The sequence below is a fragment of the Methanoculleus chikugoensis genome, from assembly GCF_019669965.1.
Lineage (GTDB): Archaea > Halobacteriota > Methanomicrobia > Methanomicrobiales > Methanoculleaceae > Methanoculleus > Methanoculleus chikugoensis.
This window is the reverse complement of record NZ_AP019781.1, coordinates 1734844-1849052: the sequence shown is the minus strand read 5'-3', so window position 1 is coordinate 1849052 and position 114209 is coordinate 1734844. Positions and strand designations below refer to the sequence as shown.

Annotated in this window: 111 protein-coding genes and 3 tRNA genes (2 of these 114 only partly in view); 44 read left to right on the top strand and 70 right to left on the bottom strand. The window is 59.1% G+C overall.

What is annotated here, in order from left to right:
• On the bottom strand, positions 1-793 hold the 5' portion of the coding sequence (locus tag MchiMG62_RS09285; protein ID WP_221056713.1) for a GDP-mannose 4,6-dehydratase. 179 nt of this gene lie to the left of the window's left edge; only the first 793 of its 972 coding nucleotides appear in the window; its start codon is at positions 791-793; its stop codon lies off the left edge, out of view.
• A gap of 293 nt (positions 794-1086) precedes the next feature.
• Here MchiMG62_RS09285 and MchiMG62_RS09280 point away from each other — a divergent pair, with 293 nt between their 5' ends.
• From MchiMG62_RS09280 to MchiMG62_RS09250, 7 genes are all read left to right on the top strand, one after another.
• A complete protein-coding gene (locus MchiMG62_RS09280) occupies positions 1087-1311 on the top strand; it encodes a hypothetical protein (protein WP_221056712.1) in 225 nt (74 codons plus the stop codon).
• Positions 1312-1376: 65 nt separating this feature from the next.
• The gene (locus tag MchiMG62_RS09275) at positions 1377-2042 is read left to right on the top strand and encodes a class I SAM-dependent methyltransferase (protein WP_221056711.1); all 666 of its coding nucleotides are present in this window, start codon (positions 1377-1379) and stop codon (positions 2040-2042) included.
• Positions 2043-2048: 6 nt separating this feature from the next.
• On the top strand, positions 2049-2897 hold the full coding sequence (locus tag MchiMG62_RS09270) for a hypothetical protein (protein ID WP_221056710.1): 849 nt from the start codon (positions 2049-2051) through the stop codon (positions 2895-2897).
• Positions 2898-3428: 531 nt separating this feature from the next.
• Complete coding sequence (locus MchiMG62_RS09265) at positions 3429-4556, top strand: IS256 family transposase (RefSeq protein ID WP_221056709.1); 1128 nt, start codon at positions 3429-3431, stop codon at positions 4554-4556.
• 159 nt (positions 4557-4715) lie between these two features.
• Entirely contained in the window at positions 4716-5651 is a 936-nt protein-coding gene (locus tag MchiMG62_RS09260; RefSeq protein ID WP_221056708.1) for a glycosyltransferase, read from the top strand.
• Between the two features lie 418 nt (positions 5652-6069).
• The gene (locus tag MchiMG62_RS09255; protein ID WP_221056707.1) at positions 6070-7302 is read left to right on the top strand and encodes a glycosyltransferase family 4 protein; all 1233 of its coding nucleotides are present in this window, start codon (positions 6070-6072) and stop codon (positions 7300-7302) included.
• A gap of 275 nt (positions 7303-7577) precedes the next feature.
• Positions 7578-8387, top strand: a complete 810-nt coding sequence (locus tag MchiMG62_RS09250; RefSeq protein ID WP_221056706.1) for a glycosyltransferase family 2 protein — start codon at positions 7578-7580, stop codon at positions 8385-8387.
• 390 nt (positions 8388-8777) lie between these two features.
• Here the strand turns inward: MchiMG62_RS09250 and MchiMG62_RS09245 are convergent, their stop codons facing one another.
• From MchiMG62_RS09245 to MchiMG62_RS09235, 3 genes are all read right to left on the bottom strand, one after another.
• Positions 8778-8945, bottom strand: a complete 168-nt coding sequence (locus MchiMG62_RS09245; RefSeq protein ID WP_221056705.1) for a hypothetical protein — start codon at positions 8943-8945, stop codon at positions 8778-8780.
• Between the two features lie 29 nt (positions 8946-8974).
• The gene (locus MchiMG62_RS09240; protein WP_221056704.1) at positions 8975-9121 is read right to left on the bottom strand and encodes a hypothetical protein; all 147 of its coding nucleotides are present in this window, start codon (positions 9119-9121) and stop codon (positions 8975-8977) included.
• An 86-nt stretch (positions 9122-9207) separates the two neighbouring features.
• On the bottom strand, positions 9208-10338 hold the full coding sequence (locus MchiMG62_RS09235; RefSeq protein WP_244987663.1) for a glycosyltransferase family 4 protein: 1131 nt from the start codon (positions 10336-10338) through the stop codon (positions 9208-9210).
• 298 nt (positions 10339-10636) lie between these two features.
• Here MchiMG62_RS09235 and MchiMG62_RS09230 point away from each other — a divergent pair, with 298 nt between their 5' ends.
• On the top strand, positions 10637-11719 hold the full coding sequence (locus MchiMG62_RS09230) for a glycosyltransferase family 4 protein (RefSeq protein ID WP_221056702.1): 1083 nt from the start codon (positions 10637-10639) through the stop codon (positions 11717-11719).
• A gap of 4 nt (positions 11720-11723) precedes the next feature.
• On the opposite strand, the gene MchiMG62_RS09225 is transcribed toward MchiMG62_RS09230, so the two are convergent.
• Genes MchiMG62_RS09225 through MchiMG62_RS09205 form a run of 5 tightly spaced genes read right to left on the bottom strand, consistent with a single transcriptional unit; the run spans position 11724 to position 17478 of the window.
• Positions 11724-13007 (bottom strand): glycosyltransferase, encoded by a 1284-nt coding sequence (locus MchiMG62_RS09225; RefSeq protein ID WP_221056701.1) that lies wholly within the window; start codon positions 13005-13007, stop codon positions 11724-11726.
• Between the two features lie 37 nt (positions 13008-13044).
• On the bottom strand, positions 13045-14013 hold the full coding sequence (locus MchiMG62_RS09220; protein WP_221056700.1) for a glycosyltransferase family 2 protein: 969 nt from the start codon (positions 14011-14013) through the stop codon (positions 13045-13047).
• A 44-nt stretch (positions 14014-14057) separates the two neighbouring features.
• Positions 14058-15143 carry a non-hydrolyzing UDP-N-acetylglucosamine 2-epimerase gene (wecB, locus tag MchiMG62_RS09215; protein ID WP_221056699.1) on the bottom strand — a complete coding sequence of 362 codons (1086 nt, stop codon included), beginning with the start codon at positions 15141-15143 and terminating at the stop codon, positions 14058-14060.
• 5 nt (positions 15144-15148) lie between these two features.
• Positions 15149-16579: a nucleotide sugar dehydrogenase gene (locus tag MchiMG62_RS09210; protein ID WP_221056698.1), complete on the bottom strand. Its 1431-nt coding sequence runs from the start codon at positions 16577-16579 to the stop codon at positions 15149-15151.
• On the bottom strand, positions 16576-17478 hold the full coding sequence (locus MchiMG62_RS09205; RefSeq protein WP_244987841.1) for a Gfo/Idh/MocA family protein: 903 nt from the start codon (positions 17476-17478) through the stop codon (positions 16576-16578). The genes MchiMG62_RS09210 and MchiMG62_RS09205 overlap by 4 nt, the downstream gene beginning before the upstream one ends.
• Positions 17479-17651: 173 nt before the next feature.
• Here MchiMG62_RS09205 and MchiMG62_RS09200 point away from each other — a divergent pair, with 173 nt between their 5' ends.
• Positions 17652-19130, top strand: a complete 1479-nt coding sequence (locus MchiMG62_RS09200; RefSeq protein ID WP_221056697.1) for a flippase — start codon at positions 17652-17654, stop codon at positions 19128-19130.
• An 86-nt stretch (positions 19131-19216) separates the two neighbouring features.
• Positions 19217-19654 carry a GNAT family N-acetyltransferase gene (locus MchiMG62_RS09195; RefSeq protein ID WP_221056696.1) on the top strand — a complete coding sequence of 146 codons (438 nt, stop codon included), beginning with the start codon at positions 19217-19219 and terminating at the stop codon, positions 19652-19654.
• 363 nt (positions 19655-20017) lie between these two features.
• On the opposite strand, the gene MchiMG62_RS09190 is transcribed toward MchiMG62_RS09195, so the two are convergent.
• Positions 20018-20470: a DUF5814 domain-containing protein gene (locus MchiMG62_RS09190; RefSeq protein ID WP_221056695.1), complete on the bottom strand. Its 453-nt coding sequence runs from the start codon at positions 20468-20470 to the stop codon at positions 20018-20020.
• A complete protein-coding gene (locus MchiMG62_RS09185; protein ID WP_244987662.1) occupies positions 20467-21093 on the bottom strand; it encodes a DUF2150 family protein in 627 nt (208 codons plus the stop codon). Before MchiMG62_RS09185 ends, MchiMG62_RS09190 begins: the two co-directional genes overlap by 4 nt.
• 114 nt (positions 21094-21207) lie before the next feature.
• Here MchiMG62_RS09185 and larE point away from each other — a divergent pair, with 114 nt between their 5' ends.
• On the top strand, positions 21208-21981 hold the full coding sequence (gene larE, locus MchiMG62_RS09180; RefSeq protein WP_221056693.1) for an ATP-dependent sacrificial sulfur transferase LarE: 774 nt from the start codon (positions 21208-21210) through the stop codon (positions 21979-21981).
• Positions 21969-23147 (top strand): tRNA uracil 4-sulfurtransferase ThiI, encoded by a 1179-nt coding sequence (thiI, locus tag MchiMG62_RS09175; RefSeq protein ID WP_221056692.1) that lies wholly within the window; start codon positions 21969-21971, stop codon positions 23145-23147. The genes larE and thiI overlap by 13 nt, the downstream gene beginning before the upstream one ends.
• 377 nt (positions 23148-23524) lie before the next feature.
• Here thiI and pscS read toward each other — a convergent pair whose 3' ends face one another.
• Both pscS and MchiMG62_RS09165 read right to left on the bottom strand, forming a co-directional pair.
• Positions 23525-24703, bottom strand: a complete 1179-nt coding sequence (pscS, locus tag MchiMG62_RS09170; RefSeq protein ID WP_221056691.1) for an O-phospho-L-seryl-tRNA:Cys-tRNA synthase — start codon at positions 24701-24703, stop codon at positions 23525-23527.
• Positions 24700-24882: a hypothetical protein gene (locus tag MchiMG62_RS09165; protein WP_054847779.1), complete on the bottom strand. Its 183-nt coding sequence runs from the start codon at positions 24880-24882 to the stop codon at positions 24700-24702. Before MchiMG62_RS09165 ends, pscS begins: the two co-directional genes overlap by 4 nt.
• A 130-nt stretch (positions 24883-25012) precedes the next feature.
• On the opposite strand from MchiMG62_RS09165, the gene MchiMG62_RS09160 reads away from it, so the two are divergent.
• From MchiMG62_RS09160 to MchiMG62_RS09145, 4 genes are read left to right on the top strand one after another with little or no spacing between them, the layout of a single operon-like run.
• On the top strand, positions 25013-26173 hold the full coding sequence (locus MchiMG62_RS09160) for a metallophosphoesterase family protein (protein ID WP_221056690.1): 1161 nt from the start codon (positions 25013-25015) through the stop codon (positions 26171-26173).
• Positions 26160-29333, top strand: coding sequence for an AAA family ATPase (locus MchiMG62_RS09155; protein ID WP_221056689.1), 3174 nt, complete (start codon positions 26160-26162; stop codon positions 29331-29333). Before MchiMG62_RS09160 ends, MchiMG62_RS09155 begins: the two co-directional genes overlap by 14 nt.
• Positions 29330-30370: a DNA double-strand break repair nuclease NurA gene (locus MchiMG62_RS09150; protein ID WP_221056688.1), complete on the top strand. Its 1041-nt coding sequence runs from the start codon at positions 29330-29332 to the stop codon at positions 30368-30370. The genes MchiMG62_RS09155 and MchiMG62_RS09150 overlap by 4 nt, the downstream gene beginning before the upstream one ends.
• Complete coding sequence (locus MchiMG62_RS09145) at positions 30348-31946, top strand: ATP-binding protein (RefSeq protein WP_221056687.1); 1599 nt, start codon at positions 30348-30350, stop codon at positions 31944-31946. Before MchiMG62_RS09150 ends, MchiMG62_RS09145 begins: the two co-directional genes overlap by 23 nt.
• Positions 31947-32035: 89 nt before the next feature.
• On the opposite strand, the gene MchiMG62_RS09140 is transcribed toward MchiMG62_RS09145, so the two are convergent.
• Complete coding sequence (locus MchiMG62_RS09140) at positions 32036-32539, bottom strand: OB-fold nucleic acid binding domain-containing protein (RefSeq protein WP_221056686.1); 504 nt, start codon at positions 32537-32539, stop codon at positions 32036-32038.
• A gap of 12 nt (positions 32540-32551) precedes the next feature.
• A complete protein-coding gene (locus tag MchiMG62_RS09135; RefSeq protein ID WP_221056685.1) occupies positions 32552-33424 on the bottom strand; it encodes a formate/nitrite transporter family protein in 873 nt (290 codons plus the stop codon).
• A 930-nt stretch (positions 33425-34354) separates the two neighbouring features.
• On the opposite strand from MchiMG62_RS09135, the gene MchiMG62_RS09130 reads away from it, so the two are divergent.
• The gene (locus tag MchiMG62_RS09130; RefSeq protein ID WP_221056684.1) at positions 34355-36241 is read left to right on the top strand and encodes a chloride channel protein; all 1887 of its coding nucleotides are present in this window, start codon (positions 34355-34357) and stop codon (positions 36239-36241) included.
• Positions 36242-36255: 14 nt separating this feature from the next.
• Here the strand turns inward: MchiMG62_RS09130 and MchiMG62_RS09125 are convergent, their stop codons facing one another.
• Both MchiMG62_RS09125 and fdhF read right to left on the bottom strand, forming a co-directional pair.
• On the bottom strand, positions 36256-37521 hold the full coding sequence (locus MchiMG62_RS09125) for a Coenzyme F420 hydrogenase/dehydrogenase, beta subunit C-terminal domain (protein ID WP_221056683.1): 1266 nt from the start codon (positions 37519-37521) through the stop codon (positions 36256-36258).
• Between the two features lie 2 nt (positions 37522-37523).
• On the bottom strand, positions 37524-39587 hold the full coding sequence (gene fdhF, locus MchiMG62_RS09120; protein ID WP_221058738.1) for a formate dehydrogenase subunit alpha: 2064 nt from the start codon (positions 39585-39587) through the stop codon (positions 37524-37526).
• Positions 39588-39630: 43 nt separating this feature from the next.
• Between fdhF and MchiMG62_RS09115 the strand changes: the two genes are divergently transcribed.
• Complete coding sequence (locus MchiMG62_RS09115; RefSeq protein WP_221056682.1) at positions 39631-39900, top strand: hypothetical protein; 270 nt, start codon at positions 39631-39633, stop codon at positions 39898-39900.
• Between the two features lie 74 nt (positions 39901-39974).
• On the opposite strand, the gene MchiMG62_RS09110 is transcribed toward MchiMG62_RS09115, so the two are convergent.
• Genes MchiMG62_RS09110 through MchiMG62_RS09095 form a run of 4 tightly spaced genes read right to left on the bottom strand, consistent with a single transcriptional unit; the run spans position 39975 to position 45110 of the window.
• The gene (locus MchiMG62_RS09110) at positions 39975-40844 is read right to left on the bottom strand and encodes a DNA-methyltransferase (protein ID WP_244987661.1); all 870 of its coding nucleotides are present in this window, start codon (positions 40842-40844) and stop codon (positions 39975-39977) included.
• Between the two features lie 46 nt (positions 40845-40890).
• The gene (locus tag MchiMG62_RS09105; RefSeq protein ID WP_221056681.1) at positions 40891-41334 is read right to left on the bottom strand and encodes a hypothetical protein; all 444 of its coding nucleotides are present in this window, start codon (positions 41332-41334) and stop codon (positions 40891-40893) included.
• Positions 41335-41349: 15 nt separating this feature from the next.
• On the bottom strand, positions 41350-42162 hold the full coding sequence (locus MchiMG62_RS09100; protein WP_221056680.1) for a phosphoribosylformylglycinamidine synthase subunit PurQ: 813 nt from the start codon (positions 42160-42162) through the stop codon (positions 41350-41352).
• Between the two features lie 2 nt (positions 42163-42164).
• On the bottom strand, positions 42165-45110 hold the full coding sequence (locus MchiMG62_RS09095) for a phosphoribosylformylglycinamidine synthase subunit PurL (RefSeq protein ID WP_221056679.1): 2946 nt from the start codon (positions 45108-45110) through the stop codon (positions 42165-42167).
• 780 nt (positions 45111-45890) lie between these two features.
• Here MchiMG62_RS09095 and MchiMG62_RS09090 point away from each other — a divergent pair.
• Positions 45891-46832 carry a hypothetical protein gene (locus MchiMG62_RS09090; protein WP_221056678.1) on the top strand — a complete coding sequence of 314 codons (942 nt, stop codon included), beginning with the start codon at positions 45891-45893 and terminating at the stop codon, positions 46830-46832.
• Positions 46833-47414: 582 nt separating this feature from the next.
• Here the strand turns inward: MchiMG62_RS09090 and MchiMG62_RS09085 are convergent.
• Positions 47415-47487: transfer RNA gene (locus MchiMG62_RS09085), tRNA-Thr, on the bottom strand.
• A gap of 51 nt (positions 47488-47538) precedes the next feature.
• Positions 47539-47787 (bottom strand): DUF504 domain-containing protein, encoded by a 249-nt coding sequence (locus MchiMG62_RS09080; protein ID WP_221056677.1) that lies wholly within the window; start codon positions 47785-47787, stop codon positions 47539-47541.
• A gap of 582 nt (positions 47788-48369) precedes the next feature.
• On the opposite strand from MchiMG62_RS09080, the gene mmp10 reads away from it, so the two are divergent.
• Entirely contained in the window at positions 48370-49596 is a 1227-nt protein-coding gene (mmp10, locus tag MchiMG62_RS09075; RefSeq protein WP_221056676.1) for a methyl coenzyme M reductase-arginine methyltransferase Mmp10, read from the top strand.
• Here the strand turns inward: mmp10 and MchiMG62_RS09070 are convergent.
• Together MchiMG62_RS09070 and MchiMG62_RS09065 are read right to left on the bottom strand one after the other, a co-directional pair.
• On the bottom strand, positions 49584-50153 hold the full coding sequence (locus MchiMG62_RS09070; protein WP_221056675.1) for a type 1 glutamine amidotransferase: 570 nt from the start codon (positions 50151-50153) through the stop codon (positions 49584-49586). The genes mmp10 and MchiMG62_RS09070 overlap by 13 nt on opposite strands.
• A complete protein-coding gene (locus tag MchiMG62_RS09065; RefSeq protein ID WP_221056674.1) occupies positions 50150-50830 on the bottom strand; it encodes a diphthine--ammonia ligase in 681 nt (226 codons plus the stop codon). The genes MchiMG62_RS09070 and MchiMG62_RS09065 overlap by 4 nt, the downstream gene beginning before the upstream one ends.
• A 205-nt stretch (positions 50831-51035) precedes the next feature.
• Here MchiMG62_RS09065 and MchiMG62_RS09060 point away from each other — a divergent pair, with 205 nt between their 5' ends.
• Positions 51036-51227: a hypothetical protein gene (locus tag MchiMG62_RS09060; protein ID WP_074370013.1), complete on the top strand. Its 192-nt coding sequence runs from the start codon at positions 51036-51038 to the stop codon at positions 51225-51227.
• 154 nt (positions 51228-51381) lie between these two features.
• On the opposite strand, the gene MchiMG62_RS09055 is transcribed toward MchiMG62_RS09060, so the two are convergent.
• The 3 genes from MchiMG62_RS09055 to MchiMG62_RS09045 all read right to left on the bottom strand — a co-directional run bounded on the left by MchiMG62_RS09055 (position 51382) and on the right by MchiMG62_RS09045 (position 54062).
• Positions 51382-51466, bottom strand: a tRNA-Leu gene (locus MchiMG62_RS09055).
• 179 nt (positions 51467-51645) lie between these two features.
• On the bottom strand, positions 51646-53073 hold the full coding sequence (locus MchiMG62_RS09050; RefSeq protein ID WP_221056673.1) for an MATE family efflux transporter: 1428 nt from the start codon (positions 53071-53073) through the stop codon (positions 51646-51648).
• 542 nt (positions 53074-53615) lie between these two features.
• Positions 53616-54062, bottom strand: coding sequence for a hypothetical protein (locus tag MchiMG62_RS09045; protein WP_221056672.1), 447 nt, complete (start codon positions 54060-54062; stop codon positions 53616-53618).
• A 120-nt stretch (positions 54063-54182) separates the two neighbouring features.
• On the opposite strand from MchiMG62_RS09045, the gene MchiMG62_RS09040 reads away from it, so the two are divergent.
• The 4 genes from MchiMG62_RS09040 (at position 54183) to MchiMG62_RS09025 (ending at position 56554) form a co-directional block, all read left to right on the top strand.
• The gene (locus tag MchiMG62_RS09040) at positions 54183-54554 is read left to right on the top strand and encodes a tetratricopeptide repeat protein (RefSeq protein ID WP_221056671.1); all 372 of its coding nucleotides are present in this window, start codon (positions 54183-54185) and stop codon (positions 54552-54554) included.
• Between the two features lie 253 nt (positions 54555-54807).
• The gene (locus tag MchiMG62_RS09035; RefSeq protein ID WP_244987660.1) at positions 54808-55416 is read left to right on the top strand and encodes a 4Fe-4S dicluster domain-containing protein; all 609 of its coding nucleotides are present in this window, start codon (positions 54808-54810) and stop codon (positions 55414-55416) included.
• Between the two features lie 231 nt (positions 55417-55647).
• On the top strand, positions 55648-56118 hold the full coding sequence (locus MchiMG62_RS09030) for a nucleotidyltransferase domain-containing protein (RefSeq protein WP_244987659.1): 471 nt from the start codon (positions 55648-55650) through the stop codon (positions 56116-56118).
• Positions 56105-56554 carry a HEPN domain-containing protein gene (locus tag MchiMG62_RS09025; RefSeq protein WP_221056669.1) on the top strand — a complete coding sequence of 150 codons (450 nt, stop codon included), beginning with the start codon at positions 56105-56107 and terminating at the stop codon, positions 56552-56554. The genes MchiMG62_RS09030 and MchiMG62_RS09025 overlap by 14 nt, the downstream gene beginning before the upstream one ends.
• A 101-nt stretch (positions 56555-56655) precedes the next feature.
• On the opposite strand, the gene MchiMG62_RS09020 is transcribed toward MchiMG62_RS09025, so the two are convergent.
• From MchiMG62_RS09020 to MchiMG62_RS08885, 29 genes are all read right to left on the bottom strand, one after another.
• Entirely contained in the window at positions 56656-56928 is a 273-nt protein-coding gene (locus MchiMG62_RS09020) for a hypothetical protein (protein ID WP_054847320.1), read from the bottom strand.
• A 124-nt stretch (positions 56929-57052) separates the two neighbouring features.
• On the bottom strand, positions 57053-57862 hold the full coding sequence (locus MchiMG62_RS09015; protein ID WP_244987658.1) for a nucleotidyltransferase domain-containing protein: 810 nt from the start codon (positions 57860-57862) through the stop codon (positions 57053-57055).
• A 148-nt stretch (positions 57863-58010) separates the two neighbouring features.
• Positions 58011-58133 carry a hypothetical protein gene (locus MchiMG62_RS13325; RefSeq protein WP_280636150.1) on the bottom strand — a complete coding sequence of 41 codons (123 nt, stop codon included), beginning with the start codon at positions 58131-58133 and terminating at the stop codon, positions 58011-58013.
• Positions 58130-58486: an ADP-ribosyltransferase family protein gene (locus MchiMG62_RS09010; RefSeq protein WP_221056668.1), complete on the bottom strand. Its 357-nt coding sequence runs from the start codon at positions 58484-58486 to the stop codon at positions 58130-58132. Before MchiMG62_RS09010 ends, MchiMG62_RS13325 begins: the two co-directional genes overlap by 4 nt.
• A gap of 209 nt (positions 58487-58695) precedes the next feature.
• Positions 58696-59739: a hypothetical protein gene (locus tag MchiMG62_RS09005; protein ID WP_221056667.1), complete on the bottom strand. Its 1044-nt coding sequence runs from the start codon at positions 59737-59739 to the stop codon at positions 58696-58698.
• 234 nt (positions 59740-59973) lie between these two features.
• A complete protein-coding gene (locus MchiMG62_RS09000) occupies positions 59974-62982 on the bottom strand; it encodes a type I restriction endonuclease subunit R (RefSeq protein WP_221056666.1) in 3009 nt (1002 codons plus the stop codon).
• A 2-nt stretch (positions 62983-62984) separates the two neighbouring features.
• Positions 62985-64010, bottom strand: coding sequence for a hypothetical protein (locus MchiMG62_RS08995; protein WP_221056665.1), 1026 nt, complete (start codon positions 64008-64010; stop codon positions 62985-62987).
• 211 nt (positions 64011-64221) lie between these two features.
• On the bottom strand, positions 64222-64821 hold the full coding sequence (locus tag MchiMG62_RS08990; protein ID WP_221056664.1) for a DUF4276 family protein: 600 nt from the start codon (positions 64819-64821) through the stop codon (positions 64222-64224).
• Positions 64818-66038 (bottom strand): AAA family ATPase, encoded by a 1221-nt coding sequence (locus MchiMG62_RS08985; protein WP_244987657.1) that lies wholly within the window; start codon positions 66036-66038, stop codon positions 64818-64820. The genes MchiMG62_RS08990 and MchiMG62_RS08985 overlap by 4 nt, the downstream gene beginning before the upstream one ends.
• An 11-nt stretch (positions 66039-66049) precedes the next feature.
• The gene (locus tag MchiMG62_RS08980) at positions 66050-67387 is read right to left on the bottom strand and encodes a restriction endonuclease subunit S (RefSeq protein ID WP_221056663.1); all 1338 of its coding nucleotides are present in this window, start codon (positions 67385-67387) and stop codon (positions 66050-66052) included.
• Positions 67384-67926, bottom strand: coding sequence for a TIGR02391 family protein (locus MchiMG62_RS08975; protein WP_244987840.1), 543 nt, complete (start codon positions 67924-67926; stop codon positions 67384-67386). Before MchiMG62_RS08975 ends, MchiMG62_RS08980 begins: the two co-directional genes overlap by 4 nt.
• Before the next feature lie 260 nt (positions 67927-68186).
• A complete protein-coding gene (locus MchiMG62_RS08970; RefSeq protein ID WP_221056661.1) occupies positions 68187-68324 on the bottom strand; it encodes a hypothetical protein in 138 nt (45 codons plus the stop codon).
• The gene (locus tag MchiMG62_RS08965) at positions 68321-70432 is read right to left on the bottom strand and encodes an ATP-binding protein (protein ID WP_221056660.1); all 2112 of its coding nucleotides are present in this window, start codon (positions 70430-70432) and stop codon (positions 68321-68323) included. The genes MchiMG62_RS08970 and MchiMG62_RS08965 overlap by 4 nt, the downstream gene beginning before the upstream one ends.
• Complete coding sequence (locus MchiMG62_RS08960) at positions 70429-71835, bottom strand: SIR2 family protein (RefSeq protein ID WP_221056659.1); 1407 nt, start codon at positions 71833-71835, stop codon at positions 70429-70431. Before MchiMG62_RS08960 ends, MchiMG62_RS08965 begins: the two co-directional genes overlap by 4 nt.
• On the bottom strand, positions 71832-73817 hold the full coding sequence (locus MchiMG62_RS08955; protein WP_221056658.1) for a type I restriction-modification system subunit M: 1986 nt from the start codon (positions 73815-73817) through the stop codon (positions 71832-71834). The genes MchiMG62_RS08960 and MchiMG62_RS08955 overlap by 4 nt, the downstream gene beginning before the upstream one ends.
• A gap of 507 nt (positions 73818-74324) precedes the next feature.
• Positions 74325-74434: transfer RNA gene (locus MchiMG62_RS08950), tRNA-Met, on the bottom strand.
• 73 nt (positions 74435-74507) lie between these two features.
• Entirely contained in the window at positions 74508-75983 is a 1476-nt protein-coding gene (locus tag MchiMG62_RS08945) for an acetyl-CoA carboxylase biotin carboxylase subunit (RefSeq protein WP_221056657.1), read from the bottom strand.
• Between the two features lie 13 nt (positions 75984-75996).
• Positions 75997-77745 (bottom strand): sodium-extruding oxaloacetate decarboxylase subunit alpha, encoded by a 1749-nt coding sequence (gene oadA / locus MchiMG62_RS08940; RefSeq protein ID WP_221056656.1) that lies wholly within the window; start codon positions 77743-77745, stop codon positions 75997-75999.
• Positions 77746-77798: 53 nt separating this feature from the next.
• Complete coding sequence (locus MchiMG62_RS08935) at positions 77799-78452, bottom strand: energy-coupling factor transporter transmembrane component T family protein (protein WP_221056655.1); 654 nt, start codon at positions 78450-78452, stop codon at positions 77799-77801.
• Positions 78434-79138, bottom strand: a complete 705-nt coding sequence (locus tag MchiMG62_RS08930; RefSeq protein ID WP_244987656.1) for an ATP-binding cassette domain-containing protein — start codon at positions 79136-79138, stop codon at positions 78434-78436. The genes MchiMG62_RS08935 and MchiMG62_RS08930 overlap by 19 nt, the downstream gene beginning before the upstream one ends.
• Positions 79129-79800 (bottom strand): ATP-binding cassette domain-containing protein, encoded by a 672-nt coding sequence (locus tag MchiMG62_RS08925; RefSeq protein WP_221056654.1) that lies wholly within the window; start codon positions 79798-79800, stop codon positions 79129-79131. The genes MchiMG62_RS08930 and MchiMG62_RS08925 overlap by 10 nt, the downstream gene beginning before the upstream one ends.
• Positions 79797-80297 (bottom strand): biotin transporter BioY, encoded by a 501-nt coding sequence (locus MchiMG62_RS08920; protein ID WP_221056653.1) that lies wholly within the window; start codon positions 80295-80297, stop codon positions 79797-79799. The genes MchiMG62_RS08925 and MchiMG62_RS08920 overlap by 4 nt, the downstream gene beginning before the upstream one ends.
• Before the next feature lie 507 nt (positions 80298-80804).
• Positions 80805-81785 carry a biotin--[acetyl-CoA-carboxylase] ligase gene (locus MchiMG62_RS08915; RefSeq protein WP_221056652.1) on the bottom strand — a complete coding sequence of 327 codons (981 nt, stop codon included), beginning with the start codon at positions 81783-81785 and terminating at the stop codon, positions 80805-80807.
• Between the two features lie 5 nt (positions 81786-81790).
• The gene (locus MchiMG62_RS08910; protein WP_244987655.1) at positions 81791-82225 is read right to left on the bottom strand and encodes a DUF2111 domain-containing protein; all 435 of its coding nucleotides are present in this window, start codon (positions 82223-82225) and stop codon (positions 81791-81793) included.
• Positions 82226-82244: 19 nt separating this feature from the next.
• Positions 82245-82823 carry a BPL-N domain-containing protein gene (locus MchiMG62_RS08905; RefSeq protein ID WP_244987654.1) on the bottom strand — a complete coding sequence of 193 codons (579 nt, stop codon included), beginning with the start codon at positions 82821-82823 and terminating at the stop codon, positions 82245-82247.
• Positions 82820-84256, bottom strand: a complete 1437-nt coding sequence (locus MchiMG62_RS08900) for an RtcB family protein (protein WP_280636149.1) — start codon at positions 84254-84256, stop codon at positions 82820-82822. Before MchiMG62_RS08900 ends, MchiMG62_RS08905 begins: the two co-directional genes overlap by 4 nt.
• A 9-nt stretch (positions 84257-84265) precedes the next feature.
• The gene (locus MchiMG62_RS08895; protein ID WP_221056651.1) at positions 84266-84673 is read right to left on the bottom strand and encodes an archease; all 408 of its coding nucleotides are present in this window, start codon (positions 84671-84673) and stop codon (positions 84266-84268) included.
• A gap of 3 nt (positions 84674-84676) precedes the next feature.
• Complete coding sequence (locus MchiMG62_RS08890) at positions 84677-84946, bottom strand: hypothetical protein (protein WP_221056650.1); 270 nt, start codon at positions 84944-84946, stop codon at positions 84677-84679.
• 54 nt (positions 84947-85000) lie between these two features.
• Positions 85001-85315, bottom strand: coding sequence for a DUF2551 domain-containing protein (locus MchiMG62_RS08885; RefSeq protein WP_074369995.1), 315 nt, complete (start codon positions 85313-85315; stop codon positions 85001-85003).
• A 470-nt stretch (positions 85316-85785) separates the two neighbouring features.
• Between MchiMG62_RS08885 and MchiMG62_RS08880 the strand changes: the two genes are divergently transcribed.
• From MchiMG62_RS08880 to MchiMG62_RS08860, 5 genes are all read left to right on the top strand, one after another.
• Positions 85786-86640, top strand: coding sequence for a protein translocase subunit SecF (locus tag MchiMG62_RS08880; protein ID WP_221056649.1), 855 nt, complete (start codon positions 85786-85788; stop codon positions 86638-86640).
• A complete protein-coding gene (locus MchiMG62_RS08875; protein ID WP_221056648.1) occupies positions 86637-88094 on the top strand; it encodes a preprotein translocase subunit SecD in 1458 nt (485 codons plus the stop codon). The genes MchiMG62_RS08880 and MchiMG62_RS08875 overlap by 4 nt, the downstream gene beginning before the upstream one ends.
• Positions 88095-88156: 62 nt before the next feature.
• Positions 88157-88444 (top strand): thioredoxin family protein, encoded by a 288-nt coding sequence (locus tag MchiMG62_RS08870; protein ID WP_221056647.1) that lies wholly within the window; start codon positions 88157-88159, stop codon positions 88442-88444.
• Entirely contained in the window at positions 88441-89091 is a 651-nt protein-coding gene (gene npdG / locus MchiMG62_RS08865) for an NADPH-dependent F420 reductase (RefSeq protein ID WP_221056646.1), read from the top strand. The genes MchiMG62_RS08870 and npdG overlap by 4 nt, the downstream gene beginning before the upstream one ends.
• Before the next feature lie 595 nt (positions 89092-89686).
• Complete coding sequence (locus MchiMG62_RS08860; RefSeq protein WP_221056645.1) at positions 89687-90229, top strand: aldolase; 543 nt, start codon at positions 89687-89689, stop codon at positions 90227-90229.
• On the opposite strand, the gene aglJ is transcribed toward MchiMG62_RS08860, so the two are convergent.
• Positions 90200-91126, bottom strand: coding sequence for an S-layer glycoprotein N-glycosyltransferase AglJ (gene aglJ, locus MchiMG62_RS08855; RefSeq protein WP_221056644.1), 927 nt, complete (start codon positions 91124-91126; stop codon positions 90200-90202). The two genes, MchiMG62_RS08860 and aglJ, sit on opposite strands and share 30 nt — an antisense overlap.
• A gap of 40 nt (positions 91127-91166) precedes the next feature.
• Here aglJ and MchiMG62_RS08850 point away from each other — a divergent pair, with 40 nt between their 5' ends.
• On the top strand, positions 91167-91760 hold the full coding sequence (locus MchiMG62_RS08850; protein ID WP_221056643.1) for an endonuclease dU: 594 nt from the start codon (positions 91167-91169) through the stop codon (positions 91758-91760).
• On the opposite strand, the gene MchiMG62_RS08845 is transcribed toward MchiMG62_RS08850, so the two are convergent.
• The 3 genes from MchiMG62_RS08845 to MchiMG62_RS08835 are packed head-to-tail and all read right to left on the bottom strand — an operon-like array spanning position 91719 to position 93724.
• Entirely contained in the window at positions 91719-92180 is a 462-nt protein-coding gene (locus tag MchiMG62_RS08845) for a universal stress protein (protein ID WP_221056642.1), read from the bottom strand. The genes MchiMG62_RS08850 and MchiMG62_RS08845 overlap by 42 nt on opposite strands.
• A 55-nt stretch (positions 92181-92235) precedes the next feature.
• Positions 92236-92820 (bottom strand): type IV pilin domain-containing protein, encoded by a 585-nt coding sequence (locus tag MchiMG62_RS08840; RefSeq protein WP_244987653.1) that lies wholly within the window; start codon positions 92818-92820, stop codon positions 92236-92238.
• On the bottom strand, positions 92813-93724 hold the full coding sequence (locus MchiMG62_RS08835; protein ID WP_221056640.1) for a transglutaminase-like domain-containing protein: 912 nt from the start codon (positions 93722-93724) through the stop codon (positions 92813-92815). The genes MchiMG62_RS08840 and MchiMG62_RS08835 overlap by 8 nt, the downstream gene beginning before the upstream one ends.
• Before the next feature lie 273 nt (positions 93725-93997).
• Here MchiMG62_RS08835 and MchiMG62_RS08830 point away from each other — a divergent pair, with 273 nt between their 5' ends.
• Together MchiMG62_RS08830 and MchiMG62_RS08825 are read left to right on the top strand one after the other, a co-directional pair.
• Positions 93998-94936, top strand: coding sequence for a radical SAM protein (locus MchiMG62_RS08830; RefSeq protein ID WP_221056639.1), 939 nt, complete (start codon positions 93998-94000; stop codon positions 94934-94936).
• Between the two features lie 77 nt (positions 94937-95013).
• Positions 95014-95724, top strand: coding sequence for a PP2C family protein-serine/threonine phosphatase (locus MchiMG62_RS08825; protein WP_244987652.1), 711 nt, complete (start codon positions 95014-95016; stop codon positions 95722-95724).
• 227 nt (positions 95725-95951) lie between these two features.
• Here MchiMG62_RS08825 and MchiMG62_RS08820 read toward each other — a convergent pair whose 3' ends face one another.
• The 8 genes from MchiMG62_RS08820 to thiC all read right to left on the bottom strand — a co-directional run bounded on the left by MchiMG62_RS08820 (position 95952) and on the right by thiC (position 104137).
• Positions 95952-96293, bottom strand: a complete 342-nt coding sequence (locus MchiMG62_RS08820) for a helix-turn-helix transcriptional regulator (RefSeq protein WP_074369966.1) — start codon at positions 96291-96293, stop codon at positions 95952-95954.
• Between the two features lie 5 nt (positions 96294-96298).
• Positions 96299-96535, bottom strand: a complete 237-nt coding sequence (locus MchiMG62_RS08815) for an LSM domain-containing protein (protein ID WP_221056637.1) — start codon at positions 96533-96535, stop codon at positions 96299-96301.
• A 214-nt stretch (positions 96536-96749) separates the two neighbouring features.
• Positions 96750-97847 carry a fructose-1,6-bisphosphate aldolase/phosphatase gene (fbp, locus tag MchiMG62_RS08810; protein WP_221056636.1) on the bottom strand — a complete coding sequence of 366 codons (1098 nt, stop codon included), beginning with the start codon at positions 97845-97847 and terminating at the stop codon, positions 96750-96752.
• A 446-nt stretch (positions 97848-98293) separates the two neighbouring features.
• Positions 98294-98746: an Hsp20/alpha crystallin family protein gene (locus MchiMG62_RS08805; RefSeq protein ID WP_221056635.1), complete on the bottom strand. Its 453-nt coding sequence runs from the start codon at positions 98744-98746 to the stop codon at positions 98294-98296.
• An 81-nt stretch (positions 98747-98827) separates the two neighbouring features.
• Positions 98828-101251 (bottom strand): CDC48 family AAA ATPase, encoded by a 2424-nt coding sequence (locus MchiMG62_RS08800; protein ID WP_221056634.1) that lies wholly within the window; start codon positions 101249-101251, stop codon positions 98828-98830.
• Between the two features lie 63 nt (positions 101252-101314).
• Positions 101315-101890, bottom strand: a complete 576-nt coding sequence (locus MchiMG62_RS08795) for a 5-formyltetrahydrofolate cyclo-ligase (protein ID WP_221056633.1) — start codon at positions 101888-101890, stop codon at positions 101315-101317.
• Between the two features lie 62 nt (positions 101891-101952).
• Positions 101953-102369 (bottom strand): carboxymuconolactone decarboxylase family protein, encoded by a 417-nt coding sequence (locus tag MchiMG62_RS08790; protein ID WP_221056632.1) that lies wholly within the window; start codon positions 102367-102369, stop codon positions 101953-101955.
• A gap of 493 nt (positions 102370-102862) precedes the next feature.
• Complete coding sequence (gene thiC, locus MchiMG62_RS08785) at positions 102863-104137, bottom strand: phosphomethylpyrimidine synthase ThiC (protein ID WP_221056631.1); 1275 nt, start codon at positions 104135-104137, stop codon at positions 102863-102865.
• Positions 104138-104312: 175 nt separating this feature from the next.
• Between thiC and MchiMG62_RS08780 the strand changes: the two genes are divergently transcribed.
• The 10 genes from MchiMG62_RS08780 (at position 104313) to MchiMG62_RS08735 (ending at position 113310) form a co-directional block, all read left to right on the top strand.
• Positions 104313-105011 carry an anaerobic ribonucleoside-triphosphate reductase activating protein gene (locus tag MchiMG62_RS08780; protein ID WP_221056630.1) on the top strand — a complete coding sequence of 233 codons (699 nt, stop codon included), beginning with the start codon at positions 104313-104315 and terminating at the stop codon, positions 105009-105011.
• Positions 105012-105157: 146 nt separating this feature from the next.
• Positions 105158-105709: a dephospho-CoA kinase gene (locus MchiMG62_RS08775; protein WP_221056629.1), complete on the top strand. Its 552-nt coding sequence runs from the start codon at positions 105158-105160 to the stop codon at positions 105707-105709.
• Positions 105706-106479, top strand: coding sequence for a sugar phosphate isomerase/epimerase family protein (locus MchiMG62_RS08770; RefSeq protein ID WP_221056628.1), 774 nt, complete (start codon positions 105706-105708; stop codon positions 106477-106479). Before MchiMG62_RS08775 ends, MchiMG62_RS08770 begins: the two co-directional genes overlap by 4 nt.
• Entirely contained in the window at positions 106467-107420 is a 954-nt protein-coding gene (rnz, locus tag MchiMG62_RS08765; protein ID WP_221056627.1) for a ribonuclease Z, read from the top strand. The genes MchiMG62_RS08770 and rnz overlap by 13 nt, the downstream gene beginning before the upstream one ends.
• A 16-nt stretch (positions 107421-107436) precedes the next feature.
• Positions 107437-108639 carry a magnesium transporter gene (locus MchiMG62_RS08760; RefSeq protein WP_244987651.1) on the top strand — a complete coding sequence of 401 codons (1203 nt, stop codon included), beginning with the start codon at positions 107437-107439 and terminating at the stop codon, positions 108637-108639.
• Positions 108640-108670: 31 nt separating this feature from the next.
• Positions 108671-109873 carry a potassium channel family protein gene (locus MchiMG62_RS08755; RefSeq protein WP_221056626.1) on the top strand — a complete coding sequence of 401 codons (1203 nt, stop codon included), beginning with the start codon at positions 108671-108673 and terminating at the stop codon, positions 109871-109873.
• 14 nt (positions 109874-109887) lie between these two features.
• Positions 109888-111723 carry a DHH family phosphoesterase gene (locus tag MchiMG62_RS08750; RefSeq protein WP_221056625.1) on the top strand — a complete coding sequence of 612 codons (1836 nt, stop codon included), beginning with the start codon at positions 109888-109890 and terminating at the stop codon, positions 111721-111723.
• A 251-nt stretch (positions 111724-111974) separates the two neighbouring features.
• On the top strand, positions 111975-112571 hold the full coding sequence (locus tag MchiMG62_RS08745; protein WP_221056624.1) for a hypothetical protein: 597 nt from the start codon (positions 111975-111977) through the stop codon (positions 112569-112571).
• A 272-nt stretch (positions 112572-112843) separates the two neighbouring features.
• Positions 112844-113095, top strand: a complete 252-nt coding sequence (locus MchiMG62_RS08740; RefSeq protein WP_054847725.1) for a DUF7123 family protein — start codon at positions 112844-112846, stop codon at positions 113093-113095.
• A 29-nt stretch (positions 113096-113124) separates the two neighbouring features.
• A complete protein-coding gene (locus MchiMG62_RS08735; RefSeq protein WP_054847726.1) occupies positions 113125-113310 on the top strand; it encodes a hypothetical protein in 186 nt (61 codons plus the stop codon).
• 41 nt (positions 113311-113351) lie between these two features.
• Here MchiMG62_RS08735 and MchiMG62_RS08730 read toward each other — a convergent pair whose 3' ends face one another.
• A complete protein-coding gene (locus MchiMG62_RS08730) occupies positions 113352-113951 on the bottom strand; it encodes a hypothetical protein (RefSeq protein ID WP_221056623.1) in 600 nt (199 codons plus the stop codon).
• A 183-nt stretch (positions 113952-114134) separates the two neighbouring features.
• On the opposite strand from MchiMG62_RS08730, the gene MchiMG62_RS08725 reads away from it, so the two are divergent.
• On the top strand, positions 114135-114209 hold the start of the coding sequence (locus MchiMG62_RS08725) for a hypothetical protein (RefSeq protein WP_054847729.1). Its footprint extends 183 nt past the window's final position; only the first 75 of its 258 coding nucleotides appear in the window; its start codon is at positions 114135-114137; the stop codon falls past the right edge of the window.

Here is a 114209-nt window from a genome sequence, read left to right as displayed (position 1 = left end):
TGGACAGGCAATCTACAATATCCTGAATTGAATGCCCTCTACCACTGCATACATTGTAAACTTCGCCAGGTACCCCTTTTTCTAATATTGCATTGTATGCCAAAACTACGTCATCTATATCCACGAAATCACGGATAATTGATCCCGCCCCAATTTTTATTATCGGTTTTTTATGATTAACTGCAATATCAGCGAATTGCCTGGCAATAGAACTTACTACAAATTGATCCCTTTGTCCCGGTCCAATATGGTTGAAAGAGCGTGTACAACAAATATTGAGGTGGTAGCCTTTTACGTAGATTCGGGATAAGTATTCTTCAGAGACTTTTGCGATCGCATATGGATTTGCAGGGCTAACCTGCCGTTCTTCGGTAAGTGGGAGATCACTCATGTTAACGATGCCGTATTCTTCGGAAGAACCAATGGATAGTATCTTAGAGTCTAACTCCTGAGTTCTCACTGCTTCAATAATATTGAGAAATGCATTGGTATTGTTGAGAAACGAACCGGGAGGATCTCGCCAACTTTGAGCGACAGAGCTGAACGATGCCAGGTGGAGAATGAGATCCGGCTGTATTTCTTTAATTATTGTATTGATTTTTGCGGAGTCAAGCAAATCGCATGGATGAAACGTAATTGAGCGTAAATCAAACGCCTGATCCAGAACAGTATCCCACGCGGGTTTTGAACGACTCACACCGTGGATATCATAGCCTGTTTTCTTGCTCAACAAGTATCGAGTAAAATGCCCGCCGACAAAACCACTTATCCCGGTAATGAGTATTGATACCATAGCCCATCAATGATTTGACGAGCGATATTTTAATATGTTCGTTTTTGCACCTCTTTTTGAGTTGCATTGTCTCATATTTCTATGGCTTGCCTGAGACCTATATTCGTATCTAATCGTTCTTTGTCTACGCCAAATATCTTCTCCCAGTTCGTATCCGCCTGCGACGAAGCCGCCCCGTCGGAACGGGTTGGCGGCGTCGAGATCCAGTTCGTCCCATGTCAACTGGAACCTGGTCGAAGACCAGTCTGCCGAAGGGCCTGATCCAGGCGGATACACCCTATCTCCGGGAAGTAATGGTGATCTTAAGCCACGTCTTCGTTGGGTACCTCTACTTCTCCTACCGGATCCAGAACCAGAGCAGGCAGGCGAGGATGACTGCACACCTCCTACCCCCGGGGCTGCTCCTGAAAATCTCAAAGGTCATAGGCAGTGAGTTTTTGGGAGGAGAGGCGGATCCGCCGAGGTGCCGAAGCAGGTCTACAAGATCGCCGAGAAAATCAACCTCGATAACCTCCTAACACGTGAGAAGTTTGGGATCAAATAAATAAAGGAAGAAAAAAACAATGGAGATGGAAATACTAAAATGAAAAGGATATATAGGTTTATTAGAGATCAATTTCTCGCCGGTCATAGCGACAAACTGAATCTTCTCGGCGACCGTGACATCGAATGGTCGTGGGTCGCATCGCAGATGCCCAAGGGATCAGGAGAAGCATTGGATTTTGGGCCCGGGGGGAGTTCATTAGGGCTTGTCGCCGCAGAGGCCGGGTTCAACGTGACGGCAGTCGACCAGCAGCCAATTGCATGGCTGTATCATCACCCCCACCTCCACTTTACGCAAGGAGACATTCTCAAACTCCAGCTGCCCGAAAGTCATTTTGATCTGATTATCAACTGCTCCGTCATCGAACATGTTGGCCTTGCGGGTCGTTATGGAGTAACAGAGGATCTACTTGACGGTGATTTAGATGCAATGGAGCGACTGAAAATGTTACTTAAGCCGGAGGGAATCATGCTTCTAACAATTCCCGTGGGTAAAGATGCTGTATTTCCCCCTCTCCATAGAGTGTACGGAGAAGCCCGCTTACCTCTCTTGTTAAGTGGATACATCATTGAGAAAGAACAGTATTGGACTAAAGATATGGAGAATAAGTGGATCCCTGTTACAAAAAAAGAAGCCCTTAACAGATTCCCTCAAGAAAGACTCTATGGGTTAGGCTGTTTTATCCTCAAACGAAAAGGAGATTAAGAACCTATGTTGACGATCTTCACGATCCCCAAACCATTTAAAGATCATATCTCCGTTATTCAAAAGAACGCGATCAAGAGTTGGACTCTACTCGAACCGTCCTGTGAAATTATCCTTTTTGGAGATGAAGAGGGGGTTGAAGAAATTGCACAAGAACTTGGCGTGCGTCATATTCAGAACATTGCAAAAAACGAATATGGCACACCACTATTAAGCGACGTTTTTACAAAAGCACATCGTGAGGCTCGCAACGGGATCCTCTGCTATGTTAATGCAGATATTATTCTCTTGCAAGACTTTATAGGAGCAATCAGAACAATTCAGACATTACCAGAAGCATATTTGATGGTTGGTCAACGGTGGGATGTAGATATCGATGTACCGTGGGATTTTTCAGTAGATAATTGGCAAAAGAACATGCATGATTACCTAAAAGTTCACGCGAAAATTCACCCCCCAGCAGGAAGCGACTATTTTGTCTTTCCGGGAGATACTTTTGAGTCTATTCCACCATTTGCTGTTGGAAGAGCTGGATGGGATAACTGGATGATTTACAACGCCCGAACAAACAGGATTCCTGTGATTGATGCAACAGCGGTTACCACAGTGATACATCAGAATCATGATTATAGCCATGTAAAACATAATCTAGGAGACACTTACGAAAATCCTGAATCCGCTCGAAATAGGGAGATTATTGGAGATAGAAAACGAACATACACACTAAAAGAGGCAAATTTACTATTGACCCCAGAAGGGTTGGCAAAAAACGTTCATTCCAATGAATATAATCCAGTTCGGCGTCTGCAGATGTTCTTAAAAAATATTATAGTCGGTAGAAGGGGAGAGACATAAAATCTGCTTGATAGTAAAACGGAATAAATGATCTGAAGGTCATTCTAATGCGATGTTCCCTAAGGTAGATTAGAAGTTGTCCTAAAAGCATTCGCGGATCCAACATTCACATGATTTGGAGCACTCTTCCACGGTTTAACAAATAGCTGAGTTATATCTTGCGTCGAATCGCCGGTATGGCTTCCCCGGGAACCGTACCTGATGGTGCTCAAATTCTGGTCCTGCTGGAATGGCAGATGTACGAGAAACGTGATGATCTTTGAATGGGTGTCCCCGTCCAGGTAATGGTGTTTTGAGACTATCTATGTAGTTGATTCGAAGGACAAGATAAAATATTGGGGAACTGTTTCAAACTTATTGAGCCTGAAAGTTAAGACAAATAACAACCTACAAAGATTGTTAAAATGAACGGCAGATGTAGTGCAGCTTATTTTGCCAGTCACTAAATGAAAAAGGTAGCGTAACGAAAGTTCTGTAAAATTGAATTGGCCCTGGATCCAACCTAGATTTGGACAAAGGAGAAACAGGGCCATGGATCCCTTAGCGTTAATCGAAGATTATCTTTCCGATCAGGAGAACGGCATGAAGACGCTCATCACCTGGTTCCTCAACCAGGTGATGCTCGCAGAGGCCCTCCAGCAGGCAGGAGCCGCCCAGTACGAACGCACCGATGCGCGGAAAGCGCATCGAAACGGTTACAAGGACCGATCCCTCAAGACCCGATACGGGGAGACGATCCTCCGGAAACCGCAGTTCCGGGAGTTCCCGTTCGAGACACAGGTCTTCGGGCGCTATGCCCGGGTGGAGAAAGCTCTGGTGAACGCAATTGTCGAATCCTACCTCCAGGGAGTTTCGACGAGAAAGATCCAGGAGATCGTCAGTCATCTGGGGATCGACCAGCTCTCCCCGGCTTCGGTCTCCCGGATGGCCAAGAACCTCGACGACCAGGTGCAGGCATTCTTCCTGCGGCCGATCGAACAGGCTATCCCATACCTCTTCGTGGATGCCTCCTACTACAAAATCCGGGACGGAGCACGATACGTCACCAAAGCGGTCCTGGTGGTCGCCGGCGTCCGGGATGACGGCTACCGGGAGATCCTGGGCGCAAGAATCACGGATTGTGAGAACGAAGAATTCTGGTCAGGAATGTTCGAGGAGCTCAACGAACGGGGACTCACCGGGGTTCAACTGGTCGTCTCGGATGGGCATACCGGCATCCAGAAGGCGGCTGAAGCCGCCTTCCTCGGTGCATCCTGGCAGATGTGTCAGGTTCATTGTACCCGAGCTGTCTTGAGGAATATTCCTCGGAAACACCAGAAAGAGGTTGTAGAAGGCCTGAAGGAGGCCTATGGAAGTGAACAAAGGCTTCAAGATCTCGCTGATGACCTGAATGCCAGGGGGTACCGGAAAGCAGCCAACACCATCGAACGATTCCTCCCCGGGCTTATGAGTTACACGGCATTCCCAAAACCGCACGGGAAACGGCTCAGAACGACGAACATGGTGGAGCGGGTCAATAGGGAACTGAAACGGAGAACCAAGGTTGTAGGCGTGTTCCCGAACGAGGAATCCCTTCTCCGGCTGGTCGGATCTATCCTGATGGACATCAACGAGGAGTGGGTCACCGGCAGAAGGTATTTGACGATGGAGAAGGAATGATCAGACAAGGAGACAGGGCTCAGGCAAATTACAGAAGATCTGAGACGTTACCATTATCTTCAATAGCCTTTCGATTCATATTGTTCATCGAAAAATATCTAAATGTATGTCCAGAAGTCATGATTCTATTATGCTTTCATGCCGCGAGGGATGGGTAGAATGACTGAAACTGAATTAGCTCCCATAACTCTCTTCGTCTACAACCGACCGTTGCACACCCGGCAGACTGTAGAGGCGCTACAAAAGAACGAGTTGGCGAGCGAAAGTGAGATCTTCATCTACAGCGACGCTCCCAAAACTGAGCGCGCGGTAGAAGATGTTGCCAGAGTCCGCGAGTATATCAAAACAATAGACGGATTCAAAAAAGTCACGATCATCGAGCGGAGTGAAAACTGGGGGTTGGCCGATTCGATCATCGATGGCGTGACAAAGATTGTGAACGACTACGGCAGGGTGATCGTGCTGGAAGATGACCTCGTAACAAGTCCTTACTTCCTGCGGTTCATGAACGAGGGGCTGGAATTCTATCACTGTAACCCTGAAATTATGTCGATAAGTGGCTACACTCTACCGCCAGTCTGTATGAGTTTTCCCGAAAACTTTCCCGATGACATCTATCTGAATTACCGGAATTCATCATGGGGTTGGGCTACCTGGGCTGACCGGTGGAACCTTGTCGATTGGGAGATCAAGGACTATCGTCAATTCATTAATGATTCTGAACGGCAAAAGCAGTTCAACCGCGGAGGAGATGATCTTACAAATATGCTTAAATTACAGATGGAAGGAAAAATTAATTCCTGGGCTATCCGATTTAGTTATGCGCATTTCAAACATAGAATGTATTCTATCTGCCCCCGCTACTCATATGTCAACAATATCGGTCTCGATGGCACGGGAACGCACTGCGACAAGACGCGCATTTTTGAGAACGATCTCTCAAGAGCGAAGCGTACTTGCACCTTCATAAAAGATATCCAGCTCAATAAAGATGTTATGCTGGAGTTCTGGAGATTCCATCGTAAAAAATCTCTTATCGTGCGGGGAATCAATAAGGTGTCAAGAGATCTCTTTAATAGAAATGTTATACGGTGAAAATTTTCCAAAGTCACTGCATTCGACATATGGGGTGGGGCTGCCCAGGCAGCGTATCGATTGCAACGGACTCTACCCGACTTCAGTGTAGGCACCCAGATGTTGATACAGTCAAAGTTAGTGATAATGACTGCAGGGTGCCTAGATCCTTGCCGGTCGCTGCGCCCATTCCTTAGACTGCAAGCGCTGGAAGACCGGGTGCGGGAACTACCCGCCCCACTCTCGCGATCTATCCTGCGATCAGGAAGGATGCGACGGTCTACAACTGGCAGCGCAAGGCAGGGACCTTCTTCCACCCTGGTACTCGCACTGAGGCACGAGAGATACTCTGCCTTTCTGTACGATGTAAGGATCCCCTTTGCAACAAATAACATCAAGATAGATACCTAGAATACCTTTACTGGGGCAGATATAAATCATGAAACTCCTTTATGATCACCAGATCTTCACATTGCAAAAGTACGGCGGTATATCACGTTACTTTTGTGAACTAATGGGTCAGTTTTCTTTGGACCCCGACACTGAATTCACCCTTGCACTACGTAAGTCGCGTAATGAGAACCTTCGTGATCTCTACTCATCGAGCAAAGAACGATTAAACAATGATATCTGTTTATATGACGCACAGGGATCTCCAGCAATTCAAAAGATCATACATCACGGTTTACCAATCATCCGAAAAATTGCATGTATTGGGTTTCCGATCATTCGGAAGGTTGCGCCGATAGATATATTAAACGGTCTACGTAGTAATCAAAGAGAATCTGTTCGTTTATTGAAGAAACAAGAATTTGATATTTTTCATCCAACATACTATGATCCATATTTCACAAAGTATCTCATGGAAAAACCCTATGTATTAACGGTTCACGACATGATTCATGAACTTTATCCAGACTTCTTCTCACCCTACGACAGAACAGAAGAAGGGAAAAAACGGCTTATCGAAGGTGCGAACTGCATCATCGCCGTGTCTGAAAATACAAAAAAAGATATTATAAAAATCTTTGATGTTGACCCGGATCTGATTCATGTTGTCTATCATGGGAATCCGTTTGAGAGCAAAATTAATTCCCCCGTTGGTTCTACTTTAAACGACTCATATTTAATGAAGCCATATCTACTCTACGTTGGGAACCGAGAAGGCTATAAAAATTACATCTTTTTCATCAAAGCTATGGCTGAACTGTTGAAGAATGATGAGGATCTTCACATTTACTGTGCAGGAGGGGGACCATTCAACTTAAATGAAATGAAAATGTTGCGCGAGTTAGATATCTCTTCGAAAGTGCATTTTGTTAAAACAAACGACTACATCATGAGACAGTTGTATGAAAACGCGCAGGCATTCGTATTTCCTTCTCTTTACGAAGGTTTTGGACTGCCCATTCTGGAAGCATTTTCCTGTGGTTGTCCTGCAATACTGAGCAATTCTAGTTCTCTCCCGGAAATCGGAGTAGATGCCGCCTGTTATTTCGATCCGAACGATCCAGAGTCACTTACTCGGAGAGTAGAAGAAATTCTTTCTGACAATGAATACAGGGAGCAATGTATCATGAAAGGATTCGAACGTTTGAAATTCTTTTCCTGGGAAAAGACAGCCCAGGAAACAAAGGCCGTATATGACAATTTAGCATATCATTTGATATAGTATTTTCAACACAGTTCAAATGTCCTCTCCATTTTCCCAGCATATTTCGCCAATTTCTACGGTGGTTCGGGCTGAGGAGGATGGCAAGTTTTCTAAACGGTTGATTGACCCGTTCGTCGACACGAACAGTCGTTGACACCAGGAGCAATTTAGCGATCAGCCTCCTCTAGGCTGGATTGCCCGTTGACAAAAAAGTTTCAACGAAATCCGATTACAGAAAAATCCATGTTTCTACCAAAATTAATTTAACTCGCAGTGGAAAAACTATATCAGCCATGAGTAATCCCTATCCAAAAATTACCGTTGTTACTCCATCATATAACCAGGGGCAGTACCTGGAGCAGACGATCAAATCTGTTCTCACACAAGATTATCCGAACCTTGAATATATTATATTGGATGGAGGCTCTACCGATCAGAGCGTTTCCATCATTGAGCGATACGATCGTTCCCTCACATACTGGGTCAGTGAACCGGATGGTGGTCAGGCGGAAGCGATAGCGAAGGGGTTTGATGTAGCCACGGGAGATATCATCGCCTGGTTGAACTCCGACGACGTCTATCTTCCGGGGACCCTGCAGAGAGTAAGCGAAGCATATAACGCAAACCCTTCTGCCGAATGGTGGATTGGGAATACGTTCATGATAAATCCACAAAATCGTGTCATTGTTCGGTGGTATGCAAGACCCACAAATCTGCAAAAACTCCTCTACTCTGGCATGACGGCAGCTCAACCCTCGACCTTCTGGAAGCGGGACAAATATTTTGAGTATGGGAAGCTGGATACACAGATGCAGTTCTGTTTTGACTATGACCTCAATATCCGCTTTGCACAAAGGACAGTTCCAATCTATGTCGATGCTTTCCTCTCAGCATTCCGTTTCCACCCGGAGTCAAAGACAAGTACTCTTACGGATGTCCGCCGCAGGGAGAATCAATTACTGTGGGACAGGTACAACGGAAGTAAACGCTACCGGTGGTATGACTTCCTGAGGGCCGCTTACTATAAATCGCTGGCCTATGCCTGGTACTCTTCCCGCCTCTTGCTTGACAGGGATGGTAAGAAAACCACATATGTCGCTTAATGTTACCCTTGAAATGCTCTGTAGAAAAAATCGATCCCAGGCCATGATCGGCCCGGGGTGATCGTTCTCCTGAGATTGTAGAGGATAAGTTTGATCCCAAACTCCTCACATATTAGGGAATATATCGAGATTGCGTTTCTCCGCAATTTTTAGACCTACTTCGGCACCTTGACGGGCTGTTCCTCCCCCAGGGCTCACTGCATAGACTTTTGAGCGTTTCAGGAGCAGGCCCGGGGGCGAGAGGTGCGCTGTCATCTCCGCCTGCTTGATCCGGTTCAGGATCCCGCAATAAGAGTAGAGGCAGAGGAGCCCGACGAAGATGTGGCCGAAGACCGTCTCTCTTCCGGAGATAGGGTGTATCCGCCTGGCTCTGGCTCTTGAACGCAGACGTTAGAGCCTTCGATCAGGTTCTGGAATATATAGATCGTAAATCTCGTAGGGCTCCACCGTCAGCGAAGAGACGATCCGGATCCGGTCAGCGTACCCCTTGCCGCTTATTCGGCGTTTACTGACCAATATCGGCCTCTTTCTGCAGCGGTAGAAGATCTCCTCCGCCACCAGTTCGACATCCTCATAAAGGTAGAGCGTTACCCATCCTCCTCGTGTTTACTGGTGTGGATCATCCGTCTGTGGTAGACGAAGTGGTCGGTGAGATGGATCCGGTTCTCGTACCGGGTGCTGTTGTGGCGCTGCGAGAGGATAAATGGGGTCCTGGCCTCCTGGGAGGATCTCATTCGCCCCTGAGACGAATCCCCGGGTGAGGGTTGGGGCTGGAGACGGACGTCCGGGGGCAGGGCGGGATTCCCCCTCAGTGCCGGTTTCAGACCCCGCCACCCCCCAACTGTCCCTCAATTGCGCGGTACACCCCAAGCAGCCTCTTCTCCATCTCCCCCCAGTTGTATCGCTCAAGAACCGCCTTCCGCCCGTTCTCCCCCATCCTCCGCGCCGCGTCCGGGTGTTCCAGAAGATAGGTGATCGCCTCCGCGATCGCATCGGGGTCGGTCGGGTCGACCAGCACCCCGCACTCTGTCTCCGCCACCACCTTCCGGATCTCCGGAAAGTCGCTTGCAACGACAGGAAGGCCGCAGAGCATATAGTCAAAGAGCTTGTTCGGGAGGCCGATGTAGGCGTTGTAGTAGTCGGGCTGGAAGACGAGGAGCCCGATGCTCCCCATGCGCAGGGTGTCGTACATCTCCCGGTAGGGGAGGTAGCCTGTCAGCGTGATCTCCGGCCGCGGGTCCGCCCCCGCCGCAATCGCCCCGATATCCTCCCGGACGTTCCCGACGAGCGTCAGGGAGATGTCGGGGTATATCGCCGCCACCTTCGACATCGCCTGGATGCATTCCCTGATGCCGTGAAACATCTGCATGTTCCCGGCCATGTAGACCACGTTACGGTTGCCCCCTGCCGGCAATGCCGGTGGCGGCGCCGACTCGGCGACCGAGTAGTTGGAGATGATCACAGGACGCGTCCCGTTCTTGCCGAACCGCTCCGCGACACTCTCGCTGACGGCAATCCTCGCGTCGGCAAACCGCGAGAGCAGAACCTCTCCCCGGGAAAGCAGGGGTTCAAGAACCCTCGTGAGGACTGACACGTTCGGGACACCGAGATCGAACGGGATCTCGCTCGGCCAGTGCTCGTGGATGTCGTAGACGACCTTTCGGCCTTTCACGGCCTTCAACAGGAGCGCTGCGAGGAGAGCGTCCGGTTCATGGCAGTGAATGACGTCGCACTCCTCTCCCAGACCTGCCCGAAGCACTCTCCAGAGTGTCAGGGGATGAAGGAGGTTTGAAGCGGGTTTCCGGACGGCGACGATCTTCACACCGCTGTTCTCCTCGATACCCCCGTATTCCGAAGGAGCGATGATTATAATATCATGCTCCTTTGTAAGGCTCTTCGCCTCCTTCTCGAATATCCGCCCGTCGTAGGGGAGGTGAGTCGTGGTAAGCATGCAGATACGCATAGGCAAGAGTCCAGGCCTCTCTGCCCGGAACCTTCCCCTCCGGTCCGGCACGAACGCGAGTGGCTGAACAGCTCCCTGTCTATGGGCAGAGTATATATAATCGCTCTCCGATGGGCACAGCAGGAGGCAAGAGGAGGCACCAGGGTATCACCGCCATCACCTTCGCCGAACGACCGACAGGCAACCGGCGACCCGCCGGACAGCACTCGCGGCAGTCTACCCGGCGTCCTCCCCCGGGGTGCGCAAAAGTTGATATAACGACGCAGCACCCATCAACCCGGGTTGCATGAAGGTCGCGCTCATCACCAACTACTGGAAGGAGAGCCAGGGCGGAGGCATCAGGGTCTACCTGCAGAACCTGGTCAACGAACTTGCTGCAAGCGGCGCCGATATCCGGGTCATATTCAGGGAAGGGCATGATCCCGACGAGGTCGGGATCCCGGCGAGCCAGCGGCTCTTTGCGGTGCGGTCGCTCTTTGCCCTGCGTGACTACGGGCCGGACGTCGTCACCGTTCACGGCGGCTGGCACTGCCTCTTCCCTGCAATCGCCTACAAACTCCTCCACGGCTGCATCGTTGTGCAGACATTCCACACCGAGCCGGAGGAGGCGCTGACGGACCGGTTCAGGCTCTTCTACCAGACCCTCCTCAACCGGTGCGACCACGTAACGTTCGTATCGAACCGGCTCAGGGAGAGGACCTTCGAGGTCTGGAACCTGAAGTTCCCGAGGACCGAGATAACCTACGCAGGGGCCCCTGAGATTGCCATGGTGACCCCGGAGAGGGTCGCTGCGTTCCGCGAGCGGTTTGGCATCGAAGACCGCCGGCCGGTGCTCCTTGCCCTCGGCCTGACCGCGCTGAAGTACAAGGCCGAAGGCCTGAAACATCTCATCCGGGCCGTCAATCTCCTCAAAGAGAAGTATCCGGAGATCGTCCTTGTCGCGACCCGGAAGGGCGTCTTCTCCCCGGAGGTAGAGGAGTTCGCACGGGCCGAAGGGGCGTCCGGGCACGTTGTCTTCACGGGAGATATCGAGGACACCGCTGTGCCGCTCTCCTTCTGCGATATCTACACGCACATCACCTTCGGGGACGGGTTGCCGATAGCGCTCCTTGAGGCGATGGCCATGGGCAAACCCATCATTGCAACCCCTGTGGCGGGGATACCGGAGGCGATCAGAGATGGGGAGAATGGTATCCTCGTGCCGCCGGAGCCGGTTGAGATCGCTAAAATGATCGACTACCTGATCGAGAACCCGGATATAGCCCGGCGCCTCGGAGAAAATGCGAAGAGGACCGTTGACGAACGGTTTACGTGGCAGAAGAGCGCAGCGAAGTTTTTGACGCTCTTCTCGGACGGTTGGCGGGTGTGACGAATCACCGCAGGAGGGCCTGCAGGTCGCCAGCGAAGGCACCGAAGTTCCGGTCCGCGTCATAGCAGCGTTCCCAGTTCTCCCTGCACGCCGACCGTATCGCCCGGGTGCCGCCAGGGTCGGCAGCGATCCTGACGACGGCTTTTGCTATATCCCGTGGCGCCGGGTGCTCCGGGAGCAGGATGCCCGTAGCGTCGGAGACGATCTCCGGGATCCCGCCCACCGCCGTTGCGATCACCGGGATACCGCAGCTCTCCGCCTCCATGATCGAGACCGGGATGCCCTCGGACTCGCTGACATTTATGAAGACGTCGATGGGGCTCTGCCGGTAATGCTCCAGGACGGCGGCGTTGTCGAGGTACCCGGTGAACCGGTGGCTGACGTTCCCTGGCAGCGTCGCATCGGCGTAGGTCGCCAACTCTGCCTGCAACGGCCCTCCGCCGATGTGCACCCACTCAAACTCCCGGTCTGGCTGCATCCGGCCTGCCTCCGCAAGGCCCCTGAGCAGGAGATCGATGCGTTTTATCGGAATGATGTGGGAACAGGAGACGACCCGAAAGACCCCGTCGAGGGAGGGGGGCGTGAGGAACCCGGGATCTCCCGTACCAAGTCGGGCCACCCGGAAGCCGGATGCACACGAGGGGTGCCGGGCTGAAAGATACCTCTTCCCGTGCTCCGAGACGGGGTAGATCCGGTCAGGGGAGCAGGTTCTGGTCTCCTCAAACGGCATGTAGGGCGGGGTGTAGCGCTCGGCGTAGAGGTCATACCCGTGCGCCCGCGAGACGCACCGGATCTCCGGGAAGTCCCTCTTCGCCAGCGCGGCGCCAAGCGCGGTGCCGTCGAACCAGTAGGTGTAGAGGAGCGTGCGGGCGGGATCGAGCAGCCCCTCTTCGACCCTCCGTGCGACCCAGTCCCGGACGTCGAGCGCGATGCCGAGGTAGCCGAGCGCCTTGCGCATCCCGGCCGGGTGGATCATGCACCGGTAGTTTTGCCGGAACTCTGCGTAGAACTCCGGTGATGCAAGCGATGAGAGGATGAGGTGCAGGTAGTAGGCTGCCGTGCTCTCTTTCTGCGCATCGTGCATGATGGAAGTCTCGGCCGATATGTTCTCCGGGAGCGGCCGGTCGAGCCTCTCGCCGGGCGGGGGAGAGAGGCGCGGGACGAGCGTGACGGTGTCAAACACCGAGGAGAGGTGCGGGAGCTCCCGGTCGAGGAACGACTCCACGACCCTGCTGAAGGGGTAGGATGTAGTGAAGACAACCAGGTGGTCGCCGTTCTCGGGAGCCATCGTCACCGGTAAGGGGGCCGGAGCAGATAAGAGTTTTTCAGTGCTGACGGGGCCTGCTGTCCGACGGTTCGGTGACCGTCGGTAAGAGGGCTGCTTTCAGGCCCCGGTAGCGCCGGTACCAGGGAGCGGGTATGAACGCCATCAGGGAGTACGAGAATTTTCGTTGGCGGAACCTCCGGGTCGGGCACCAGGCCAGGTTGGCCCGCGCGAGGTCGGGGCGCCCGGCCTGGATGTTCCGCGCTGCAGTCTGCAGTTGTTTTGCGGCAACATACTCCAGCACGTCGTCAAGCATCTCCGGAGGAATCAGCCCGCGTTTGGCCGCTTGCCGTGCCGAGGCGACGAACGGGTTCTCGGGGACTGGCTGGACCCTTGTGCAGGCCCTGCAGGCAATTTCGGTATGGTAAACCGCACCGATCCGATGGGTGAATGCGATCGGGTAGCAGAACGCAATCCTGCCCCAGAGGTCCACATCCTCGCCCCACCAGAACCCTTCGATAAATCCACCCATCTCCTCCAAGACCTCTCTGGGTATCGCCACTGAGGAGGCGCTGACCGGCGGCTCACCGAGGGTTGCCGACTGAAAGTAGTTCGGGAGCAGCCCGCTCCAGGGGGCCGGAGGCACGGCCGCAATCGAGGCGACCCGCATACCGCCGTCCGGGTTGTAGACCGCGTAGGCCGTCGCATAAGCCCCGGCCCGGGGGTAACGCCTGCAGAGGTCGAGAACCGCCCCTAGAAAAGTTGGATGCCATTCGTCATCTGCATCTAGAAACGCTACGAGATCCGCGTTCGCCTCCCGGATCCCCCGGTTCCGTGCAGCCGAGGCGCCCCGGTTTTCCTGCACGATCAAGCGTATCCGGGCGTCTGCAAAGCGCTCGACGATCGTCGCACCCCCGTCGGTCGACCCGTCGTCTACGACGATGACCTCGAACTCCTGTTCGGTCTGGGCAAGCACCGATCGAACCGCTCGCTCGATATATGGGGCCTTGTTATAGAGGGGGATGACCACCGAGAAAACTGGTTTACCACCGCCTACCAGATGCCCACACCTCCCTACACACCGGGGCGGTTGGTGGTACCTCTGGAACGAATAATCTTTGCAATCCCGGCGGCAGCCTGCCCATTCCCAAAGAGCGGGAACTGGTCTCCTGCCGGAGCAAACTCGCGGATCATCGAGACAATCCTCTCCCTCTCCGCCCCCACGAGCACGTTCCACCCGGCCTCGACCGTCTCGACCCACTCGGTGTTCTCCCGGAGGGTGATGCAGGGCACGCCGAGCATATACGCCTCTTTCTGGATGCCGCCGGAGTCGGTGAGGATCTTCTTCGCATGCGCCATCAGGCGGAGCATATCGAGGTAGCCGAGCGGCTCGAAGACCCGGACGTTCTCCGGCATCGTTGCGAGAAGGCCGTATTTACTGAGGCACTTCCGTGTCCGGGGGTGAACCGGGAAGACGGCCGACATTCCGGCCTCCCCGAGGGCGCCAAGGACAGCAGCCATGTTCTCCGGGCTATCGGTGTTCGACGGCCGGTGGACGGTGACGACGAGGTACTCTCCCGGACTGACCCCGACCTCATCGAGGATCCGGGAGCGCTCCTCCGCAACTGCGCGGTTGTGGTTCATCGCATCCATCATCACATCCCCGACGAGGAAGACACCCTCCGTGATCCCCTCGGCCGCAAGGTTCCTAACAGCCGTCTCCGTCGGGCAGAAGAGGAGGTCAGATGCGTGGTCCGTAAGCACCCGGTTCACCTCCTCGGGCATACGCCGGTCGAAGCTCCGGAGCCCCGCCTCAACGTGTGCGACCGGAATATGGAGTTTTACCGCCGCAAGCGCGCCAGCAAAGGTCGAGTTCGTGTCGCCGTAGACCAGAACGACATCGGGCTTCTCCCTTTCGAGAACGGCCTCGATCGCACCGAGCATCGCCCCGGTCTGGCGGCCATGGGTCCCGGAGCCGATACCGAGGTTGTAGTCGGGCTTCGGTATCGCGAGTTCCTCGAAGAAGACCTCCGACATGCCGTGGTCATAGTGCTGCCCGGTGTGGACGAGGATCTCCTCGTTCTCCTTCCTGAGTTCCCGGGAAACGGGAGCGCACTTGATGAACTGCGGCCGGGCGCCGACGATCGATACGACCTTCATGGTAACTACCGGATCGGATGGCTGTTCTTATCGCCGCGGCCGATGCCCTTGTAGATGAACCCCGCCCGGATGAACGCATCAGGATCGACGACGTTCCTGCCGTCGACGATCACCGGGTGCTCCTCTCCCGACAACTCCTTCACCCGCGCCGGATCGAGGGAGGCATAATGATGGTGGCCGGTGAAGATGGTGACGACGTCCGCTCCCGCAAGGGTCTCATCGAGATCGTGCGAGACCTCAACCCCCCGATACGTATCCACATACGGGTCGTGAACCCGGACTTCCGCTCCCGCCTCCTTCATCGCCGTGAGGTAGGGCTCTGCCGGTGTATTCCGGGTGTCATCGGAGTTCTGGATGAATGCCCATCCGAGGAGCGCGACCTTCGCGCCCTCCGGGGATTTCCCGGCCTGCCTGAGCCCCTCAAGAGTCAGGTGAACCATGTGTTCGGGCATGAACTCATTGATCTTCCGTGCGACGCCGAAGACCGACTCCGCCCCGTGCGGGTACCAGAGATCACCGCCGAGAACCTGTGCGCCCCGCTCGAGGTGCCATGAGTCCTTCGTGAGACAGTGGCCCCCGACCCCGGCGCCGGGCCAGAGGATCGCCCGGGTGATCCCCTCGCCCTTGAGGGAGTCGATCCCCGCACGGACGTCGTAGACATTGACGCCCATCGCCTCGCAGTGCAGCGCCAACTGGTTTGCAGCGGCGATCTGGAGGTCGCGGAAGGCGTTCTCGGCGGTCTTCGTCACCTCGGCCGCGGTTGCGGTCATCGGGATAATCTTCCCCGTCGTGAGGACGGGGCGGTAGAGTTCGACCGCCCGCGCCGTCGAGACCTCGTCGATCCCGCCGACGATCCGGTCGTGCTCGCGGATATTCCGGAGCAGCCGCCCGACCATCACTCGCTCGGGGGCATGGGCGAGGGCGAAGTCTTCACCGGCGACGAGCCCCGACTCTTCTTCGAGGATCTCGCGGGCCATCCCGGCGGTCGTCCCGGGGGTGACGGTCGACTCGAGGACCACAAGCGTGCCCTCCGAAAGGTGCCTCCCCACCTGCCGGAGCCCCTCAGTCAGGGCCGAGAAGTCGGGGATCAGGTCTTTTGGATCTGCAAAGGGGGTCTGGATCGCGAGCGTTACCGCATCGCACCCCGCGACCTCCGAGAAGTCCGAGGTACACTGGAACTTCCCCGCATCGACAACCTTTGCAAGAAGGTTTTCAAGCCCCGGCTCCTCGCCCTTGAGGGGTGATTCACCACGGTTCAGCATATCGATCTTGTAGCCAGATGAAGCGGAGGCCCGCTGGAACCCCAGGACGGACTCAAACTCCGGGGCATCTGCAAAGAGCACCGCGGCGGGGATGCCGACGTATCCCATCCCGACGACACCGATCTTCTTGATTGAACCCCCGGCGCTGATGAGCGATTGTAACCGGTTGCTCATGCCAACACCATCAAAGGTGAGAAACACCGCGTGACGTCTTCGCATATCTTCATATTCAACAGTGCCTGTGCGGGGCTGACCGGGAATTCGCGTCCCCGGGCCACGCAGTCGAGGAACGTCGAGAGTTCGATCTTCAGCGGCTCCTGCTTGTTCACGAGCACCTTCTCGATGATATTCTCCTGGACGTAGCGCTCGTCCTCGACCGCATACTGCCCGGGTTTTCTGTGTATGTAGATCTCCTGGGCCATAAAGTCCCCTTCGATGGTGAACTCCTCCTCCTCGATGTAGATCATCCGGATCTTCTTTGAAGACTTCCGGCTCGCCGAGAGGTATACCGGGGTTCCTCCGAAAGAGAAGAGGGCGCTGCAAACGTCCTCGTTCCCACTGCCGGTGAGTTGATAGGGGCCGTCCGGAAGGAGAACGTTTCGCACAATATCTACATCGTGGATCATCAAGTCCTCGACGACCGAGGAGCCGCTCACCCTGGACGATGCCGGGTTGTGCCGCTTCATCTCAATGTAGAGGGGACGTCGGACGATCTTCTTGATCTCAGGAACGATCGGGTTGAACCGTTCGATGTGCCCGACGCCGACGATGAGGCCGTCGGAGATCATCGCGATGAGCCGTCGCGTCTCCTCTGCCGTCGCACAGATAGGCTTTTCGATCAGCACCGGCACCCCGGCATCAAGCACCGTTTCCGCAACGGAGAAGTGGTAGGGCGTCGGGACACATACGCTCACCGCGTCGACGCTTCTGAGCAGATCCTCGACGGTCGGGGAGGCCGTTGCCCCGAAGGCTCCGGCAAGGTCGCTGGCCGCCTTCCCGTTGAGGTCGTACAGGTAGAGCGAGTCCACTGCTTTCAATTCCGAGTACACACGGGCATGGTTCCTGCCCATCATCCCAACACCGATTACTCCCACATCCAGGATCTCACCTCCCGCAAATCGTATGAGCGACCTCCTGTGTGCGCGGATCGTAATATATGTTGGCACAATTCCACCCGCCGGATCACGGTTATTTCTCCCGCACCAGTTCAAAATCAATAAGGCCTTTCCCGGCGAAACCAATGCTCGTGTTCCGTCCCTCCGGATACCTTGCCCGCGTCATGCGCATCGATGCCGTCCAGCGCCAGAGCGTCATCAGCCTCGCCTCGACGCTGGCCCTCACTGCAATCGGGTTCCTCTCCACGATGTACTTCGCCCACACGGTAGGTCCCGCGATACTGGGTGCGTACTACCTCTTTGTTGCCTACTTCAGCGTCTTCAACCTGATAGGCGATGGGGGGTTCGGCGGCGCCGCCGTGAAGCGGATCAGCGAGGGCGAGGACCAGAACGCGTACTTCACCGCATTTGCCCTCCTCCGGGTGGCGCTGGTGGTCGTCTCGGTGAGTTTTCTCCTCATCGCGCAGCCGTACCTCGTCAAACTTACCTCATCAGGGACGCTACCCTGGCTGATCCTCGCGCTGGTCGTCAGCGCCTTCACGAACATCGTCTTAAACGGTGTCTACGGGAGAGGAAAGGTCGGCATCAACCAGATCGGCAGCCTGGTCGATAACCTGACCCGGATAGGCATCCAGGTTGTCGCGATCATCCTTGGCTACGGCCTTGCCGGCCTCACCGGGGGGTTCGTTGCCGGGCTCCTTGCGGCAGGGATCGTTAACTTCCGGTTCCTCGACCTCAAGCTGGCACCGTTTTGCCGCTCTCACATCCAGAGCCTCTTCGCGTTCTCGTTCTGGACGTTCCTCAGTTCAGGCGGTTACCTCGTCTTTTCCTACGCCGATACCATCATGATCGGCTACTTCATGACCGATGCCGACATCGGCATCTACCGCGTGGCGCTCCAGCTCACGTCGATCGCGACGTTCACCACCGTAGCACTCCATACCACCCTCTACCCGAAGATCAGTTACTGGGGGAAGCAGAATGACCTCGCTTCAGTAGAGCGTGCGCTTGCCCGTGCCTTCACCTACTCGCTCCTCCTCGCGGTCCCGGTCGTTGCCGGGGGCTGGCTTCTCGGCGAACGCCTCCTCTACTTCTTCTACGGGGCGTCGTTCTCCACCGGCGCGGGGGCGCTTGCGATACTCCTGTTCGTCCAAGTGGCGAGCATCTTCATGTACCTCCAGACGATGTGCTTGAACGCCCTCGACCGGCCGAAGGACTCGTTCCGGGTGACGGCAGTCGCGGTCACGGCTAATGTCGTGCTGAACATCCTCCTCATCCCGACATACGGCATCGTCGGAGCGGCGCTTGCGACACTCGCCACCATGGTGCTGAACGCGGCGCTCTCCCGTCGCGCCCTTTCCCGGAGCATCCGCGTGCGGATTGAACCCGGAGCCGTGGGGCACATCGTCCTCGCCGCGCTTGTTATGGTGACCGTCGTCGTGATCTACTCGTTCGTCATCCCGCTCACGAACGTCTTCGTCGTCCTCGGGGCGGTCGCGCTCGGCGGGCTGGTCTACCTCCTGGTTCTTCTCAAGACCGATCGGGGCATCCGCGACGAACTGAAGGAGCTGATCATGGGCCTCGGCATCCCCTGGCCGGGTGTGCTCTGACGGCTCGTTCAGACGGCCGGGGTATCTCCTGCCCGTTCGATTAAATACCCGGGTGCGGCAATCTGTAGTCATACGCGAGGAAGACGATGGCAAAAGAAGTCCGTGAACTGGAGCATGAAGAATTCCCGCTTGCAGAGAAGGTCTGGACGCACTACCGCGGTCAGAAGGCCGACCCGGCGCGGGAGAGGATATTCGGCATCTTTATCGACGGAACCCTTGCGGCGACAGCACGCTGTACCCGCCATCCGGGCGGCCTTGAGATGGACTGCGTCTTCACGCTCGATGAGCACCGCGGGCATGGATACGCCAGGGAAGTCGTGCAGATGCTCCTCGAAGAATGCGGCTCCGAGACGATCTACATCCACTCGACCCTCCCCCTGATCGAGTTCTACGGGAGCCTCGGTTTTGAACCCATTCCGGAGGCAAGACTGCCGGAGAGTATCAGAGAGCGGTTCATCTTCTGCTTTGGGGAGATGGCGGGGTGCAACGTCGCCCCCATGATGCGGAGCCCGAGGACAAGATAGATCCCAGGCGCTCTGGATATTTTCATCCCGTTTTTACGACGAAACGCACAGAAGGCCCCCGACTTCAGTCGGGGGAGCAATGACGTCGCCCCTCACCATGAGATGCGGGATATTCCAGGTTCACGGAGATGGCGCTGGCTGGGGGCCGGACTCCGGCGGCGGAAAGGGTTTCGCCCCTCGACATGTAAGTCTTTCCCCGGCGGCGCAGTCGTCGGACTCCCGATGAACGGTCTGGACCTCTCCTACCGGGAGAACGTTACCCTGCGGCTGAACTACTTCATCGGGTATATGCTTCCTGACAGGTACTTCGAGATTGACCGGGGAAAGAAGAGATCTTGACCGGCACCGCGAACAGGACCGGGTCTAATGCTCGATCTTCTTGATATGCTCGATGGCGTTCTCCGCCAGTCTCTCCCGCCCCTGCAGCTCGGCGACGTCCCGGATCGCCTCAAGCATGTGGACGGAGTCTTCGAGGAAACTCAGGATGTCGGCAGGGTAGAGGTCGATCCCGTATTCGTCGAGGAGGTGGGCGCTGATCTGGCGGTGATCGAGCCCCAGCTCCCGGAATTCGATGATGGTCAAGGTGAACTTCCTCTCCGGGCATCCGCAGAAGGGTGCGTTCTTGCACTTGCAGTCCATGAAGTCGCGAAAAAAGGCCAGGAGCTGCTCGTGCGTCCGGCGGTCGAGGTTCTCGAAATCGATTGCCTTCCCGAGCGACTCAAGAAACGCGCCCGAGAAGACATGGTCCGGGAGCCGGAACCCTGCTGCCCGCTCAAGTTTCCGTGCTGCCCGGAACCGGGCTTTATCCGCAATCACGACGCCTCGCCGGGCTCCTCGTCGAATTTCGCAAGCGACTTCATGGCGTTGCTCATGGTCTCGACCTCGATGAGCCACTCGTCGAAGAGGGACGGGTTCTCCACGTTGTCCTTGATGTATTTCGCGCAGCAGGTGGCGCCGTCGACCACGGCGGCCCCGATATTCGCTGCAACCTCGAGCGCCTCCTCGAGGTTCTCCTCGTCGATACTCTTGCCCTTCTTCACGAGGGTCTTGATGTCCTTGTCGAACTCGCCCTCGAGGTACTTCCGGCAGGCGGTGAAGAGCACCAGCAGGGAGAGCTGGAACGATCCGATGATATCTTCGAGTTCGCCCTCGGGGAGCCCGGTCATGACGATCAGTTCGACGTCGTCGAGTTTCTCCGTGGCCTCCTCCTTCGTGAACCGGCCGTTCTGGTAGAGACGGACGATCTTCAAGACCGAGAGGGTGATATCCTCGGTGAAGCTGAAGAGCATCTGCTCGCCTTCCGAGACCTCCTCGCCTTCGGCTGGCTCGAAATTTGCTTCCTCCAGCGTCTTGATCCAGTTGTCCCAGCGCTCCTGATTGTAAAAAATATAGAAGAGTTTCATGGGTTCTGCCTGTTTGGCACTCGCTTTCTTCGCCATATCATTACACATTCGGAGTGCCTCTGTTAAAAATCATTTGCTCTTCGTGCAGATACCGGGAATTGGCGCGATTCGCGAACATTCATCTAGAACGAGCGAGCATATGAAGAGCAGATGACGAGAGTTCGCGGGCTTGATACACTCCTGAAATCCTATGAACCCGTTGCGGTCGCGCTCTCCGGTGGAACGGACAGTTCGGTTCTGCTGGGCCTCGCCCGGCATCACGGGGTTCAGGCGATCGCGATCAGCGTCGATACCGGCCTTACCCCGCCGGGAGAGCTCGCGGCGGCGCGCAGACTCTCGGAGCGCCTGGAGGTTCCGTACATTGTGACACCGCTCGATATGCTTGAGATCCCCGCTGTCCGGGAGAACCGGCCGGAACGGTGCTACGTCTGCAAGCGGGCGATGATGGAGGCGGTCTTGGCGGAGGCACGCCGCCAGGGTTGCCGGACGGTGGTCGACGGAACCCACGCCGACGATCGGCCCGCGGAGAGGCCCGGGATGCGGGCGCTCTCCGAACTCGGGATCAGGAGCCCGTTTGCCGAGTGCGGCATGGGGAAGGCGGAGATCGAGGCCCTTGCGCGCGAACTCGGGGTTCCCGTCCGCCCGCCGTCCGCGTGCCTCGCAACCCGCATCCCCACCGGCGAGCCGGTCACCCGGGAGTGCCTCGCGCTCGTCGCGGCGGCAGAGTCTCTCCTCGCGCGGGAGATCCCGGGAACGATACGCGTCCGGTGCACCGGCGGCGCCCGGGCCCTGGTCGAGGCCGACCCGGCGCACCGCCGGAGGCTTGAGGAACTGCTCGGTGCGGTGAAGGAACTCGGGTTCGAGGACGTAGCGATAGCCTCCGGCGGCTACCGGGAAGGAGGTGCGGATTCGTGGAAGCGGTGATGGTCAGGTACGGGGAGATCTTCCTCAAGAGCGAGACGGTAAAGCGTCGGTACATATCGATAATGACGGGGAATATCGGCCTTGCGCTGGAGGCTGAGGGGCTCACCCATCGTATCGAGACTTACCGGGGGCGGATCATGATCTACGGCGACGAGCCCCGGCGGATCGCGGTGGCGGCCGCAAAGACCTTCGGGGTGGTGAGCGCGAGCGTCTGCACGGTGACCGCGGCGGATATCGAGGGGCTCGCGGTCACGGCGGTCGAGTATGCAGAGAGGAATCTTGGGCCCGGGATGTCGTTTGCGGTCAGGGCGCGCCGGTCGGGTGTCGAGGGGTTCAGCAGCCAGGAACTTGCGGCGGCGGTCGGTTCGGCCGTCCTCGACCGGATACCGGAGGCGAGGGTCGACCTGACGGCGCCCGACTACGAGATATTCGTGGAAGCCCGGGAATACGGCGGCCTTGTCTACGACGAGAGGATCGCAGGGCCGGGCGGGCTTCCCTACGGGACGCAGGGCGAGGTGATGGCCCTGCTCTCGGAAGGGATCGACTCGCCGGTCGCGTCGTGGCTGATGATGCGCCGGGGGTGCCGGATGGTGCACGTTAACATGCACGGCGGGCGGTTCGGGGGTGGGGATGCGGAGAAGAACGTCCTGCAGAACCACGCCCGGCTCTCTCGCTGGGTTCCGGGGCACACTCTCGATCTCCTGGTCGTGGAGATGGAGCCGTTCTTTGCGGCGATCACGGCACTGAAAGAGCCGCGCTACCGGTGCGTCCTCTGCAAGCGGTTCATGCTCAGGGTGGCGAGTATCCTTGCAGAAGAGCGGGGAGCCGCCGCTCTGGTCAGCGGCGACAACCTGGGGCAGGTTGCGTCCCAGACGCTCGCGAACATGGCGGTGATTGCTCCTGCGGCGACGGTCCCGGTGCTCCGGCCGCTGATCGGGTTCGACAAGGAGGAGGTCGTCGACCGCGCACGTGCTATTGGAACGTTCGAGGCCCACCCGGGAGACGTCGGGTGCACGGTCGCCCCCCGCTACCCCTCGACTGCGGCGCCCGCGGAGACGATCATGAAGATCGAGGAGGAGATCAATGCGGGGGGGCTCGCGGAACGGGCGGCGGGGGCGGTGCGGCGGTTTCGGGCGAAGAACGGGGTGGTTGAGGAGGTTGGGTGATGGGATTCTCAGCCATTGAATGCGTGTTAATCCACGATTGTTCCTGGAAAACTTTCACTCTCTCTTAATCTGCATAATCCATGCACGGATTTCCATCGGCTATCGCCACGCACTGCCCCCGCCCCAAGGGGCGGGGGAGGAGGCCGAAGGCCGGGTGGGGTGGGGGTTATAGGTATCTCCTTTGCGTAGTAGAGACAGGGGAGGGGGAGACCCCCTCCCCGTCGGCCCCACCCCTGCGTGGCGATACTCCCACGGTCCACTGTACCGGGCTTTTGATCGACTACGGCAAGTTCTCACTGGTTTGCCCAGGATCTTTACGACAATAGCGCCACGGCCTGCCCAAACCCACTCAAAAATTGAATTCCGGGGGATATCCCTCAGATGATATTCAGCCCATTCTCCCGGGCAACCCCGAGGAAAGCCTCCCCCACGTGCCGGATCTGCTTCTCCGTCAGCCCGAAGGTGTTGAACTTCCAGACCCTGGTGGAGCCGGGGATGACGCCGGTGATGCCCCGCTTCTTTAAGTCGCTCGAGAGGAAGAAGCCGCGCTTCTTGTGCTGCTGTGCTACTGTATCGAAGGATTCGCGGGTATCGATCCGGGTCAGGGTGTGCTGCCGCGGGTAGTCGGAGAGGACCTTCGTCCCCTCGATGGAGAGGAGGGCGTCCACGACCGCCTGCGAATGCGCCACCTCGGTATCCCAGTGCTTTACGCGCTCCCGGACGCGGGGGAACGAGGCCATCATCCCGACGACGGTGACCCCCATCAGGGTGCAGCCCATCATCTCGACCTCTTTGAGACCGAACGTCCGGCCGGTCACGTCTCCCTTCGCCTGCGTCGTCCGGAATACCCGCTCCGCGTGCTCGTTCGTCGTCGCGAGGACGCCTGAAGGCGCCGGGGCCGCCATGCTCTTGTGCCCCGACCCGACCACGAAATCGGCGCCGAGCGCATTCCCATCGACGGGCATGATCCCGACGGTGTAGGCCCCGTTGACGAGGACCGGGATGTCGTACTGGTGGGCGACCTTCGCGATGCCCGCGACGTCGTGGACGTTCCCGAACTGGTAGTCGACGTGGTCGACGAAGAGCAGGGGCGGCGTCTTCGAGAACTCCCGGATCACCGCCTCGATCTTCTCTGCCGCGGCATCGGGGGTGATATGGTTCTTCTTGTCCTTCGGGATCTCCCGGGGGATCCCGCCGGCCGCCTCAACCGCCATGAACTCGGTGTAATGGGCGAGCGCCGTGAGGATGACCGGGTCGCCCTTCTCGACAAGCGTGGAGGCGACCGCCTGGAACCCCCGGCGGGCGCCGGGGACGACCCGCGCCGTGTCCATATTCAGCCACGCAGCGAGATCCGCGTGGTACTGCGCAATGGGTGGGTTCTTGATATAGTCGAGCCGGGGAGGGTTCCGGCAGTTGTCGCAGACCGAGTAGCCGTCCCCGTACGCTATCGCTGCCCTCATGGCTTCTGCGGTGAGCCGCCCGCCCGCCTGGATGGGGTCGATGTTGATGTACATCTCCTCGACGTCGCGGGACTCGATATCGACCGCGCACTTCACCGGATCAACTCCTCTTCGAGGATTGCAACCTGCCGTTTCACCTTATCGAGGGTTGTTGCGGCGCGCGCTTTCTGCACCTCGTCAAGGTCATGCCCGGGAGCTGTCTCCCGGAGCAGGAACCGGACGTCGGATAGGAGGAATAGTGCCTGAAAAACTGCATCTACGGCCCTTTTTGACACGAGATCACCATACAAATATCAGCGAGGATATATTAGATTACGCGTGTTCCGGAAACCGGTCCGGTACCGGATACATTCGCGCCGCGCAGATCAGGCATTTATACTCAAGGAACACGGAGACTAATTGGGCATGAAGATCGTTCACCTGGCAGACACGCATCTCGGATTAGCGGCTTTTAACCGGGTTGATCCGGAGACCGGGATGAACCTGCGCGAACAACTCATCTACGACAACTTTCTTGCTGCCATCGACCGGATCATCGCCATGCGCCCTGACGTGTTCGTCCACGCGGGCGACCTCTTTCACCAGGTCAAGCCGAAGACCCGCGCTTACACGACGGCGCTCGACGCTCTCTCCCGTCTGCACGATGCGGGGATCCCGATGCTCGTGGTCGCGGGCAACCACAGCATGGCGAAGACCCGATACACGGCGTCGCCGTTCGAGGTGCTTGAGCGGGGCGGCTACGCTGCAACCGACCTCTACGTCGCCCACCACAACCGCTACCGGCGAGTGGAACTGGGAGATACGGTCTTTCACCTGATACCGAATATGCTCGAGGTGGAAGGCTACCGGAGGGCGTTTGAGGGGATTGAGTTTTCCGGCGGCAAGAACGTGCTCGTCACCCACGGTCTTGCAAGTATTCTCTCGGATAAAAGGCTGCACACCGTCGCCGAACACGAACTGGACGCGACCATCCTCTCCGACCGGTTCGACTACATCGCGCTCGGTCACTACCACAACCAGGTGCAGGTCGCCGACAACGCCTGGTACAGCGGGTCGCTCGAACACTGCAACTACGGCGAGATCGCGGAGGAGAAGGGCGGCCTCGCCGTGAACCTCGCGTCGGGAGAGGTCGAGCATATCGATCTTCCGCGCACGCCGATGTTCAGCCTCGGCAGGATCAACTGCGACGGGCTCTCGGCCAGAGAGGTCGTGGACGGCATCCTCGATGCTGCCGATAACCATGAACAAAAGATTCACCACGCTATCTGCCAGGTCACGCTCGACGGGATACGCCGCGATACGCTTCGCGCGCTCGACCAGAAGGCGCTCCAGGATATCCGGAACCGTGCGCTGGACCTCAAGCTGCAGGTGCTGGCCGTCGACGATCCGTCCCGGATCTTCTACGAAGACTCGCTCGTCGGCATCGACTACGTCGCCGAGTTCGAGCGGTTCGTGGAGAAGGAGCACCTCGCCCCGGGCGACGAGGAGTTCGTGAAGAAGACGGGGACGGAGGTCCTCCGGTCGGTCATCGCGCACCATAAAGAGGGAGAGCGTGCTGCTGAATAAACTCCGGATGCGCAACTTCAAGCGCTTCCGCGACCAGGAGATCGTCTTCCAGGACGGCATCACGGGGATCGTCGGGAACAACGGGACCGGCAAGAGCAGCATCGTCTCCGCCGTCCTCTTTGCCCTCTACGGTCTGCAGGGGACGGGGCTCGACGGAAACTACATCGTCAGCTCCTTTGCGGGGCCGCAGGACGTCTGCGAGGTTCGCCTGGACTTCTCGGTCGGCGGCAACGAGTACGCCGTCGTCCGCAGATTCAAACGCCGCCCCTCTTCGACGCTCCACGAGGCAAACCTCTACCTGAACCAGAAACTCCTCGCGAGCAGCGTCCAGAAAGTGGGAGAGGAGGTGCAGCGGGTTGTCGGCATGGGGCCGGGCGATTTCCGCAACACCATCTACGCCGGGCAGAAGGAACTCCTTGCCCTGCTCGAGAGCAGGGCCGGGTCCCGGAAGGACTGGTTCATGCAGGTGCTGGGCATCGATTACCTCAAGAAGGACAGCATGGAGCACCTCAAATCGATCGTCGATGCCCGGGAAGGGAACTGCCGCGAGCTCTCCGGCCGGCTCCAGGAACTGGATGCCGACGAGGTTCGCGGCCGCCTTGCAGCGCTCCGCACCGAGCTCGCCGGGGTGGAGGAGGAGGCGGAGAAGGCCCTGGGGAGAGAGACGGCTGCCGCGGAGGTGTTCGAGCGTGCGAGGAAGGAGCGCGATCGGCAGCTCTCCGTGCGCGAGCGTTACCTGCACCTTGCGCGGGAAAGGGAGGTGCTCGCGGCCGAGATCGAGCGGCTCCGGAGCGAGTGCCGGGAGACGGAGGGGGAGATAGCCGAACGGCAGCGGCTGCAGGCCGAACTCGAAGGACTCGCTCCCCTCGCCGACCGGTATGAGGGCCTGAAAGCCGAGACGGCCGCGATGGCCGAGGAGAAGGCGCTCGCCGACCGCCTGAACCTCGAAGCGAAGACCGCGGAGGGGCAGGTCCGGGAGTACGGCGAGCGCCGCACGAAGATCGAGGCAGAACTCGCCGCGCTTGCAGGGGACGAAGAGGCGGTTGCCGATCTCGAGCGGGACGTCGGGGAGTGGCAGGCACTCCGCGATCGCATCGCTGCGATGACAGAACTCCAGCCGGAGTACGACGCCCTCCGCGAAGACCTCGCGCGCATGGACGAGCGGTTCGCCCAGATCGAGCGGCGAGTCGGGGAGAACCGGACGGAGATCGAAGGGATCGAAGAGAAGGTCGAACGCCTCCGCGCGCTCGAAGAGGAGATCGGGGAGTACGACGCCCTCCTGGCCCGCGAGGAGGTGTTTCTCCGGGCCCAGGAACTCGCCCGCCAGGAGGAGCGGTGCCTGCGGGAGGTCGACGCGGCTTCCGAAGAGATGAGCCTCCTCGAGAGCGAGATTGCCGGGCTTGCCCGGCAGCTTGCCGGGATGGGCTCGATCGAAGATGAGATCGAATCTGCGGAGAGCCGGAAAGAGTACCTGACCTCGCGGATCAGCGCGTGCGCCGAGCGGCAGGAGACGCTCCGCGAGGAGATCCGAAGGCTTGCCGAACACCGGGCGGAGATCCTTGCCGCCGGCCCGGAGGGGTCGTGCCCGACGTGCCACCAGGGCCTCGGCGACCACTACGAGCAGTTGCTCGGCGATCTTGCAGATGCCGCCGCGGCGATGCAGAAGACGCTCGCCGATCTTGAGGGCGGGTATGCGAGGGCGACCGCCGACCGGGAGAGCCTCGGCGCCGCGCTGAAGGATCTTTACGAACAGCGCACCGTCTCCCAGCGCCTGAAAGAGCAGCACGCGCTCTATTCGTCCCGGTATGAGCAGAGCGCGAGCGTCGGAGAGCGGTGGCGGGCCGAGGCGGAGGGTCACCGTGCGGCGATGCGGACGCTCGGCATGGAGGGGTACGACCCGGCGGCGCACGCCGCTCTCAAGGAGCGGATCCGTGCCCTTTCGGAGAAGCGGACATCGGCCGATACCCTCCGGGGCGAGTGCAGCCGCCTCCCCGTCCTCCAGAAGGAACGGCAGCGACTCATCGCCGACGTTGAGGAGTATCTCGTCCGAAAAGAGGAGGTTGAGGCGAAGATCTCCCGGCTCGGGTTCGACCCGGCGGTCCGGCAGCACCTGGAGAGCGAGGCGCAGGCGCTCGAACCGTCCTGGCGGGCATACACGGAGGCGCAGGCCCGGCTCACGCGGCGGCCGGCGCTGGAAGAGGAACTGGAGGACGTCTCCGCACGGATCACCGCACTCGAAGGGAGGCTGCAGGCTATCCGGGACGAACTCACCCGCCTCTCGTTCGACCCCGACCGGTTCGCACGCCAGAGCGAGGAGTTCAGTCGCGCTGAGGCGGCGCATCATCGGGCGCTCGAACTCCGCGTCCGCCTCGAAGAGGTCCCGAGGCTGGTCGAGGCGCTGGAGGCGAAGCAGGGCCTCCTCGCGAAGAGGGAGGCCGAACGGTTCCGGGTCGTGGAGGCCGCCGAAGGGCTCGGGTTCAGCGAAGAGGCGGTCACGGCAGCAGAGGAGCGAGCCTTGAAGTGCGAGCGAGACCTCCTCGCGGCGCGGGAGCAGCGATCCGCCGTTGCTTTCAAGATAAACGGCCTCAAGATGGATATCGAGAAAGAGACCGGGAGACTCTCGCGCGCGGACGACCTCCTCCGGCAGCAGGAAGCGCTCACCGAGGAGATCGCCCGCCTGAAACTGACCCGGTCGATGATCAAGGAGTATACCGATCACCTCCTCCAGGTGGTCAGGGACCGGATCGAGGAGGAGGCGGGGAGGGTGCTCTCAGAGATCACCGACGGGCGCTACAGCACCGTGATGCTCGACGACGACTTCACCGTCCTTGTCCACGACATGGGAGACGACTACCCGGCCGAGCGGTTCAGCGGCGGAGAACAGGACGACATCGCCATCGCTCTCCGGGTGGCGCTCTCCCGGTTCCTCGCCGAGGTGAACGAGGTGCACGACTCCACGTTCCTGATCTTCGACGAGATCTTCGGGAGCCAGGACGAGGGACGGCGGAGCAACCTTCTCCGGGCGCTCCGGACCCAGGAGGCCCACTTCCCCCAGATCCTCCTGATATCCCACATCACCGAGGTCCAGGACGAGTTCTCGACGACGCTGATGGTCGAGATGGGCAGAGATCAGGCGAGCCAGGTCAGGGAGTTCGAATGACCGATCCGAATGCCGTCTACCGGGACGCGATCCGGAGAATCGCGGGGCGGATTCGCGAGTGTTCCCCGCCCGACCTTGCCGGACGGTTCGCGGTTGCCGGGGGGTTCGATGCATCGTCGTACCGCCGCTGCCCGTCCAGGTTTGACGGGGCGATCTGCGCGGTGGACGGGAGCAATACCGTCATCCTCGATGCAGGCAGTTTTGCCGTTGCCGCCGTCCGGGCATCGGTCAGTTCGTACGCGGGCGGTTCACGCCTCCACCACCGGACGACGCCTCTCCAGATCGTCACGGTCAACCCCGGGACGGGGAACGAGGACTTCGACGAGATCTATCACGACTGCTTCCACTGCGCCCCGAAGGTGCCCCTCGACCACGACGACCCGGTCCGGAACACCGCCGTCATACGGGATACCCTCGAGTTCTGGGCGGCGACGGAGATGGCCGCGGAGCTCGATGCCGGCGACCTCATCGTCCTCGACGGCACGCTCCAGGTTCGCCACGCGAGCCACGGCGAGGTCGTCGAAAAACTCCTGAACCTCTGCAATCTCCGGGGCGTGCTCATCGCCGCGGTGACGAAACGGACGTCGCTCACCTGGGGCGACGGACACCCGATCGTCCCGGCAGCGGAGGGGCTTGCACGTGACCTCGGCGTCCCCGGACCCTGGTACCTCTGCGTCTCCACCCCCGAAGGCCTGATCGACCGCCGGGAGACGGACTCCTGGAAGCAGCGGGGCGAGCAGTACGTCGCACGGCTGCATCCGCGGGCGGAACGGGCGTTCAAGGTGGAGATCCCCGCGCTCTACAGCCCGGAGAAGGTCGAACGGGTCTTCTCGGCGCTCGCGGCCTACGCCGACGACGGGCGCGTCACGGGCTACCCCTACCCGCTCCTCGACGCGCACCTCACCACCAAGATCGGGAAGGATGCGGTCGAGCAGGTCCGCCAGGACATCATCCGGGACATGGACCGGCTCGGCATGACCCTTGCCGACTATACCGGCATCTTTGGTGACTATCATGATGAGTTTGACCGATATTAACGGCGATGACGCCTCGAAGTACCGCCTGATCGGCGACCGGGTGCTCGGTTACCGGTTTGCCGCCCCCCACGACGCGGAACTCTATCTCGGGGACGTGCTGAAGATCACGGACAGTGTCAAAGGGCTGACGTTCTTTGCCAAGGTGACCGATCTCCTCCACGACTGCAACTTCTCCGACCCGAAGTGGGACACCCGCCCTCATACCGAGCACTTCTACGGGATAGGAGAGGATGTCTTCATCCTCGTCGAGGCGATGCCGCTCGGGTACGTCGGGGGTGACGGCGCCTTCCGCAAACCCCGGACACTTCCTGCGAAGTTCTCCCGTGTGGAGCGCCCGGAGTCCCGCGACTTCGCGTTCCTCGCGCAGGTGATGGGCGAGATCGAGGTCGGCGTGATGAAGACCGGCCAGGGCGTCATGAAGGACGTCAGGGTGGCGCTCCACGCACAGGTGATGCGTCAGCACATGGGTGTCTTTGCGACGACCGGCATGGGGAAGAGCAACTTCATGAAGGTCTTCTGCGCCTCCTGCATGCAGGCGCGGGAGTTCGGGCTCCTCATCGTCGACCCGCACGGCGAGTACGTAGCGGGGGGGCGGTCGTCGAGCGGAGAGGCTACCATGGGGCTCCTGCACTACCAGGCCGGCCGTGACGGGCTCGAGGTCTTCTCCACCCGGCCTGAGTCGTTCAGGAGAAAGTACCACCTGAACCAGCTCTACCTGGACTACGACGACTTCAGGGCGCCCGATCTCCTCCTCCTCTACGAGCACTCGCCGCCCCAGCGCGAGGTCGTGGAGATGCTCGAGAGCACGCCCGGTTCCGAGGTGATCGACTTCTTCCAGAGCACCGATTTCGCGACCTTCGACGCCGAGACCTACACCGGCCGGCACCCCCGGATTGCGAACGACCTGAAGAACTTCTCGCCGAGCACGCTCTCGGTGATGCAGCGGCGCATCACCGGCATGATGAACCGGAACCGGGACTTCTTCCGGAGGCAGGGTTCCTCGATCCCGGATATCCTGAAGGCGCTCCACGAGAACAAGGTCGTCCTGATCGACATCCCCGGAATAAGCGAGCAGAGCGAGCTCTTCGTCCTCTCGATCATAACGCGCAGGATCATGCGCAGCCACCAGGGCGAGGAGGCCGGGGGCGAGGGGGAGCCTAAACAGGTCTTGATCACCATCGAGGAGGCGCAGCGGGTGCTGGGCTCAGGCTCGGGGAGCACCCGGACGTTCCGGGAAGCCGCGATGGAGGGGCGGAAGTTCGGCGTGGGGCTCTGCGTGGTCACCCAGCAGCCCAAGAACATCGATGCCCGGGTTCTTGCGCAGTTGAACACCTTCGTGGTGATGGGGCTCTCCGATCGTGGCGACCGCGACACCATAGCAAGCAGCGCAAAACAGGATCTCTCGCGCCTGGATACCGAGATTCAGACGCTCGAGCGAGGAGAAGCGGTCATCAGCACCATCGGGATACCCTTCCCGGTGAGCACCCGGATCCATCTCTTCGAGGAGTATATCGCGGATCTCAACAAAAAACCGGCGGCAACGCCGATAGACGACGGGCTTGAAAAGACGTTTTAGAATACAAACACGAAGGTGATTCTGGCAGGAAACCGTACCGTTTCCGCCGCCCCTTCACTGAATTGCTTGACGCCCTGCGGGCGTCGGAATTACTGATCGTTCTTGATCTTCCGTATGGAGACGCAGTTGATGACCGCATCCCCGGTCATGATGTAGCGTTTGACGACGGTTCCGAGCACCTCGACCACATCCCCTTTCTGCACGTTTTCTGTCGGCGAGGTGAACATCTTGACCGATATCTCACCTGTCCGGTCGGCAACGAGGTACTGCGGCCGGTTGAGGAACTGGAAATAGACCCGCTCGACGACACCTTTTATGCGCACCGGTTCACCGAGCCGATTCAGGGTAATCTCCCGTATTCGGGCGTTCTTTGCTTCCGCTTCATACATCGGCACCAGCGACGCATACTGCTTCTGGCTCATGTAGTTAAGTGCCATGGGTATGAGAAGCAGCATGACAGCCGACGGAACCGCCCAATACAGCGCGTATACATCCCCGGTTGAGAAGACATACACCGCGATCAGGATAACAAAAAAGAGGAAGACGGCCAGCGCAACGGCCGTCACCCTCACTTTGACATCTCCGATTTGCATCGTTAATCAGGGTTACTTAAGGGCTGCAATTTCCTTTCTGAACGCGACCCAGTAGAGAACACCGACGAAGAAGAGACCTCCGACGATGTTGCCGAGCGTGACCGGGATGATGTTGTTGGTCCACATGGCAACCCAGTTGACTGTGTCGACTGCCTTCGTGGGGTCGATGCCCGTGCAGAAGATGCCCGCGGGGATGAAGTACATGTTCGCAACACTGTGCTCGAACCCGCTGGCAACGAAAGCGAAGATCGGGAACCAGATACCGACGATCTTGCCTATCGCGTCGTCGGCACAGATACCGAGCAGGACAGCGAGGTTGACGAGCCAGTTACAGGCGATCCCCTTGAGGAAGACCGACCACATGCCCATAGCACCGAAGTAACTCGTCTTTGCGGTTGCTATGGCAACTGCTCTCAAACCAAACGCGGTGAGCGTTGCGGTTCCGGCGGCATCGAAGCTGACAAACGGGCCGTATGCCATGATGTACGCGAAGACCACCGACCCGATGAGGTTGCCGACATATACCCAGAGCCAGAGGTTGAGCACGCTTGCCCAGCTGACCTTGTGGATAAACGCCGCCATGGGGGCGAGCATCGCGTCGCCGGTGAAGAGCTCAGCACCGGTCATGATTGTGATGATAAGCCCCACAGGGAAGACGGCACCCAGAATGAGCTGGGAGATACCGGGACTCGCGGCACCGAACCGCATCGCGACGTCGGTTGCCTGGATGCCGGTCGAACAGACCGTCGCCAGGGCAGCACCCATGGCGATGAACGCTCCGGACAGGAATCCACGCAGGACCATGTTCCAGGCGGGGAGTCCGACCTTGTACTTTCCGGAATCACCCGCTTTTGCTACGATAGCAACTGGAGGATGGAATACCATTTTTCATACACCTCTCTAAACGTCCTACCTATACCATCAAGTAATTCGAATGGATAGGTCTAGTTAATCAGTAATTTAAGAGTGCTATTAATAGGTTTCGAAATGATCGCTGTGCGCGCCAAAGATAACCAAAATTCAGGCGTTTATCCCCGCTTTAAGTTAATTCCTGTCGTTAAACACCACATCTCGATAAACGATGCTTTTGCTATTACTTGCGCGCCCACGCAGAATATATGGGGTTAGAAGCGAGTTTGTGGACTGGTGTGCGGAGACGGGCGCGCAGATCCCGTGTTTTTCTACCTGCATTTCTGCCGGGGCATCGGGCGTCGGGTAAAATTGCCGTAGGTGTATGCGCGTCGGGATATGCTTCAAGAATGGATGTGGGAAGGGAGTATAAAGCGTTTTTTGAGAAGATCGTTTCTTTTTCGGTTTAATGGGCCACCCCCCTCCGGATCGCGCCTCCGTTTGAACAGCCCTGAAGATGCCGTGGCACCCATCCCCACCCGTGTGTGCGCTCCGTCTCTCCGGGGTCTGTCCCGATAGCCGCACCGGGGACAACGGGCGCGGGATCTTGCACTGACAGCCCCTCAAGAACGGGGCGTTCATCTGTCTCTCCCGGAGATGGGTGCCTCCGATTACCCATCCGATGTCACGCTCCTCCCGCCGATACAGATATACCGGGCCTCCGCCGATTGTGGGTGCAAGTCTGCCCTCTCCCCGGACATCGCGTCCTATAGGGTCACTGTCGGGCTTCTGGTGGCAACCGGTACCCGGACACTCTCGCGGGAAGCCATCAGGGTGTCCGGGAGCGATGCCGATGAAGAAGGCGCACCGGGAAATCCGGCGGACGCACATAACTTCCTCCCATATACTATCACGAGAAGTCAATCAAATCACATAAATGTTGGGCTAACATATTCCCTGTATTCCATGCAGGTCGAGGAAACCGTCACTCCCTACAGGAGGGTTATACTTATCGCCGTCATCGTCGGGCTCATTGCCGGCCTCGGCGCTCTGTTCTTTTTCGAAGGGCTGAAACTGGGAACTGCATTCTTCATGGAAGGGATCGTCGGGTTCCAACTCCCGAAGGAAGGGCAAAATCTCCAGGATATTGCTCAATGGGCCCCTCCTGATCACCTCTGGATGATCCTCCCCGTCATCTGTTTCGGAGGGCTTCTCTCCGGTCTCCTGGTCTACACCTTTGCCCCGGAGGCGGAGGGCCACGGGATGGATGCGGCGATAAAGGCGTTTCACGAAGGAAAAAAAGTGCGCTGGCGAGTTCCCCTCGTCAAAGCAGTCACCGCCGTCCTGACCATCTCGACGGGAGGAAGCGCGGGGCGTGAAGGGCCGACCGCACAGATGTCGGCCGGCTTCGGCTCGATCGCCGCCGATCTTCTGGGCCTCTCCGCACGTGAGCGGAGGCTTGCTATCGCCACCGGTGTCGGCGCCGGAATCGGCACGATCTTTATGGCGCCTCTCGGAGGGGCGATCCTCGCTGCGGAGATCCTCTACAAGCAGGATTTCGAGACCGAAGCGATAGTTCCTGCGTTTCTAGCCTCTGTCATCGGGTACGCCATCTTCGGTCTGGTTGAAGGCTTTGAACCGGTCTTCGGCCCGGGGGTGACTTCCTGGAACGTTTCCCAGATCCCGTTCTTCATCCTCCTCGGCGTGGTCTCGACCGCAGTCGGTCTGATCTACATAAATACATTCTATGGGACAAACAGGATTTTTAAGAAGGTGTTCAGCCGCCTGAAGATCCCGAATCACTTCAAACCCCTCGCCGGAGCATTCCTCACCGGCACGTTCGTTCTCGCCCTTGCAACCCTCTCTCCCGAAGCGGCAATCGTCGGGCTCGGGAGCCTCGGAACCGGATACGGTTTTGCGCAACTCGCGCTCTATAACATGCTCCCTGTCGGGGTGCTGCTCTTCCTCCCGTTTGCAAAGATCCTGACGACGTCGCTCACCATCGGTTCCGGGGGGAGCGGCGGCGTCTTCGCACCGGGGCTGGTGATTGGGGGGGCGACGGGAGGCGCCTTCGGTTCCCTGCTGCATCTCGCCCTACCCGGGATCATACCCGCCGAATCGGTGCCGGTCTTCTTCATCGTCGGGATGATCGCCCTCTTCGGTGCGATCTCCCATGCACCCATCGCGGTCATGATCATGGTCGTGGAGATGACCGGCGACTTCTCCCTGCTCGTGCCGGCGATGGGCGCCGTTTCTGTGGCGGTTATTCTCATTGGCCAGTCCACCATCTTCCGCGAACAGGTGCCGAACCGTTCACAGTCGCCCGCTCACCGCGACGAGTATATGATCGAGATCCTTCAGGATATTCACGTGGGCGATGTTATGGTGCCCCGTGACCGGATTGTGGCCGTGTCGCCCGAAGATACCGCCGGACGGGTGCTTCACCTGATTGACGAGACGCTGCATACCGGATTTCCGGTGCTCGATAAGAAAGGGAGCCTTGTCGGCATGATCGCTCTCGATGATATCAGAGACAACCGGATAAACGGCGAGCATGACGAGCTGGTGGAGGATGTCATGAGTTCACGTGTGTTCACCGTGCATCACGCCTGTACGCTCCGCGAGGCTCTGGATCTGATGGCCGAACACGACATTCATCACCTGCCCGTCGTCCCGGCAGACGACCCAAGAGAACTCTCCGGGTTCATCACCCGGACGGATATTATGAAGGCTTATACCCAGAAGGCATCACGGTTGGCAGGAAGGCACCACCGTACCGGTTCCGTTACCCTGATCGAATCGGATACGGCAGCAGGAAAGAAGCCCGGCGGGGAAAAATGGGCGGATAGTTGAGATTTCAGCCCGGGTCATCTGAAGATGTCGAAGATCTGGTCACTTCCCGTCGCCTCAAGACGTCTTCTCTCGGCAGTCTCCTCGACCAGAGCCAGCACCGGCGGGGTCATATCCTCGCCCGGATGGAACCCGAAGAGCCTCTCAAGATCGGTCTGGATGGCGTGCAGGAAGACCGAGTTCGAGATCTCCACGGGGCAGAGTTCCTCGCACTGGCCGCAGTTGACACAGGAGTCGGAGATGTGTGCGAACCGGATCAGGTGGAACATGAACGGCGGCGGGATGACGCCGGGCTCGACCAGGTAGTCCTTCTTCGTGCTACAGTCGATGCAGTAGCAGATCGGGCAGTTCTCGATGCAGGAATAGCACTTGATGCACCGGCTTGTCTGCTCCCGGATCTTGTTCAGGCGCTCCGTTCCCTCACCGAGCGCCCCGAAGTAGCGTTCCCTCCACCTGTCGCCGAGTTTCAGCATCGCGTTCTCGACCTTGCCGCGGATCTCGATACCCTTCGGGTTTGCGGGCTCCGTTGCGACCGCACCTGCCTTCAGGGCGCCGTCGAGGAGGTTCGCCCCCTTCTCGGAGCAGACCTCGACGAACGTGGCGTTCCCGGCTTTCTCCCCAATAACGCCCCAGTTGCCGCAGGCGAGGTCTGCCTGGCGCGGGATCTTGATCTTGCAGCGGCGGCAGTTCGACCGGCGGCCGAGGCCTTCTTTTCCGAGGAGGTCTTCCGCCCCCTCTTCGAGTTCATCGATCGAGACCGAGGCGTGCTCGCCGTCCTTCGTGACGACGATGAACTTTCCTTTGTCGATCTCCTCCTTGACGACGTCGTCCGGATCGAGGCCGAGTTTCTCCCGGACGATGATCCGGGCCGTCTCCGGGCGGATGGTGCCGCCGCAGTTGAGGCCGATGATGATGATGTTGTCCAGGTTGACCTGGTTGCGCTTCGCCATCTCGTAGATCGCCTTGACATCGCAGCCTTTAAGAACGGTTGCGATTCTCATGTCCGGCTCGGTGGAGAGGAGGCATCGCCGCATCTGCTTGGGGAGCAGCAGGGTGCCGCAGTGGAGCGATCCCGCAATCCCCCCGATCTCGGCGGGATCGGTGATCATGGCCGGCATCGCGTCGTAGACGTCCGCGCCCTTCCTGACCGCAAAGACCGCGTCGACCATGCCGCTCTCGAGGGCGTGGCGCAGTAGCGCGGTGACCGCCCCGCCGGTCTCGGCCTTCTCGCGGAGTTCGTCGTCCGTCGTCCATGCATAGAGTAAATCGCCTTTTTCTGCCATGTTCAGGCCTCCTCCGGAATCTTCTCGACCTTCACGGCGCAGGCCTTGAACTCGGGGATCTTTGCTATGGGGTCGAGCGCATTGTGAGTCAATCTGTTCGCCGGATGCTCCTTGTAGTGGAACGGGATGAACATGACGCCCTTGATGATCTCGGGTGTCACCTTCGCGGGGATATCGACCGAGCCCCGCCGGGTGCTTGCCCGGACGACCTCGTCGTCCTTGATCCCGAGTTCTTTTGCGTCTTCGGGGTTGATCTCGATCCAGCCGATGGGCGCCTCTTTCTCGAGGCTCCATGACCGGCGGGTCATGGTGCCGGTGTGCCACTGCCAGATCGTGCGGCCGGTCGTGAGGACGAACGGATACTCGTCGTCCGGCACCTCGGCGGGCGGTTTCCACTCGATGGGAGAGAAGACCCCGAGCCCGTCGGGCATGGCGAACGTCTCCCGGTGAAGGATCGCCGTTCCCGGGTGCTCCACGGTCGGACAGGGCCAGTGCAGGCCGTCGGGATCGAGGCGGGCGTAGGACATGCCGTGGTAGGAGGGCGTGACGGCGGCGACCTCGTCGAAGATCGCTTCGGGGCTCTCGAACGCAAACTGATCCGGATAGCCCAGTTTGCTCCCGAGTTCGCAGAGGATCTGCCAGTCGGGCTTCGCCTCGCCCGGGGGATCCTGCGCCTTCTTCCAGCGCTGGACGCGCCGTTCGGTGTTTGTCTGGGTGCCGTCCTTCTCGGCGTAGCATGCCGCAGGCAGAACGACGTCGGCGAGTTCGGCGGTCTCGGTCATGAAGATGTCCTGGACGACCAGGAACTCGAGGTTCTTGAGCCCCTCCTCGACGTGGCTGAGATCGGGGTCGGAGAGCATCGGGTTTTCGCCCATGATATACATCGCTTTGAGTTTGCCGGGATTTTCCGCGAGGATGTTCACCATCTCGGTGACGGTGTAGCCGACTTTGCCCTCGGCAATCTCCTCGACACCCCACATCTCCTTCATCTTCGTCTGCGCCGCTTCGTCGGTGACCTTCTGGTAACCCGAGTAGACGTTCGGGAGGGCTCCCATGTCGCAGGCGCCCTGGACGTTGTTCTGGCCGCGGAGCGGGTTGACGCCGGCTCCCGGTTTGCCCAGATTGCCGGTGAGCATCATCAGGTTGGCGGTCGATTTGACGTTGTCGACGCCGACGGTGTGCTGGGTGATGCCCATCGAGTAGATGAGCGTGGCGACGTCGGCGGTCGCGATCCACTCGGCTGCGGTCCTGAGGCTCTCGACGGGGATGCCCGAGATCTTCGAGACGTTCTCAAGGCTGTAGTCGTCCTTCATGACAGCCTTCTTGAGGTTCTCGAAGTCCTTCGTGCGCCTCTGGATGAACTCCTTATCCTCCTGGCCGTTCTTGATGATCTCCTGCATCAGGCCGTTCAGGACCGCGACGTCGGTGCCGGAGACGAACGGCATGTAGAGGTCGGCCTGCCGGGCGGTCGGGGTGTAGCGCGGGTCGGCCACGATCACCTTTCCGCCGTTCTGCTTTGCCCGGACGATACTCCGCCCGATGAGCGGGTGCTGCTCGAAGGTGTTGGACCCGAGGACGAAGACGCACTTCGACTCGGCGATGTCCTTGATCGAGTTGGTCATTGCCCCCGATCCGAAGACTGCCGCGAGGCCCGCGACGGTGGACGAATGGCAGAGCCGGGCGCAGTGGTCGACGTGCGGGGTCTTGAGAACCACCCGGGCGAACTTCTGCATCAGGTAGTTCTCCTCGTTCGATGTCCGGGCGGAGGAGAGGCAGGCTATCTCGTCGGGGTTGTAGGACCCGAGTTTCTCCGCGATCAGGTCGTAGGCTTCGTCCCAGGTCGTCTCCACAAATTCGCCGTCCTTCTTGATCAGCGGTTTCGTGAGGCGATCGGGGCTGTTGATGAATTCGTGGGCATAGCGCCCTTTAGGGCAGAGTTTGCCACCGTTGACGGGTGCGCGCTGCCAGTGCGCCACGTCAAAGACCCTGCCGTCCCGGACGACTAAGTTGAACCCGCACCCGGTGCCACAGTACGGGCATGTCGTCGATACGTACTTGATTTCCATCATTCTCCCTCTGGCAGGGACTACATGCCGCCCGGATTATATAATGGTCATGGTCGTGACTAAATTTTTGATTAATACTGGTGGGGGCCGGCGGTGGATTTCGCCACAGCGCGACGATCCAGGCCGCGGAGAAGTTGTCGCCGGTCGTCCGTTTGAGAAGAAGGGGTCGCCGATGGAGGAGAAGACGATGATCCCGGGGCTGGATAAGATCCGGCCGGCGCCGCCCGAAGCGATCATCTCCTGCGGCATGCGGGAAAGGAGGCCGAAGAGGAGAGATGTGCCTACCGGGTGGGAAACGGCGGTACCTGAGTGACGCGATGGGATCGGCGCGAAGGCGATTCGGGTCTCCATCTGTCTCTCGTTGGGGTTTTGGGGATATGTCGTCCGTCAGTTTTCGTCCTGATCTCTTCCGCGGCGTACCTCGGCGATCCGGCTCTCCGCGATTGCCCGGTATTCGGGGTCGATCTCAAACCCGATGTAGTCCGCGCCGAGGGCAAGTGCCGCAAGCGCCGTGCTCCCGATGCCCATGAACGGATCCATGACGAGCGTCCCGGGCCGGCAGCCGTGGAGCCGGATGCACATCTCCGGGAGTTTCTCCGGGAAACTGGTCGGGTGCGGCCGGGAGGAGCGGATCGTCCGGTAGGGGATGAACCAGGTGTTCCCCCGGTCGCGGAGGTCGCGCTCCGCCGCCTTCCACCGGCCGATGTTGCTCTTGTCCTGATAGGGCACGCCGACGCCGAGTTTGTCGAGCGCCACGTCGCCCTTCTTCGTGAAGTGGAAGATGTGCTCGTGGCACTGGCTCAGGTAGCGGGCGCTGTTCACCGGCTGGTAATGGCCGACGGCAATATCACCGGCGATCTTCTCGTAGTCGCCCACGTCCCCCTTTTCGATCGCGATCGACTTGACCCAGTGGATGACGTTCTGCAGTTCGAAGTGAGCGCGGAACCGCTGGACGACGTCGAAGGGGATCCAGGGGTCCCGGGGTTTGCCGCCGATATTGAGGAAGAACGAACCGTCGTCGGCGAGGACCCGCGCCGCCCCGGCGGCGACCTCCCCGATCCAGTCGAGGTAGTCCTCGCGGGGTTTTTTGTCGTCGTAGGAGTTGTAGGCCTTCCCGATGTTGTAGGGCGGCGACGTGACGATGATCTCGACGGCCCCCTCCGCCAGGCGCCGCATACCCTCGATACAGTCCATGGTATGGATGGTGTTGACGGCAAGCCCGCCCACCCCTCTCTCCTTGTTTGTCACTCCGATCATGTTCAGGTTCGCGGTCCAGGGCAAAAAAGATGAACGAAACACGATGTCAGGCGTTGTCGTCGGCGAGCACCTTCTGCCGCGTCCGCTCGAGTGCGTCGACGAAGTCCTCGACCTCGTAGGGGTTGAGCCCCTCCGCGCCTTCAGGTTCGAGGCGTATGACCTCGAGGAGCGCGTCCTTGAGGATCTCGAGGCGGCTCTCCAGCGGGAGGAGGATCTCGAACCGGCGGAAGATGCGGTCGGAGATGCAGACGAAGTTCCCGTGTACGGAGGCAAACGTTAGAATCTCGTCGGCGGAGGGGACGTCTGCCTGGTCGACCTCTACCTCCAGGACCGCAGGCGTATCGACGCTCTCCTCTGCAAAACAGCGGGCGATCCTGATCTTCGTGGCGACTCCTCCCCGGTTCCGGCCGATATTCTCCCGGGGGAATGATATAGTTTTATGCCGGGGAAGGGGAGGTCTCCGTCGCGGGTGGTGTTCCGCTCTCCCCAAAAAAATCGGGGATGGTTATCTTCCGAAGTAATCGACGATGTTACGGAAGAACTGCATGTTCATCGACTCGGTGGGCAGCGGTTTTCCCTCGCGTTTAAGCCGCTCTTTCCGGGTCGGCCAGTCGTAGAGGTTCACGAACTCCATCGCCCGCTCGGGGTGCGGCATCAGCCCGAGAACTTTGCCGTCCGCCGACGTTACTCCGGCGATGTCCGCGAGCGCCCCGTTCGGGTTGTAGGGGTACTCCCCTCCCGCGGGGGAGAGGTCGTCGCGCGAGTACCGGAAGGCGACCATCCCCTCCCGCTCGATCCGCTTCAGGGTCTCCTCCGAACAGGAGAAGTTCCCTTCACCGTGGGAGACGGGGCAGTAAAGGTGCGAGATGCCCCGCGTCCAGAGGTTATCCGCGGCGGGCTTCAGGGTGACGAACCGGCACTCCAGCACGCCCTTCCTGTTCGGCATCAGGGCGATCTCGCGGGGACGGTCCCAGTCGAACGCCGGAACGAGGCCGAGGTTCGCGAGGATCTGGAACCCGTTGCAGATCCCGAGGACGAGGTTGTCGCCCGCGAGGAACTCCTTTACGTCGCTCCAGAGGTTGTTTCTCACGCGGTTTGCGTAGGCGTTGCCGGCGCCGGTGTCGTCGCCGTAGGAGAACCCGCCGGGGAAGACCATCAGCCGGTAGTCGGAGAGGGTTTTCTCCCCCGCGATGAGGTCGTTGATGTGGACGATGTCGGACGCCATGCCCGCCCGCATCAGGGCTTCCGCCGTCTCCATCTCGGAGTTGAGCCCGTAGCCGCTCATGATGAGGGCCCTTGGATTGTTTGCGCGAGCCATGCTCAGTACCCCCCGAAAGGCGCTTTGTACGCAGTTTCCATTGTCGTCACCGGCTGCTCGATGAGGGTTTTTCCTCCTGCCGATACCCGGAACGTTTCGCCGCCGACACGGCCGAGGAGGTGCGCGTCGCTGCCGAAGATCTCCTCGAAGGCTTCGCGGTCGCCGGGGGCGACCGTGACAATGAGCCGCCCGAGCGACTCCGAGAGGAGGTAGGTGTCCGTGCGCATCCCGCCGGGTATGGCGATGTCCATGCCGGCTCTTCCGGCGATCGCGACCTTTGCAAGGGCGACGAGGAGCCCCCCGTGGGTGACGGGGAAGGCGGAGGCGAGAAGCCCTTTCTCGATCGCGTTGGTCATCCGGCCGTAGCGCACCTTTGCCGTCTCGATATCGAGGGACGGGACCGCGCCCCCCTCGATGCCGAGGTGCGCGAGGTACTCCGACCCGCCGAGTTCCTCCCCGGTCTCCCCCACGACGTAGACGATGTCACCGTCGAACTTTGCGTCCATCGATACCGCGGTGGTGACGTCGGGATGGACGCCGATCGAGGTGATGAGGAGCGTCGGCGGCACGGAGACCTTCACGGGGTTCGAGTCGGCGTCGAACCCGGAGAAGTCGTTGAACATGCTGTCTTTCCCGGAGATATACGGCGTCCCGAAGTTGACCGCGCCGTCATAGCACCCGAACGCGGCGCGCTTGAGCTGCCAGAGCCTCTCTGGCTCGTCTGAGGAGCACCAGCAGAAGTTGTCGAGGAGCGCGATGGTCGCGAGCGGGACGCCGATCGCGATCAGCCCCCGGACCGCCGCATCGATCGCGGCGAGCGCCATGCGGTAGGGGTCGAGCTCCGAGTAGGACGGGAAGAGGCCCTGCGAGAGCCCCACGCCCTTCATCGAGCCGGGGACGACCTTCGTCAGGGTGGCCGTGGCCTGGACCCGCCCGGCTCCCTGCACCGGCCCGAGGACGTGCCCGCCCTGGACGGTGTGGTCGTACCGGGTCGAGATGAACTCTTTGGAGCAGATGTTCTTCCTTTTGAGCATCGCGAGGAGGAGGTCGTCGAGCCGGTCGGGGCAGACGAAGTCGGGCTCGGGATAGGCCGTCTCCACGGGCTCTGTTATGAGGTGCTTCTTCGGCAGGCCGTCGTGGAGGAAGTCGAGGTCGACGTCCATGACGGCTTCGCCGTTGTACTCCACGACGCATCTCCCCGTATCGGTGAACGTCCCGATGACGGTCGCCTCGACCTCCCTCCTCTTCATCAGGTTCATGAACGCCTCGATCTTCTCTTCCGGGACGGCGAGGGTCATCCGCTCCTGCGACTCGGAGATCCAGATCTCCCACGGCGCCATGCCGGGGTACTTCAGCGGCACACGGTCGAGGAGGACATGGCACCCGCCCGACTCCCGTGCCATCTCCGCGACGGAGCAGGAGATTCCTCCCGCCCCGTTGTCGGTGATGCTCCGGTAGAGGTCGAGGTCGCGGGCTTCCTTGACGATGACGTCGGAGAATTTCTTCTGGGTGATCGGGTCGCCGATCTGGACCGCGGTCACGGGGCTCGCGGGGTCGAGGGCTTCTGAAGAGAAGGTGGCGCCGTGGATGCCGTCCTTGCCGACCCTGCCGCCGACCATGACGATGAGATCGCCGGGGAGGGCCTGCTTCTCGTGGAGGTTTTTCCCGTTGTTGGCGCGCGGCATCACGCCGACGGTGCCCGCGAAAACGAGGGGTTTACCGACGTAGCGGTCGTGGAAGTAGCACCATCCCTGCGGCGTCGGGATGCCCGAGCAGTTGCCGCCGACGTCGATGCCGCGGACGACGCCCTCGAAGATCCTCCGGGGAGGGAGGATGGGGTTCGTCCGGTTCTTGCCGCGGAAGAGCGCCGGTTCGGTGTCGGGGTCGCCGACGCAGTAGCCGTAGATGTTGATGCAGGGTTTGGCGCCGAGGCCGAACCCGATGGTGTCGCGGTTCACCCCGACGATCCCGGTGAGAGCGCCGCCGAAGGGGTCGAGGGCGGAGGGGGAGTTGTGCGTCTCGACCTTGCAGGTCACGAGGTGCTCGTCGTCGAAGACGATGGCGCCGGAGTTGTCGGTGAAGACCGAGACGCAGATGTCGTCGTCGCCCTTCTCTTTGCGGATAGTATTGGTGGCGGCCTGGATGCAGGTCTTGTAGAGCCCGCGTGGGACGTCGTCGTCCATGGCTGAAGCAAAGATGGTGTGCTTGCAGTGCTCGCTCCAGGTCTGGGCGAGCGACTCGAGTTCGACGTCCGTCGGCTTCCGCCCGAGCCCCCGGAAGTAGTCGCGGATTGCGTGGAGTTGGGCGAGGTCGAGCGCGAGCGGCCCGCGCCGCTCCCCTGTCCCGGGGTCCAGGATCCCCTCTTTTCCGATGCGGGCGAGTTCCGCATCGGGGAGGTCGAGGTCGACGGTCCCGGCGGCCTGCAGGTCGTGGAGGTGGACGAAGGGCGTGATCGCGTCCATCCCCTTCCCGGCGTACTCCTCGCGGCTCCTGATGTGGACGCGGTTGACGAGCGGGTTCGCGAGGGCGGCGGTGAGCCTCTGGAGGGTTTCGGGTGTGAGGTCGCCGGAGACGAGGTAGAGCTGCGACGAGAAGACCGCCTCCCCCTCGCCGAACCGGAACCCGAAGTAGTCCTCGATGGTCTGTCTTGCCGTCGTCCCGGCGTTGTCGGTGACCCCGGGCAGGAACCCGACCTCGATGGCGCAGTCGAAGTCGGCCTCGGTCGGCCGGTCTACGGAGTACCGCTGGACGACGGGGTTGCTGAGCTGCGCGCCGATCTGCGAGAGTTCCTCGGGGGAGAAGTCCCTCCGGGCGGTCGCTATGGTATAGACATCGACGAGATGCAGCTCGCGCAGGGGGAAGCCCAGCGAGCGGAACCTCTCGGTACGCGTCGGCAGCCGTGGATCGCGGGAATATTGTACCTCTATCCGGTGGACGTACGAGGCCATGTATAAATATGGGTTGGATCTGGTGAAAAGGGCTACGATGGGGTGGGGGTGGTGAGGATGTTATGGTAACTGAAGTGGGTTGAGATATTTTCGACAGTTCGATGACGCTGTTACTGCGAGCAGGTCCTGTAGAGTTATCACAGGAAATGGCTTCAGGAGATTTTCTAAAGGGCTCAATCATGAGTGAAAAATTACCAGAGAGTGTGAAAAAACCAAAAATATAGTGCTTATTACCTTTTAGTCAAGAATGATATCACAATTACTAGTACGCTTATGATTACTAGTGGAACGTCAAGCCATTTGAGTGAATGAACTTCTGGTGGTGCAAAATAGATCAGTACACCTAACAAACAAAGAAAAATTCCCAAAGCCATTGAAGGGTAATGTGCCATATAAATGAGTTCGGCCAGTTGGGATATGAAGAATTTCTGTGTTGCGGAACACCACAACTCTCCAATCTCTCACATGTTTTATACTCTTGAGGTCGTCCTAAAAAGATCTCTGAACCTTCGGTACACCCTGATCAGAGCACTTACATCCAATATTTCTACTGTCTGATCCAGATCCAGAGCAAGGATGACGAAACAGCTTTCCATTGGGGTTCGTCACTCGGGGGGCTATGAGGGTGTTTCCCTCCTCCCGCTAGCGGTGTTTGGGGATAGACTCTCGAATGATTGTTCCAACGGATTGGAACGAGGTGAGTACATTTAGAAAGGGCTTTCTTTCCAGCAGATAACTCTTCATTGAAATGGGCTGCCACCCGCTTTGGGAGAGAGAGATATGGATGATGCTACGTTAGCTAACATTGCTGTTGCGATCGCCACTCTCCTCCTCGTTTTTGTCACTGTCTATTACAATTCATCAAATATTAAGCAGATAAAAAAGCAATTGAGAATTCAGCAACGGCAGATAACTGCCCTACTTTCAAACCAAGAACCTCATATCCTCGTTAAAAAATCACATTTTGTCGGCAATGAACTGAACATGTCGCTACTGAATATCGGGGGCGGAACTGCGTATCAGATTGTAGTTGCCTCAAATTTTTACCGGGTAAAGTTGCGACGCAGTAAAGAGGAGCAGCAGATCATTCAAGAGTTTTTCTTAATGGATAGAGATGAAGATCTTAAGGACCTGTTCGATCCTACTGAAAATCAAGAATTTCTCTTCCCTTCCGGGTTGGGGTGGGAAAATGATAATTTTCTTGTAAAAACTGCAAAGAGGCTTGGTTTGGCTAGTAAATTCTTAAAGGTACATCCAAAGGCGAGCGTTGCTCTGGTGAAATGCCAAGATGACGGTGAAGCGATACTGAAACCGGGAGAGGTCACAAAAATATTCAGAGCAAATCCTGTTTTTTTTGTTACCGATAGGGAAGAGAGGGACTTCTATGGTGTTAATAAAATCCACCAATGCTTTGATTTTGAAAAATTGAGATCATTTTGCCAACAAAATAAGACTAGATATATCGCTGTTCGTTTTTCGATACATAGTAAAGACGCAGTTCAAAACACCTTCTTTCACCAAGAAATTCGAGAATTTATCGTTGATCTCGAAGAGGATGCTACACTCCAAGACGCCTATGTAAAGGAGCGAGACTTAGCAATTAAAATGATTACATTCTCGTCTCGTGATAGTGATAAGATGTGTATGTCCTTACATTTCTACACCCATTCTAAGCAAAATAGAATGATTCCAGCGGAAATTTTCGATGATGAGATTGCTTAACATCACTCTCGGAATTAAGTTGTGGTCGCCACGGGTAATGGTGAAAGCACTCGATAGAAAAGTAGCAATTTTGCATTTTTCTTATGAATGATGAATTAATGGACGTTGATGCTGGACTAGATGCTTTCTACAATAGATATCTTCAAAAAAGCAGAAATAGCCCTGAATCAAATAGAAGCGAAATCAAAAACGACAGTTCAGTCAAATTTGTTCGTTGGAAAGATTAAAGGATTGAGATTCTCGCTCCCCTCCCCGAACAGCACCACATCGTCTCCAAAGTCGATCCTCTCATGATTCTCTGCGACGACCTCGAAAAACGGGTCAGGAAACGGCAGGATGTTCAGAAAAAATTGATCGAATCAGTCATCACCGAGCTGACTGCACTGGGATAGTACCGGTTAGACAATTTGCCCCTCTCTGGGCTCCTTGCCTCACCTTCGCCAGAAAGGCAAGCAAATTGTGTCGGTGCGGCACCGCGCCGGATATGGGTCAATGGCCATACGGCAATATGCACGCATTAAACACGCACAGTTAATTCGGATGAGAAACGGGTGGAATGGCTTACGAACATGCTTTCCTGGAAGCCCCAGCCGAGATTTGAACTCGGGACCTGCTGATTACAAGTCAGCCGCTCTGCCAGCTAAGCCACTGGGGCATACCTTATATTGTGGGCGGTCTGCGGTAAAAAAGGTGGCGCCGGTTCTCCTCACGCCTCCCTCGTCCAGATGACATCACCGTCATACAGTATCCGCCGGACCCTATGATACGGAATACACGCCACATGCGTCCCGGCGTCCACCTCCAGGTACTGCGCATCGAGCGCGACGACCCGGTCGCCCCGGACCGTCGAGCGGTCGCCGGGCGCCCCCCGGTCGACGTACTCGACCTCGACCCGGGAGAAGTCGTAGCCGGGGTCGTGATAGAACCGGAGCAGCAGCCGGTGGCTCGTCCGCATACCGCGACTTCGTCGCCCCGGCGTGGCATAAAGGTGCCGCCGCCCGCCTGGAGCAGCCGCCACGGCGTGCCCGGCACTTCACTATTGTGTGGCATCCGGTATCGAGCAATGCAACCTCGTGCGATAACTAAAAAGAAATTAGCAACACCCAGAAACACCGGAGCTCGCACCTCTGGTGCTCACGTTCGCGGCTTCGCGGCTTCGCGTGGGACTATATCGTTATCTGCACCAGTTGTGTCGCGCGAAGAACGACTTCCCCTTTGGGGAAGGAGTTTGAGAAGCCATAGGCTTCGAGCCGCGAAGAACGCGAAGGACGACTTTTCCCGCAGGGTGCGACGTTCCGTAGGAACGGAGTCTGAGCACCGCAAGGTGCGGGAAAGGAGTTCGAGCAACCGTTAGCCTGCGGTAGAAGGAGTTGGAGCACCGAAGGTGCAAAAGGAAGTCAATGGTTTGACCTCCTGGGGTCCGTCTCAAACATTTCAGCGTAGTCCTGCACCCGGAGCAGCGCCCGTTCTCCCCGCGAACCGGCGCCGGGAGAGGTCTGCAACGTTCATAACAGAAGAGCACAGAAGTACCATCAGAATGTCGCATCTCACCGTCGATCTCGGGGGCCGGCCCGGCCTCGACTGCCGGGGATTCTGTTCGTACTGCTACTTCAAACACGTCGAGGGGACGACCGCGTTCGGCTGCAAATACTGCCTCCCCTTCCAGAAGGGCTGCGACTACTGCACCCGGGGGGTGCGGGAAGGCTACGAGGGGTTCAAGAGCCTCCGGACGGTCGCCGACGAGACGCTCGCAAACCTCCAGGTGATGAGCGACGACGTCGACCGGATCACCATCAGCGGCGGCGGCGACCCGAGCTGCTACCCGGAGTTCGGCGACCTCGTCGAACTGCTCGGCAGCATGGAGGTGCCGCTCCACATCGGCTACACCAGCGGCAAGGGGTTCGACGACCCGGCCGTCGCCGACCACCTCATCGAGAACGGTCTATCCGAGGTCTCTTACACGGTCTTTGCCGCCGACCCCGAACTCCGGCGGCAGTGGATGCACGACCCGACGCCGGAAGCCTCGCTCGCGGTTCTCGACCGGCTCTGCGGCGCAATCGACGTCTACGCCGCGGCGGTCGTCGTCCCGGGCGTCAACGACGGCGAGGTCCTCGAAGAGACCTGCGCGTGGCTGGAGGAGCGCGGCGCCAAAGGGCTTATCCTGATGCGGTTTGCGAACCGGACCGACCAGGGTCTGATCCTCGGCAACACGCCCATCCTCGAGGGGCAGCGGGTTCACACCGTCGACGAGTTCCACGAGATGGTGACGGACTTGAACAATCGGTTCTCGATGAAGATCAGCGGAACCCCGCTTGGTGACCCCTCGATAGGCTCGCCGTTCGCGCTCCTTCACGAGCCCGACCTCTTGAAGAAACTCCCCCGTGTCCGGAAGCGCGCGACGGTGATCACCGGGAGCGTCGCGGCCCCATTCCTCCAGCGGCTCCTCTCGATCCGCGGCTCGATCTCAAGGGTCGTTGCGGTCAAAAAGGAGATCGCCTGCCTCATCACCGCCGACGACCTCGCCGGGGTGAACCTGTCCAGACTCGAAGACGTCGTTATCCTCCCCGGCCGGGCGTTCGTCCACGACGCTGAGGCGAGAGCGATCCTCTCCGCCGACGGCGTCGACCGCGAGGTGGTGCGCGGCCCCGAGACGCTGACCGCCGACGCGGAGACGAGCATGGGCATGACCCGGACGGAAGTGCTCGATAAGGAGATGGAAGGGTTCGCGGCCCTGATCAACACGATCAACCGTTACGGGCTCTGACGATCTACCAGCTCGCAGAACCGCTCGACGATCCACTCGTTCCTGACCTCGGGGTGGAAGAGGAGCCCGTAGAGGGGGAGGGAGCGGTGCCGGATCGCCTGGACGCATCGGTCGGACGCGGCGAGCGCTACGAACTCCCCGGGAACCCGCACCGCGTAATCGTGCACCGCGTAGGCGGAAAAGACCTCTCGCCCGAAAAAGAGGGGATCGGGCGCGAGCACGTTTACGTCGGTCATGCCGATCTCGCGGCACGGCTCGGTGCTGCCGCCGAACGCCGCCGCGAGCGCCAGCATCCCGGAGGATATCCCGAGCACCTGCCGCTCGAACGAGAGAAGCCACCGGAACAGTTCCGGGTGCTCCATATAGCCGGTATCCATCAGCGCCGTGCCGCAGAGGATCGCCGCATCCGCACTCTCAATCTCCGGTGCGCCGACGGCGGTGTAGTGGCGGGTTGTAAACGCCACCCCGTTCCGGCAGAGGAGCCGTTCGACCGGCGCTACGAACTCGTCACGGGAGAGCGAGCCGTCCCGGCAGGAGAGGTCGACGACCAGGATCATTTCGCCACCAGCCCGGCACGTTCGATCCGCAGGACGCCGTTGTAGTTCCGGTAGACCTTCGACGCCTCCTCGATCGCGATCCTTTGAGCGAAGAAGGGGGCGTCGACGACGAACGTCTCGAACTCTCCTCCTTCGCCGGTGAGGGTGACCCGGTACTTCCGTGCGATCGCCCGGAGTTCGTCGAGGGTACGGCGGTCGATCTCTCTCCCGAGCCAGGATTCGTCGAAGGGGGCAGAGAAGACGCCCGCGATGACGACCGTAAACCCGGCATCGATGAGTTCTTCCATGTAGGCCTCCTGGTCGGCGAGCCAGAGCGGGTTGAAGCACCAGAGCTCCAGTTCGCGGCATATCCGCTGAACCCGTGTCGCCTGGTAGACCGAGAGGATCGCCCCGGTGACGATCCCTTCGATCCCGTACTGTTCCCTGGCGGCGAGAAGAGCCCGTTCGAGGTCGAGGAGTTCCGCCTCCTTCTCCCCCGCCGTCTCCACCTCCACGAGGGGGAGTCCCGCCGCTTCGGCCTGCAGTGCGGCGAGACGGATGTTCGGGGTGTGGAACATGTAACTCTCCGGGTTCCTGGAGACGACCGTGATCAGGCAGATCACCTCTTCCTTCTGCATCGCCTTCCAGCAGGCGAAGAGGGAGTCTTTCCCGCCGGAGAAGAGCACGCCGAGTCTCATGGTTCTTCCCGTATTGTTCTCCTCCAGAGCACAATAACCCCTGCGGCGGCGGTGTCGACAGCGGCCGGCGGCAAAAGACGGGGTACGGAACGCTGCTCGGGCCAATCGCACGATTACCGGCCGTCGCCACCCCGGGGGATCAGGATTATATGCTGTCAAATCTTCACCGGATGTGAGCACCCACGGTGTATCGGGAGGTTTCACTATGGCGGAAGTCGTCCAGCATCAGGAAGAACAGATCGAAGTGGTGGTTGATTGCATCCTGGTAAACTACCGGGGAGATTCCGAGTCGCGGGGCAGGATTGTCCATGCGATCCTCGAGTGGGCGGAGGAACACCCGGACGAGTGGAACGAACTGCAGGAACGCTGCCAGCAGCGGCACGAAGTGCTGGCGTAGGCCCCCGGGGCATTATTCTCTTCTCTTCTCCATTCGTGAGGCGGACGTTACGGCGTTCCGGGTCGCTTGCGGTCTATGGCACGACGGTGATGCTCCGGCAACCGCGATGGCTCCGGCGGAAAGCAGTGCCGGGATAAGACGTTTGAAAAACGAATGCGAGGGGTGAGATTCGAACTCACGAACTCCTACGAGACTAGGCCCTCAACCTAGCGCCTTTGACCTGGCTTGGCAACCCTCGCACGGGTGTGCATGAACGGAAGGTGCATCGGTTGCGTTCTCACGCCCCGTTTACCTCATTTAATCTGTTGTCATACATAAAATACCTTTGTGCGGAGGGTGCGGGTACTTCCTGCCGGAAGGCAGCGAAGAGGGGTTCGCTGCCCGATATCAAGCATGAAGGTCGCGGCCGGTCCGCCGTTCAGGCGGCCACCGCGCCCCGTTTCCGGCTCACGGCAATGAGACGGGCGATGTAGATCCGGGCCCAGCCGTATCCGACAAACGCGCCGAGGATGTTGCCGACGACAACCCCCCACCAAACCCCGGTCTCGCCGAGGTCCATGACGATCGCAAAGACGTAGGCGAAGACCACGATGGCGCCGAGGTTTCTGAAGAACTCGACGGCAAGGGCGAAGAGACCCTTTCCCGTCCCCTCGAAGACTCCGGCGGACATCATACCCGGTGAGACGAAGGGGTAGAAGAAGCACATCGTCATCAGGAAGGCGGTGATCCCGCCCGCAAGGTGCATGCTGCCCGTCGAGTAGGCGAAGATCCCGGAGATGGCGGGCGCGAGGAGCCAGGTGGCGACGGAGAGGCCGATGCCGATGAGGATGCCCGAGCGGACCGAAAAGGAGTGGGCGACCCTGAGGTTGTCGTGCTTCCTGCCGCCGTAGGCCGCCCCCGAGACCGAGACGACGGCGATGGACATGGCGATGAAGGGGATCAGGGCGAAGAAGACGATCCGCCAACCGCCGGTGTAGACGGCGACGGCATCGGGCCCGGAGACGTGGACGAGGAGCCCGTTGACGACCATTGCGGTGACCGACATCAGCACGAACTCAAGGCTTGCGGGGATCCCGACGCCGAAGATGTCCATTGCCGTGCGTCCGTCGGGCGTGAAGCGCCTCCAGTCGAGGGTGATGTAGGTGTCCTTCCTGACCAGGAACCAGTAGAGGAGGAGGGCGCAGACGGCGGCCATCGAGATGAGCGTCGCCCATGCGGCACCGGCAACGCCCATGCCCGCGCCGTAGATGAGGATGGGGTCGAGGACGATGTTGAGGACGGCGGAGGCGGCGACGGCGTACATCGTCCTCCGGGTGCTCCCTTCGCCCGTGAAGACGGCATAGAGGATGTCGGAGAGGAGGATGAACACGGTTCCGGCAAAGACGATGCTGCCGTATTCGACGGCGTATGCCGCGGTCTCTCCGGCCCCGAGAGCCAGGACGAGCGGCTCGATGAAGAGGAGGAGCGCGGGGGTTGCGACGGCTGCGAGGGCGAGCACGACGGCGATGCCGTGCATGGCGACGTTGTCTGCTCCGGCCCTGTCCCCGGCCCCGATGCGGCGGGAGGCGGCCGAGATGACGCCGGCCCCAAGGCCGTTCCCGAGGCCGACGAGGATCAGGAAGATCGGGGTGACGAACCCAATGGCGGCAAGGGCATCCGAGCCGAGGCCCGCGACCCAGACGGCGTCGGCGAGGTTGTAGGTGGCCTGAAAGAGCATGGCGACCATGATCGGGCCGGCAATCTTGAAGATGGCGCGTTTGGGGTCACCGGTGAGAACGGCGACTCCTTCGGTGATTGTGTCCCGGCGTTCTGCCGGTTCGGAGGTGATGGCGGTGATTTCACTCATAGTTATCCTTCGGGTACGGGTTTTTTCTCCGGGTGTATCGGGAGAAGAGAGTTCATGCTCTTTTCGAGCACGTTCGTTCGTCGCCGGGAAGAAGCAAAGGTCTTTGCCCTCCGGGGGCATAACGATTGTGTTTTAATGCGCTGTTCGCCGTCCGGGGTGATCAACAGGCTGCCGGATCCAGGTCGCCGTGCGGAGAGATAATACGCCGGAGTCTGACCCGGGGGAGGGTTTTATGGAGTGAGCGGCGAGGTTCCGCGGAATAAAGGTTCGGACGATTGGTTTTTTGTCCGCGGCGTTTCCGGATTGGAATGAATCTCGGAGAGGGACCTGGCTCCGGCGCGGTTGTCGGGCCGGCGGCGGCGCTCCGGCCCGAGATCCGCGGGCAGGCCACCCGGGATCTCCTCTTCGCATGAGAGCGGATATCTCCCGGTTCTCGTCGGTGCGAATGGCCGATATCTGCTAACCAATGCACGGAACCCTCCGGAAGCCCGCAATCCTCCCCTGTGGAAGATCAAGATTTGAAACCGAATGGATATTTCATCTCACTCTTTTTCGTCCTGTAGCATCAGGAACGTGTTTATGGCCGTGTGGCCGGGCACCTTCTCCAGAAGGCCGGCCTCCGAGAGTTCCTTGAGCAGGCTCTCATACCTCTGCGCCGACTCATCCCTCTTTCGCTCCTCATCCCCGGGGATATTCGGATTGTAGGTGTACATGGTTTCGAGGGTATCGAGATCTTCAACGGTGCCGTCTTCCCATATTCGGGCATGCTCGTCTCCAAAACGGTGAAAACGGTAGAACTCCATGTATTCGTAACCGTCGGCCTCTCCGAAGACCCAGTTGAACTGAAAAGTTGCAATCCGCATCGACCCGTTCTTCCTCCCCTGCAGGGCATCCTCAGGTATCGCGAACGTCTCCCGGTACCTCTCCTCGAAGTGGCGGTTCATCCCGGTGAATGTCGCCCCTATTTCTTCTATCGAGCCTCTCTCCATACAGGATAAGGCTCAGGCTCCTCATTTAAACGTAACCGTCCGGCTGCCGGCGACCACGAAGATATCCCCGTTCCCGGCAACGGCATAACGTTCATTAGCCGCCGGATTCAATACGGCTCTATGAAGGCCCTGTTCCCGGCCGCAGGCCTCTGCTGTGTGCTGATACTTATTCTCTTTTCCAGCGGCTGCATCACCTATGCCGGAAGCCAGGAGTATTACGATAACCGGGTTGCAGCGGAGCCGAACAACGCCGAGGCGTGGTGTATCCGGGGGATGTACTACAACAATTACCACAACCAGTATGCCGAAGCGCTGGAGAGCTGCAACAGGGCGCTTGAACTGGACCCGGAATACGGGCTGGCCTGGTACCTGAAAGGAGTCATCCTGACGAACATGAATAAGACCGACGAGGCGGCGGCGTGCTTTGAGAACGCGACGAGGTACGATCCCGGGCTGAAGCAGGATGTGCAGTCCATCGTCGGCGATGCGTGATACGAATCCGTGGGGCGGTACCGGGTGCACCGTCCTTCCCGGCCGCGGTGTTCGGGGGTTGTACCTTCGGTTCGAGCACCGGGTGCCCATCGTAGAGGATGCTCCGGTCTACCCGTTCGCTTCCCGACCTATGTGCAAAATCGCCGCCAAACCTGAAACCACAGGTGAATACCAGAATGACCGAGAACGCATACACCAATCAGCTACACCAGATCGCCGTCGAGATGGGTGCGGATCTCTTCGGGTTGCCGACGTGCGGAACTTCGAAGATCCGGAATACGCGGGCAACAACCCGCGGGAGATCATGGAGGATGCACGCTCGGTGATTGTCCTCGGCGTTGCGGTGCCGCGAGGCTCGATCGAGAGCCTGCCGAAGGGCAGGGCCGAGTATACCAATACCCTGATGGCGGGCACGGCGACGCTCCGGGTCATTGCCTTCCGGCTGGCGCGTCTGATCGAGAAGGAGGGCTACAAAGCCACGATCGTCCCTACGGAGGGCAGCGAGTTCGGGTACTGGTACGCAGACCGCGAGACGCTCATGGCTGATATGTCCATCAAGTACGCGGCGTACTGTGCGGGTCTCGGGACCTACGGGATCAACCATCTCCTGATCACGGACGAGTTCGGCCCGCGGGTCCGCATGACCGCCATCGTCACGGATGCCCCTCTCAAGGGACCGGAAGGCCCCCTGCGTCCTCTCCTGAATGAAGACTGCAAGAACTGTATGAAGTGCGTCGAGGCCTGCCCGGCCGCGGCGTTCACCGCCGACGGCGAGATCCGCCGGGAGCGGTGCGCCGAGTATATGTTTCAAGCGCTCGGGGGGCTCCGGTGCGGCCTCTGTGTCAGGGTATGCCCGAAGTGAGGGTGTACTTCGTGGGCAGTGAACCCGGGCACCTATCCCGGATCTCCCACACGAGGGTGTTTCCAGATCAGAAACATTCTGTTTCCAGATCGGAAACACTTTGTTTCTGGAACGGAAACAATCTCTTCACGGAGTAGAAACAGTATGGAAAAATCGGTACTGTCCGAACTTTTCAAAACCGAGGAGAGGGTACGCATCCTCCGGTATGTTGCCGAAAGGAGCCCGGCAACAGTGACGACGGTTGTCGCGGCGACCGGGACTTCGAAAGCCCTTGTCTCGCGCTATATGCGCCTGCTTTCCCGGAACGGATTTTGTACGCAACGCGGTCGGGTGTACGCCTGGAATGAGAACGCCCGAAGTCTGGCGGTGAAACGCCTGCTCAACATCGATCTCCTTATGACCGCGGTTGTGCTCCCGGAATGGGCACGGGGGATAGGAGTGTACGGGAGTTATGCAGAGGGGACGAACACGGCCGGTAGCGACCTTGACCTCTGGGTGCTGGTCGATGCGTATACGCCGGATCTCGAGGTCCCTGCGGCGAGAGTCGGGAAGAGTGCAGGTGCGACGGTCGGGGCAGAGACAAACCTGCTTATCCTCACCTCAGAGAGGCTCTCCGACCTGAGAGAGACCGATCAGCCGTTCTACACCAACCTCGTCCGGTCGAGTGTGACTCTCGGAGGTGCATCCATTGACATCTATTGAAGACTGCTTTAAAGAGAAGATGCTTCGCAGGGTCGCACCTTCCGTGGAGAAGGCGAACGGATCGCTGAACCTTGCCGCCTCCTACCTTGACGAAGCACAGCAGGTAGCCGGTCTCGGCGCAAGGAGGATAAGCCTGACGGGTGCGTACATGGCATGGTTCCACGCAGCCCGTGCGGTACTCTTCCGCGATGGTATCCGCGAAAAGAGCCACTATTGCATTGAACTGTACCTTAACCACTATGCGCAGTCAGGAGACCTCGAAGAGGAGTGGGTGTTAATGTTTTCCAGGATGCGAACACAACGCCACGAGAGCCAGTATTCGTTCGGCCCGGCGCCGACCACCACCGAGGTTCTGGCGGCTGTCGAGCATGCCGGTCAGTTCATCGAGAGGATACGGCGCCTGCTCTCCGAAACGAGCAGGAGGGAATGGAGATGATTACTCCAATGGGGCTGCACGACATCCAGCCATGAAGCCTACCGCTGGCAGTGTGTGAATCGGAAAAAACAGGATCGTGTCGGCAAAGAAGACTGCCGCCTTCATCGGATCCGCAGGTCTTCACGGGCCAGATACCACCGGGTAAACTCCGGATCGTAGATCCAGCGGACCTTGCCCTGTGCATCGATGGCGATCTTACCTGACTCCAGAAGGTACTCGATGATCGTCTTGAACGTCTGATACATGACTTTCCACGGCAGGCGTTCCCACAGCGCCCGGCGGCGGTATTCGCCGCTGTGCTCCCGGATGAAGTCTTCGACCATCCTGATCGTGTCGAGTGTGGGAGAGTGGGCGGATCCGGCGCTTGCTGACATGATCTCAGGGTTGTTGCATGAATATACATAGCAAGTTGATCCAGATGGGGCGGAAGTTTCTATAGCGTGTCAAAACAGTCCTGCCTTCTCTCCGCCCCGACCTGATCGACGCACTCCCGCCACCTCATAGCGCCGCCCCGAAAACATGGATGTGATTTTGGAGGACACCGGCAACAAACGGATCGCTCTCCTCTTTCATCTGCTCCCACCGGTAGTACGGAACGGTCGTCACCTGCGCCTCACGGCCGGTCGCTGCTTCCAGTGCCAGCACCCGATCGTGATCGATCTGGCTCTCGTCGCCGATGACCAGGATATCGATGTCGCTCTGCTCGTCGAAGGTTCCCGACGCGGTGCTCCCATAGACTGCGACCGCGATGCTTCCCGGCGCGATCTCCTCGATGCCGGCCCGGACGAGGAGAAGAACAGTGTAGGCCCGCTTCAACTCGCGGGCGGCGAGGGAGTTGTTATCGAGAGCAAGGAGCCTCGCCGTCCCGATCTGCGTGACGGTGAGGAGCCCGTCCCGCTCGAAAGCATCGGCATACGACTTGACGCTCCCCGGGCTGACCCCGATCTCCCGGGCAAGTTTATTGATGTGGATCTCGCCTGTGGGGTGGGTGAGGAACCAGGCGAGGATCCGGAACCCGACGAACTTCTTGAACTCGCAGAGCATATAATATATTGAATGATTGTTTAATGTATTAAACGGTTGCTGAGGCAGGATCCGGCGGACGGGGGCGGTCTTGCCGGTGCCGGGTGGGGCGTGGAGGAACGCGCTCTTCGGGATGACGCTCCGGAGGGCCGGCTGAGTGAGGAGGGCGAGTTCGCGGATCCGGGCGTCGCGATGATGGGGCTCGTCGGGCATGTAGGCGAACTCGAAGACCTTACGATCGCGAAAGAGCGTCTGGTCGTAGCGAAGGGCGTCTCTCTGCCTCATAGGTAAGCGATCAGGAAACGGGGTTATATGAACGTGCGGTGGAGGTGGTGAAAGTGAAAATGAAATGACGTCGATATGAATGTCGCGTCAATCTGCTTCTGGATTGGCCGCAGGTGACACCGGTTTCCAATCATCCTGCGGTATTTAATTAGTTTTGACTGATCCAGATGAATATTTCTTCTGCCCGTTTTCTCTCTTCAGCAGTTATGAGCTCACTGCTCCACGTTAAAGTGGCCGGGTCGTCTTCGATGAATCTTTCTTTGATGATCATTGTTCCATCATCTCCATCGCAAATATCCGGATGCTCCGGGGACCATCCGGAGCGATCATCACTGAGTTGAACATCGATACACCGATGCACTTCAGGGTGAGATCTCGGTGCAGTACGATCATCTCCTGCTCCGGAACATACAATCCATGTGCTCCTTCTGGAATGCTGATTGCCATCAAGTTATGAAACGAATCGCGGCGCTCCGAGTCCAGTGGCTCGCAGGCATTCCAGGGATTGAGAGTCGTGTCGGTGAATCCTTTATTGGTGAACACGTTGTTGCTTAGTAGACGCTCTGCGGTTTTTTCTGTCATTCCACGATATACAATACGGAAATTAGGCGCAGCTTCGACCATTATCTCCCTCTTATCATATGTTCTGATCGTATCGAGTGTGGGGGAATGGAGGACCCCGCGCTCGCAGACATGAGCCCGGTGTTGTTGTATGGAGATATGCAACAACGGATCCGACAACAGACGGGATTCGCTTGCCGATCTCCGGTTTCCCGGTGCCCTGTGCAACGGAGACTGCTTCTGGAGCCCTTGACGCGTATGAGGCATACTGATTATTCTAATGGCAGTAAGTCGATCTGCTTCTGGATTTCAGCACTCGTCTCCTCGATGATCTCACGCATTGTTTTTGCAATTACTGCAGGATCTGTTTTTTTTGGGAAGAGGACACCTACACGACCGCAGTCCTGCCAGTCAGGATCCCAAACAATTTCCCGCTCAGGGTATTTCTTCGTCCAGTCCTCTTTAAACGACAGTAAGAGTTCTTGCAGGGGCTTCACCGGTTCATCTTCGAGATGGATCTCAACGCCGATAGTTTTCCCCCAGTCGCAGAACTCATAGTGAACCCACAGTTCCTTCCATGCAGAGGGGCAGACCAGTCTCCAGTCGGGTTCGTCGTCCTCCCAGATGGGGAAGCCCTCGGGCGCAATATCCTGGTATGCGAGGATCACCTGCATGAACCGGGGATCGATGAGTTTGCGCGACCTGATGTTTTCGGGCTTGACGAGGAGGTTCGGGACGACAAGAATCTCTCCCGTTTTGAGGAGGTACTTATGCAGCTGCACTAGCCTGATATCGAGATCGCTCCTTCGGCTCAGAAACTCGAATATTTGAATCAGACCCTCTGGAGCTTCGTCCACGGCAATAATAATGCGCACCTGTCCCGCCCGGAGGTGAGTGCCGCATGCTTTTCGGAGATCTTCGAATGTTGTCTCGCCTTCTACAGCGAACGCGTGCAATGTTTCGTTCAGTGCTCCCCGGGCAATCGAATCAAGCTCGTCAACAGTCAGGTTGGACAGCAGAGATGCGTATTCCAATATCTGGCCTACAATTTTACGGCGTATGTCAGCATTCTTGGCAAGTTTCACCTCGACGGCGATGGGCATGCCCGTAGCGTCGACCATGAGAATGTCAAGATATTGCCCTTCCATCGACACTTCCCGGCGCACCGTTCGGAGCGGAACATCAGTGTCTTCACGAAGGAGTTCCGGATGCTGCGCCAATGTTGCCTGTAATTCATCCTCGTCATCGTAGCGCACCTGGTAAAGAGGAATGGTTAGGTCGCTGTTCTTGAGTATCGGCGGCATGAGAATCGTCAATTAGAAGATGGCGCCTACAGAGCAATATGATCTTTGCATGTTTGCTCCGCTACAGTAATCCACAAAGGTGCCTCAATTGTCCCTCTTCCCGGCACAACTCATCAAAAGAGGAATTTCAGGGCTTGTTATGCTCTAGTGAATGACAGATTCATACAGAGTGCTGATCACAACCATCTGCTCGTGGACGATGGAGAACTTCCCTGTCAGAACTCCCACCAGTTGCACTCAGGCCAATTAGGCCTTCGCTTCGGTGTACGTCAGTGCGAATATGGCATCGGATAGCCATCGCCGGAACCCTTCGTTGTCGCTAAACTGTTTGAAGAGCTCCGTGTCGTCCTTGAGCAGAGCGGTCATCACACGAAGCAGCGCTTTGTCATGCTCAATACGCGCATTCTGTTTATCGGAGTTGTTCCGGGCGTTCTGGTATGCGCTGTCAGCAGCAACCCTTGCCGGGATCTCCTCGGTGATCAGGCGATTGACCCGATCGGCGTCGCTCCATGAAATGTTGCCGAAATGATCGTTGAATGTCTTGATAATGTTTGAGAGCCTGTCAAGTTCAGGTTCGGGCTGGCGCCCTCCGCCAAAGGCGGGGATTGGATCAATCCGGGCGTCTGCATCAGGGAGCTGGATCGATATTGCGGCTTTCTTCTCGACCCGATAACTGTCCATATCTATCATCTCAAGGATGCCCTTCGAAAGGTCTTCTTCCCGGGGTGCGGGGAGCCCGGGCACCAGGAGATTCAGAAAGATCGAGAGTTTCTCCCACTCGGCGTTGGTATAGGGGAGGATCGAGGCGAGAAAGCCATAGGTACGGATGAATGCTTTCGCCTTGCTCTTGAAGTCCACCTGACCATCTTCATCGAGGTTTTCTTTGTAGGTGTGAATGCAGGTGTTGAGGATCGGGTCGAGCCGGTCCCTGCCGGCATCGCTCAGGTATAATTCAACCAGTGTCTCGATCTGATCCGGCGTGTACACCTGGTAGCCGTCGAGTTCTCCCTTCAGATCATGCAGTTTATTCGGGTCGGTCTCCTCGGAGAGGATCGTCGTGCGATAGTAGTCGGCGAACGCCTCGCGAATGGTGTCGGAGTCGTTCATGAAGTCAAGCACGAAGGTGTCGTGCTTCAGTGGGTTCGCCCGGTTCAGGCGGGAGAGTGTCTGCACGGCCTTGATGCCCGAGAGCATCTTGTCCACGTACATGGTGTGGAGTAGCGGCTCGTCATAGCCGGTCTGGAACTTATCGGCGCAGATTAGGAACCGATATGGGTGCTCCTGGATCTTGTCGGCGATCTTGTTCGATGGGAATCCGTTGAGTGAGGCCTCGGTCACTTTCGTGCCGCCATACTCATGCTCACCTGAAAAGGCGACGATAGCCTGGTATGGACTCCTGCGCTCGATCAGGTACTCCTGGACGGCATGATAATACTGGATGGCGCGTTCGATGCTGCTCGTCACCACCATCGCCCGTGCCTCCCCGCCGATCTTTCCGAGCGCGATCACCTGCTCATGGAAGTGGTCCACCACGATCTCGGCCTTGAGCCGGATGGCATGGTCGTGACTCTCGACGTAGCGGCGGAGTTTCTTCTTCGCCCGCTTGGTGTCGAACTCCGGGTCTCCTTCGACCATCTTGACCAGCCGGTAGTAACTGTTCACAGGCGTGTAACTCTTCAGGACATCGAGGATGAAACCCTCCTGTATTGCCTGCTTCATGGTGTAACTGTGGAAAGACCGGTGCATGATCTGTCCCTCTTCCTCGAACGGCTCGCCGAAGAGTTCCAGAGTCTTGTTCTTGGGCGTGGCGGTGAAGGCGAAGTAGCTCGCATTGGGCAGGAGCTTGCGTGACTCCATGATACGGTTGACGGCATCCTCGGGGGTCTCATCCTCTTCAGCGGCTCCGGCCCTGGAGAGCGCCATGCTGACGGCTGTCGATGTCTTTCCACCCTGACTTGAGTGTGCCTCATCGATGATGATGGCAAAGCGGCGGCCCCGGTGCTCGCCTCCAATCTCATCGAGGATGAAGGGGAACTTCTGGACGGTGGTGATAATGATCTTCTTGTTGGCCTCGATGAACCGGCGGAGATCGCCGGAGTGCTCGGCGTGACCCACTGTCGAGGAGACCTGGGCGAATTGTCTGATGGTGTCCCGGATCTGCTGGTCAAGGATACGCCGGTCGGTGACGACGATGATGGAGTCGAACACTTCCCTCTCATTCTTTTTCAGGCTGATGAGCTGGTGGGCGAGCCAGGCGATGGAGTTTGATTTGCCGCTGCCCGCCGAATGCTGGATCAGGTAGCGTCGACCGGCACCAACCTGCCCGGCGTGGGCGAGGAGTTTCCTGACCACGTCGAGCTGGTGGTAGCGCGGGAAAATTTGCTCCCGCTTCTTTCTGCCGGTTTTCCGGTCTTTCTTCTCGACGAGCTGTGCGTAGTTCTCCAGGATATCGGTCAGGCTCTCGCGGGCGAGGACGTGTCTCCAGAGGAAGTCGGTTTCGAGCCCGTTGGGATTCGGCGGGTTGCCGGCACCGTCGTTGTAGCCCTGGTTGAAGGGGAGGAACCACGACGCCTTTCCCTTGAGGTGAGTGCAGAATCGCACCTCATGCTCGTCCACGGCGAAGTGCGCGACGCAACGGCCGAACTCGAAGAGTTTCTCCCGCGGGTCGCGGTCGCGTTTATACTGCTGGACTGCGTCCTCGGCGGTCTGTTTGGTCAGGTTGTTCTTCAACTCGAATGTGGCGACCGGCAGGCCGTTGATGAAGAGGCAGAGGTCGAGGGCATGCCGTGTTTCGTCACGGCTGTAGCGGAGCTGGCGCGTGACGCTGAACCGGTTGAGAGCATAGCGTTCGGCGGCTTTCGTGTTCCCTGGCGAGGGGGCGCCATAAAAAAGGTCGATGTGGTGCGGGCCGTGCTTGAGCCCGCTGCGCAGCACGTCGATGGTGCCGCGCCTGGCGATCTCGCCCTGGAGCCTGGCGAGGAACTTGCGCCGGGTCGGGTTGTCGCTGTTGAGTTCGAGCGCTTCGGCAACCTCGGGCTGTGTCGCACGCAGGAAGAGGCAGAACTGCACAAGATCGACGCAGTACTCGCGGTCGTAGTCTCCGGAACGGCCGCAGATGTACCCGGCACCGCCGTAGGGGGCCGGGGGGTAGGCCACCGTGCCGCCGGCCTGCTGTGCATCACAGGGTGCACCGGTCAGGGCGGTGCAGATCAGGCGCTCCAGACCTTTTTCGGTGGTGTCGGTTGAGGGTGCCATATCTACCACGCTTTCTCTCGCAACAGCTGAACGAAAATTCCGTCAGAACCGATGTACGCATCCCCATACTCGAATATTTCGTCTTTGCTTAGTTCCAAGACGTCAATATTCTTCAGTGGCTTATTTTCTTCACCACTTCCTGCTTGTTCCTTGATTCCCCATTCTTTCACTTGATCGAACACTTCCCTAGCGATACCAACGCAACACCGCTCTTTATGGATAGGATCGCATAGCAACTTTTTAAATACAAAATTTTTCGATATCATTACATTGGATCCGTCCTCAGCATCACTAAAAAGGTCAAGGAATGGCCTGTAATAGTATTTCTGAAGATCAAGAGGGTTTATATCGGCATCTATTGACTTTTCGGATATGTTCTCAGGATCATGGAGTTCAGCAGAAAATGGAGAGCGTATGTTTGCTATACAGTAGTTGCGTGTTGCCGGTTTTTCTCCAGATATGGTTTCAATCACACCTACTTGATTCTTGTAACTTTGTCTTCGATTCGGTGAGGGATATCTCTGGAGCCCTTTTGCTTCAACAATGTGCCAGTCAATTCCGGATTCTGCTCTGGAGGTGCAACCAATAAGATCCGGCAGAGATTTCGTATTGGGTGGGTTAATCTGCAATAGTCCAATCTTTTGTAACAGCCGGGCATGAGCCATCCAGGGGGCAGCAAGAACCTGCTCAGCAGCCAGTTTCGCAAAGATCATCCCAGTCCAGTAAGAAAGAGCCCCTTTTTCACTGGGATCAAGGAGCTTAAACGCTTCTCTCATATGTATTTCACCATTCTGGAAGTCTAGGACAGAACGGATGGCAAACCATTTGTGGAGAGCAAATGCGGGTGCATCTCTGAGATCTCGGATCACAATAGCGAGATATGGTGCGCCGACGGTCAGCGACGCCCAGAGAAGAGCGGGTTCTGAACAGTTAAGATGATCAATATTACCGATCTTACTGCCATTTTCATTAAACCAGCAGAATGGAACATCCAGATCGGACCCCTGGCCCGCCCTTGATGCATTCAACGGAGGGATCGCGTTCCTATCATTTATCAAGGTTCTACCTCCTCAAGGATTCTGTCAAAGTTAATGCTCTCCTCATCGCCCTCACTCCGCGTTTCAACCTCATCGAATGACATTGGTTTGAATGACAGGAGTTCTGCTGTCATGCATACGCCCATCCGGCTGGAAGCCGCATTACCCAGCGAGTCGTTTCAAGGATCACCGACAACAATGGTTACTGCATTTTTTCATTCAAGATACGTTTCATGCGCCTGAAAGCCTCCAGGTGAGTCTCAAGAGTTGCGGGGTCGAGTTTGCCCAACACTTCAAAGGAACGCTTGCCCTTCTGATAGGCGTTCGAACAGTTGCGCGTCGCATGTTTCAGATTTTCCTGAACTTCGTGTCGATTGCGTTGTTCAAGGTTCTCAAGCGGCGACAACGCTGATTCTTGGAGATCGTGACCATAATGTTGCCGAAGGGTAACGCGGTCGCTTAGAATCCATGTCTCCATGCAGGTTGCCATGAACAACACCTGCTGGTCATCGCTACCATCCGGCTGTTCCCAATGGTCACGTTTCCCAAGATGATCCCAAGTCCTTTCAAGGTCGTCCACAGGGTCTTCGCTGTCAATCAGCATAGCAATGTAATCGGTACTATTTTGCTGGTGTGCTGTTTTGAAGTCTTCATACACTGCATCGCGGCCACCACAAGAAACGAGTCTTGGCATCTTCCCCGAGAAACCCGCTGATTCCATTAATTGCCTGAACCCCTGACGACACAAGATATGCAGGTCCTTTGAATCGCCTCCTCCCTCCAGGTATATTTTTGCTGTCATGAACGAGTTCCTCCGATCTCTCCTTTAAGCCATAACTCTCCCAGACGGTACTTCTTCAGCCATCCTGCAAGTTCTTCGCTGTTAAGCCGTTGCATCTCGGTTTTACCATTCTGCTTCTCACAAACAATAACCGATTCTGGAATTTCGGTCAGGGCGTCCACTAGAATTTCAGAATGTGTCGTCACAATCAACTGGCAGCGTTCTGATGCTGTCACCATCAGTTTTGCTAAATAAGGCAGGACATCGGGGTGCAAACCCAACTCCGGTTCTTCTATGCAGACCAGCGGCGGCGGGTTTGGATGGCAGAGAATCGCTAGCATACACAGGTATCGCAATGTGCCATCAGAAAGTCGGGTTGCCGGGATTGTAAACGATCCTTCCTTGAAGAAAAGTTGAACTCCGCCTCCTTCAATCTGTTCATAAAAACCATTGATTTCGGGATATAGGTAACTCAGCGCCTTGAGAATATCCTGCTCAGCAGACGGACGAAGAGAGTTTAAGACGAGGGGCAGATTCTCGCATGTCTCTAACAGATAGTCATTTGGAAGATCGGCCTTTTGCGATTTTCGTGGAGCGGTATAGCGTCCGAAGGTCCATTCCCGGTAAAGACGGAACTTTCCATAAATATCTGTTAAGTAGGCAAGTACGGGATAGCGCTCGGGATCCTTAACTTGTGAGAGAACTGATGCTTCCGGGTCAATAAAATCTCTCGACAGAGATCTCTCTTCGCTATCTTCCGATTGCAGGTATGCTCTCTCTTCGTATTGTGGCTTCCCCTTTAGTCGTATGTGCCCCTTTTCATTTATATAATAAAAGAAAGAGCCTTCATACCCCGGAAAAGGATCCCTATTCTCGATCCGTTCTGTCGCCACTTCAAATCGCTTACCATGCTCTACAAATGAAAAACTATGCCGAATCGGCATGTTGGGGCGATCTGGATTATGTATGATCACTTCAATAGAGGCGGTAGGGTTTCTCTTACCTTTCCACAACCAGTCCCTCACGCCCCCGGCCTCCTTAACCGGCGCGGACAGATCTCTGGGTGCCGCCCGCAACAGACTTATTGCTTCGAGAAGGTTAGACTTCCCAGAACCGTTAGGACCGATCAACACATTCAGCGGTCCAAGTGGAAGCGGTTTGCTATCCGGCCCAAACGACAGTATATTCCTCAAGTGAATCTCTTTTAATACGGGTTCATTCATGAGCACCACCTCCATTTATTAAATAATCATTCTTCTATCTCCACGGCACATTCGACTTCGTCAAGTGCGCATGTCTCATTGTCGAGGGGTTCTATGTCCTCGCCAAAGATTGTTTCGATATTGCTCTCGTCAGGCAATGAGATATGACGGACATCCATCTTGCCGGTGACAACGTCGGCGATGAGGCGGGTGCGGTATTCGCGGAGGAGGGAGATCTCGTGTTGTGTGGCGGCGATGGTAATTCCGAGATCTTTCGTAATCTTGTCGATATAGGCTACGATGGTGGCCTGTTCATCATATCTTGGGAAAGCAACTCGTTCTGGATGAATGAGATTTCGGTTGATGGTTGGATTAGCAGATCCGGTGTCGAATCTCTTTAGATCAAGCACTTGTAGAAGGTAGTAAATGAATTTTTGATGATTTCCTTTAAAATCATTGACCCAAAGCGTAGTGTCGTGTGCCCAATAGTCTGTGGTAACAAAGTGCACAGAGCCAGCAGTTCCTTTGCGACCCACAATGACGCCCGGTCCTCTTGCCGTAGCGCGGTTATGGTACGAAGAAATACCTCCAGAGGACACTACGGGGATCTCCCCTTCTGTTTGTTGATCTTTAGTGATGTCAAAACCTCTCTGGAGGGTAAAGAACTGACTCAGCCGCGATACCTCCCAATGCTCCGGCACCTCCCCGAGCCACTCCACCCCGGAGGGCTTGAGGCGCACGTTCGGGTCGAGGCCGCGGGTGACGGCGCGGTTGATGAGGATCTGCTTCTGCTCCTCCAGCAGTTTGATCAACTTCTGTTTGGCGCGGATGGAGCGCCGGATGCGCCGGTCAATGTGGTCGAGGAAGCGGACGATGGCGGACTGTTCGGGGAGGGGTGGGAGAGGTATCATCATTCCTCCCATGAATTGCCAATCCACACGAGGCATCTTTGCTCCGAAGGTAGAACTGTTGATAACGTCAATGACTGGCTTCGATCGTAGCAGTTGCTCGATGTAGGGAGCAGTTACGTTTGAGACACAGGGGCGAAGGACGAAGAACTCACCGACACAGACGCCAGCACTCGTCAGTCGAGTGACTTTTGCAAGATATGGGCGCAGCTTTCCGAATAGCACATCTCCAGACTGGAAGCGTTTGACCTGGCTATCGAAGAACACTTCCGGATCCGCTTGTCTCAAGCGACCTGTCCAACTTTCAACATGTTCAAGGGCGACATAGGATTCGCCATTTTGTAGTTCTCCAGTCATCTGAATGACGTTACTCATCACTGACTTGAGGCGCTCGATCAACCAATGCTCCGGGACCTCTCCGAGCCACGGCACCCCTGAATCCTTGTACGCGGGGTAGGGCTTGAGGTCGCGGATCATTTCGTATCTCCTAGCCCTGTTGGTACGCAATCATCCAGTTTCCTATGTAAAAGTGAAATTAGCGATAGGTAGTCTGCTGCGTCGTCTTCGCCTTCCCACAGAATTTTTGGCTCATGAGCCAGGGGATTCCGGGCGGCTCCGAAACATCCCTTCAGGAGCATAGCAAAGCCTTTGTGCTCAGATCTCTCCGTCTCGGTCCGAAGCGAGTTGAGAACAAGGAGCGGGCGATCGATCGAAAACACTCTGTCCACAAGTGCAGCTCCATCCGCCTGGACCCCGGACATGTCGCGGATTCGCTGTGCAAGGCCCTTGGTCGCCTCAAAGACTGCGTGGAAGTAGTTGTCCTGCAAGAGCTCGGCTCGGCAGTACTTCGGGACTTCGGGGTGTATGCGCCGGCCCCGGAACTTCGCCTGAATCGTTTTGACACGCCTTTCGGCTCCATCAAGTGTTTTTGCAACCTCTCGTTGCCGGAAATTCCCATCTGAACCGTATTCGATACCGGAAAAGGCCAGGATGACATTGAGTTCTTGGCGGTGCATCTCGAACACATCGCTCCGCCCAGTGAAACGAACGGGGATCAGGAAGGATCTGATAAAGTTGAGCACATGATTTGCGCATTGATATTGTCTCTGGGATTCGAGAAACACCCACTCAAGGCGTCGCCATTTGGTGGACTGACCGGACTTGTCCACGAGCCCGCAATTATCTAGTGTACGAGAAATATCCGAGCCGGTTCCGCACTCCCCGAGCAAGCGAGCCAACGCCTCGATCTGCTCTTCTGAAAAGCATGACACGGCGCTCATTGCGAGTATCTCCCGTAGTTTTCAAAGAGCAAACTCTCGTTCTCCATGCACACCGCCAGAGTACTAACGTGCCCCTCCAGCCCTAGCACACCGGAGTTCTCGTAGGCTGGAGAGAGTTTGAAGTCGATGATCATGTATCTTCACCCTCAATCTCACCATCCTGCCCTGCCTGCCAATCTTTTACAATGGGTAACCAGTTGATGCTACATAGCATCTGCTTGCCTTCTTCGTCTTTGCCCACCCATGAACCCCAGAAATCCGGGTCATCTGAACGCGGCTGCTGTGATTTGGGCAAATCATTCATCTTCACCAATATCGGCAACTCTGACGCCCAACCGAGCAGAATTGCACTTTGAGACGGTAGCAATGGGAGATCTCGTAGAAGGCCTTTCAGGTTATCGGGTACAAGTCGGTGGACAAGTTCTTGATCACGGTCGTTGGTGATCCTGTGCAGAAGAAAGGTATTGCATTGGGAAAGGACTGTGGGAGAAAGCTCTGAAGGCCGTTGAGACGAAAGCACAAGCCCTAATCCAAATTTTCGTCCTTCGCGAGCGATGTGCTCGAAAACCTGGCAGCAAACTGCAGCTGCATCGTGGTTCTCAACATCGTCTCTGTAACGCTTGATGAACGTGTGTGCCTCTTCCATTACGAGTACAGTCGGGAGGGCAGCACCATTGATTTTCATGTAGCGCTGAAGTGCTTCGAAAACCATACGGGCTATCACGGCCGTCACAACGTGAACGACCTCTGTCGGCACCAATGACAGGTCGATCACTGTTACGGAACCGTCTTCAGCTTTATCCTTCCCGATGTAATCCGTGAGCCATTGCTTGAGGGTGATGCTGCCATCACAGCCAATAACGGCATTCATTTTTGAATCTGAAAGCAGGGTGCGAATCCTGGAGATCAGGAAATCCAGATATTGACTGACATTTTCCTGATTAGATAGGATCTCAAGATGGTCGGCTAGATCCGAGCCTTTGAAGAATAGAGGTACATCTTCGTCCGGCCCTTCCGGATAAGTAATCCCTCCAAGCGTTTCCAGAGACGACTTGATCGTAGTAATAACTATTTCGACTTGTTGTTCCGTAAAAGCGCGGTAATAATCGATTTGTTTACCCTCTTTCTTGAACGAGTTATGTGTTGCCTGCAAAGCATCATCTATCGCCTTGGAGATCTCATTGAGCCGAGTGGTTGCGCATTCGCCTTGCTTGTACTCCAAATCGTCGCGGATCGCCTTCAGGCGAAATCCAAACTTAGTTTCATCGGTCTTTATTGCTCCTGACCGGAGATCACGTTGTAATGTGATAAGTGTTGAAGACAAATATCGGCGTAAAGATAGTTTATTTTCCTCATCCGTCGATCCGGTAGCCCCTATCCAACCCGCCTTGACCTCACGTAATGCCCGCTTGAGCAGCGGCCTCTGTGTCTTTGCACTCGCCTGTGTGAACGAGCACCATTCTGCACTATTCCAGAGCCACAGCGGCACTTTTAGTGAACACTCACCGCCCGCTGGATTAACTTTGAAAATTCGTGCTTTGATCGCAGAATTCTCTCCACCAAAGGAATGAGAATATTCACCATTTGGGTCCAATATGATGAATCTGGCATTAGGTTGCCCGGAACAGATCTCTTGAGCCTGTTCAAGGCTCCAGTGAATCAGCCCGGCGATTGAGCAGGACTTGCCGCTGCCTGTATTTCCAAGGACGGCGAGATGACGACCGAACAGCCGGTTCGGATCCACACACACCTTCGCATTGCCAGCGAGAGGGCTTGTTCCGATCTTCACACGCCTTCGTTCCCCGGACTCAACAATCGAGCGCAGCTGACGCTCGCTGGGGAGCACAACCGCTGCACCAACCGACGGTAAAGCGTCAGCACCTCGCTGGAATACATATTGATCAGAGTCATTGGGATTTTCTCGTAGGGTACCAAGCGGATTGAGACTAAGTTTGCGTAACGGGTAAGGTAGATCGATGAGACCGAAGTCCTGCATCCCACGCCTTTTTGGGAATGCGGATCGTTCGACAGTCAACCACCCGATCTGCCCGACGAGAAAGCCATTGTCGACGGGTATTAGAACATAGCTGTTGACCCGGGGGAACGGCCGAGGCCCTCCTGCATTTAGTGCCATGGATTCGGGAGTCTCGATGTCAAGAGCGACTTTTATTTCATTAGAAGACACGAAGTCTACGGTTCCAATTTGAAGACTACCGGTGTGCTCGAAGGGAGTCTGACTCATGGCGCCGGATCTCCTTCGGATTTTGATTTGGTGCTGTCGATGTCGCCTCCATCCTGGACCGTGCCCCAACGGGCTTTCAGCAGCTCAGCCATCCGGAAAGTTGTTCGATCAATTGCCGGTTTCGGCAGGTAGTGATCTACAAGTGTCTGGAAGTCGCCAAGATGGTTTCCAATCAGAAGCGTCATCTGGGCAGGCCTGCCCAATTTCTCGTAAGTACGCATGATCCTATCGAGGGGATCACTGTATGCTATCACCACCAGATGCGCCGATGGGATTGTCAACATATCCTCGATCACGCGATTGATATGCTCATCGCCGAAACTGTAGCCGTAACAGATCAAGGTGCTGTTTGGCCGACACGTCGCCGCTGCAAAGTCACGGAACAACTCGACGTAGGGGTACGATGCGGTCTCCCGATCTTTGGAAGCATTTGGGTAGATCATGAGCTGCATTGCCCCGGCACCTTGCAATCCTGGGGTATTCAGGTAAGGATTGAGGTCTTGAGCGCCAAAAGGAAGTCCTATCCGTTGAATGGTCTTATTGTAATCCACCCAATCCACAGATCCATGCAGTTTCGTGAATCGGGCGACGCCCTCTAGGTATCGCGGTTCTCCACGGATACCTGGGGGGTTGTAATGCATATCTATGTCAAGGCGTGAAGACCGGAAGATAGGCGCAAGTGTACCGACAAAGCGGTCGATCAGGCGCAATCCCGCCACATCAGCTCCCGCTTCAATGCAGCGGTCATAATTGGTCGTGAAGAGATGCAAGCGGTCGCGAGTGCCGGAACGGCTAGCAAAGCTCATCAGAAAACTGACGAGGTAATTGAAAGCTAATTCACGCTTAACAGGGTCCGCGGAAATTACACCTGCTTCTCCTTTGAGAATAGAACTTGCGAAATCGCTAAGAACATGCGTCAAATCGCTTCGTAATCGTGAAACATACTGTTCAGAGCCGTTTTCTTTCGATGCTATAATTTCAAGTCCCCGAAGCAACTCATTAGCTACGCGGATCTGATCTTCAATATTCCCGTCACCACGTCCCGCAGCCTCAGCAGAACGCTTCGCTTCAGCAGTGATTTCATCGCCAAAGGCGCCAAAGGTGGCTAAACTCATTCCAGGCAAACCGTTGCTAGTTGCCATCACATGGAGAGCGTGAGTTAAACCAGAACCCACAAGCACAGATTGATGCTCTGACTGAAAAAGAGCGGTCAACCACGGCTCGATGCGTGACCTCAACTTGTCAGGACCAAAAGGCTCTCCCTGCTTCATCCATGAACATGCCGAGCCCTCCTTCAATTTGAACGATTGCGCCTCTACGGTTGTGCCACTATCAGCACAAAACCGTACAGGGGTATAATCGTCATGGCATTTGAGAATCTGTTCGCTTGCCTCCGGAATCATGGTTGACCTCCTCCAACGATATCATCCAGCAACCCCTCGCTCTCCTTCCGCACCGCCAGGATATCGGCCCGTATCTCCTCCAGCGTCCGCATCGGCTGGGGTTTGTAGAAGTAGCGGTTGAAACTGATCTCGTAGCCGGTCTTCACGCTCGACTCGTCGAACCAGGCGTCCGGTGCGTAGGGGAGCACCTCGCGGCGGAGGAAGGCCTCGATGTCGCCTTCTTCCAGGAGCGGTATCTGCTCGGTGTCACGAAAGTCGCCATCCGGCTCATATTCCACAACACAGCGTTTGCCGTCGATGACGGCCTCGAAGAGCCCGCGGAGCGGGTCCGGTTCAACCTTGCCGGGCCTGTGGATCTTTTTTATTACCGCCGGGGCCTTCTCGTCACGCTCACAGTTTTCCTTGAGCGCCTTGATCTCTTTGGCATTATAGGCGCGCTCTCCATCGATACCCTTGAGCCTCAGGGGGCGCTCGACCGTCACCTTCCAGTAGCCGAATGCAGCGTTTTCAAAGATCTTCGACTGCTCGGTCTCCTCAAACGCGAGGAAGACGTCACAGATCCGCTGGCAGTCCTCCTCGGAGAACTGGCAGTTCTTCTTGCCCAGGTTCTTCCGGAGCGGCTTGTACCACTGCGTAGCGTCGATGAGTTGCACCTTCCCGCGTCGGTGTTCCGGCTTGCGGTTCGAGAGCACCCAGATGTAGGTCGCGATGCCGGTGTTGTAGAACATATTCAGCGGCAGTGCAACGATTGCTTCGAGCCAGTCATTCTCGATGATCCAGCGGCGGATATTGCTCTCCCCCTGACCGGCGTCGCCAGTGAAAAGCGAGGAGCCGTTGTGGACTTCGGCGATGCGGCTGCCAAGCCGGGTGTTGTGCTTCATCTTGGAGAGCATGTTCGCAAGGAAGAGCATCTGACCGTCGCTTGACCGGGTTACAAGCGAATATTCCGGGTCGTCCGCATGCTCGATGATGAAACGCGGATCCTTCATCCCGCTCTTGCCACCCATACGCTCCAGATCGGTCTTCCAGCTCTTGCCGTAGGGCGGGTTGGAGAGCATAAAGTCGAACTCGTGGGAAGGGAAGGCATCGTTCGCGAGCGTCGAGTACTCAGGGCCGCCGACCAGGTTATCCGCTTCGTCACCGTCACCTTTGAGCAGGAAGTCGGCCTTGGCAATGGCATAGGTCTCGGCGTTGATCTCCTGGCCGTAAAGGTGGGTGGTAACCTGCTTGCCATGCTCGCGGGCAATCTCCATCAGGGTCTCATCGGCTACCGTGAGCATGCCGCCGGTTCCACAGGCGCCGTCGTAGAGCAGATAGGTACCAGATTCGATCTCATCGGCGATCGGCAGGAAGACGAGTCGAGCCATCAGCCTCACGGCGTCGCGAGGTGTCCAGTGTTCGCCGGCTTCTTCATTGTTTTCTTCGTTAAAACGGCGTATGAGTTCCTCGAAGATAGTACCCATGGCATGGTTGTCGAGGGCGGGAAGCCGTACCGAACCATCGGCCGCATGGGCCGGTTCAGGGCTCAGGTTGATCGTCGGGTCGAGGAACTTCTCGATGAGAGTTCCAAGCCTGTCGGCTTTCGAGAGACGGGGGATCTGATTACGAAACTCGAAGTTTTCGAGAATATCCTGTACGTTAGGGGAGAATCCATCGAGATAAGCCTCAAAATCAGCCTTAAGTTGCTGCTGGCTTGAACGAGCACGCAGGTCGCGGAGCGTGAACTTTGAAGTATTGTAAAACGCCTGCCCTGCAGCCTGCCTGAGAGCCTGATCCTGGTTGGTGATCCCTGCCGCATCGAGTGTGCTCTTCATCTCGAGCACAGCCTGCTTTGTCGGCTCGAGCACGGAATCCAGGCGCCGTATGACAGTCATCGGCAGTATAACGTCGCGATATTTACCGCGAACGTAGAGGTCGCGGAGAACGTCGTCTGCGATTCCCCAGATGAAATTAACGATCCAGTTCAGTTGTGATTGTTCCATGGTCGACTCCAGGAGGTGGCAGATAAACCATCGAACCACCGAGATGGGACATTTTTCTCTCCGATAACTCTCCTCTAGCCTTCAGAGAGGATTTTGGAGAACGGAAGACGCAGACAGGCTATTTTCATACAGGCTGTCCTTATTCCCACTTATCGATTTATACAACATATCTATATCCCCACTTATTATGTGTCTTGCTAATTTGTCGCCTCTCAAGGAGCTCGACCGCTGGAAGTAAATCTTCAGGCCGTGCAGATTCAAACAAGAAATGATATTGCGGGATTTGTGGATTCCAGATTTAACACGCTTTTTAGATTGATCCTTATAATGCCTCCTCTTACACGGGATAAGGAACCGATCTAAACCAGCGAACACCTGCGAAACCGGTCTACAACTCTGACCGGGAGCAGATGCCCTCGCGTTGTTGCTTCAATCCGCAGGAAGCAAACACTATCCGAGGAACATTCTCGATGAAAAATATTCTCAAAATGAGAACCCAAAAATCAATGCTGCGGGTGGGATCCGAACCCACGATTTCCAGATGTCCCAGGTTTGGACGCACCGTTCTCTCGAAAACCCTATGAGTCTGGCGCCCTAACCGACTAGGCCACCGCAGCACACAAAGTGCAGTATAACAATGCTGCGTTGACAAATAAACCTTATGGCTCACCGGAAAAATTGGATGGAGGGTTACTTCGAGTTTCTCTGGATATACACATCGACCGCCGCAGTGATCGCCGCCACGTGCTTCCCCTGGCGGAGCGAGGCGGCCAGCGTCTGCATACGCGCCTCCTCCTCGTGGAGGTAGCGGCGCAGGCTCGTCGCGATGTGCTCCTCCTGCAGGAAGTGCGTGTGGGTGTTGCCGGCGATGAAGTGGGCGTTGTGCATGATCGCGTAATGGAGCGGGAGCGTTGTCTTCACCCCCAGGACGACGTACTCGTAGATCGCCCGGCGCATTCGCTGGATCGCCTCCTCGCGGTTGGAGCCCCAGGCGCAGAGTTTCGAGATCATCGAGTCGTAGTGCGCCGGGATGGTGTAACCCATGTGGATGCCGGAGTCAACCCGTATCCCCGGGCCGCCCGGAGAGCGGTAGCGGACGATCTTGCCCGGGTCGGCGGTGAAGTTGTTCAGCGGGTCCTCCGCGTTGATCCGGCACTCGATCGCATGCCCCCGCATACTGATGTCCTCCTGGTCCATCGCGAGGTCTTCCCCGGCCGCGATCGCGATCTGCTGCTTCACCATATCGATCCCGGTGATGAACTCCGTGACCGTGTGCTCCACCTGCAGCCGGGTGTTCACCTCCATGAAGTAGTGCTTCCCGTTCGAGTAGAGGAACTCCACCGTGCCGGCGTTCTTGTAGTTCGCCGCCTTTGCGGCCGCGATGGCCGACGCAGTCATCTGCTCCCGGAGAGCGGGCGTCATGATCGGGCAGGGCGCCTCCTCGAGCAGTTTCTGGTGCCGGCGCTGGATCGAGCACTCGCGGTCGTAGAGGTGAACGGTGTGCCCGTTCGCGTCGGCAAGAACCTGGATCTCGATATGGCGCGGTTTCGCGAGGTACTTCTCCACGAAGACCGTTGGGTCCCCGAAGGCCGACTGGGCAATCCGCATCCCCGCGTCAATCGCCTCTTCGAGTTCTCCCTCGCTCTCGACGATGTGCATGCCGATACCGCCGCCGCCCGCACTTGCCTTCACGACTACCGGATAGCCGATCTCGGCGGCGACCTTTTTTGCCTCGTCGACGCTCGTCACGCCCTCCGGCGTGCCCGGAAGGACTGGGACGCCGGCCTCGCGCATCATCTGCTTCGACCCGATCTTCGAGCCCAACGCCTCGATCGTCTTCCACGACGGCCCGATGAACGTCAGCCCCTCCTCCTCGACCAGTTTCGCAAACCCGGCGTTCTCCGCGAGGAACCCGTAGCCCGGGTGGATCGCCTCGGCCCCGGTCTTCAGAGCCACATCGCAGATCCGCTCCTTGTTGAGGTAACTCTTCGACGGGTGCGCCTCCCCGACGCAGAACGCCTCGTCGGCATACTTGACGTGAAGCGCGTTCCTGTCCGGCTCGGAGTAGATCGCGACCGTGTCGATGTCCAGTTCCCGGCAGGCGCGCATGACCCGGATGGCGATCTCGCCGCGATTGGCGATCAGGATCTTGTCAAAGTATTTCATCGCCCTGGTAGCCTCACTCAATGACCATCAGCACGTCACCGTTCTGTACGACGTCCCCGGCGTTCACGAAGATCTCCGAGACCGTGCCGTCACGGGGGCTGGGGATGGGGTTCTCCATCTTCATCGCCTCGAGGACGATGAGCGTGTCGCCCTTCCTGACGGCGCCTCCGCGCTCGACCATCAACTTCAGGACCATGCCCTGCATGTTGCTCTTCACACCGCCGGCGACGTCCCCGCGGGGAGCCCTGGCCGACGAGGCGGCGGCCGACGGAGCCGTGACCGAGCCCCCCTCCACGGTGACGATCCGGACCGAGAAGATCTCGCCGTCCACCTCCACCTCCATGGAGCGGGGGATCTCCGCAACCCCGGCAGGTGCTGTAGCCGCCTTCTCAGGGATCGCCTCCGGCTGGCGTTCGCCCCGGAGGAACGACGGCGCGATGCTCGGGTAGAGGATGTAGGTGAGGACATCCTCTTCCCGGTTGACGAGACCCTGTTCCGTCGCCTCCTTCTTCATCTGCTCGTAGATGGGCGCGAGTTGATCCGCCGGACGAACCGTAATCGGCTTCTCGTCGCCGATGATCATCTTCCGGATCTCCGGACTGATCGGGGCGGGAGGGCGACCGTAGAGGCCGAGGACGTAGTCCTTCACCTCATTCGTCACGTTCCGGTAGCGCTCCCCGTTCATGAGGACGTTGAAGACCGCCTGGGTGCCCACGATCTGGCTCGTCGGCGTAACGAGCGGCGGGTAGCCGAGATCCTCCCTCACGCGGGGAACTTCGTGGAACACCTCGTCAAGACGGTCGAGCGCGTCCTGCTCTTTGAGTTGCGAGACAAGGTTCGAGATCATCCCGCCCGGGAGCTGGTAGATCAGAACGTCCGAGTCGACCCGGTCCGCGATGGCGTTGAAGAGCGGCTCGTACTTCTCCCGCATCTCGCGGCAGACGTTCCTGACTTTCCGGAGCGGGAGAAGATCGATCCCGGTATCGCGCGCCGTCCCGGCAACGCTTGCGACGATGCTCTCCGTCGGAGGCTGGGAGGTGCCGAAGGCAAACGGCGACATTGCCGTATCCAGGATATCCACGCCCGCGTCGATCGCCGCCTGGTAACTCAGGGGCGCGACGCCGCTCGTGCAGTGGGAGTGAAGGCAGACTTTGACATCCGCCGTCTTCTTGATCCCGGCAATGAGGTCGCGGGCATCGTGCGGCATGATCAGGCCGGCCATGTCCTTGATACAGATCGAGTCGCAGCCGAGCGAGTAGAGTTCTTCCGCCATCTCAACGAACGTCGCGACGGAATGGACGGGGCTCGTCGTATAGGAGATCGCACCCTGCAGGTGCGCCCCGACGTTCTTGACCTCCGCCATCGCTTTCTTCATGTTCCGGATATCGTTCAGTGCGTCGAAGACCCGGAAGATGTCGACCCCGTTTCGCGCCGACGCCTCTACGAACTTTTCCACCACGTCATCGGGGTAGTGCCGATAGCCCACGAGGTTCTGGCCCCGCAGAAGCATCTGGATCGGGGTGCGCTCGAGCTCTGCCTTCAGCACCCGAAGACGTTCCCAGGGATCGTCGTTGAGGAACCTGATGCAGCTGTCAAAGGTCGCCCCGCCCCAGGCCTCGACGGAGAAGAAGCCCACTTCGTCGATGGCCCGGGCGAGAGGGAGCATGTCCTCAGTCCGGAGGCGGGTAGCGATGAGCGACTGATGCGCGTCCCTAAGCGTGGTATCGGTGATATTGAGTGAATCTGATTTGGCAGCACACATCGAATTGTACACCTCGAAGGGCTGAGAAGATATCGATAAAGCCTCTCAAAAATTCATCCTACTAATATAAAAACGTCGCGAAGAGGGAGAGTCGATAAAAGGGCGGGTATTATGGTCATTATTCCGGCGGGGACGTCCAGAGGATCCGTCCTGAACCGGGGACATATCTTCCCCCCGGTCGTGTACCCCCGTACCACAAGCAGCCGTGCAGTCTCGTCGGCCCGCCGGATCTCTGTGACGATGAGGGTGACGGCGAGCGGTACGATCCAACGGATGCCGGGCCGGACACCTTTCAGTGCCATCGCCGTCCGCACCTGTTCGATCTCCTGACGGAGCACGGAAATGCCGGAAATTCCCATCTCGGCGACGAGCCCGATCTCGAACCCCACCCGGTTCCCGAGAGCCCAGACCGCCACGGCAAGCACTTCTCCATCCTCCGTCTCGGCATACGCCCACGCGGCGAGGAGAAGGATCACGGTCATCCGGAAGAGGTAGGAAAGCCCCGCGCCGCCGCCCCACGCGGAGACGAGCGCCGTTGCGGCGATCATTCCAACGAGCGGCAACAGCACCCCCGGCCGGGGGAGCGATTTTGTGCGCGGTGTAAACAGCAGCCACCAGACGAGTGCGGCGGCGGCTCCCGCGGTGCTCGCGAACGCTGCGAGCGAGAGGACGGCGACGGAAAGAAGCCTCAGCCGCGGATCCTGCATAGCGCCTCCCGGGCGTCGGAGAGCCTGATGTTCATAGGGCGGGCGCCCTGTTCCAGAGCATATCGTAGATACGGCGGAGCGTGCCGCCAGGAGGGGATCGCGCCGGGCACGCTGCCGCGGGCCACAAGAACGCCTTCCTCCATCTCCCAGATTTCGTCCACCCGGGGAAGAACCGCGCGCTCGTGCGAAAAGACGATCGTGATGCCGGCATCCCGCTCTTCGAGCATCCCACAGGCCTTCTTCTTCGCGGTGCAGTCGAGAGAACTGAACGGTTCGTCCAGCAGCAGCAGATCCGGATCGTTCAGGAGCGCGCAGGCAAGGGTCAGCCGCTTGAGTTCGCCGCGGGAGAGGTGGAACGGGTCGTCGTCCGCACGCGCCGACAACTCCGCCAGCGCGAGCGCCTCCTCCGGCACAAGCTCCCAGGAAGCGGCCTCCCCGGCAACCGTCGGAGAGGTGACGTGGTGTTCGGGGAACTGCAGCAGGAGCTGCGTTGACAGAACGTCGTGCCGCCGGACGGCCCCGCTCCCGGGCCGGAGCAGGCCGGCAAGCAGAAGAGCAAGCGTCGACTTCCCGCTCCCCACCGGCCCGCTGACCAGGTGCACGCCCTCGTCGAATGTGCCGCTGCCCCGGAGGACGAACGAGTCCCGCGCGAAGACGAGATCCGCAAGTTCGACCCTCACCGGCATACCCTCCAGATCGTGGGGTAAAAGCACGTCTCCTCGAGCGCGGAGAAGACCTCCTCCGGCGTGCCGTGATGCCGGACGCGGCCGTTCTCCATGAAGAGGACGTAGTCCGCGGTAGCCGCAACATCCATCGACTGTGTGCACCAGAGCACGTGGGCTGCGGCGCTCTCCTGCACCACGCGCCGGACGCGCTCCGCCGTCACGCCGTCCAGGTGCGAGTCGGCCTCGTCCAGGACGAGCACCTCGGGGTCGCCGGCGCAGGCGGCGGCCAGCGCGACGAGCGCCTTCTCCCCGCCAGAGAGGGCCGGGATCTTCTTGCCGAGGAGGTGCGGGATGCCGACCACTCCCGCGGCCGCCCGGACCATCCTGTCCGTTTCGGGGCAGGGGAGGTGACGGAACCGGGGCGTCGCCGCGATCTCGTCGTAGACCCGGGAGAAGAGGAGCGTCCGGTCGGGGAACTCCCCCACCCACCCGACCTTCACGGCGGACGGAGGACGGCCGAGGAGCCGGACCGATCCTGCTTCGGGCGCTTCGATGCCGGAGCAGACCGAAAGCAGCGTCGTCTTGCCGCTCCCGTTCGGCCCGATGACGGCGATATGGCGCGCATCCACCGCGAGGTCGGGGACGTCGAGCAGCCGGTGCCGGAGATCGGTGATACGGATCATGCCACCCGTTTTCCTATGGTATAGGCGGCCGCGACCTTCACGACCTCGCCGACGGCGAACGGGGCAACGCCGACCAGGATGGCCTGGTAAAGCGAGAGCGATGCCGAGCAGGCGAGCCATGCGACGCCGAAGGCGTAGGTGAGAACGGTCGCCGCGATCAGCCCCGCGACCCGCGCGGTCGGCGACTTATGTTCGTAGGCGAGCCCGGCGACGAGTGCGGCGGGGATGAAACCGATCAGGAACCCGCCCGTGGGCCCGAGAAGCACCCCGAGGCCCGCCGTGCCGTTGTGGTAGACCGGGAGACCTGCCGCCCCGAGGAGGACGTAGAGAGCGACGGGGATCGCCCCGTACCGTTTCATGACGATCCCGGATAACAGGACGAAAAGGGTCTGGAGCGTGAGCGGAACCGGGGGAAGCGGTATGGAGATCCAGCTCCCGGCGGCGATCAGCGCGATGAACGTACCGCTGTAGGCGAGAATACGGGCCCGGTGGATCATGTCAACCCTTCTATTTTGGATGGTTGACTTGAAAAAGCCTGCCGACGGCTGCGTAACATTGCTTCACGCAACCCCCTGAGGTTCCCCATTGCCGTTGAATGTCGGGCGTGTGATCTCTATGGGAATCGTCATAGAGTCGGAATACGCAAGCGAGAGCGAGCATGAACACCGTCAGGTGCGAAGGACGACGGCCCTTTGGGCCGGAGTTTGAGCACCGTCAGGTCCGAAGTGCGATGGTTCGTATGAACCGGAGTTCGAGCACCGTCAGGTGCGAGGTGCGATGGTTCGTAAGAACCGGAGTTTGAGCACCGTCAGGTGCGAAGGACGCGAAGTTCGGAGAGTTGTCGGCACCCCTCTTCGCGGCTGCGCGCCTTCGCGCGAGGTAACGATGGATGGCTCTGATGAACTTTTTCACGCAACGTTCAGAGAGTTCCGTTGACGCCGGAGGGCTTTTGTAGAGCCCCGTCAACCCAAAAAAGGTATTCGAGGTTGGCCGGGGCCGGGAGACTAGAACTGGAAACAGTCCCCGGCGATGACCCGCTCAACCTTCCCGTTGTCCTTCCGGATGATCAGGGCGCCGTGGGCGTCGATATCGATCGCCTCTCCCGCGAAGGTCTTATTGATCGTCTTGATGACCACCCGCTGGTCGATCGTCATGGAGAGGCTCTTCCACTCGCGGATGATGGAGTCGTATTCGCCGTCCTCGAGCTGCTGATAGCGCAGTTCGAACTCCCGGAGAACCCGGGCAAGCAGCGCCACGCGATCAACCTCGTGGCCGACCTCCGCCTGGAGCGAGGTCAGGATATCCTTCAGGGGAGGCGAGAGATCGGTGAGCGATATGTTCGCGTCGATCCCGATCCCCAGGAGGGCGTAGTGCACGGTATCCGCCTCGGCAGTAAGTTCCAGGAGCAGGCCGGCGATCTTCTTGTCCCCGATGAAGATGTCGTTGGGCCACTTGATGAGCGCACTGATGCCGTACTCCTTGCGGATGGCACGGGCAATCGCGACCGACCCGGCCATGGTGATCATGAAGAGGTGGTCGAGCGGGATCTTCGGTTTCAGAAGAATGGTAATCCAGATGCCGCCGGCGGGCGAGACCCAGGCGCGTCCGAGCCTTCCTACCCCGCCGGTCTGCTCCTCGGCGATGATCACCATGCCGTGCAATTTTTCAGGATCGGTCTCGGCGGCAAGTTTCTTCGCGATCCAGCCCGTGGAGGCGGTGCTCTCGAAGTGACGGATCTGCCGTCCGATGACCCGGGTGCGGAGCATCTTGTTGATCTCGTAGGGAAGGAGCCGGTTGGTCTTCTCCTCGAGGCGGTAGCCTTCCGCCCGGGACGACGATATCTCATACCCCAGCCTCCGGAGTTCGCGTATCTGCTTCCAGACAGCCGACCGGGTGATGCCCAGCTGCTCTGCAATCCGTTCCCCCGATACCGGGCCGGGCGATTCTTCGAGAATCTTCAATACGTTGATTGCCGTATCCTTCATGTCCATTACCTTTTCGCTGCAGGCGACTCGGTCGGGAGCGGACACGGGTCCTCGCCGCAGACCTGTCTCCGGATCACCGTGCTCTGCTCCATGAAACCCGCCAGATCAAAGATGCCGGTCAGGTCGACGATGCCGATTGCGCCGATTGCGCTGCCGTCTTCGTCCCTTACCGGCGCCACCACCACCGGGATGCCTTTGTACGGGCCTCTCGGCGGCCTGACCCTCTTCGTTACGTTCTCCGCCAGGACTTCCTCGAGGATCGGGCCGGTGTAGGCCTCGTCGATCACCTCTCCGTCCTCGACCCTGACTCCGGGGCGTTCGCGGGACCGTGCCGTAACGGGCAGCCGACCAAGTAGATCGTGGATACATACCACGATCGGAATGAGATCGCGCGCGCTCGAAGACGCAGAGACGACGTATTGATTCATGGTCGTATCCATACTGTTCATCAGGTTTTATCTAAAATAATGTTTCCCTATCTCCGCAGGAGAATTCCTTCAGGAATTCGCGCGACGGGTACTCATGGATACTGGTGACCAAGATCATCCCGCTGCCGAGCGGCTTCCCGACGAGGAGCGGCTCGCCATCGGGGGTGGCGGCAAGCGTCTCGCCGCCGTGTGACGGGAACGAGCCGTCGCACTCGACGGCGTCGAGGTCGTACCCCGAAAAAAGGGAGTTGAAGGGCCCCTCCCCGGCAAACCGGACGACACGCGGCCCGTAGGCAAACGAGTAGGTCACCGGGAACGGGAGCCAGTCGTAAGCGTCCGTGCGCGAGCATCCCGCGCCGAAGACCAGCAGCCGCCCGCCATTCTCGACGAACCTCCGGATACGACCTTCCGCCGCCCGGAGAGCGGGGAGAAGGTTCGAGTAGGCCGGGTTCGCAAACCCTGTCGGCACGATGAGCGCAGCAAACCTCCCGCGCCAGAAGGGAGACGCAAGCATGTTCGGATTGACCGATTCGCAAGCGGCGCCGCAGTCCTCGATGAGCCGCGAAAACATCAGGGGGGTGTCCCAGAGCAGCCCCGTCCTGCCGGTCACCCCTTGATCACCCCGAGCGGATCGAGCCGGGCGACGACATTCGAGAGGCCCGCTTCATGCACGACGCGGACAACCTCCCCGCTTGGCTTGTAGACATCAGGGGCCTCCTCTGCAAGGACGGAGTCGCTGTGGGCACGCACCAGAATGCCCTCCCCCGCGAGGCGTTCACGGAGTTCCTTGCCGCGGATCTCTTTCTTGGCCTTCGACCGGCTGAGCACTCTCCCCGCGCCGTGGCAGGTGCTCCCCCACGTCTTCTGCATCGCGGTCGTCGTGCCGTGGAGGAGGTAGGATGATGTCCCCATGCTCCCGGGGATGATCACCGGCTGCCCGACCGCGGCATACTCCCCCGGGACACCCGGAGTTCCCGGGCCGAACGCCCGCGTCGCGCCTTTGCGGTGGACGCAGACCTCCGTCGAGACACCGTCGACGTCGTGGCGCTCGAACTTCGCGACGTTGTGCGCGACGTCGTAGATGAGCCGCATCTCGTCGTAATCGATCCCGAAGAGGTGTGCGAAGACCTTCCTCGCTTCGTGCATGATGACCTGCCGGTTTGCCCAGGCGTAGTTTGCGGCCGAGACCATGCCCCCGTAGTAGGCACGGCCTTCCGGGGAGTCGATCGGGGCACAGGCGAGCTGCCGGTCGGGGAGACGTATCCCGTACTTCGGAAGCGCGCCCTCAAGCGTCCGCAAATGATCGGTCGCGACCTGGTGGCCGAGGCCGCGTGAGCCGCAGTGCACCATGAAGCAGACCTGCCCTTCGGCGATCCCGAAGGCCTTTGCCGCTTCGGGGTCGACGATCTCCCTCGCCGCCTGGACCTCCAGGAAGTGGTTGCCGGCGCCGAGCGTCCCGAGCTGCGGCAAACCCCGCTGACGCGCTTTGGCGCTGACCGCGCCGGGGTCGGCGCCCGGCATCGCTCCCTCGCCCTCGCACCGGACGAGGTCGGCTTCGGTGCCGAGCCCGCGCTCGACCGCCCACCGGGCGCCGTCGACCATGACCGCGGTGAGATCCTTGTTCGAGATCCTCATGGCGCTCTTTGCGCCCACGCCGGTCGGCACGGCGTCAAAGAGCCGTTCGATCAGTTCTCGTTTCTTGCCGGCGAGATCGGCCTCAATCAGGGGTGTCGTGATCAGCCGGACGCCGCAGTTGATGTCGAATCCGACCCCCCCCGGGGAGATGACCCCTTCGGTCATATCGAACGCGGCGACGCCGCCGATGGGAAACCCGTATCCCCAGTGGATGTCGGGCATGGCAAGGGAGTGCTTCACAATCCCGGGGAGCGTCGCGACGTTCGCGAGCTGGCGGACGGCTCCCTCTTCGAGCGTCTCCGCCAGTCTCCGGGAGAGGAAAAAACGCCCCGGCACCCGCATATCGGGAACGTATCCGATAGGAACCTCCCATTCGAGGTCCCCGATCTTATTGATTCCGGTAAGCATGGCAATCACTCAGATATCGAAGATGATCTCCACCACGTAGCCCTCTTCTTCTTTAACGATTTCGAGCCCGAAGTAGGATATGCCCTTGATGAGCGCTCCCGCCGAGTGCCGCGCGGGGTCGAACGGCTCGCCCCTGAGGACGGCGGAGAGCCGGGTGCCCCGGAGGTCGACGTCAAAGGTGCAGAAGACGGTGTTCTCGACCTCGGTGACGAAGAGCAGTTCCGAGAGGTAGTCGATGAGAAGCGACTCGAGGTTCTCCGCCTCGATCTCGATCCTCCGCTCGACACCCTTGTCCTCGCAGGGGCCGTACATCACGTGGAACATCGCGCGGCCTGCCTCGGCAAAGAGTTCGGCCAGGTCCGCGCCTCGCACCCGCATGAGGACGTCGGCGGTGTGCTCCAGTTCTTCGAAGCTCATGATCTAGAAGTCTTCGTAGAATATAGGAATCATTCCTCTGTGGATAGAATCGATGTAGCGGGCCTGGTACTTCGAGATATAAACGGTATAATCCCCGATCGGAACCTGCAGGTCGGTCGCCTTCGGGGGTTTGACCGATACCGGCAGGAGAATGGGCCCGCTACAGGATGTGCTCACCCGGAAGTCGCGTTTCCTCTGGAGGACATACGATCGAACATCCTCTGTGACATATATGTCCTGTGATCGACCTGGCTCCCCAACATCGCTCTGCATGGTAGTCTCTCATATTGGTGCTGGGGCTAAAAAAAGAGGTAGGGTTTCCGGGAACTATGTCGCCACGAGGATATTCGCCACCACGTCCACGTACTGATCCTTCAACTCGTAGATGGAGTTCGTCCCCTCCGCGTTCCGCCTCACATGCAGGATGCCGATACGGGATGCGATGATGCCTACCATCGACGCAATGGAGTGGTAACTGACCGAGAACCGCTCCTGCAATTTCTCGTAGATCTGGGGTATGGTGAGAGATTTTACTTTGACGAAGAGGTTGAGCAGCTCATGCCGGATTCCATCCCGGTCACGTGAGAGATAACCTTTGAGTCGAGATTCTATCTCTTTTTTGAGCTCACCGGGCGATCTCATATGTGCTTGTGATTCGGTATTTTATATATATCTTTTCTTTTCATTCGTTAAATCGGGTATTCTGCCAGGAGGACGACAATTGTCTGACGAAATGATGCCATGTCGTTTCTCGTGGCTCCGTTTCCCGCGATCTCGGGCATTATTGGTTTGATATGCTTTTAATGGGAAATAACCGCGATTAAACGGCGCCGCCGTTCCCCGCCCGCCTCCACGGCGCGCATATGCCGCACTCCCTTCGTCCGGAGGTGGACGAGACGCCCGAAGCGTGAACACCGCCGGTGCGACCGGGGGTGCGGGCATGCGCGGAGCGATACCGCGTGAGGGAACGCCCCGGATAAAGGACCCCCTGCGGTGCCCGGCCGGGAATCCATCCCTGCCGTGTATTTCAGTAATATTCGGGCGAATTTCGGGTTCCACCGTATATCCATGGAGTAACCCTTTAACCTATCACACTCGTACTGTTATACAGCATGGAATTTTCCGGATATGACATCAACAAATACTCTCCGCGGCAGATGGTAGCGTTGCCCCTCCTCCTCCTCCTCCTTGCCGGGGTCGTGCTTGGCTACACCATGCTCACCACCGGCCTGCCCCTGACACCGGGCATCGACTTTGCGGGAGGAACGGCGGTCACGGTCTTCACATCCGACAGCAGAGAGACGATCGAGGCAACGTTCGCCGGGTATCCGCTCCTATCGGTAGGTGAGGGTGTCGGGAACGGGAAATACATCCAGTTCGGCCCGATGGACGATGCCCAATTCCAGAGCCTCACCGCGCTCATCAACGAGAGGTATCCCGATGCAAAGGTAGACCAGATCGGCGAGACATTTGGCAAGACGCTCCAGAGTCAGGCCTTTCTCGCCATGATCTTCTCGTTCATCGGCATGGCCGTCGTGGTACTTATCGCGTTCCGTAGCGTGGTGCCGGCGGGTGCGGTCGTCCTCGCGGCCTTCGCCGACATCGTCATCACCGCCGGGGTCATGCAGATCATCGGCATCCCGCTCTCCCTCGGGACAACGGCGGCCCTGCTGATGCTTATCGGTTACTCCGTCGATAGCGACATCCTGCTGACGACGCGCCTCCTGAAGCGGAAGGGGAAACTCGAAGAAAAACTCTTCGGTGCGTTCAGGACCGGGATCATCATGACGACCACGACGCTTGCGGCCATCGCCGCGATGTGGGTCGTCGCCACGGCGGGACATATCCAGATCATCAGCGAGATCGCGAGCGTCCTTCTCATCGGGCTCTTTGTGGACATAATGAACACCTGGATGCTGAACGCCGGAATTCTGAAAGAGTACATCCTCCGGGGGAATAAGAGATGAATGGCGAAACCATCAAGACCCTTATTAAAGACTGGCGGGTCGCCCTGCTGCTCCTGCTGGTCGTCGGCTCCCTCGTCAGCATCTACCTCGCCCCCCCGAACCCGGAGAAAGGGCTTGAAGGGAACCTTCAGTTCGGCCTCGATCTCCAGGGCGGCTCATGGCTGCAGATGGAGTTCCAGTCAGTGGTCGTGGCCTACTCGACTGACGGGTCAGCCGGCGACCTCATTGAGAACCTGCGTACAGACCTTAAGACGGAGGTCGTCCAGATCGACGCGAACCACCTCGAGATCCGAAAGAGCGTCACCCGTGCCGACCTCGAACCGATCTTCGCGGAATCGGGCGCCTCGATCGTCACCTACCAGAAGGGCGTATCACCGTTCACCGCAGACGAGGTGAAACGGATCCTGAACGAGAAGGTGAACGCCCTCGGGATGCAGGATGCGAGGATCAATCTGCTCACCCCGACGGGGAGTGAGTACCCGCAGTACGTGCGGATAGAGCTCGCCGGCGTGGATATGGCGACGGCACAGGAGATTGTCGGCACCCAGGGCCTCTTTGAGATACGGGTCCAGACCACCGGGAACGAGTCCGAGCACGTCCTCTACGGCGACCAGATCACCAGCGTCGGCGTGCCGCAGAAGGACTACGATGGCCGCTGGGGCGTCGCGTTCTCGCTCACCGATGCGGGTGCGGAGGCCTTCCGGAAGGCTGCCATCGAATCCGGAGCGGTCAACAATCCGGACGCTCACAACCTCGTGATGATCCTCGATAACGAGACCGTCTACAGCGCCCCCCTCTCCGGAGAACTTGCGGGACAACTCCGGACGGGCCCGGTCAGGTCGCTCTCCGCGAGCACCGGCACCGGCGACGCCGGGCTTGAGGATGCGATGGCGCTCCAGATCCACCTGCGGGCCGGCGCACTGCCGGTGAAGGTGGATATCGTCGGCTCCGGCTCCGTTCCCGCGGCGCTCGGCGAGCAGTTCAAGATGACGGTCGCCCTTGCCGGGCTGCTCGCACTGCTCACGGTGGGAATCGTCGTCTACTACCGCTACCGTGAACCTGCGATCGTTCTCCCGATGGTCGCGACCAACCTTGCGGAGATCATCATCCTGCTCGGAATCGCCCGGTTCATCATCCAGCTCGACCTCGCCACCATCGCCGGTCTGATAGCGGTGGTGGGTACCGGCATCGACCAGCTCGTCATCATCACCGATGAGGTTCTCCACGAAGGGCGTGTTCCGTCGCGGAACCTTTACATGAAACGCTACGGACGGGCGCTCGGTATCATCGCCGTTGCCGCCGCGACGGTCGTCATCGCCATGCTCCCGCTGGCGCTGATGGATCTCTCCACCCTCCGGGGCTTCGCCATCGTCACCATACTTGGCGTCCTGATCGGCATTCTCGTGACACGGCCAGCGTATGGGAAGATTATCATGGCGATCCTCTCGAAATAACACCCCTACCAATAACCTTTATTGCCCCGTTCACACACAATGTTTGAACGGGGTACAGTCTTATGGGAAAACCGGTTTTAATGGACTTTTTTGCCGAGTGGTGCGGTCCGTGCCACCAGCAGTCACCGATCATCGACGAGCTCAAAGCAAAGATGGGCGACCGGGTCGACATCCGAAAGATCGACGTCGGTATCGATTCCGAACAGACACGGCAGTATGCCGCCAAATACGACATCCAGTTCGTACCGACGCTTGTCATCGAGAAAGACGGGAATCTCGTCCGGAAGTTGGTGGGCGTCCAGGACCTCGGCACACTCGAAAGTATCTTAAAACCGCTGGTGGAGCAGTGAAGATCGGGATCGTTGGGGGAACCGGCGACATCGGGGAAGGCATGGCGCTCCGGCTCTCGCCGAAGTACGATGTGATCGTGGGATCGCGCGAGGAGGTAAAGGCGGTCGCGACCTGCGATACCTGCCGGGAGACCCTGCAGGTGCAGGGAATGGAGTGCAGCCTCATGGGCGTCACCAACCAGCGCGCGGTCGACGAGGCGGATATCGTTGTCCTCGCGATACCCTTCAAGCACGTGACTCCCACCCTGAACACCCTGACCGGGTTCGAGGAGAAGATTGTCGTCACCCCTGTCAACCCGATCGAGCGCACGACTTACTTCACCTACGCCCCCCCGCCGGAGGGCTCGGCGGCGATGATGATCAAGGGGATGCTCCCCGAAAGCGCGACCGTCTGTGCCGCGTTCAACAACATCGCCGCGAACAAGTGGAAGATGCTCGACGAGGAACTGGACTATTCGGTCGCCGTCTGCTGTGACGACGACGGGGCGAAGCAGAAAGTGATGGAGGTCGTCAACAATGTCTCACGCCTCCGCGCTTATGACGCGGGACCGCTTGCGGCTGCATCCATCGTCGAGAGCGTGACGCCCCTCCTCCTCAACATCGCCCGATTCAATAAGATGCGGGATGTCGGCGTGAAGTTTGTATAATTTTCTTTCTTTTGGCTGAAGAGGGGTGAGAACCCGACTGTGTGAACCTATTTTGCATGAAAGGGCATAACTATTGTTCGCACATCAAAACTCTCCATTATTCTCAAACTCAGAATCCTCATAGAGTGTTGAATATTCGTGCACGGATTCCGAGGGGATATCGCCATTGGGGGAAGGGCTGACGGGGAGGGGGCTTGCCCCCTCCCCTGTCTCCACATACGAAGGGATTCCTGTAGCCCCCACTCGAAGACCTCCGGTCTTCTCAAGCTCCGGACGTCCCGTCCGTCGCACCCCGCCCGGCCTCCAGCCTCCTCCTCCGCACCTGCGGTGCTCAAACTCCTCCTGTTCCAGCAGTCGTTCCCCGCCCCCAGAGGGGCGGGGGCAGTCTATGGCGATATTCCCACGGTCCAGTGGACCGGGCTTGCAAGGATAACACCCATCAGGCATTTGATGTCTCTTGCCTCAACCCCGGCTCTCCCGCCACACTACGAGCATTCCCTGCAGCACACCCGACCCCCCGCCCCCGTACCCCAGGCGGCATGCACATATCCCGTTGTACGCCAAACCATCCTGTACGAAGATCAGGGTGCTCTAAATGCTGGATCGGGAGTTCGAACGGATTGGAAAGAGGCTCGTTATGGAAGGGCTCGTCGGAGCGAATTTCGGGAACATGAGCGTGCGGGGACAGGGCGGCTTTACCATCACCCGGACCGGCGCGTACCTCGACGCGGGAGAGATGCCTGTCTTTGTGCCGGATGCGGGCGACGCCCCGCGCGAGGCCTCGAGCGAGTACCGGGTTCACCGCGCGGTCTACCGGGAGACGCCGCACTCCGCGATCGTCCACGCCCACCCGGTTCACGCCGTCGCCGCTTCGCTCGATGCCGACCTCGTTCGGCCGGCCGACAGCGAGGGAGGGATGCTCTGCCCTGAGATCCCGGTCGTCACCGGGAACCCTGGAACCGACGAGATCGCAGAGAACGTTGCCGGGGCGCTCCGGGACGGTCATATCGTCATCGTCCGGGGGCACGGGACGTTTGCAGCCGGAAAAACGCTCGACGAGGCGTATATCTACACCTCGATCGCCGAGTACGCCTGCCGAATCCTCTTCTTATCGGGGAGGCTTCGGGGAGTTCTGTAACTGCTCGATCTGGCGGGTTGTCTCGCGGTGAAACCCGAGCAGCATGTCGCTGATCACGCCGAACATGAAGATCTGAAAGCCTATCGTGATCAGAAGGACCGTGAGGATGGTGAGCGGGAGGTGCTCGATGTTCTTGAGCCACTCGAGAACGACATAGACGCCGATGACGCCCCCCGCAAGCGATATGAAGAGGCCGATGATCCCGAAGTAGAAGATCGGGTTGTTCATCTTCGCGAGCCGGTATATCGTCGAGAAGATCCGCAGGCCGTCCTGAAATGGGTTCAGTTTCGTGACGGTGCCGGGCCGCGAGAGATACCGGACCGGGACGACCGTAACCCGTTGCCCGTTCCTCACCGCCTCGACGGCCATCTCCGTCTCGATCTCGAACCCTGCCTCTTTAAGCGTCATCTGCCGGATCGAGTGAAGGGTAAAGGCGCGGTAGCCGGAGAGGATATCGCTGAGGTCTTTTCCGTGCGCTATCCGGAACAGCGTGTTGAGGATCTGGTTGCCGAGGAGGTTTAACCACGTGAACGCTCCCGCCTCGGGATTGACGAGACGGTTTCCGATGACGTGATCGAATCCGCGGCCGAGGGGTTCGAGCATCTTCTCTGCGTCGTCCGGCAGGTAGGTGCCGTCGCCGTCGAGCATCAGCACGTAGGGCTTGTCGATCATCTCCACGGCCTCGATGATGGCGTTGCCCTTCCCCTTTCCCGCCTGCGTCCGGACTGTCGCTCCCGCGGCCCGGGCAATATCCGGCGTTCCGTCAGTGCTGTTCCCGTCCATGACGAGGATGCTGGAAAAACCGCGCTCCCGGAACCCCTCAATCAACTCGCCGATCGTCGGGGCTTCGTTCAGTGTGGGGATGAAGATACAGACCTCGTCTCGCTCGACGTTCATCGGTGTACTTATATCCGATTTAGCAACATAAGGACTTCGCATGCACGTAGCCAAATCGGGGCTCCGGGCGCTCGGCATCGCCGAGAGTTATTCGGGGCGGGAGCGGTCCACCCTTGCCGGCGTCGTCATGCGAAAGGACCTCCGGATCGACGGAGCAGCCTTCGCCCGGGTGACCGTCGGCGGATCGGATGCCACCGATGCGGTCGTCCGGCTCTACACCCGTCTCGCCCGCCGGGACATTAACATCCTGATGATCGGCGGGAGTGTCATCGCCTGGTACAACATCATTGACCCGGCGGCGGTGCATCAGGCGACCGGTCTTCCTGTTGTCGTCGTCACCTACGAGGAGTCGGAGGGGCTCGACGAGGATATCCGGCGCCACTTCCCGGGCGACGTTGAGAGGCTCGCGGCATACCGGCGGCTCGGCGACCGGGTTCCCGTCCGGCTGCGTTCGGGGTATACGCTTTTTGTCCGCTCATGCGGCATCTCCCCGGAGGACGCCGCAAGGCTCTGCAACGACTTCACGTTCGAAGGAAGGGTGCCCGAACCCATCCGGGTGGCGCGGATCGTCGCCCGCGGCGTCGTCCGGTCGTCAGGAGGCGTCGGGTTCGCCCCTGACGACCATGACCGTTGACGCCGCGTGGTCGACGACGTAGGAACTAGTGCTCCCGAGAAAGAAGCGGCCGAGCCGGCCCTTGCCGTGCGACCCGACCACGGTCAGGCCTGCGCCGAGTTCCCGAGCCAGCGCGATGATCTCCGCTCCCGGATGTCCCTGGCGTTTGTGGGCGGTGAGCGGGACACCGGCGGCGGCTCCCTTCTCTTCGGCGTCGGCGAGGATCTCGTCGGCCTCCCGGTCGAGCGCGTCGAAAAGCGCCTGCTGGGCGATAGTGGGGGGTTCGAGTTCGTTGAGGGTCAGCGAGGGATATGTGGCGGTCTGGACGACGTGTACGGCATGCACGGGGACCCCCATGGCACGGGCGACGGCAAGGGCCTCTTCGAGCGCCCGGTGGCCGATCGCCGATCCGTCGACCGCCACGAGAATTGATCTGAACATGCCAGTCTCTAGAAGTGTTCGGGTACAAAAACGTGCGCTTTGACGCCAGTCCCTCTCATGCTCTCACCGTGTGTTTCGAGATTACCCTCCCGTTGCGTTTATCCACTATCTTCAGAGTGACCTCTGCGCCCGGGTAGAAGGTTCCGTCGGTGAGATCCGCCGTCATCTCCTCGCCCGGGTTCCAGAAGCGGTCGCGGCATCCCTCGCCGCCGAGGGTCTTCACCCCGTAGTGATGCGACGGGATGAGGAGATGGCCGTTTAAGGTCTGGACGATGCAGGCCTTGTAGCCGTTCACGTAGAAGACCGCCCTCAGGCAGTCGTTCTCGTATGTCGTGCTACTGTTGTTCTTGAGGGTGACCCTGCTCGCATACGTCAGTGCTCCGGCACCTGCGTTGACGTGGGAGATCTCGGTGATGATGATCGGCGGCTGCGGTTCGGCCAAGGATCCGGCGGGGAGCATTGAAAGCAGCATCAGCAGAACAATTGCGGCGAGGATGACGGTGATCGCAACCATCAGGAATACGCCGTGCGTATCCGAAAGAGCGGTCTCGCCCTTGATGGTCCGCCTCACCGGGGTTGCCGGTGGGCCGGAGGGATGCTCTCCCCTCCGTGCCGCACCGGACGATTGGGTTTTAACCACCGTAGTCCATCCCGTACGTCTGCGCCAGGTTCCGGTAACGTCCGTAGTTGTAGGAGTCCAGTTTGGGCCCCATGCCGCGTATCTTGTTCCACTCGACGGCATCGGCGTGCTCCCGCCAGATGCCTTCGAAGGAATCTCCCTCTGCTATGACGAAGACCTTCGGTTTCGACGTCATCTTTATTCCGTCATCCCCGTATTCTCCTCCGGCATCGGTCGGAATGGACGGCACCGTGGTCTCGATGAACGCGTATCCCGTGTCCCGGTAGCAGTACCGGTCGGGAGCCTTGATGCCCACGGCCATATGGCTCTCCTGTTCGAACTCGAAGAGCGCGACGCCGTAGCCCATCTCCCGGAGGAGATAGGCGAGCAGGAGCGACTTCTCGTCGCAGTCCCCGTCCTTGTGGTAGAGCACGTGATACGGGTACTTGGCCGCCGTATCGAACGAGTAATCGGCGTAGGGGATCTGCTGCACCATGCTGATCGCGGCGCGCACCTGGTTGTCGGGTTCAGGTTCGGCGGCGCGGATGTTGCCGGCCAGCTGCTTCAGGTACCGATCCTGGATGCTCTCATCGACAAACTGGAGCCAGTAGTCGCGGTCATCGCGGAATGAGGCAGGATACTTCGTAGACAGATAGTCGTTGACGCCCCGGTAGGCGTCGAACCGGATCGAGCCTGGTTTACCGCGGAGAACATATGCGAGATTGATGGTCTTCGGTCCGGTCTCAAGGGTCTCGTTGGAGACCTCCGGTGAACTGAGGCCGGACGCTTCAAGCGTCCCGGTGACCGCCGTTCCTACCGACGAGGCGATCTGCCCGCCCCAGATGGCGGCTATGCCGATGACGACAAGAATGACGATCACGGCCTTGATGGGGAATCTGCGTGGATGGTAAGGGTCGCCGGTCATACGATGATAGATCCGTTACCCGATAGATAAATATTTTCAAAATTATTCGACGCGGAGGAGCGAGGGCCGGAGATAGTGAACGGTGAAAACAGAGGTATAAGACTTGTGCCTCATGAGAGAAGGCAGATATAACAAAACATCCGGAATGCCGGGGAAACCGGATCCCGGTGATTGGCGGCTCCAGCGTTCTCTCCCGGCCCGGCGGAAACTCCCCTCCAGATCGGCAAGCACCGGGAGGACAAACTTTCTTCTCCTCGGCACCCAGGGAGGATCATGGCCGAAGCAGAACGAACACAACTACCCGGATACGTGCGCCTATCCCGGAGCGGCGAACTGGAGGAGCGGGCACGACGAGCGCACGAGGTGCTCCGCAACTGCGTCGTCTGCCCCCAGGAGTGCCGCGTGAACCGTATTGAGGACGAGGAAGGGTTCTGCCGGACCGGCCTCCTGCCCAGGGTCTCGAGTTACAGCTCGCATTTCGGCGAAGAGCCTCCGCTTGTCGGGAGGAACGGTTCGGGAACGATATTCTTCGCGGGCTGCAACATGCGGTGTGAATTCTGCCAGAACTACGAGATCAGCCAGTGCGGGGTCGGCTACGCGGTCTCGTGCGAAGACCTTGCCGGGATCATGCTCCGCCTGCAGGAACGCGGGTGCCACAACATCAACTTCGTCTCTCCCTCGCATGTCGTTCCCCAGATCCTCCGAGCGGTCGCCCTTGCCGCCTCTCAGGGCCTTACTGTCCCGTTGGTCTACAACAGCGGCGGCTACGACTCCGTGGAGACCCTGCGGCTCCTCGACGGCGTCATCGACATCTACATGCCGGACGCGAAGTATGGGCGCGACGACGTGGCGCTGGAACTCTCCCACGCCCCCGGTTACACCGGCCGCATGCAGGCTGCAGTAAAAGAGATGCACCGGCAGGTCGGCGACCTTGAGATCAGGGACGGTATTGCGGTGCGGGGCATGATCATCAGGCACCTGGTGCTCCCCGGGAACCTTGCGAACAGCGAGATGGTGATGAAGTTCATCGCAGAGGAGATATCGCGCGACTCTTACGTGAACGTCATGGCCCAGTACCACCCGGCCTGGAGAGCGTCCGAAGGGGGGAGGAGCCCGGTGCTTGCGGCGCTGCAGCGCCCGATAACGGCACGGGAGTATGCATATGCCGTCCGTTGCGCAAAGGAAAACGGCCTTACCCGGGGATTCCCGTGAGAGGCGAACGGGAGATGCCGCCACCAAAAGACTATCCGCTCGGACGCAGAGTTGACTCTGGAGTGCAGGTGAGAAGAGTGGCAGGGCTCCGGTACGCGGCCCTGACCGATACCGGGAAGCGGGAGCAGAACGAGGACGCGTACTTCGCCGGCCGGATGAACGGGCATCACCTCTTTGCCGTCGCGGACGGTCTTGGGGGGCATGCCTGCGGAGAGGTTGCGAGCAGGATGGCGATCGAGATCCTCGCGGAAGCTGCAGGCAGGGAACTCCCGGAGAGCGATCCCGGCGACCTGCTCGAACGCGCGTTCCAGCGCATCAACGCCGCTATTTTTGCGTATAACATGGATAACGCCCTGAACGCAGGAACAACGCTCTCGGCGGCACTCGTCGCAGAGTCGGGCCGATGCTGGATCGGCACGGTGGGCGACAGCAGGACCTACATCGTCACGCCGGCCTCCGTCTGGCATACGCGCGACCAGACCTATGTCCAGGATCTGGTTGAATCGGGAGCCATATCCCCTGCAGGGGCGATGCTCCACCCGCGGAAGAACATCCTGACCCAGGCGCTCGGCCTCTCGGCCCGGGTGCAAGTCGATCTCGATCTTGCGGAACTCGCCGATGGGGTTCTCCTGGTCAGTTCGGACGGGCTGCACGATCACGTCCCGGAGAGCGTCATCCGGGAGATCGTGCTCGAAGACGATCCCGGCACGGCATGCCGCAGACTGATCGATGCCGCCAGGGACGCGGCAAGCACCGACAACACCACGGTGATCGTCGCCAGAGCGTGACGGTGTGGGTGAGACGGCGATACGGCCTCGCGCAAAGAATGATGGGCAGGGCATCCGGAGTTTGAACGCCGTCAGGTGCGAGGTACGAGGTGGGCAGGCCGTCACGGTCTGCCGCATGAAGGTATGCCCGAGGAAAAATGGTCGATCCCGGGAACAAGCCGGGTCCGTCACCCCCCATTGAGTAGGGAACGACGGGAACCGGATCTCAAGAGGGAAAATGAGCGGCCTTATTCCTGATACTCTTCAAGAGCAAGTTGGTACATCCAGTCGAGAAGGAGCGCGCACTCTTCCGGGGTGCACTCCCGATCGCAGCCGATGCAGGGAAGAACCTCACCTCCCGCAAGGATGACGCAGGGGTCGATCGCGCGCTTCTTCGCACGCAACAGGTACGTCTTGATGCCGTCGCTGCGAAACTCGATGCGCTCGATCAGCCCGGCATCAAGCAGCCTCTTCACGATCCTCGAGCACTTCCTGCTGTCGATATCGAGAAGTTTCCAGAGCTCGCTCTGGAGAACTCCCTGGCGATGGGACTGGATAACCTTGAGTGCTTCTTCCTCCTGGTCGGACATGGCTATCAGAGCAGGGGCGCAATGGTCAGGATATTATTGCCGCGGATGACGACGGTCCCGAGGGCACGGCCCCGCTGTTCTCCAGTATACTCCGTGGTCTCGTCCATATGCAGGTTCAGGTGTTCATCCACCGCCACGAGCCGTCCCTGGAGTTTCCTGCCGTCATCCTTGATCTCAACGGTGATTTTAGAGTCTACTAACGAAAAAACCTTCTTAACAGGGAGTACGATACCGTTAACCATCTGTTCTTATATGGTTATGTTCATGCATTAAGGTTTTCGTTGACCGACCACCGGACGCCTCCGGCGTTCGGTGGGAGGTGCGGCTCCGTCAGTGGCGCTACCGGCCGGTGGCCGTTTAGTTCCGGAAGGCACCGTGAGGTGCGACCGGTGATACGGACAAAGAAGCGTTGCGGGAGCCGCTAAAGCGCCGCGGACGACCGCCGGCAAAAAAAAGTTACTCGGGGATGTCTTCCCAGCGATCCTTGAACTGCTTCTCGACGCCGGGGAGGGTAGTGTACTCCATCTCCTCAAGCGAGAGGCGGTGCGGTTCAAACGGCCCGTGGGCCCTGAGCACGTCGGCGAGCTCGCAGCACCGGTCGCGGACGCGGTTGAACGCCGGGTCGTCGAACATATCTGCGGGCCCGATCAATTTCCCGTTGCAGATCTGGAAGCCGAGGCAGATGACTCGCGGCGGTCCGTCAAACGCGGTGCAGTTTGCATCGCAGACGCCCACCGGCATGAACGGCCCGTGGTGCGAGCCGCGCATCCAGCCGGCCACGAGGATCGGTGTCCTGAAGGGGTCGATGACCTCACCGACCGAGGGGAACCCGCTCTGTGCCCTGATGACCATGACCGGGTCGTCCTTCCCGACATAGCGGCCGGCCATCAGGTTCAGGCGCTGGGTGCTCGTAGATGCTGCAATCATGCCGTTCCTCTTCCATACGTACTTGATCACGTAGCGGCTCGGCGCTCCGATGTAGGCGAGAAGGCTGTAGGACTCTTCGGGTGTGTTGAAGAGGATCTTGCGCTTCTCGATGACGTCGTGGACCTCGAAGGTGAACCCGTCATGCATCGAGGGGTCGATGACGAGGCCGGACGTGCTGAAGGGATCGGCAAAGATCCGGTAAAGGAAGTAGTTCCACGCTCCAGGTTCGGTCTTGTCGGCCATGAAGACAAGGACCGGGTCTGAGCCGCGCTCTTCAAACTCCATCTCGGCAACCCCGGGTCCCATGCCCTTGACGTTGCCGCTGAATGCATCTGCAAGCAGGTCCTGACCGGCGCCGTAGAGTTTCATCTCCTTGGCGATCCGGGCGCACTCCGTGAAGACATTCCACGCGAGTTTGTGGATCTCTTCGTTATCCTCGCCCCTGGTGTGCGTCATGATCAACTCGAGGTCGTCGCCGCAATGGGTGACGTACGAGTCGATGATGATGCTGCCTTCTGCCTCCTTGAGCATCCGGGCGGCTGTTTCAAGGAGCTTCGGGTGGGTACGGGAGTGCCCCGGAAGACTGCCTACATCTGCTTTGATCACGGACACGGTGGTTTTAACCATGTAATCACCACTACCTGGCGGGCAAATGCCCCTACGACTAGTAGATAGGTATTACTGTATATGTAGGTGTTGCTGCCTTGAAAAAGGGTTGGCTACGGCAATCTCTCTTCGTGTTCGTCCTTCCCGGCGATCCTTTACGTTGGATGCTCCCGGAGGGGGTAGAAACGCTATCCTGCTGCAGTTTACGTGTTGTACCGATTTTAATGAATGGTTCCAGGATAGGGGCCCTTTCGAGAGCAGCATTTCAGGGAATCGCCCCCGGCGGCCCCGGAGACGCTCGCGCGTCCTCTCGGCGAGGTAGTGCCGGGATGATGCCGCGAGATGGGTCCGGCAAGATGAAGACGGTTCGTGGAGGGCAATCGCCCGGCTCCTTCACGGGCGGATGCCGCTCTCGGCGAAAATATTGCGGCGCTGCCGGGGAGCCGGGTCGGCAGGCGCCCTGCTCTTCAGTCGATCCTGATCGACTTGCCCCGGGAAAATTTGACTTCCAGGACGCCGTGCTTATAGTTCGACTGCATGGAGTCGGCGTCCACGGCAGGCATCTCCACCGAGGTCAGCTGATTGCCGCCGGCAATGATCGTCAGCGTCCCGTTGATGAGTGACAGGTGAATACTCTCCTTCTCGGTACCCGGGAGATCGATCGCCACCGTCACGTCGTCATCGGTCGTATACATCTCTGCTATCGGCTCGATGGTCCCCTCGGAGGAGGGTTCATTCGGCTCTGCTACGGGGGCCGCTTCCGCTGCCGGGATCTCAGGCTTTCCGGCCTCATGAAGGACGATCTTGAATCCGTAGGCAAACGGCCTGTTCTGATCTCCCTGCTCTTTGAGCCCCTGCTCCATGAGGCGTTTCATCAGTTCGTTGAGTTGCTCGAAGATGTCTGCTGGGCTGTCACTCATGTGCATCACGTTGTTTCTATCCCTGTTGGTGGGGGTCGGATGCCCCCGAAGGGAGCGCCTCACGGGCAGGGGGCGCTCCCGTCAGAACGCCACACCCGTCTGGGGCAGCGGGCGTTCAAGTTTGGCTTTCAACTTCTTTGTGAGGCGCTTGATCTCGCCGAAGTCTTTCGTTCTCCGGTAGACCGCGTCTTTGAGGGTCTGTGTGAGATCGTTGACTTCCTGTTCGATCTTGCCGGTCTCCCGCATCCGGGCACGGTTGATCGTCGAGACGGCGTCTTCGAGTGCCGACCGCTGCTCCTGGTTGTAGAGGATCTGCCAGGAGTGGCGTTCGTTCTCCTCCAGCCGGTCGATATCCAGCGTGCCCCGCACGCGGGTGAGGGCATCCTCGAAGTGCTTCTTCGTGATCCTCACGTTGCCGATCGCCTGACGCCGTTCCTCTTCGGTCTTCCCTCCCATCGCGGCGATGAACTCGCGCATGGCGGAAGTCTTTGCCTCGCGGACCAGCGCCTCGATGTCGGCGCCGACGTAGCCCTCGGTTCTGTCGACCATTTCGTCGATGTCCACGTCGTTTGCAAGGAGTTCCCTGTTCTTCAGGTACACCTCGAAGATCTTCTTCCTGCCTTCCCGGTCGGGCGGCGGGACGTAGATGATCCGGTCAAATCTGCCGGGGCGAAGCAGCGCCTCGTCCAACATGTCCGGGCGGTTGGTAGCGCCGAGAACCACGACATTGTTGAGCTCTTCGAGGCCGTCGAGCTCTGTCAGGATCTGGCTAACCACACTTTCAGTTACGTGCGATGATCCTATATAAGATCCACGTTTGGGCATAAGTGCATCAATCTCGTCGAAAAAGATAATCGACGGTGCTGCTTGCCTTGCTTTCCTGAATACCTGTCGAACTCCACGTTCCGACTCGCCGACCCATTTCGAGAGGAGTTCGGGCCCTTTTACGGAGATGAAATTACTTTCGCTCTCGTTTGCGACCGCCTTTGCAAGGAGTGTCTTGCCTGTTCCGGGGGGGCCGAAGAGCAGGATGCCGCGGGGGGGTTCGGTGTCGAGCGACGCGAATATCTCCGGATATTTGAGCGGCCACTCAACAGCCTCCGCAAGTTCTCCCTTTACGTCTTCGAGCCCGCCGACGTCCTCCCATTTGACATCCGGGATCTCTACGAGCACCTCACGCATCGCGCTCGGCTCGACGTGCTTGTGCGCTTCGAGGAAGTCCTCGTTCGTGACGCGGAGCTGGTCGATGATCTCGGCGGGGATCTCCTCTTCGATCTTGATCTGCGGTATGATCCGGCGGATTGCGTGCATCGCCGCCTCTTTTGCGAGCAGCGCGATGTCGGCGCCGACGAAGCCGTGCGTGGAACGGGCATATTCGTCGAGTCTCACGTCTTCGGCAAGCGGCATGCCGCGCGTGTGGATCTGGAAGACCTGCTGTCTTCCCTTGGTGTCGGGGATGCCGATCTCGATCTCGCGGTCGAACCGGCCGCCGCGCCGGAGGGCGGGGTCGATCATGTCCGGAAGGTTCGTCGCGGCGATCACCACGACCTGCCCCCGGGTCTTCAACCCGTCCATCAGGGCAAGCAACTGGGCGACGATCCGGCGCTCGACCTCGCCTTTCACCTCTTCGCGCTTGGGCGCGATCGAGTCGATCTCGTCGATGAAGATGATCGAGGGCGCGTTCTCCTGTGCCTCCTCAAAGACCTCCCGCAGGCGCTCCTCGGACTCGCCGTAGTACTTGCTCATGATCTCGGGACCCGAGAGCGTGATGAAGTGGGCGTCCACCTCGTTTGCCACCGCTTTTGCGATCAGCGTCTTCCCCGTTCCGGGCGGGCCGTAGAGCAGGACGCCCTTCGGGGGCTCGATGCCCAGGCGCTCGAAGAGTTCGGGGTGCCGGAGCGGGAGTTCGATCATCTCCCGGACGAGTTGCAGCTCGCGGTCGAGCCCGCCGATGTCCTCGTAGTGGACGTCGCCCGCCATCTCGCGCTTCCCTTCCTTGGGCTCGTAAGGAGTCTCTTTCAGCTCGATCTCGGTGCTGTCGGTGACGATGGCGATGCCTTTCGGCGCCACCCTGGCGATCGCGAACGTAAGCGGGTTGCCGAGGATGTTGACTCGAATGAGCTGCCCCTCGGTGACCGGCCTGCCGCGGAGGATCCTCCCCAGGTACTGCTCGCCGCCCACCAGGCGGATGGGCTGTGTCGGCTGGATGGTCACCTTCTTCGCGTAGCCTGCCTCGGTCTTTCTGATCCGGACGTTATCGTCGATCCCCGCCCCGACGTTGCTCCGGGTGTTGCCGTCGATGCGCAGGATCGCCTTGCCGGTGTCCTGGGGGAAGCCCGGCCATATGAGCGTCGCCGCCTTATGACGCCCCTCGACCTCGATGACGTCGCCGCTGACGAGGCCAAGCGCCTTCATGGTGTCGATGCTCAGTCTGGCAATTCCCCGGCCGGCGTCTTCGTGCGCCGCTTCCTTGATGGTCACCTCAACGGATTCGGTATTGGCCATGTGAACAATCTCCTCCTGTGATGGTTTACCATAGGTAAGTGATACACAGTATTTATAGTTTTCTCACAATCCCCCTCCCGTTATGCCGATGATCCCCTTTTCCGTAACGATGTAATCCATCTTCACGTCGTTTTCATCGGCAGGAATGCAGTTTGCCTGCTGACAGGAGAACGCGATGCCGATCCTTTTCGGGTGGGGATACCGGCAGAGGAAGCGGTCGTAGTACCCCGCGCCGTAGCCGAGCCGGTTCCCTTCGGCGTCGAAGGCGAGCATCGGCAGGACGACGACTTCCACATCCTCCGGCCGGGCCGGAAGTTCGCGTCCGATCGGCTCAGGAACGCCAAACGTGCTCGGGACGAGGACTCCGGGGTCGGGGAGGTAGGAGAGGCGAAGGCCGCAGGTCTCCCGCTCGATGATGGGAACGACGACCCGCACGCCCCGGCGGTTCAGGGCCGCGATAAGGTCGGAGGTCTCGACCTCCGGGGCTTTTGCGGCATAGATCATGACGGTCTCAAAGCCGTCGAGGAGATCGAGGAGCCGCTCAGTTATGCTGCTGCTGTATTCGGCGAGCTGTGAGGGCGAGAGGAGGAAACGGGCCTCTTTTGCCCGCAGGCGGAGGGCTGCCTTTGTCTGGCTCATTACAGGGAGTTTTTGGTGAATCACACCATAAAGTATGCGCGTCCGACATGAGGGCGGGCCGCTTACCTCCCGGTCCCCTGCTCCTTGCCGCAGACCTCCCGGAACTGGCGGAGAGAGGATGCAAGGACGCGGGTCTTTCCAATCATCGCGGCGATGAGGAGGACGTCGAGGACCTCGTCGCGGGATGCGCCCTCTTTCAGCGCGGCCCCGATATGCACCTTCAGGCAGCTCTCCGCCCCGGCACTTGCAGCGGCTGCAACGGCGATGAGTTCCGCGGTCTTTGCATCAAGCGAGGCGGGCCGGGAGAACCGGTAGTCGGCGAGAGTGGAGAGCGCGAAGGATTCGGGCCGGTCGCGGAGGATAGAGAAGATGAACGGCACGACGCCGAGCATCTCTTCTACGTCGTCCGTGAGATCGTCGCTGAGGTCGTCGGCGTGGGCGAGAAAACTTTTGACTATCTGTTCGTTTTCAGGTTTCATGGACCTTCCTCGTATGGGAGTGTGGGCGAGAGCGAGGATAATGGTGCGGTTTTTTGGTGCGGCGAGGATAGCGATTCGATGGATGGATGGATGCATGGGATTTGTGTGCAACTGCCCGGTACGCTGGACCGTGGGGGTATCGCCCCTGGGGGAGGGGCTGACGGGGAGGGGGGAGCATCCCCCCTCCCCTGTCTCCATCTCACATCACTGTTGCTCAAGCTCGCTATGCTTGCATTCCCCCACCCCACCCGCGCTTCGCGCTCCTCCCCCGCCCCCAAGGGGGCGGGGGCAGTGCGTGGCGATATCCCCACGAAAGCCGTTGGCGGGGTTAGTGACTGTGGGATAGACAGGGTTAGAGAGGCCATTTGATGTCGGGAGATTGTCCAAGAGGATATCGGGTCAGATCCACTTGCACACGTGAACACCCTCGCTACCTGGAGAAAAATACCACAAAAAGACGAAAGCCGGGAGGGAGTCCCCTCCCCAACTACTCTCAGAAGTTAAAATGCCTTCCAACAATCTTCAGCGCGCAGTAGTCCCCGCACATCGTGCAGCCGTCGGTATCGGCCGGCATCCGCTCGGCCCGGATCGCCCGGGCGCGCTCGGGGTTCATCGCGACCGCAAACTGCCGCTCCCAGTCGAGGTCCCGGCGGGCGTGGCCCATCTCGAGGTCGGCATCGCGCTTCTTGAGTTTGATCATATCCCCGACGTGGGCGGCGATCCTCGAACTCATGACGCCCTCGTAGACCTCCTCGGGGGTGGGGAGTGCCAGGTGCTCCGCCGGCGTCACGTAGCAGATGAAGTCGGCGCCGTAGGAGGAGGAGAGCGCGGCGCCGATAGCGGCAACCCGGTCGTCGTAGCCGGGCGCGATATCGGTGACGAGCGGCCCGAGCATGTAGAACGGTTTGCGGTTCGTGACGCGCTTCTGCAGGACGACGTTGGTCTGGATCTCGTCGATCGGGATATGCCCCGGCCCCTCGATGATCGCCTGCACGCCCTGCTCGTGTGCCTTGTCGGCGAGCTCCGCGTTGATGAGCAGTTCCTGGATCTGGGCGCGGTCGGTCGCGTCGTGGACGGCGCCCGCCCGCATCCCGTTGCCGAACGAGAGGGTGACCTCGTGCTCCTTCAAGATCTCAACCAGATAGTCGAACTCCGAATACAGCGGGTTCTCCTTCTCGTTGTGGAGCATCCACGCGGTCATGAAGGCCCCGCCCCGGGAGACGAGCCCGCCGTGCCGCCCCTGGTTCTGCAGGCGCTTCATCGTCTCGTAGTTGATCCCGGTGTGGATCGCCATGAAGTTGGTGCCGGCCTTTGCCTGCTCCGCCGTGATCCGGAAGAGGTCATCCTCCTCCATGTGGACGACCGCCCCATGCTTCCGGGCGGCCTCGATGAACGCCTGGTAGAGCGGAACCGACCCGACCGAGAGCGTAGTCGCTTCGACGACCCGCCGCCGGATCTCCATGAAGTCGCCGCCGGTGGAGAGTTCCATCAGCGTATCGGCACCGGCAAGTTCGGCCTGCCGGACCTTCTCGACCTCCATATCGACGTCGACGATGTCCGACGACGTTCCGATGCTTGCATTGACCTTCGTGCGAAGCCCTTCGCCGATACCGCAGATCTTCACCTTACGGTAGGGGGAGACCGGGATGACGATATGGCCGTCGGCCACGCCGCGCCGGACGAAATCTTCGGTAACCCCTTCCGCTGCCGCGACGATCCGCATCTCTTCGGTGACGACGCCACGCCGGGCGTCTTCTATGAGACCCATGGCCCTATATTTGCAGAAAAGAGTTGATAAAGGCTTGTTTTTGAGATTTGGGCTAAATTTTGCTTGTTCTCTCAACAAGTAAACTTGACTTTATCTTATTCAGATCTTGTTTCATAGCCGGAAAGCCAAGGCTTACAAGAAATAACGGAGCATCTCTTTATCGCCTGGTGATCATTTGTACGTCAATTTCGGAGGTTTTGTCCCGATCAGCACCGTCGACTGGCGGGGGCGGGCGGCCTGCACCGTCTTTCTCCGGGGGTGCCCCGCGCGCTGCTTCTACTGCCACAACGTCGCCATCCAGGACGGCGAGGACCTGCGCGACGCAGACGAGATCCTCGCGATGATCCGGGAGTCCCGCACGGTTGCGGGCGCCGTGGTCTTCTCCGGCGGGGAGCCGACCCTGCAGGGGCCGGCACTCGCCCACCTCGCAGCCGCCGCCCGCAAGATGGGGTTCTCCGTCGGCCTGCACACGAACGGCATCTTTCCCGGGGTGATCGAGGACCTTCTTGCGCAGCACCTCGTCGACATGATCTCGCTCGATATCAAGACAACGTGGGAGCGTTACGACGACCTTCTGGAACTTACCGCCGCCGATGCGGTGAAGCAGTCGCTCGCCGCCTGCAAACGCGCGAAGGCCGACGGCCGCCTTGAGACCTGCCCGGCCGTGGTCACCCTCTTTCGGGGCCGCGAGGGAGACCTCCCGGCCATCGCAGAGGATACCCGCGGACTCGACCTCGTGCTCCAGCAGGGGGTGGCCCCGGGCTTCGCACCCCTGACCCGGCAGGAACTCGAGGCGGCCGCGGCGCCGCTCGGCCGCAGGGTCCGCATACGGACCCGGGAAGACGGCGAGGTCGTCTACGACCCGGAGCCCTGACCCGTTCCGGTGACGTTAAGCATAATATCGACGGGAACGCACGTCTATGAAGACATTTGCGGCGGCCGCCGCAACCTGCATCGCCGGGACCCTGCAGCCGGTCTCTCGCCGGCACGGCCCGCTGTTCTTGATATAGGAGGAACCTGATGAAGGTCATTGGAATCGTTGGTATGCCGGCAAGCGGGAAGGGAGAGGCGTCAAGGATCGCCCGGGACCTCGGGATACCGGTCGTGGTCATGGGAGATGCGATACGGGAACGGGTGAAAGAAGCCGGGCTTCCCCCGACCGACGCTAACTGTGGCGCAGTCGCCGGGAAGTTGCGCGTAGACCTCGGCATGGACGCCATCGCCCGGATCACCATCCCGAGGATCGAGGCGACGGGCGCCCCGGTGGTGCTCGTGGACGGCATCCGGGGCGACTACGAGGTGGAGACGTTCAAGGAGCACTTTCCCGGGTTCACGCTCATCGGGATCGAATCGTCGTTCGAGACGCGTTACCGGCGGCTCACGAACCGCGGCCGGTCCGACGACTCCCTCACCCCCGAAGAACTCCGGGCCCGCGACGAGCGGGAACTCGGGTGGGGGCTCGGGCGCGCCCTTGAGGGGGCGGACTGCCGGGTCACGAACGAAGGATCGCTTGAAGAGTTCAGCGCAGAGGTTCGCACCCTGCTCTGCCGGCTTGGAGGTAGAGAAGAATGAGTCTTGTCCCGTATTTTTCAGCCTCGTCGAAGGTCTGGGAGTCACGCGACTGGGTCTATGGGCTTGAAGAGATCGGGTATACCGGATGGGAGATCGTCGCCGACGGGAAGTATCGCCTGGACAACCCCGAGAACTTCGCTGCCGTCCGGGAGAACCTCGAGAGCACCGGCCTTCTCGCGACCGTGCACGCGCCCTACAGCGACTTAAACCTCGCGTCCTTGAACTACCCGATCTGGCGCGAATCGATCCGCCAGACCTGCTGCTGCATCCAGCACGCGGCCGAACTGACCGACCGGGTGACCATTCACCCGGGTTTCGTCTCCCCGGTAGGCAAGCTCGTCCCCGAGAAGGTCTGGGAGATGCAGAAGACCGCGCTCGTCGAGATCGGGAAGTACGCAGAGGATCATGGTGTCCTTGCGTGTGTCGAGAACATGATCAGCATCAAGGACTTCCTCTGCCGCTACCCCGAGGAGATCCTCGGCCTCACCGAAGGGATCGCGGGGATCGGGATCACGCTGGATCTCGGGCACGCCAACACCAACGGCCTCGTGGACGCATTCCTCGGGCACGTGCGGGAGGTCGATCACCTGCACATCCACGACAACCACGGGCAGTCGGACGAACACCTTGCGCTCGGCGTGGGGAACATCCCCTGGGAGAAGGCCGGGCGGGTCATCGCCCGCGACTACTCCGGTCCGGCCGTCATTGAGGGGCGGAACCTTGAGGAGGCAAAGCGGAGCCTCGCAGCATTCAGGAAGTGGTTCGTATAGCCGGCGAGACCCTTCACGTTCACTTCCTCGGGACAGCAGGGGCGCTCCCCTCCCCGCAGAGGAACCCATCCTCGATCCTGATCCGGCGGGGTTCCGACACCCTGCTCTTCGACTGCGGGGAGGGAACCCAGCAGCAGATGATGCGCGCCCGGACCGGGTTTACCGTGAACGCCGTCTTCATCACCCACTGGCACGCCGACCACTTCCTCGGCGTCTTCGGGCTCGTCGAGACGCTCGCGTTCATGGGACGGACCGACCCGCTCCCGGTCTACGGCCCGCCCTGGGTCGGCGAGTTCGTCGATCTCGTGCAGAAGATCAGCCGCCACACCCGGGGTTTCTCCGTCACCGCCCATCCCCTCGAGCACGGTTCGGTCGTGCCCTTCAACGGCTACACCGTCCGGGCGTTCGCGACGCTCCACGGCATCCCCGGGCTCGGCTACGTGCTGGAGGAGGACGAGCGGCCGGGCAGGTTCAATCGCGAGCGCGCGATCGAACTCGGCGTCCCGCCGGGCCCGCTCTTCGGGCGGCTGCAGCGCGGGGAGGAAGTTCGTATCGTCCGCGACGGCACCGAGGCCGCCGTCCGTCCCGGCGACGTGATGGGAGAGTCGCGCCCGGGCAGGAAGATCGTCTATACCGGCGACACCCGCCCGCTCCAGGATCAGCCCGACACCGCGGCGATGATCCGGGATGCCGATCTCCTGATCCACGACGCCACGTTTGACGACCAGGAGAGCGATCGCGCCCGCGATGTCCTGCACTCGACCGCCGGAGAGGCCGGGGAGGCCGCAACGGCTTTGGGCGCCCGTATGCTCGCCCTGATGCACATAAGCTCCCGTTATGCAAGCACAGCAAACCATATACGCGATGCAAAGCGACAGTATGAGGGAGACGTGATTCTACCGGCCGATCTGGCCGTGCTGGAGATCCCGTACAGGAGTTGATCGAAGATGGACGGTGATGGTGATGGAGCAGGGTCTATCCAGCCAGAGCCGCCTGATACTTACGGGTCTCGGCGCCCTGCTCGTCAGTGCCGCTGCATCGAGCATCGCGGGCGTTTACCTTGGATCCGCCCGTGAAGTCCTCGCGCTGATACCCGGCCTGATGGTGCTCCTGCCGTCGATCATCGATATGCGGGGGAATATAGCCGGAGTCCTCGCATCCCGCCTCTCGTCGTCGATGCACCTCGGAGAGTTCTCTATCGATTTTGAGGAGGGCAGCGTCCTCGGCGACAACGTTCGCGCCTCGTTCGTCATAACCGTCCTCATAGCATTTGTCCTTGGCATCTTCGCCTATGCGGCAAGCCTTCTGTCCGGCCTCCCGACGGTGAGCATCACCGACCTCGTGCTGATCTCGGTCACGAGCGGGATCGTCTCGGGGCTCCTCGTGATGGGAATCACCCTGCTCATCGCCCTCATAAGCTACCGCTACGGCCTCGACCTCGACATGATCGGCGCACCGACCGTCACCACATCCGGGGACGTCGTCACGCTCCCGATCCTCGTCCTTTCCGCGGTCTTTGTCATGTATCTCCCTCCCTGGACACGCCTGGCGCTCGGGGTCGCCGTGGTCGCCGTTGCCGTTGCTGTCATCGTCTATACCCGGCGCCGATCGGAGGGGATCGGAACCATCGTCGGGGAGAATCTCTCTTTCCTCATCCCGCTCAGCGTCCTCGGCACGCTGGCGGGCCTGACCTACTCCCTCAACCTCGATGCACTGGTGACGATCGCCGCCTTCCTCATCCTGATACCGCCGTTCACAGGCTGCCTCGGGTCGATCGGCGGCATCCTCGGGTCGCGCCTCTCGACGGGGATGCATACCGGGGAGCTCAACCCCTCGTTCCTCCCCGAGCGCGGCGTAGTGCATCATTTTATTATTTCCTATCTCTATACGTTGATACTGCTTCCACTGCTGGCGCTCATCGCGCATGGTGCGGCGGTGCTCATGGGGTTGAATAGCCCGGGTCTCGGGATGCTGGTCATCATCAGCCTTGCGGCGGGTCTGGTCGTCATGACACTGGTGAACGGCGTGGCATACGCCACCGCGAGCCTTTCATTCCGGTACGGTCTCGATCCCGACAACTTCGGAATCCCTGTCATCACAAGCCTGATCGACCTGATCGGTGCAGCCGCGCTCGTGACGGTGATAGGCCTGCTGCTGTAGTGAAAGAATGGAGAACAACGGTTAAAAAACCATGATGGAACATGAATATCAGCCGATCAGCTTCAAAGATGTCCTGATCGAGATGAAAGACGTCTCCGAGCTGATGGTCGATCTTTCTTATTCAGCGATACTCTTCGACAGCAAAGAGATAGCGCTCGAGGTGATCAACCTCGAAGAGAGGATGAACAATCTGGTTTACCAGGCTAGAATTCAGAGTGTCCTCGGCGCGAGAAGGATCGAAGAGGCCGAGGCGATGAGCGGTATGCTCCAGGTGGCCGAAGCGGCGGAGAGGATCGCGAACTCTGCCTCGGATATAGCAAAACTCATCTTAAAAGACATCCGTTTCCCCGCAAAACTCAAGCGCGTCTTCCCGGAGGCCGAAGAGGTCGTCACCCGGGTCATCGTCAGCCAGGGAAGTGAGCTCGTCGGCCACACGCTCGGCGACCTCAAGGTCCAGAGCACGACGGGTATGCAGGTGATTGCCATCCGGCGCGGAAAGGGCTGGATCTACGACCCCGACAGGACCACCCGGATGGAGAGCGATGATATCCTGATAGCGCGGGGCCCGGAGGCCGGAGAGGAGATCCTCTCTGAGATAACGGGCTCGATGGAGCGTCCCCGGGTCGAGGTCTCGTCCGCGGGCGAGGTCGACGACCTCGATCGGGCAGTCCAGTTGATCATCGAGATGAAGAACCTCTCGGAACTCTCCGTCGGGCTGGCATACACGTCTCTCCTCTTCAACAACATGGAGGTGGCGCACGAGGTGGTCGCCCTCGACTCAACGCTCGATGATATGCGCTACGACCTGGATCTCTGGATCCTTGAAGCGGCTCGAAAGATCGAGGACGTGCGCTACCTTCGCGGCCTGCTGTATATGTCTTCGTTCGCACAGGCGATCAGCGATTCGGCTCACTCGATCGTCGACGTCCTGCTGCGGGATATCGAGATCCCGCCGATATTCAAGAAAATCGTCCGGGAATCGGACGAGATCATCACGCGGATGACCGTGACGCCGTCGTCGCCGCTTGTAGGGAGGACGCTCAAAGAGATGTCGCTTGCGACGGTCACCGGGATGGTCGTGCTCGCCATCAAGCACGGCGACCGGTGGGTCTACCGCCCGGGGAAGAGCGTCCGGCTGCAGAGTGGCGATACCATCATCGCAAAGGGCAGGCGGGACGGCGAGTGCCGGCTCTACGAACTTACCGGGCACACCGCCAAGGTGTCCGAAGAATAATTGGGAGAACTACTATGGGAGATACAGAAGATACCATTGTTTACCGCCTCGGTGCGAACTGCGGTCTCGACGAGGTGGAGGAAGGGAAATCCTACCTCGGGCGGGTGCAGGGGTTTGCCCCGTTCGGCGTTTTCGTCCAGTTAAATGACCGGGTCAAAGGGCTCGTTCATAAGAGCAACGTGAAGGTGCAGCATACCGAGCGCGACCCGATCATCGTTCATGTCCTCCAGATCCGGAGCAACGGCAACATCGACCTCGAGGAGGTTACGCCGACCGTCTACCAGACACAGAACGTGACCAAAACGACAACGACCGTGCTGATTGCCGATATCGGGAAGAAGATCGGCAGGACGGTGCTGATCGAGGGCGAGATCGCCCAGATAAAGCAGACGTCGGGGCCGACGATCTTCACGGTCGTGGACGCATCAGGCACCGCGAACGCGGCCGCGTTCATCGAGGCGGGCGTCCGCGCGTATCCCGAGGTGGAACTCGGGGATATCGTCGCCCTCACGGGCGAGGTGATGCAGCGCAACAACCAGCTCCAGGTCGAGGCCTCGTCCATGACGGTCATGGAACCGGAGGATGCGGCCCGGGTCAGGGAGCGCATCGACGCGGCGCTCGATGAGCGCGCGGAGCCGCCCGACCTCCCGTTCCTGGTGGAGAGCGATGTTCTTCTGGCCCTGAGACCGCAGATGCGGAAAGTGGCAAAGGAGATCCGCAAGGCCGTTCTGACCGCGCGGCCGATCATCCTCCGGCACCACGCGGATGCGGACGGCATATGCGCTGCCGTTGCCGTCGAACAGGCGGTGACCGCGCTGATCCGGGAGAGCGGCGGAGATTTCGACGCGGAGTATTTCCTCTTCAAGCGTTCGCCGTCCAAAGCTCCGTTCTACGAGATCGAGGATATCACGCGGGATCTCGACTTCGCCCTCAAGGACAACGCCCGCTACGGACAGAAGATGCCGATGATCCTCCTGATGGACAACGGGTCGACCGAGGAGGATATGCCGTCGCTGAGGGTGACCCGGATCTTCGACCTGCCGGTGATGGTCGTCGACCACCACCACCCCGACGAGATCGTGGACGATTACCTGATCGGGCACGTCAACCCCTACCATGTGGGCGGCGATTACGGGATCACGGCCGGGATGCTGGGCACGGAGATCGCCCGCATGGTCAACCCCGCGGTCGAGGATCAGATCCGGCACCTCCCGGCGATCGCGGGAGTCGGCGACCGGAGCGAAGCGCCGGAGCGTGCCCGCTACCTTGCTATCGCCGCACCCGAGTACTCGGAGGACGACTGCCGCGCTATCGCGCTCGCGCTCGACTACGAGCAGTTCTGGCTCCGGTTCAGCGACGGGAGAGAGATCGTCAAGGAGATCCTGAACCTCTCCGGCGAGCCCGGACGCCACGAACAGTTCGTCAACCTGCTGGTTGAAGAGGCGAACCGGGCGATCGAGGATCAGCTCGAGACCATCATGCCGCACGTCGAGAGCCGGATGCTCGAAAACGGTGCTCATCTCTTCATGCTCGACGTGGAGCTCTTCGCTCACCGGTTCACGTTCCCGCCGCCGGGGAAGACCTCGGGCGAGGTGCACGACCGGCTGGTCAGGGAGCACCCGGGAGAACCGGTCGTCACGATCGGGTTCGGGCCGGACTTTGCCGTCCTGCGTTCCCGCGGCGTCATGATGAACATCCCGCAGATGGTGCGCGAACTCCGTAGCGAGATCGTCGGCGGCGGAGTAAACGGCGGCGGCCACCTCGTTGTCGGGAGCATCAAGTTCGTGGAAGGGATGCGTGACGTGGTGGTTGATAGCCTGATCAAGAAGATTGGTGAATCGCCAATCTGATCGCTACCACGTTCCTGTGAGGTTGCGGCCGGGCGGTCTGATCTCTTCTGGAGCCCCGTCCGGGATTGGCTGCATCCAGGGCCTTCGGGCACCGGTGCACCACTGCCGCTTTATATTCTTCCCGGATCATCGCCGCTACGGGGCGATGCATGCTGTCGCCATGTTGCGGGGCGCGCCTGGCGGTTAACCGTCGATGCAATTTTGATGGCGACCGAAATATAAAAATAGATTTATTTCCTACGTGGACTCTCATGACCGGAAACTTATGGGCGTGGAGAGCACTCCTGGTCGTGCTGCTTCTGGCGGCAGCGGTTGTTGTGCTCCCCGCAGCGGCCCAGAGCACGGCAGCCACGGAACCCCTGACCTGGACACTCAGTCCGACCCCCGGTGAGACCCCCGAAGAGACCCTGACGGAGGAAATCCCGGAAGATACCCCCGTCGATGAGGCTTCTGACATTACGCCGGACGAGACGGAGAACGAGACTCCTGAGGAGACTCTGTCCGGGGCAATCGAGAACGCGGCTCCAGAAGAAACCTTAGTTGGAGCGGTGGAGAACGTGACTCCAGAAGAAACCCTGGTCGGGCCGGTGGAGAACGCGACTCCTGAGGAGACTCCGGCCGGGACAGGTAACAACACGACCAACGAGACCGGTCCTCCCATTGTAGTCGGGACGGACGAGGCGACGCCGGCAGATACCGCCACGGCCGAGCTGCCGACGTTCACGCCGATCCAGGCGGCACAGGTCAACGGGAGTGTGACACAGGCCGCCCCCCTCTCGCTTACCGGCGCTATCCTGGCCGCGCTCGTCGCCGCGCTCGTCGTCGTGTTCGGGCGGAACCGGAGGTGACGGCGGGATGCCGGGCGGTCGTCGCCCGGTGCCGTTTGGGACGGGGGCGCGGGGCTATCGAAAGCGCCCCTTCCCCTCCGGTTCCCGCGCTCGCGATGACCGTGCTGCGCTCTCGGGGCTGCAGATGGTACTCCCTGCCCCCCGGATCGGCACGACGATGCTCAATTATATGCAATGATTAGTATATCCCTCGTGTTATTTTACGGGCACAAATGGGTAGATATAAATATTGATCTGGACAAAAAAACACTTGCTCACGAGGGAATCAGTCGATGTCGACAAAAGATCGTATTAAGGAGAAATATAGCGACACCCAGCGAAAGATCCTGTACCACCTCAAGGCAGGGCTGCGAGCCGGCAAATCCTACTTTAAATCCAAGTACATCGCAACCGATCTTGGCCTTTCCGCAAAAGAGGTCGGCATCAACCTTGCCATCCTCTCTGAGATCTGCGATGAGCTGGATATTCGGCGCTGGAGTTATTCGAACAGTACGACGTGGCGCGTCACCTCCCGTGCATCATAATTTTATCTTGGAACGCTCTATTCTACGGCATGAAGATCATTGAGTTTGAAGCACCCGTCGAATTTGTGGCCAACATCAACGATCAGAAGGACTGCCTCATGTCCCAGGACAAGAACCACGAAAATCCGGAGGTGCTCTGGTTCAACATCGACGTTCCCAAGGGCCACGGCGTGCGGGCCGGCGACCGGGTCAGGGTGACCGTCGAAAAGATCTAAAGTCCCCGCAACTACAACCATATCGCCGGGATGCCCCGGTCTCATCCGAGCGGGGCAGAGAAATATTCGGGGAGCGTCTCCAGGGTGATGCGGTATGCGTCCACTTCATCCACACTGACGATGAGGTAGAAGTCTTTCCCTCCTCTCTCGACGTTTTTGACAATGCCGCCGGGGTAGTGCAGGTCGGCTCCCTCTATGATGGTCCCGCTCTCGAACTCCACGAGTGCCATCCTGAAATGCGCCGCCTGGGGCCGTATTGTTGAGGAGACACTGCAGTTAAGCCTCCATACCGCGTACGGCACGTGGAACACCTCGGTGATGCCGCCTCGCCCCTCCTCGATGTAAGCGAACGGGATGATCCCCCGAGCTCCCTGCCATGGGGGGTCGGAACCACCGTAGAGCATGAGGTTGTCAGGGAGATGGCAGCGGGGGTAGTCCCAGACTCCGGTCGCGTAGGAGAGCCTGGTGGGTTCGAGCGGCGCGGCAGGCGTCGGTGCGGGGGGGACGGTGACGGCAGGCGTCGGTGCGGAGATCTCGGGGATCTCCGGCCCGGCCTCCGCTACGGGCGGCCGAAGGAGCAGTGCCAGCACGGAGACGATGATCAGGGCGGTAAGAATGCTGAAGACGTCGCCTTTATCCACAGATTTAAAAGGATGTACGGGGTAAAAAGTTCTTCGGGTTTGCCCTCGTGCTCTCGCCCGGAGATCGACGGGGAAGATCGTTTGTGAGCCGGGTTGACCCGGTTTTTTTAGAACCCTCCTCCATAATAGAATCTCTAAAACGGAATCGTTAATATGAAGCCACGACCACAATCCTGTGAGAGCATGGATATCACTGAGGTGCGCACGTGGGTGATATTTTATCTGATCTCCTTCGTGGTGCTCCTTGCGGCGACCTTC

Excerpts from the sequence above, each read along its gene's own strand:
- MchiMG62_RS09280 (WP_221056712.1), top strand. The coding sequence starts at position 1,087 with ATGGTGATCTTAAGCCACGTCTTCGTTGGGTACCTCTACTTCTCCTAC.
- MchiMG62_RS09275 (WP_221056711.1), top strand. The coding sequence starts at position 1,377 with ATGAAAAGGATATATAGGTTTATTAGAGATCAATTTCTCGCCGGTCAT.
- MchiMG62_RS09270 (WP_221056710.1), top strand. The coding sequence starts at position 2,049 with ATGTTGACGATCTTCACGATCCCCAAACCATTTAAAGATCATATCTCC.
- MchiMG62_RS09265 (WP_221056709.1), top strand. The coding sequence starts at position 3,429 with ATGGATCCCTTAGCGTTAATCGAAGATTATCTTTCCGATCAGGAGAAC.
- MchiMG62_RS09260 (WP_221056708.1), top strand. The coding sequence starts at position 4,716 with ATGACTGAAACTGAATTAGCTCCCATAACTCTCTTCGTCTACAACCGA.
- MchiMG62_RS09255 (WP_221056707.1), top strand. The coding sequence starts at position 6,070 with ATGAAACTCCTTTATGATCACCAGATCTTCACATTGCAAAAGTACGGC.
- MchiMG62_RS09250 (WP_221056706.1), top strand. The coding sequence starts at position 7,578 with ATGAGTAATCCCTATCCAAAAATTACCGTTGTTACTCCATCATATAAC.
- MchiMG62_RS09240 (WP_221056704.1), bottom strand. The coding sequence starts at position 9,121 with ATGAGATCCTCCCAGGAGGCCAGGACCCCATTTATCCTCTCGCAGCGC.
- MchiMG62_RS09235 (WP_244987663.1), bottom strand. The coding sequence starts at position 10,338 with ATGCTTACCACGACTCACCTCCCCTACGACGGGCGGATATTCGAGAAG.
- MchiMG62_RS09230 (WP_221056702.1), top strand. The coding sequence starts at position 10,637 with ATGAAGGTCGCGCTCATCACCAACTACTGGAAGGAGAGCCAGGGCGGA.
- MchiMG62_RS09225 (WP_221056701.1), bottom strand. The coding sequence starts at position 13,007 with ATGGCTCCCGAGAACGGCGACCACCTGGTTGTCTTCACTACATCCTAC.
- wecB (WP_221056699.1), bottom strand. The coding sequence starts at position 15,143 with ATGAAGGTCGTATCGATCGTCGGCGCCCGGCCGCAGTTCATCAAGTGC.
- MchiMG62_RS09210 (WP_221056698.1), bottom strand. The coding sequence starts at position 16,579 with ATGAGCAACCGGTTACAATCGCTCATCAGCGCCGGGGGTTCAATCAAG.
- MchiMG62_RS09205 (WP_244987841.1), bottom strand. The coding sequence starts at position 17,478 with ATGATGGGCAGGAACCATGCCCGTGTGTACTCGGAATTGAAAGCAGTG.
- MchiMG62_RS09195 (WP_221056696.1), top strand. The coding sequence starts at position 19,217 with ATGGCAAAAGAAGTCCGTGAACTGGAGCATGAAGAATTCCCGCTTGCA.
- MchiMG62_RS09185 (WP_244987662.1), bottom strand. The coding sequence starts at position 21,093 with ATGGCGAAGAAAGCGAGTGCCAAACAGGCAGAACCCATGAAACTCTTC.
- larE (WP_221056693.1), top strand. The coding sequence starts at position 21,208 with ATGACGAGAGTTCGCGGGCTTGATACACTCCTGAAATCCTATGAACCC.
- MchiMG62_RS09160 (WP_221056690.1), top strand. The coding sequence starts at position 25,013 with ATGAAGATCGTTCACCTGGCAGACACGCATCTCGGATTAGCGGCTTTT.
- MchiMG62_RS09150 (WP_221056688.1), top strand. The coding sequence starts at position 29,330 with ATGACCGATCCGAATGCCGTCTACCGGGACGCGATCCGGAGAATCGCG.
- MchiMG62_RS09145 (WP_221056687.1), top strand. The coding sequence starts at position 30,348 with ATGATGAGTTTGACCGATATTAACGGCGATGACGCCTCGAAGTACCGC.
- MchiMG62_RS09140 (WP_221056686.1), bottom strand. The coding sequence starts at position 32,539 with ATGCAAATCGGAGATGTCAAAGTGAGGGTGACGGCCGTTGCGCTGGCC.
- MchiMG62_RS09135 (WP_221056685.1), bottom strand. The coding sequence starts at position 33,424 with ATGGTATTCCATCCTCCAGTTGCTATCGTAGCAAAAGCGGGTGATTCC.
- MchiMG62_RS09130 (WP_221056684.1), top strand. The coding sequence starts at position 34,355 with ATGCAGGTCGAGGAAACCGTCACTCCCTACAGGAGGGTTATACTTATC.
- MchiMG62_RS09125 (WP_221056683.1), bottom strand. The coding sequence starts at position 37,521 with ATGGCAGAAAAAGGCGATTTACTCTATGCATGGACGACGGACGACGAA.
- fdhF (WP_221058738.1), bottom strand. The coding sequence starts at position 39,587 with ATGGAAATCAAGTACGTATCGACGACATGCCCGTACTGTGGCACCGGG.
- MchiMG62_RS09115 (WP_221056682.1), top strand. The coding sequence starts at position 39,631 with ATGGTCATGGTCGTGACTAAATTTTTGATTAATACTGGTGGGGGCCGG.
- MchiMG62_RS09110 (WP_244987661.1), bottom strand. The coding sequence starts at position 40,844 with ATGATCGGAGTGACAAACAAGGAGAGAGGGGTGGGCGGGCTTGCCGTC.
- MchiMG62_RS09100 (WP_221056680.1), bottom strand. The coding sequence starts at position 42,162 with ATGGCTCGCGCAAACAATCCAAGGGCCCTCATCATGAGCGGCTACGGG.
- MchiMG62_RS09095 (WP_221056679.1), bottom strand. The coding sequence starts at position 45,110 with ATGGCCTCGTACGTCCACCGGATAGAGGTACAATATTCCCGCGATCCA.
- MchiMG62_RS09090 (WP_221056678.1), top strand. The coding sequence starts at position 45,891 with ATGGATGATGCTACGTTAGCTAACATTGCTGTTGCGATCGCCACTCTC.
- MchiMG62_RS09080 (WP_221056677.1), bottom strand. The coding sequence starts at position 47,787 with ATGCGGACGAGCCACCGGCTGCTGCTCCGGTTCTATCACGACCCCGGC.
- mmp10 (WP_221056676.1), top strand. The coding sequence starts at position 48,370 with ATGTCGCATCTCACCGTCGATCTCGGGGGCCGGCCCGGCCTCGACTGC.
- MchiMG62_RS09070 (WP_221056675.1), bottom strand. The coding sequence starts at position 50,153 with ATGATCCTGGTCGTCGACCTCTCCTGCCGGGACGGCTCGCTCTCCCGT.
- MchiMG62_RS09065 (WP_221056674.1), bottom strand. The coding sequence starts at position 50,830 with ATGAGACTCGGCGTGCTCTTCTCCGGCGGGAAAGACTCCCTCTTCGCC.
- MchiMG62_RS09060 (WP_074370013.1), top strand. The coding sequence starts at position 51,036 with ATGGCGGAAGTCGTCCAGCATCAGGAAGAACAGATCGAAGTGGTGGTT.
- MchiMG62_RS09050 (WP_221056673.1), bottom strand. The coding sequence starts at position 53,073 with ATGAGTGAAATCACCGCCATCACCTCCGAACCGGCAGAACGCCGGGAC.
- MchiMG62_RS09045 (WP_221056672.1), bottom strand. The coding sequence starts at position 54,062 with ATGGAGAGAGGCTCGATAGAAGAAATAGGGGCGACATTCACCGGGATG.
- MchiMG62_RS09040 (WP_221056671.1), top strand. The coding sequence starts at position 54,183 with ATGAAGGCCCTGTTCCCGGCCGCAGGCCTCTGCTGTGTGCTGATACTT.
- MchiMG62_RS09020 (WP_054847320.1), bottom strand. The coding sequence starts at position 56,928 with ATGTCAGCAAGCGCCGGATCCGCCCACTCTCCCACACTCGACACGATC.
- MchiMG62_RS09015 (WP_244987658.1), bottom strand. The coding sequence starts at position 57,862 with ATGAGGCAGAGAGACGCCCTTCGCTACGACCAGACGCTCTTTCGCGAT.
- MchiMG62_RS13325 (WP_280636150.1), bottom strand. The coding sequence starts at position 58,133 with ATGATCATCAAAGAAAGATTCATCGAAGACGACCCGGCCACTTTAACG.
- MchiMG62_RS09010 (WP_221056668.1), bottom strand. The coding sequence starts at position 58,486 with ATGGTCGAAGCTGCGCCTAATTTCCGTATTGTATATCGTGGAATGACA.
- MchiMG62_RS09000 (WP_221056666.1), bottom strand. The coding sequence starts at position 62,982 with ATGGCACCCTCAACCGACACCACCGAAAAAGGTCTGGAGCGCCTGATC.
- MchiMG62_RS08990 (WP_221056664.1), bottom strand. The coding sequence starts at position 64,821 with ATGACAGCAAAAATATACCTGGAGGGAGGAGGCGATTCAAAGGACCTG.
- MchiMG62_RS08985 (WP_244987657.1), bottom strand. The coding sequence starts at position 66,038 with ATGGAGGTGGTGCTCATGAATGAACCCGTATTAAAAGAGATTCACTTG.
- MchiMG62_RS08980 (WP_221056663.1), bottom strand. The coding sequence starts at position 67,387 with ATGATCCGCGACCTCAAGCCCTACCCCGCGTACAAGGATTCAGGGGTG.
- MchiMG62_RS08975 (WP_244987840.1), bottom strand. The coding sequence starts at position 67,926 with ATGCACCGCCAAGAACTCAATGTCATCCTGGCCTTTTCCGGTATCGAA.
- MchiMG62_RS08970 (WP_221056661.1), bottom strand. The coding sequence starts at position 68,324 with ATGATCATCGACTTCAAACTCTCTCCAGCCTACGAGAACTCCGGTGTG.
- MchiMG62_RS08965 (WP_221056660.1), bottom strand. The coding sequence starts at position 70,432 with ATGAGTCAGACTCCCTTCGAGCACACCGGTAGTCTTCAAATTGGAACC.
- MchiMG62_RS08960 (WP_221056659.1), bottom strand. The coding sequence starts at position 71,835 with ATGATTCCGGAGGCAAGCGAACAGATTCTCAAATGCCATGACGATTAT.
- MchiMG62_RS08955 (WP_221056658.1), bottom strand. The coding sequence starts at position 73,817 with ATGGAACAATCACAACTGAACTGGATCGTTAATTTCATCTGGGGAATC.
- MchiMG62_RS08945 (WP_221056657.1), bottom strand. The coding sequence starts at position 75,983 with ATGAAATACTTTGACAAGATCCTGATCGCCAATCGCGGCGAGATCGCC.
- oadA (WP_221056656.1), bottom strand. The coding sequence starts at position 77,745 with ATGTGTGCTGCCAAATCAGATTCACTCAATATCACCGATACCACGCTT.
- MchiMG62_RS08935 (WP_221056655.1), bottom strand. The coding sequence starts at position 78,452 with ATGCAGGATCCGCGGCTGAGGCTTCTTTCCGTCGCCGTCCTCTCGCTC.
- MchiMG62_RS08930 (WP_244987656.1), bottom strand. The coding sequence starts at position 79,138 with ATGCCGGTGAGGGTCGAACTTGCGGATCTCGTCTTCGCGCGGGACTCG.
- MchiMG62_RS08925 (WP_221056654.1), bottom strand. The coding sequence starts at position 79,800 with ATGATCCGTATCACCGATCTCCGGCACCGGCTGCTCGACGTCCCCGAC.
- MchiMG62_RS08920 (WP_221056653.1), bottom strand. The coding sequence starts at position 80,297 with ATGATCCACCGGGCCCGTATTCTCGCCTACAGCGGTACGTTCATCGCG.
- MchiMG62_RS08915 (WP_221056652.1), bottom strand. The coding sequence starts at position 81,785 with ATGAAGGATACGGCAATCAACGTATTGAAGATTCTCGAAGAATCGCCC.
- MchiMG62_RS08910 (WP_244987655.1), bottom strand. The coding sequence starts at position 82,225 with ATGGATACGACCATGAATCAATACGTCGTCTCTGCGTCTTCGAGCGCG.
- MchiMG62_RS08900 (WP_280636149.1), bottom strand. The coding sequence starts at position 84,256 with ATGCTTACCGGAATCAATAAGATCGGGGACCTCGAATGGGAGGTTCCT.
- MchiMG62_RS08895 (WP_221056651.1), bottom strand. The coding sequence starts at position 84,673 with ATGAGCTTCGAAGAACTGGAGCACACCGCCGACGTCCTCATGCGGGTG.
- MchiMG62_RS08890 (WP_221056650.1), bottom strand. The coding sequence starts at position 84,946 with ATGCAGAGCGATGTTGGGGAGCCAGGTCGATCACAGGACATATATGTC.
- MchiMG62_RS08885 (WP_074369995.1), bottom strand. The coding sequence starts at position 85,315 with ATGAGATCGCCCGGTGAGCTCAAAAAAGAGATAGAATCTCGACTCAAA.
- MchiMG62_RS08880 (WP_221056649.1), top strand. The coding sequence starts at position 85,786 with ATGGAATTTTCCGGATATGACATCAACAAATACTCTCCGCGGCAGATG.
- MchiMG62_RS08875 (WP_221056648.1), top strand. The coding sequence starts at position 86,637 with ATGAATGGCGAAACCATCAAGACCCTTATTAAAGACTGGCGGGTCGCC.
- MchiMG62_RS08870 (WP_221056647.1), top strand. The coding sequence starts at position 88,157 with ATGGGAAAACCGGTTTTAATGGACTTTTTTGCCGAGTGGTGCGGTCCG.
- MchiMG62_RS08860 (WP_221056645.1), top strand. The coding sequence starts at position 89,687 with ATGCTGGATCGGGAGTTCGAACGGATTGGAAAGAGGCTCGTTATGGAA.
- aglJ (WP_221056644.1), bottom strand. The coding sequence starts at position 91,126 with ATGAACGTCGAGCGAGACGAGGTCTGTATCTTCATCCCCACACTGAAC.
- MchiMG62_RS08850 (WP_221056643.1), top strand. The coding sequence starts at position 91,167 with ATGCACGTAGCCAAATCGGGGCTCCGGGCGCTCGGCATCGCCGAGAGT.
- MchiMG62_RS08845 (WP_221056642.1), bottom strand. The coding sequence starts at position 92,180 with ATGTTCAGATCAATTCTCGTGGCGGTCGACGGATCGGCGATCGGCCAC.
- MchiMG62_RS08835 (WP_221056640.1), bottom strand. The coding sequence starts at position 93,724 with ATGACCGGCGACCCTTACCATCCACGCAGATTCCCCATCAAGGCCGTG.
- MchiMG62_RS08830 (WP_221056639.1), top strand. The coding sequence starts at position 93,998 with ATGGCCGAAGCAGAACGAACACAACTACCCGGATACGTGCGCCTATCC.
- MchiMG62_RS08820 (WP_074369966.1), bottom strand. The coding sequence starts at position 96,293 with ATGTCCGACCAGGAGGAAGAAGCACTCAAGGTTATCCAGTCCCATCGC.
- MchiMG62_RS08815 (WP_221056637.1), bottom strand. The coding sequence starts at position 96,535 with ATGGTTAACGGTATCGTACTCCCTGTTAAGAAGGTTTTTTCGTTAGTA.
- fbp (WP_221056636.1), bottom strand. The coding sequence starts at position 97,847 with ATGGTTAAAACCACCGTGTCCGTGATCAAAGCAGATGTAGGCAGTCTT.
- MchiMG62_RS08805 (WP_221056635.1), bottom strand. The coding sequence starts at position 98,746 with ATGAGTGACAGCCCAGCAGACATCTTCGAGCAACTCAACGAACTGATG.
- MchiMG62_RS08800 (WP_221056634.1), bottom strand. The coding sequence starts at position 101,251 with ATGGCCAATACCGAATCCGTTGAGGTGACCATCAAGGAAGCGGCGCAC.
- MchiMG62_RS08795 (WP_221056633.1), bottom strand. The coding sequence starts at position 101,890 with ATGAGCCAGACAAAGGCAGCCCTCCGCCTGCGGGCAAAAGAGGCCCGT.
- MchiMG62_RS08790 (WP_221056632.1), bottom strand. The coding sequence starts at position 102,369 with ATGAAACCTGAAAACGAACAGATAGTCAAAAGTTTTCTCGCCCACGCC.
- thiC (WP_221056631.1), bottom strand. The coding sequence starts at position 104,137 with ATGGGTCTCATAGAAGACGCCCGGCGTGGCGTCGTCACCGAAGAGATG.
- MchiMG62_RS08775 (WP_221056629.1), top strand. The coding sequence starts at position 105,158 with ATGAAGGTCATTGGAATCGTTGGTATGCCGGCAAGCGGGAAGGGAGAG.
- MchiMG62_RS08770 (WP_221056628.1), top strand. The coding sequence starts at position 105,706 with ATGAGTCTTGTCCCGTATTTTTCAGCCTCGTCGAAGGTCTGGGAGTCA.
- MchiMG62_RS08760 (WP_244987651.1), top strand. The coding sequence starts at position 107,437 with ATGGTGATGGAGCAGGGTCTATCCAGCCAGAGCCGCCTGATACTTACG.
- MchiMG62_RS08755 (WP_221056626.1), top strand. The coding sequence starts at position 108,671 with ATGATGGAACATGAATATCAGCCGATCAGCTTCAAAGATGTCCTGATC.
- MchiMG62_RS08750 (WP_221056625.1), top strand. The coding sequence starts at position 109,888 with ATGGGAGATACAGAAGATACCATTGTTTACCGCCTCGGTGCGAACTGC.
- MchiMG62_RS08745 (WP_221056624.1), top strand. The coding sequence starts at position 111,975 with ATGACCGGAAACTTATGGGCGTGGAGAGCACTCCTGGTCGTGCTGCTT.
- MchiMG62_RS08740 (WP_054847725.1), top strand. The coding sequence starts at position 112,844 with ATGTCGACAAAAGATCGTATTAAGGAGAAATATAGCGACACCCAGCGA.
- MchiMG62_RS08735 (WP_054847726.1), top strand. The coding sequence starts at position 113,125 with ATGAAGATCATTGAGTTTGAAGCACCCGTCGAATTTGTGGCCAACATC.